The organism is Sphingomonas sp. IBVSS2 (assembly GCF_002127225.1).
GTDB lineage: Bacteria > Pseudomonadota > Alphaproteobacteria > Sphingomonadales > Sphingomonadaceae > Sphingomonas.
The window spans coordinates 109279-215940 of sequence record NZ_NFUR01000002.1 but is presented as its reverse complement, the minus strand read 5'-3'; the positions used below and the strand labels follow the sequence as shown (position 1 = coordinate 215940).

Annotated in this window: 131 protein-coding genes (2 of these 131 cut by a window edge); 41 read left to right on the top strand and 90 right to left on the bottom strand. The window is 67.4% G+C overall.

Annotation, left to right across the window (positions count from 1 at the left end; genetic code table 11):
• The 9 genes from leuD to CAP40_RS07165 form a co-directional block, all read right to left on the bottom strand.
• Positions 1–179 carry the start of a 3-isopropylmalate dehydratase small subunit gene (gene leuD / locus CAP40_RS07205; protein ID WP_086128719.1) on the bottom strand. It extends 451 nt beyond the left edge of the window, so 179 of the gene's 630 nt are visible here — the first part of the coding sequence; it begins with the start codon at positions 177–179; its stop codon lies beyond the left edge, outside the window.
• A 146-nt stretch (positions 180–325) separates the two neighbouring features.
• The gene (gene leuC, locus CAP40_RS07200; protein ID WP_086128718.1) at positions 326–1768 is read right to left on the bottom strand and encodes a 3-isopropylmalate dehydratase large subunit; all 1443 of its coding nucleotides are present in this window, start codon (positions 1766–1768) and stop codon (positions 326–328) included.
• A 77-nt stretch (positions 1769–1845) separates the two neighbouring features.
• Positions 1846–2682, bottom strand: coding sequence for a cytochrome c (locus CAP40_RS07195; RefSeq protein ID WP_086128717.1), 837 nt, complete (start codon positions 2680–2682; stop codon positions 1846–1848).
• An 83-nt stretch (positions 2683–2765) separates the two neighbouring features.
• A complete protein-coding gene (locus CAP40_RS07190; protein ID WP_086128716.1) occupies positions 2766–3728 on the bottom strand; it encodes an NAD(P)-dependent oxidoreductase in 963 nt (320 codons plus the stop codon).
• A gap of 20 nt (positions 3729–3748) precedes the next feature.
• On the bottom strand, positions 3749–3967 hold the full coding sequence (locus CAP40_RS07185; protein ID WP_144034261.1) for a hypothetical protein: 219 nt from the start codon (positions 3965–3967) through the stop codon (positions 3749–3751).
• A 185-nt stretch (positions 3968–4152) separates the two neighbouring features.
• The gene (locus CAP40_RS07180) at positions 4153–4836 is read right to left on the bottom strand and encodes a hypothetical protein (RefSeq protein ID WP_086128714.1); all 684 of its coding nucleotides are present in this window, start codon (positions 4834–4836) and stop codon (positions 4153–4155) included.
• A 78-nt stretch (positions 4837–4914) separates the two neighbouring features.
• Positions 4915–5565 carry a 3-oxoacid CoA-transferase subunit B gene (locus CAP40_RS07175; RefSeq protein ID WP_086128713.1) on the bottom strand — a complete coding sequence of 217 codons (651 nt, stop codon included), beginning with the start codon at positions 5563–5565 and terminating at the stop codon, positions 4915–4917.
• A complete protein-coding gene (locus CAP40_RS07170) occupies positions 5565–6629 on the bottom strand; it encodes an HAD family acid phosphatase (protein WP_256924061.1) in 1065 nt (354 codons plus the stop codon). The genes CAP40_RS07175 and CAP40_RS07170 overlap by 1 nt, the downstream gene beginning before the upstream one ends.
• Complete coding sequence (locus CAP40_RS07165) at positions 6626–7345, bottom strand: CoA transferase subunit A (protein ID WP_086128712.1); 720 nt, start codon at positions 7343–7345, stop codon at positions 6626–6628. The genes CAP40_RS07170 and CAP40_RS07165 overlap by 4 nt, the downstream gene beginning before the upstream one ends.
• A gap of 280 nt (positions 7346–7625) precedes the next feature.
• On the opposite strand from CAP40_RS07165, the gene CAP40_RS07160 reads away from it, so the two are divergent.
• A complete protein-coding gene (locus CAP40_RS07160) occupies positions 7626–8162 on the top strand; it encodes an outer membrane protein (RefSeq protein ID WP_086128711.1) in 537 nt (178 codons plus the stop codon).
• Between the two features lie 81 nt (positions 8163–8243).
• Positions 8244–8522 (top strand): DUF1294 domain-containing protein, encoded by a 279-nt coding sequence (locus tag CAP40_RS07155; RefSeq protein ID WP_086128710.1) that lies wholly within the window; start codon positions 8244–8246, stop codon positions 8520–8522.
• A gap of 4 nt (positions 8523–8526) precedes the next feature.
• Here the strand turns inward: CAP40_RS07155 and CAP40_RS07150 are convergent, their stop codons facing one another.
• Positions 8527–9273 (bottom strand): glutathione S-transferase family protein, encoded by a 747-nt coding sequence (locus CAP40_RS07150; protein WP_086128709.1) that lies wholly within the window; start codon positions 9271–9273, stop codon positions 8527–8529.
• A gap of 47 nt (positions 9274–9320) precedes the next feature.
• Here CAP40_RS07150 and CAP40_RS07145 point away from each other — a divergent pair, with 47 nt between their 5' ends.
• Both CAP40_RS07145 and CAP40_RS07140 read left to right on the top strand, forming a co-directional pair.
• Complete coding sequence (locus CAP40_RS07145) at positions 9321–10973, top strand: thiamine pyrophosphate-binding protein (RefSeq protein ID WP_086128708.1); 1653 nt, start codon at positions 9321–9323, stop codon at positions 10971–10973.
• Between the two features lie 72 nt (positions 10974–11045).
• On the top strand, positions 11046–11285 hold the full coding sequence (locus tag CAP40_RS07140; RefSeq protein WP_086128707.1) for a hypothetical protein: 240 nt from the start codon (positions 11046–11048) through the stop codon (positions 11283–11285).
• Between the two features lie 75 nt (positions 11286–11360).
• Here CAP40_RS07140 and CAP40_RS07135 read toward each other — a convergent pair whose 3' ends face one another.
• Together CAP40_RS07135 and CAP40_RS07130 are read right to left on the bottom strand one after the other, a co-directional pair.
• Positions 11361–12047 (bottom strand): ankyrin repeat domain-containing protein, encoded by a 687-nt coding sequence (locus CAP40_RS07135; protein WP_086128706.1) that lies wholly within the window; start codon positions 12045–12047, stop codon positions 11361–11363.
• 85 nt (positions 12048–12132) lie between these two features.
• The gene (locus CAP40_RS07130) at positions 12133–12336 is read right to left on the bottom strand and encodes a CsbD family protein (RefSeq protein WP_086129346.1); all 204 of its coding nucleotides are present in this window, start codon (positions 12334–12336) and stop codon (positions 12133–12135) included.
• Between the two features lie 91 nt (positions 12337–12427).
• Here CAP40_RS07130 and CAP40_RS07125 point away from each other — a divergent pair, with 91 nt between their 5' ends.
• Entirely contained in the window at positions 12428–13024 is a 597-nt protein-coding gene (locus CAP40_RS07125) for a trans-aconitate 2-methyltransferase (protein WP_086129345.1), read from the top strand.
• Between the two features lie 32 nt (positions 13025–13056).
• On the opposite strand, the gene CAP40_RS07120 is transcribed toward CAP40_RS07125, so the two are convergent.
• Entirely contained in the window at positions 13057–13818 is a 762-nt protein-coding gene (locus tag CAP40_RS07120) for an alpha/beta hydrolase (RefSeq protein WP_086128705.1), read from the bottom strand.
• On the bottom strand, positions 13818–14849 hold the full coding sequence (gene thiS, locus CAP40_RS07115; protein WP_086128704.1) for a sulfur carrier protein ThiS: 1032 nt from the start codon (positions 14847–14849) through the stop codon (positions 13818–13820). The genes CAP40_RS07120 and thiS overlap by 1 nt, the downstream gene beginning before the upstream one ends.
• An 81-nt stretch (positions 14850–14930) precedes the next feature.
• Between thiS and aroQ the strand changes: the two genes are divergently transcribed.
• From aroQ to CAP40_RS07085, 6 genes are all read left to right on the top strand, one after another.
• Positions 14931–15365 (top strand): type II 3-dehydroquinate dehydratase, encoded by a 435-nt coding sequence (gene aroQ / locus CAP40_RS07110; RefSeq protein WP_086128703.1) that lies wholly within the window; start codon positions 14931–14933, stop codon positions 15363–15365.
• A gap of 34 nt (positions 15366–15399) precedes the next feature.
• A complete protein-coding gene (gene accB, locus CAP40_RS07105) occupies positions 15400–15888 on the top strand; it encodes an acetyl-CoA carboxylase biotin carboxyl carrier protein (protein WP_086128702.1) in 489 nt (162 codons plus the stop codon).
• A 10-nt stretch (positions 15889–15898) separates the two neighbouring features.
• Positions 15899–17260 carry an acetyl-CoA carboxylase biotin carboxylase subunit gene (gene accC, locus CAP40_RS07100; protein ID WP_086128701.1) on the top strand — a complete coding sequence of 454 codons (1362 nt, stop codon included), beginning with the start codon at positions 15899–15901 and terminating at the stop codon, positions 17258–17260.
• Positions 17257–17595 carry an arsenate reductase (glutaredoxin) gene (gene arsC / locus CAP40_RS07095; protein ID WP_086128700.1) on the top strand — a complete coding sequence of 113 codons (339 nt, stop codon included), beginning with the start codon at positions 17257–17259 and terminating at the stop codon, positions 17593–17595. Before accC ends, arsC begins: the two co-directional genes overlap by 4 nt.
• Before the next feature lie 374 nt (positions 17596–17969).
• Positions 17970–19064, top strand: coding sequence for a diguanylate cyclase (locus CAP40_RS07090; RefSeq protein ID WP_179187961.1), 1095 nt, complete (start codon positions 17970–17972; stop codon positions 19062–19064).
• 326 nt (positions 19065–19390) lie between these two features.
• Positions 19391–20269, top strand: coding sequence for a GyrI-like domain-containing protein (locus tag CAP40_RS07085; RefSeq protein ID WP_256924060.1), 879 nt, complete (start codon positions 19391–19393; stop codon positions 20267–20269).
• Between the two features lie 30 nt (positions 20270–20299).
• Here CAP40_RS07085 and CAP40_RS07080 read toward each other — a convergent pair whose 3' ends face one another.
• On the bottom strand, positions 20300–20737 hold the full coding sequence (locus tag CAP40_RS07080; RefSeq protein WP_256924059.1) for a PAS domain-containing protein: 438 nt from the start codon (positions 20735–20737) through the stop codon (positions 20300–20302).
• A gap of 231 nt (positions 20738–20968) precedes the next feature.
• On the opposite strand from CAP40_RS07080, the gene purL reads away from it, so the two are divergent.
• The 7 genes from purL to bfr all read left to right on the top strand — a co-directional run bounded on the left by purL (position 20969) and on the right by bfr (position 26915).
• A complete protein-coding gene (purL, locus tag CAP40_RS07075; RefSeq protein WP_086128696.1) occupies positions 20969–23188 on the top strand; it encodes a phosphoribosylformylglycinamidine synthase subunit PurL in 2220 nt (739 codons plus the stop codon).
• A gap of 38 nt (positions 23189–23226) precedes the next feature.
• Complete coding sequence (locus CAP40_RS07070; RefSeq protein ID WP_086129344.1) at positions 23227–23634, top strand: DUF3052 family protein; 408 nt, start codon at positions 23227–23229, stop codon at positions 23632–23634.
• A gap of 69 nt (positions 23635–23703) precedes the next feature.
• Positions 23704–24372 (top strand): nitroreductase family protein, encoded by a 669-nt coding sequence (locus tag CAP40_RS07065; RefSeq protein ID WP_086128695.1) that lies wholly within the window; start codon positions 23704–23706, stop codon positions 24370–24372.
• Positions 24373–24404: 32 nt separating this feature from the next.
• Positions 24405–24848, top strand: coding sequence for a hypothetical protein (locus tag CAP40_RS07060; protein ID WP_086128694.1), 444 nt, complete (start codon positions 24405–24407; stop codon positions 24846–24848).
• Entirely contained in the window at positions 24849–26096 is a 1248-nt protein-coding gene (locus CAP40_RS07055) for a DUF418 domain-containing protein (RefSeq protein ID WP_086128693.1), read from the top strand.
• Positions 26097–26152: 56 nt separating this feature from the next.
• A complete protein-coding gene (locus CAP40_RS07050; RefSeq protein ID WP_086128692.1) occupies positions 26153–26323 on the top strand; it encodes a bacterioferritin-associated ferredoxin in 171 nt (56 codons plus the stop codon).
• Positions 26324–26432: 109 nt separating this feature from the next.
• Positions 26433–26915 carry a bacterioferritin gene (bfr, locus tag CAP40_RS07045; RefSeq protein WP_086128691.1) on the top strand — a complete coding sequence of 161 codons (483 nt, stop codon included), beginning with the start codon at positions 26433–26435 and terminating at the stop codon, positions 26913–26915.
• Positions 26916–27275: 360 nt separating this feature from the next.
• Here bfr and CAP40_RS07040 read toward each other — a convergent pair whose 3' ends face one another.
• The 5 genes from CAP40_RS07040 to panB all read right to left on the bottom strand — a co-directional run bounded on the left by CAP40_RS07040 (position 27276) and on the right by panB (position 32234).
• Entirely contained in the window at positions 27276–27686 is a 411-nt protein-coding gene (locus CAP40_RS07040) for an Hpt domain-containing protein (protein WP_086128690.1), read from the bottom strand.
• A gap of 108 nt (positions 27687–27794) precedes the next feature.
• Entirely contained in the window at positions 27795–29165 is a 1371-nt protein-coding gene (gene der / locus CAP40_RS07035; protein WP_086128689.1) for a ribosome biogenesis GTPase Der, read from the bottom strand.
• A 105-nt stretch (positions 29166–29270) separates the two neighbouring features.
• Entirely contained in the window at positions 29271–30593 is a 1323-nt protein-coding gene (locus CAP40_RS07030; protein ID WP_086128688.1) for a PQQ-like beta-propeller repeat protein, read from the bottom strand.
• Complete coding sequence (locus tag CAP40_RS07025; RefSeq protein ID WP_086128687.1) at positions 30590–31300, bottom strand: tetratricopeptide repeat protein; 711 nt, start codon at positions 31298–31300, stop codon at positions 30590–30592. Before CAP40_RS07025 ends, CAP40_RS07030 begins: the two co-directional genes overlap by 4 nt.
• 76 nt (positions 31301–31376) lie before the next feature.
• Positions 31377–32234: a 3-methyl-2-oxobutanoate hydroxymethyltransferase gene (gene panB, locus CAP40_RS07020; protein ID WP_086128686.1), complete on the bottom strand. Its 858-nt coding sequence runs from the start codon at positions 32232–32234 to the stop codon at positions 31377–31379.
• 214 nt (positions 32235–32448) lie between these two features.
• Between panB and CAP40_RS07015 the strand changes: the two genes are divergently transcribed.
• From CAP40_RS07015 to CAP40_RS07005, 3 genes are read left to right on the top strand one after another with little or no spacing between them, the layout of a single operon-like run.
• Positions 32449–32865, top strand: a complete 417-nt coding sequence (locus tag CAP40_RS07015; protein WP_086128685.1) for a hypothetical protein — start codon at positions 32449–32451, stop codon at positions 32863–32865.
• Between the two features lies 1 nt (position 32866).
• On the top strand, positions 32867–33289 hold the full coding sequence (locus tag CAP40_RS07010; protein WP_086128684.1) for a hypothetical protein: 423 nt from the start codon (positions 32867–32869) through the stop codon (positions 33287–33289).
• Complete coding sequence (locus CAP40_RS07005) at positions 33282–33488, top strand: helix-turn-helix transcriptional regulator (RefSeq protein ID WP_086128683.1); 207 nt, start codon at positions 33282–33284, stop codon at positions 33486–33488. The genes CAP40_RS07010 and CAP40_RS07005 overlap by 8 nt, the downstream gene beginning before the upstream one ends.
• A 29-nt stretch (positions 33489–33517) precedes the next feature.
• Here CAP40_RS07005 and CAP40_RS07000 read toward each other — a convergent pair whose 3' ends face one another.
• Positions 33518–33865, bottom strand: a complete 348-nt coding sequence (locus CAP40_RS07000; RefSeq protein WP_086128682.1) for an ArsC family reductase — start codon at positions 33863–33865, stop codon at positions 33518–33520.
• 239 nt (positions 33866–34104) lie between these two features.
• On the opposite strand from CAP40_RS07000, the gene guaA reads away from it, so the two are divergent.
• Positions 34105–35661, top strand: coding sequence for a glutamine-hydrolyzing GMP synthase (guaA, locus tag CAP40_RS06995; RefSeq protein WP_086128681.1), 1557 nt, complete (start codon positions 34105–34107; stop codon positions 35659–35661).
• A 60-nt stretch (positions 35662–35721) separates the two neighbouring features.
• Here the strand turns inward: guaA and CAP40_RS06990 are convergent, their stop codons facing one another.
• Entirely contained in the window at positions 35722–36204 is a 483-nt protein-coding gene (locus tag CAP40_RS06990) for a DUF1772 domain-containing protein (protein ID WP_086128680.1), read from the bottom strand.
• A 98-nt stretch (positions 36205–36302) separates the two neighbouring features.
• Between CAP40_RS06990 and CAP40_RS06985 the strand changes: the two genes are divergently transcribed.
• The 6 genes from CAP40_RS06985 to CAP40_RS06960 are packed head-to-tail and all read left to right on the top strand — an operon-like array spanning position 36303 to position 40062.
• Entirely contained in the window at positions 36303–36959 is a 657-nt protein-coding gene (locus tag CAP40_RS06985) for a TetR/AcrR family transcriptional regulator (protein WP_086128679.1), read from the top strand.
• The gene (locus tag CAP40_RS06980; protein WP_086128678.1) at positions 36956–38143 is read left to right on the top strand and encodes a winged helix-turn-helix domain-containing protein; all 1188 of its coding nucleotides are present in this window, start codon (positions 36956–36958) and stop codon (positions 38141–38143) included. Before CAP40_RS06985 ends, CAP40_RS06980 begins: the two co-directional genes overlap by 4 nt.
• A complete protein-coding gene (locus CAP40_RS06975; protein ID WP_086128677.1) occupies positions 38140–38712 on the top strand; it encodes a DNA-3-methyladenine glycosylase I in 573 nt (190 codons plus the stop codon). Before CAP40_RS06980 ends, CAP40_RS06975 begins: the two co-directional genes overlap by 4 nt.
• A 32-nt stretch (positions 38713–38744) precedes the next feature.
• Entirely contained in the window at positions 38745–39401 is a 657-nt protein-coding gene (locus CAP40_RS06970) for a hypothetical protein (RefSeq protein ID WP_086128676.1), read from the top strand.
• The gene (locus CAP40_RS06965; RefSeq protein WP_086128675.1) at positions 39398–39652 is read left to right on the top strand and encodes a hypothetical protein; all 255 of its coding nucleotides are present in this window, start codon (positions 39398–39400) and stop codon (positions 39650–39652) included. Before CAP40_RS06970 ends, CAP40_RS06965 begins: the two co-directional genes overlap by 4 nt.
• Positions 39649–40062 carry a GNAT family acetyltransferase gene (locus tag CAP40_RS06960; protein WP_086129343.1) on the top strand — a complete coding sequence of 138 codons (414 nt, stop codon included), beginning with the start codon at positions 39649–39651 and terminating at the stop codon, positions 40060–40062. The genes CAP40_RS06965 and CAP40_RS06960 overlap by 4 nt, the downstream gene beginning before the upstream one ends.
• A 215-nt stretch (positions 40063–40277) precedes the next feature.
• Here CAP40_RS06960 and CAP40_RS06955 read toward each other — a convergent pair whose 3' ends face one another.
• The 18 genes from CAP40_RS06955 to rplO form a co-directional block, all read right to left on the bottom strand.
• Positions 40278–40688: a DUF1801 domain-containing protein gene (locus CAP40_RS06955; RefSeq protein ID WP_086128674.1), complete on the bottom strand. Its 411-nt coding sequence runs from the start codon at positions 40686–40688 to the stop codon at positions 40278–40280.
• Positions 40689–40856: 168 nt separating this feature from the next.
• Positions 40857–41444 (bottom strand): hypothetical protein, encoded by a 588-nt coding sequence (locus tag CAP40_RS06950; protein WP_086128673.1) that lies wholly within the window; start codon positions 41442–41444, stop codon positions 40857–40859.
• Positions 41445–41558: 114 nt separating this feature from the next.
• On the bottom strand, positions 41559–43703 hold the full coding sequence (locus tag CAP40_RS06945; RefSeq protein ID WP_086128672.1) for a prolyl oligopeptidase family protein: 2145 nt from the start codon (positions 43701–43703) through the stop codon (positions 41559–41561).
• Between the two features lie 266 nt (positions 43704–43969).
• Complete coding sequence (locus CAP40_RS06940; protein ID WP_144034259.1) at positions 43970–44731, bottom strand: hypothetical protein; 762 nt, start codon at positions 44729–44731, stop codon at positions 43970–43972.
• A 168-nt stretch (positions 44732–44899) separates the two neighbouring features.
• Positions 44900–45322 carry a 50S ribosomal protein L17 gene (rplQ, locus tag CAP40_RS06935; protein ID WP_086128670.1) on the bottom strand — a complete coding sequence of 141 codons (423 nt, stop codon included), beginning with the start codon at positions 45320–45322 and terminating at the stop codon, positions 44900–44902.
• Positions 45323–45447: 125 nt separating this feature from the next.
• The gene (locus CAP40_RS06930; protein ID WP_086128669.1) at positions 45448–46755 is read right to left on the bottom strand and encodes a terminase large subunit domain-containing protein; all 1308 of its coding nucleotides are present in this window, start codon (positions 46753–46755) and stop codon (positions 45448–45450) included.
• Position 46756: 1 nt separating this feature from the next.
• On the bottom strand, positions 46757–47395 hold the full coding sequence (locus CAP40_RS06925; RefSeq protein ID WP_086128668.1) for a hypothetical protein: 639 nt from the start codon (positions 47393–47395) through the stop codon (positions 46757–46759).
• Between the two features lie 317 nt (positions 47396–47712).
• Positions 47713–49380, bottom strand: coding sequence for an ATP-dependent endonuclease (locus CAP40_RS06920; protein WP_256924058.1), 1668 nt, complete (start codon positions 49378–49380; stop codon positions 47713–47715).
• Between the two features lie 301 nt (positions 49381–49681).
• Positions 49682–50749 (bottom strand): DNA-directed RNA polymerase subunit alpha, encoded by a 1068-nt coding sequence (locus CAP40_RS06915; protein ID WP_086128667.1) that lies wholly within the window; start codon positions 50747–50749, stop codon positions 49682–49684.
• 101 nt (positions 50750–50850) lie between these two features.
• Positions 50851–51240, bottom strand: a complete 390-nt coding sequence (rpsK, locus tag CAP40_RS06910; protein ID WP_010545745.1) for a 30S ribosomal protein S11 — start codon at positions 51238–51240, stop codon at positions 50851–50853.
• 14 nt (positions 51241–51254) lie between these two features.
• On the bottom strand, positions 51255–51623 hold the full coding sequence (gene rpsM / locus CAP40_RS06905) for a 30S ribosomal protein S13 (protein ID WP_086128666.1): 369 nt from the start codon (positions 51621–51623) through the stop codon (positions 51255–51257).
• Positions 51624–51913: 290 nt separating this feature from the next.
• Positions 51914–52603, bottom strand: coding sequence for a response regulator transcription factor (locus CAP40_RS06900; protein ID WP_086129341.1), 690 nt, complete (start codon positions 52601–52603; stop codon positions 51914–51916).
• A gap of 357 nt (positions 52604–52960) precedes the next feature.
• Positions 52961–53476: an SRPBCC family protein gene (locus CAP40_RS06895; RefSeq protein ID WP_086128665.1), complete on the bottom strand. Its 516-nt coding sequence runs from the start codon at positions 53474–53476 to the stop codon at positions 52961–52963.
• Positions 53477–53564: 88 nt separating this feature from the next.
• The gene (locus CAP40_RS06890; protein WP_086128664.1) at positions 53565–54008 is read right to left on the bottom strand and encodes a hypothetical protein; all 444 of its coding nucleotides are present in this window, start codon (positions 54006–54008) and stop codon (positions 53565–53567) included.
• Positions 54009–54035: 27 nt separating this feature from the next.
• On the bottom strand, positions 54036–55055 hold the full coding sequence (locus CAP40_RS06885; protein ID WP_086128663.1) for a polysaccharide deacetylase family protein: 1020 nt from the start codon (positions 55053–55055) through the stop codon (positions 54036–54038).
• 235 nt (positions 55056–55290) lie between these two features.
• Positions 55291–55944, bottom strand: coding sequence for an adenylate kinase (locus CAP40_RS06880; RefSeq protein ID WP_086128662.1), 654 nt, complete (start codon positions 55942–55944; stop codon positions 55291–55293).
• Positions 55945–55983: 39 nt separating this feature from the next.
• Entirely contained in the window at positions 55984–57345 is a 1362-nt protein-coding gene (secY, locus tag CAP40_RS06875) for a preprotein translocase subunit SecY (protein WP_086128661.1), read from the bottom strand.
• 204 nt (positions 57346–57549) lie between these two features.
• Positions 57550–58101, bottom strand: a complete 552-nt coding sequence (gene rplO, locus CAP40_RS06870) for a 50S ribosomal protein L15 (protein WP_086128660.1) — start codon at positions 58099–58101, stop codon at positions 57550–57552.
• Between the two features lie 225 nt (positions 58102–58326).
• Between rplO and CAP40_RS06865 the strand changes: the two genes are divergently transcribed.
• A complete protein-coding gene (locus CAP40_RS06865) occupies positions 58327–59451 on the top strand; it encodes an agmatine/peptidylarginine deiminase (RefSeq protein ID WP_086128659.1) in 1125 nt (374 codons plus the stop codon).
• A 227-nt stretch (positions 59452–59678) separates the two neighbouring features.
• Here the strand turns inward: CAP40_RS06865 and rpmD are convergent, their stop codons facing one another.
• The 25 genes from rpmD to rpsL all read right to left on the bottom strand — a co-directional run bounded on the left by rpmD (position 59679) and on the right by rpsL (position 74635).
• Positions 59679–59858 carry a 50S ribosomal protein L30 gene (gene rpmD / locus CAP40_RS06860; protein ID WP_086128658.1) on the bottom strand — a complete coding sequence of 60 codons (180 nt, stop codon included), beginning with the start codon at positions 59856–59858 and terminating at the stop codon, positions 59679–59681.
• Between the two features lie 6 nt (positions 59859–59864).
• Entirely contained in the window at positions 59865–60599 is a 735-nt protein-coding gene (gene rpsE, locus CAP40_RS06855) for a 30S ribosomal protein S5 (RefSeq protein WP_086128657.1), read from the bottom strand.
• 2 nt (positions 60600–60601) lie between these two features.
• A complete protein-coding gene (gene rplR / locus CAP40_RS06850) occupies positions 60602–60961 on the bottom strand; it encodes a 50S ribosomal protein L18 (RefSeq protein WP_179188060.1) in 360 nt (119 codons plus the stop codon).
• Positions 60961–61494 (bottom strand): 50S ribosomal protein L6, encoded by a 534-nt coding sequence (gene rplF, locus CAP40_RS06845; protein ID WP_086128655.1) that lies wholly within the window; start codon positions 61492–61494, stop codon positions 60961–60963. The genes rplR and rplF overlap by 1 nt, the downstream gene beginning before the upstream one ends.
• Positions 61494–61889 (bottom strand): 30S ribosomal protein S8, encoded by a 396-nt coding sequence (gene rpsH / locus CAP40_RS06840; RefSeq protein WP_086128654.1) that lies wholly within the window; start codon positions 61887–61889, stop codon positions 61494–61496. Before rpsH ends, rplF begins: the two co-directional genes overlap by 1 nt.
• Before the next feature lie 11 nt (positions 61890–61900).
• Positions 61901–62206 carry a 30S ribosomal protein S14 gene (gene rpsN / locus CAP40_RS06835; protein WP_086128653.1) on the bottom strand — a complete coding sequence of 102 codons (306 nt, stop codon included), beginning with the start codon at positions 62204–62206 and terminating at the stop codon, positions 61901–61903.
• Positions 62207–62225: 19 nt separating this feature from the next.
• Positions 62226–62807 carry a 50S ribosomal protein L5 gene (rplE, locus tag CAP40_RS06830; protein ID WP_086128652.1) on the bottom strand — a complete coding sequence of 194 codons (582 nt, stop codon included), beginning with the start codon at positions 62805–62807 and terminating at the stop codon, positions 62226–62228.
• Positions 62800–63117: a 50S ribosomal protein L24 gene (rplX, locus tag CAP40_RS06825; RefSeq protein ID WP_086128651.1), complete on the bottom strand. Its 318-nt coding sequence runs from the start codon at positions 63115–63117 to the stop codon at positions 62800–62802. The genes rplE and rplX overlap by 8 nt, the downstream gene beginning before the upstream one ends.
• Positions 63117–63485, bottom strand: coding sequence for a 50S ribosomal protein L14 (gene rplN / locus CAP40_RS06820; protein WP_086128650.1), 369 nt, complete (start codon positions 63483–63485; stop codon positions 63117–63119). The genes rplX and rplN overlap by 1 nt, the downstream gene beginning before the upstream one ends.
• Before the next feature lie 64 nt (positions 63486–63549).
• Complete coding sequence (gene rpsQ, locus CAP40_RS06815; protein ID WP_086128649.1) at positions 63550–63822, bottom strand: 30S ribosomal protein S17; 273 nt, start codon at positions 63820–63822, stop codon at positions 63550–63552.
• A 10-nt stretch (positions 63823–63832) separates the two neighbouring features.
• The gene (gene rpmC, locus CAP40_RS06810) at positions 63833–64036 is read right to left on the bottom strand and encodes a 50S ribosomal protein L29 (RefSeq protein WP_086128648.1); all 204 of its coding nucleotides are present in this window, start codon (positions 64034–64036) and stop codon (positions 63833–63835) included.
• A gap of 4 nt (positions 64037–64040) precedes the next feature.
• Positions 64041–64472 carry a 50S ribosomal protein L16 gene (gene rplP / locus CAP40_RS06805; RefSeq protein ID WP_086128647.1) on the bottom strand — a complete coding sequence of 144 codons (432 nt, stop codon included), beginning with the start codon at positions 64470–64472 and terminating at the stop codon, positions 64041–64043.
• Positions 64473–64488: 16 nt separating this feature from the next.
• Complete coding sequence (gene rpsC, locus CAP40_RS06800; protein ID WP_086128646.1) at positions 64489–65196, bottom strand: 30S ribosomal protein S3; 708 nt, start codon at positions 65194–65196, stop codon at positions 64489–64491.
• On the bottom strand, positions 65196–65573 hold the full coding sequence (rplV, locus tag CAP40_RS06795) for a 50S ribosomal protein L22 (protein WP_086128645.1): 378 nt from the start codon (positions 65571–65573) through the stop codon (positions 65196–65198). Before rplV ends, rpsC begins: the two co-directional genes overlap by 1 nt.
• Entirely contained in the window at positions 65573–65851 is a 279-nt protein-coding gene (gene rpsS, locus CAP40_RS06790) for a 30S ribosomal protein S19 (RefSeq protein ID WP_086128644.1), read from the bottom strand. The genes rplV and rpsS overlap by 1 nt, the downstream gene beginning before the upstream one ends.
• 3 nt (positions 65852–65854) lie before the next feature.
• A complete protein-coding gene (rplB, locus tag CAP40_RS06785) occupies positions 65855–66706 on the bottom strand; it encodes a 50S ribosomal protein L2 (protein WP_086128643.1) in 852 nt (283 codons plus the stop codon).
• Positions 66706–67026 carry a 50S ribosomal protein L23 gene (locus tag CAP40_RS06780; protein ID WP_086128642.1) on the bottom strand — a complete coding sequence of 107 codons (321 nt, stop codon included), beginning with the start codon at positions 67024–67026 and terminating at the stop codon, positions 66706–66708. The genes rplB and CAP40_RS06780 overlap by 1 nt, the downstream gene beginning before the upstream one ends.
• Positions 67019–67633, bottom strand: coding sequence for a 50S ribosomal protein L4 (gene rplD / locus CAP40_RS06775; protein WP_086128641.1), 615 nt, complete (start codon positions 67631–67633; stop codon positions 67019–67021). The genes CAP40_RS06780 and rplD overlap by 8 nt, the downstream gene beginning before the upstream one ends.
• Entirely contained in the window at positions 67634–68392 is a 759-nt protein-coding gene (gene rplC, locus CAP40_RS06770; RefSeq protein ID WP_086128640.1) for a 50S ribosomal protein L3, read from the bottom strand. It abuts the gene before it with no gap.
• Between the two features lie 385 nt (positions 68393–68777).
• Positions 68778–69089: a 30S ribosomal protein S10 gene (gene rpsJ, locus CAP40_RS06765; RefSeq protein ID WP_029936463.1), complete on the bottom strand. Its 312-nt coding sequence runs from the start codon at positions 69087–69089 to the stop codon at positions 68778–68780.
• A 202-nt stretch (positions 69090–69291) separates the two neighbouring features.
• A complete protein-coding gene (locus tag CAP40_RS06760) occupies positions 69292–70077 on the bottom strand; it encodes a hypothetical protein (RefSeq protein ID WP_144034257.1) in 786 nt (261 codons plus the stop codon).
• 182 nt (positions 70078–70259) lie between these two features.
• Positions 70260–71456: an elongation factor Tu gene (tuf, locus tag CAP40_RS06755; RefSeq protein WP_086128638.1), complete on the bottom strand. Its 1197-nt coding sequence runs from the start codon at positions 71454–71456 to the stop codon at positions 70260–70262.
• Between the two features lie 81 nt (positions 71457–71537).
• The gene (gene fusA, locus CAP40_RS06750) at positions 71538–73631 is read right to left on the bottom strand and encodes an elongation factor G (RefSeq protein ID WP_086128637.1); all 2094 of its coding nucleotides are present in this window, start codon (positions 73629–73631) and stop codon (positions 71538–71540) included.
• Between the two features lie 98 nt (positions 73632–73729).
• A complete protein-coding gene (rpsG, locus tag CAP40_RS06745) occupies positions 73730–74200 on the bottom strand; it encodes a 30S ribosomal protein S7 (protein WP_086128636.1) in 471 nt (156 codons plus the stop codon).
• Between the two features lie 63 nt (positions 74201–74263).
• A complete protein-coding gene (rpsL, locus tag CAP40_RS06740) occupies positions 74264–74635 on the bottom strand; it encodes a 30S ribosomal protein S12 (protein ID WP_086129340.1) in 372 nt (123 codons plus the stop codon).
• A gap of 266 nt (positions 74636–74901) precedes the next feature.
• Between rpsL and CAP40_RS06735 the strand changes: the two genes are divergently transcribed.
• Complete coding sequence (locus CAP40_RS06735; RefSeq protein ID WP_086128635.1) at positions 74902–75489, top strand: hypothetical protein; 588 nt, start codon at positions 74902–74904, stop codon at positions 75487–75489.
• On the top strand, positions 75473–75958 hold the full coding sequence (locus CAP40_RS06730) for a polymer-forming cytoskeletal protein (RefSeq protein WP_086128634.1): 486 nt from the start codon (positions 75473–75475) through the stop codon (positions 75956–75958). Before CAP40_RS06735 ends, CAP40_RS06730 begins: the two co-directional genes overlap by 17 nt.
• A gap of 105 nt (positions 75959–76063) precedes the next feature.
• Here the strand turns inward: CAP40_RS06730 and CAP40_RS06725 are convergent, their stop codons facing one another.
• Positions 76064–76627: a DUF4142 domain-containing protein gene (locus CAP40_RS06725; protein WP_086128633.1), complete on the bottom strand. Its 564-nt coding sequence runs from the start codon at positions 76625–76627 to the stop codon at positions 76064–76066.
• A 95-nt stretch (positions 76628–76722) separates the two neighbouring features.
• Between CAP40_RS06725 and CAP40_RS06720 the strand changes: the two genes are divergently transcribed.
• Positions 76723–77178: a GFA family protein gene (locus tag CAP40_RS06720; RefSeq protein ID WP_086128632.1), complete on the top strand. Its 456-nt coding sequence runs from the start codon at positions 76723–76725 to the stop codon at positions 77176–77178.
• Between the two features lie 45 nt (positions 77179–77223).
• Here the strand turns inward: CAP40_RS06720 and CAP40_RS06715 are convergent, their stop codons facing one another.
• From CAP40_RS06715 to CAP40_RS06680, 8 genes are all read right to left on the bottom strand, one after another.
• On the bottom strand, positions 77224–78468 hold the full coding sequence (locus CAP40_RS06715) for a hypothetical protein (RefSeq protein WP_086128631.1): 1245 nt from the start codon (positions 78466–78468) through the stop codon (positions 77224–77226).
• Positions 78469–78575: 107 nt separating this feature from the next.
• Positions 78576–78920: a DUF3140 domain-containing protein gene (locus CAP40_RS06710; RefSeq protein WP_256924056.1), complete on the bottom strand. Its 345-nt coding sequence runs from the start codon at positions 78918–78920 to the stop codon at positions 78576–78578.
• Between the two features lie 73 nt (positions 78921–78993).
• On the bottom strand, positions 78994–80400 hold the full coding sequence (locus CAP40_RS06705; protein ID WP_256924124.1) for a hypothetical protein: 1407 nt from the start codon (positions 80398–80400) through the stop codon (positions 78994–78996).
• A gap of 19 nt (positions 80401–80419) precedes the next feature.
• Positions 80420–80827, bottom strand: a complete 408-nt coding sequence (locus tag CAP40_RS20380; RefSeq protein ID WP_086128629.1) for a hypothetical protein — start codon at positions 80825–80827, stop codon at positions 80420–80422.
• A 69-nt stretch (positions 80828–80896) separates the two neighbouring features.
• A complete protein-coding gene (lpdA, locus tag CAP40_RS06695; protein ID WP_086128628.1) occupies positions 80897–82294 on the bottom strand; it encodes a dihydrolipoyl dehydrogenase in 1398 nt (465 codons plus the stop codon).
• 31 nt (positions 82295–82325) lie between these two features.
• A complete protein-coding gene (locus CAP40_RS06690; protein WP_086128627.1) occupies positions 82326–82733 on the bottom strand; it encodes an acyl-CoA thioesterase in 408 nt (135 codons plus the stop codon).
• Positions 82726–82950: a hypothetical protein gene (locus CAP40_RS06685; protein WP_086128626.1), complete on the bottom strand. Its 225-nt coding sequence runs from the start codon at positions 82948–82950 to the stop codon at positions 82726–82728. The genes CAP40_RS06690 and CAP40_RS06685 overlap by 8 nt, the downstream gene beginning before the upstream one ends.
• Positions 82951–82966: 16 nt before the next feature.
• Complete coding sequence (locus tag CAP40_RS06680) at positions 82967–84265, bottom strand: pyruvate dehydrogenase complex dihydrolipoamide acetyltransferase (protein ID WP_086128625.1); 1299 nt, start codon at positions 84263–84265, stop codon at positions 82967–82969.
• A gap of 131 nt (positions 84266–84396) precedes the next feature.
• On the opposite strand from CAP40_RS06680, the gene CAP40_RS06675 reads away from it, so the two are divergent.
• Both CAP40_RS06675 and CAP40_RS06670 read left to right on the top strand, forming a co-directional pair.
• Complete coding sequence (locus CAP40_RS06675; protein WP_086128624.1) at positions 84397–84852, top strand: universal stress protein; 456 nt, start codon at positions 84397–84399, stop codon at positions 84850–84852.
• A 78-nt stretch (positions 84853–84930) separates the two neighbouring features.
• Positions 84931–86199, top strand: a complete 1269-nt coding sequence (locus CAP40_RS06670) for a M20/M25/M40 family metallo-hydrolase (RefSeq protein WP_086128623.1) — start codon at positions 84931–84933, stop codon at positions 86197–86199.
• A gap of 98 nt (positions 86200–86297) precedes the next feature.
• On the opposite strand, the gene CAP40_RS06665 is transcribed toward CAP40_RS06670, so the two are convergent.
• The 3 genes from CAP40_RS06665 to CAP40_RS06655 form a co-directional block, all read right to left on the bottom strand.
• Positions 86298–87284 (bottom strand): RcnB family protein, encoded by a 987-nt coding sequence (locus CAP40_RS06665; RefSeq protein ID WP_144034255.1) that lies wholly within the window; start codon positions 87282–87284, stop codon positions 86298–86300.
• Between the two features lie 117 nt (positions 87285–87401).
• Entirely contained in the window at positions 87402–87887 is a 486-nt protein-coding gene (locus CAP40_RS06660) for a GAF domain-containing protein (protein ID WP_086128621.1), read from the bottom strand.
• A 39-nt stretch (positions 87888–87926) separates the two neighbouring features.
• Entirely contained in the window at positions 87927–88733 is an 807-nt protein-coding gene (locus CAP40_RS06655; protein WP_086128620.1) for a DUF2306 domain-containing protein, read from the bottom strand.
• A 54-nt stretch (positions 88734–88787) separates the two neighbouring features.
• On the opposite strand from CAP40_RS06655, the gene CAP40_RS06650 reads away from it, so the two are divergent.
• Positions 88788–89843 (top strand): AraC family transcriptional regulator, encoded by a 1056-nt coding sequence (locus tag CAP40_RS06650; protein ID WP_086128619.1) that lies wholly within the window; start codon positions 88788–88790, stop codon positions 89841–89843.
• Between the two features lie 255 nt (positions 89844–90098).
• Here CAP40_RS06650 and arfB read toward each other — a convergent pair whose 3' ends face one another.
• Genes arfB through CAP40_RS06635 form a run of 3 tightly spaced genes read right to left on the bottom strand, consistent with a single transcriptional unit; the run spans position 90099 to position 91918 of the window.
• Positions 90099–90500, bottom strand: coding sequence for an alternative ribosome rescue aminoacyl-tRNA hydrolase ArfB (gene arfB, locus CAP40_RS06645; RefSeq protein WP_086128618.1), 402 nt, complete (start codon positions 90498–90500; stop codon positions 90099–90101).
• The gene (locus CAP40_RS06640; protein WP_086128617.1) at positions 90493–91155 is read right to left on the bottom strand and encodes an RluA family pseudouridine synthase; all 663 of its coding nucleotides are present in this window, start codon (positions 91153–91155) and stop codon (positions 90493–90495) included. Before CAP40_RS06640 ends, arfB begins: the two co-directional genes overlap by 8 nt.
• A 52-nt stretch (positions 91156–91207) precedes the next feature.
• Entirely contained in the window at positions 91208–91918 is a 711-nt protein-coding gene (locus CAP40_RS06635) for a mannan-binding lectin (protein ID WP_179187957.1), read from the bottom strand.
• Positions 91919–92074: 156 nt separating this feature from the next.
• Here CAP40_RS06635 and CAP40_RS06630 point away from each other — a divergent pair, with 156 nt between their 5' ends.
• On the top strand, positions 92075–92842 hold the full coding sequence (locus tag CAP40_RS06630; RefSeq protein WP_086128615.1) for a M15 family metallopeptidase: 768 nt from the start codon (positions 92075–92077) through the stop codon (positions 92840–92842).
• Here the strand turns inward: CAP40_RS06630 and wrbA are convergent.
• On the bottom strand, positions 92773–93399 hold the full coding sequence (wrbA, locus tag CAP40_RS06625) for an NAD(P)H:quinone oxidoreductase (RefSeq protein ID WP_086128614.1): 627 nt from the start codon (positions 93397–93399) through the stop codon (positions 92773–92775). The genes CAP40_RS06630 and wrbA overlap by 70 nt on opposite strands.
• A 119-nt stretch (positions 93400–93518) precedes the next feature.
• Positions 93519–94217, bottom strand: a complete 699-nt coding sequence (locus CAP40_RS06620; RefSeq protein ID WP_086128613.1) for a pirin family protein — start codon at positions 94215–94217, stop codon at positions 93519–93521.
• 146 nt (positions 94218–94363) lie between these two features.
• On the opposite strand from CAP40_RS06620, the gene CAP40_RS06615 reads away from it, so the two are divergent.
• From CAP40_RS06615 to ctrA, 3 genes are all read left to right on the top strand, one after another.
• Positions 94364–94948, top strand: coding sequence for a hypothetical protein (locus CAP40_RS06615; RefSeq protein WP_086128612.1), 585 nt, complete (start codon positions 94364–94366; stop codon positions 94946–94948).
• Between the two features lie 22 nt (positions 94949–94970).
• Positions 94971–95927, top strand: a complete 957-nt coding sequence (locus tag CAP40_RS06610; protein ID WP_086128611.1) for a LysR family transcriptional regulator — start codon at positions 94971–94973, stop codon at positions 95925–95927.
• Between the two features lie 136 nt (positions 95928–96063).
• Positions 96064–96771, top strand: a complete 708-nt coding sequence (gene ctrA / locus CAP40_RS06605) for a response regulator transcription factor CtrA (protein ID WP_086128610.1) — start codon at positions 96064–96066, stop codon at positions 96769–96771.
• Positions 96772–96834: 63 nt separating this feature from the next.
• On the opposite strand, the gene CAP40_RS06600 is transcribed toward ctrA, so the two are convergent.
• Both CAP40_RS06600 and CAP40_RS06595 read right to left on the bottom strand, forming a co-directional pair.
• Complete coding sequence (locus tag CAP40_RS06600) at positions 96835–97518, bottom strand: HPP family protein (protein WP_086128609.1); 684 nt, start codon at positions 97516–97518, stop codon at positions 96835–96837.
• A gap of 8 nt (positions 97519–97526) precedes the next feature.
• Positions 97527–99182 carry an amidohydrolase gene (locus CAP40_RS06595; protein WP_086128608.1) on the bottom strand — a complete coding sequence of 552 codons (1656 nt, stop codon included), beginning with the start codon at positions 99180–99182 and terminating at the stop codon, positions 97527–97529.
• A 126-nt stretch (positions 99183–99308) separates the two neighbouring features.
• On the opposite strand from CAP40_RS06595, the gene CAP40_RS06590 reads away from it, so the two are divergent.
• Both CAP40_RS06590 and CAP40_RS06585 read left to right on the top strand, forming a co-directional pair.
• On the top strand, positions 99309–100553 hold the full coding sequence (locus CAP40_RS06590; protein WP_086128607.1) for a threonine ammonia-lyase: 1245 nt from the start codon (positions 99309–99311) through the stop codon (positions 100551–100553).
• 505 nt (positions 100554–101058) lie between these two features.
• Positions 101059–101844, top strand: a complete 786-nt coding sequence (locus CAP40_RS06585) for an arginyltransferase (protein ID WP_086128606.1) — start codon at positions 101059–101061, stop codon at positions 101842–101844.
• Between the two features lie 39 nt (positions 101845–101883).
• Here the strand turns inward: CAP40_RS06585 and CAP40_RS06580 are convergent, their stop codons facing one another.
• From CAP40_RS06580 to CAP40_RS06555, 6 genes are all read right to left on the bottom strand, one after another.
• Positions 101884–102696 carry a transglutaminase family protein gene (locus tag CAP40_RS06580; protein WP_086128605.1) on the bottom strand — a complete coding sequence of 271 codons (813 nt, stop codon included), beginning with the start codon at positions 102694–102696 and terminating at the stop codon, positions 101884–101886.
• Entirely contained in the window at positions 102696–103631 is a 936-nt protein-coding gene (locus tag CAP40_RS06575) for an alpha-E domain-containing protein (protein ID WP_179188058.1), read from the bottom strand. The genes CAP40_RS06580 and CAP40_RS06575 overlap by 1 nt, the downstream gene beginning before the upstream one ends.
• Before the next feature lie 151 nt (positions 103632–103782).
• Positions 103783–105219: a circularly permuted type 2 ATP-grasp protein gene (locus CAP40_RS06570; protein ID WP_086128603.1), complete on the bottom strand. Its 1437-nt coding sequence runs from the start codon at positions 105217–105219 to the stop codon at positions 103783–103785.
• 83 nt (positions 105220–105302) lie between these two features.
• A complete protein-coding gene (locus CAP40_RS06565) occupies positions 105303–105914 on the bottom strand; it encodes a redoxin domain-containing protein (protein WP_086128602.1) in 612 nt (203 codons plus the stop codon).
• A gap of 55 nt (positions 105915–105969) precedes the next feature.
• Positions 105970–106443: a hypothetical protein gene (locus tag CAP40_RS06560; protein WP_144034251.1), complete on the bottom strand. Its 474-nt coding sequence runs from the start codon at positions 106441–106443 to the stop codon at positions 105970–105972.
• A gap of 109 nt (positions 106444–106552) precedes the next feature.
• Positions 106553–106662 carry the final stretch of a protein-disulfide reductase DsbD gene (locus tag CAP40_RS06555; RefSeq protein WP_086128600.1) on the bottom strand. The gene runs 1903 nt beyond the window's last position, so only the last 110 of its 2013 coding nucleotides appear in the window; its start codon lies beyond the right edge, outside the window — the gene reads right to left on this strand; the stop codon is at positions 106553–106555.

Here is a 106662-nt window from a genome sequence, read left to right as displayed (position 1 = left end):
GCATAGCGCTGGTCGTCGAAGACATTGCCCGGCTGCGCGCGCACGCTCTCGAAGGCGCCCTTGCCCAGCCCCTCGCGCGTGGTGGTCTTCAGCCAGTGCGCCGGAATGATGATGTCGGTGTCGATATTGCTCGCGCCCCACGGATAGGCGCGCCCCTCGACCTTGCGAACGGCTTCCACGCTACACAACCTCCCCAATCAGCGGGTGGCCGTGATCTCCGCCCGGGCCTCGACCGCCTTGCCCGTGGCCGCATAGGCCGCGGCAAGGCCGCTCAGTACCGTACCCGCAATCAACGCGACTAGCGCCCGCTTCATAGAACATCCCCTTACGCATCCTCCGACATCAGCTCCCTGACATCGGTGAGGCGCCCCCGGATCGCCGCTGCCGCCGCCATTGCGGGTGAAAGCAGGTGCGTCCGCGCCCCCGGACCCTGCCTCCCTACGAAATTACGGTTCGAGGTGGAAGCACAACGTTCGCCGCTGGGAACCTTGTCGGGGTTCATCGCGAGACACATCGAGCAGCCCGGCTCGCGCCATTCGAACCCGGCCTCGCGGAAGATGCGGTCCAGCCCCTCCGCCTCGGCCTGGCGCTTGACCAGGCCGGAGCCCGGCACGATCAGCGCCTGGCGGATGCGATCGGCGACGTGATGGCCCTTCACCACCGCCGCGGCGGCGCGCAGGTCCTCGATCCGGCTGTTGGTGCACGAGCCGATGAAGACATGCTCGATGGGAACGTCCTCCATCCGCGTGCCCGGGATCAGCCCCATATAGTCGAGCGACTTCTGCGCCGCGGCGCGCTTGGCGGGATCCGCGAAGCTCTCCGGATCGGGCACGGCGCCGGTGATCGGCACCACGTCCTCCGGGCTGGTGCCCCAGGTGAGCGAGGGCGCGATGTCGCTGGCCTGCAGCACCACGCTCTTGTCGTACGCGGCGCCGGCATCGGTCGGCAGCGTCTTCCAATAGGCGACCGCGCGCTCCCACGCCGCGCCCGCCGGTGCCATCGGGCGGCCCTTGAGATAGGCATAGGTCGTCTCGTCGGGCGCGATCAGACCCGAGCGGGCGCCGCCCTCGATAGACATGTTCGAGACGGTCAGCCGCCCCTCGATCGACATGCTGCGGATCACGTCGCCGGTGAACTCGATGACATAGCCGGTGCCGCCGGCCGCGCCGATCCGGCCGATGATCGCCAGCACCACGTCCTTGGGGCTCACGCCGAAGCCAAGCGTGCCGTCGACGCGGATCTCGAGCGTCCTGGACTGTTTCAGCAGCAGGGTCTGCGTGGCGAGGACATGCTCGACCTCGCTGGTGCCGATGCCGAAGGCCAGGGCGCCCAGCGCGCCATGCGCCGACGTATGGCTGTCGCCGCACACCAGCGTGGCGCCGGGCAGGGTGAAGCCCTGTTCCGGACCGATCACGTGCACGATGCCCTGCCGCGCGTCGAGCGCGTCGATATAGGGCACGCCGAACTCCGCCACGTTCGCGCGCAATGCGGCGAGCTGGCCAGCGCTCGCCGGATCGGCGATCGGCAGCATCTGCCCCGCGGCATCCGCGCGCGGCGTGGTCGGCAGGTTATGGTCCGGGACCGCGAGCGTCAGGTCCGGGCGGCGCACCGGCCGCCCCGCCGCGCGCAGGCCGGCAAAGGCCTGGGGGCTGGTCACCTCATGGACGAGGTGGCGGTCGATATAGATCAGGCAGGTTCCATCGTCCCGGCGCTCGACCACATGGTCGGCCCAGATCTTCTCGTAAAGGGTACGCGGCTGAGCGGTCATGCGGGCGCTTTAGTCGATTCTTGCGCACAGGCAAGCGTTCTTGCAATTTTCCATCGCATAATTGAACTATTCTCCGGTCAGCGACCCAGCCGCGCCGCCTCGCCCCTGAGATAGGCATGGAGCGCCGCGATCTCCATGTCGCTGAGCGCATGGGTCGCCTCCCGGGCGATGGCCGACATGCGCCCGCCACGGCGCCCATGCATCCCCGCTCCGGTGCGCGACAGCCTGCGGAAAGCCGCGGGGTCATAGCCGGCGGCCTTGGGCGCCAGCGCGGGGGCGACCGACCCGTCGCCCAGCCCATGGTCGTCGCCCAGCCGGTGGCATGCGGCGCAGGTGGTGTCGTAGACATAGCGGCCAATCTCGGGCGGGCGATGCGCCGGGGCGAGCCGGATGGTGCGATGGCTTTCCTCGAAGCCGCCGGTCAGCATGCCCAGGCGCGGCAACGGGCCGTAGCGGGTCTCCGCCCGCGAATCCGCCGCGCCGGGCTTCAGCGTGCGCAGCCAGGCAATGATCCGGCCGAGATCCTCGTCGGCCCAGCTGCGCAGCGCCTGGGTAGGCATGAGGAAGAGCGCGCCGCCGTCGCGCTTCACGCCGTAGCGGATCAGCCGGACGAGCTCGGCGTCCGAATAGCCCGCGAGCTTGCGGGCCAGGGCCGGCGGCGCGATCGTGCCGGTCAGCCGGTCGCTGGCCCAGACGCGCCCCTCGCCGTTCCGGCCATGGCAGCCCCGGCAGCCCGCCAGCGTGGCGAGCCGGCCGCCCTCCGCCACCGCGGCCGGATCGCGGGGAATGGCGATCCTGTCGTCCGGCGCGGCGTGGCCGCGCTCGATGATCCATTCGGAACCGACGAAGAGCCCGGCCGCCAGCACGATCGCGATCGCCACCAGGGCCTCGAACAGCTTCACCACGTTTCGCATCGGATTCCCCCCGGATTCCCGGGCGCGATCCAGAGCCTAGTTTCGTTACACCGCCGCGACGAAGCCCGCCCGCCCCACCCGGGTCACGCAGCGCCCGCCGGCTCCTTCGGCGAGACATAGGCCGGATCATGGGCGAAGGGCAGCTGCCGCCCCGCCCGCAGCGCATCCAGGACTTCGGCGAACCCGGTCTCGCACCGGAAGCCGAGACGGCGCTCGGCGCGGGCGGCGTCATAGACGCGGCCGATGCTCGTGGGGAGTTCCCAGCCCCGGGCCCGGTACAGCGCCGGCGCATCCGGGAAATAGCGCGCGATGACGGCGCCCGCATCGGCCTTGAGCGCGGTGCGGTCCGCGCGCGCAAAGGGCGTCGGCGCGGAGACGATGAAGACATCGAAGCCGATCTCCGGGGCCCTTTCGAGTGCTTGCAGATGGGCCCGCGCGGCATCCTCTGCCGTCAGCCGGCGATGCAGCAGCTCGTTCGCCTTCATGTTCTCGCCGGAAAGCCCGCGATGGGTGTCGTCCTCTTCCGGGAAGAAGCGGCTGGTGCGCAGCACGACGCAATTGAGCCCGTCGTTCAGCCAGGCCAGCCGGCAGAGCTGCTCGGCGGCAAGCTTGGTGACTCCATAGATGTTGCGGGGTTCGATCGGACCCGAATCCTCGTCGAGCCAGGTCGCCGCGCCCCCGGCCTCGTCGCGGATCGCCTGGCTGATCATCAGCGAGGTAGTGGAGGTGAAGACGAACCGGTCGTGCCCGGCCCTGGCCGCCGCCTCGAGCAGGTTGAGCGTGCCGGTGACGTTGACGTCGACGAACGCCTGGGCCGGATAGCGCGCGATGTCGGGCTTGTGCAGCGCGCCGCCATGGATCACCGCTTCGATCCCGCGCTCGGCAAAGACCCGGTCGACCAATGCGCGATCGGCGACCGATCCGATCACATCGGTGTCCGCGCCCGGCGCAATGTCGAGCCCGGTCACCGCATGCCCTTCCGCGCGAAGCAGGGGCGCGAGAAAACGGCCGAGCCAGCCGGACGATCCTGTCAAGAGAATGTGCATGCGGGCTCGATAGACGAGTGTCAGCTCCGCTGCCAGTCCGACACGAGATAGCGGCACGACGGCGCGGTCCAATGCGTGGAGAAATGCGATGCGCCCGCCTCGCGGCCATGGACGGCACGGCCGAGGGCGCGCGCCCGCTCCGCCTCGACCGCGACATCGCCATGCTCCAGCCCGGTCGACAGATCCACAGCGGCAAAAAAACAGATCAGCCCGGTCAGGCCGCAGACCATCCTACGCATGCACAAACCCCGTTACGCCCGTGCGCCGATATCCCGGCACACCCTCTCCGGCAGGTTGCAGCAGTGCGACCTTGATGCTGCGGCGAGCTCCCATGCATCGGAAGGGCGGGCCGCGCCGCAATGTTGCGACGAATCCGGACATGCCGGCGACCATGCCGCACGCATGCGCGTCGAAAGTGGTGAAATCAGGCCAGGCTGGGAACGGCGGAAGCCCGGGCCTCCGCAGGTTCGCGCGCATCCGCCCATTCGGTGCGGCGCTTCACGCCGGGATTGAGGAACAGCACCGGCAGCTTGAGGAACAGCAGCTCGGAATGGATGAACCCGTCGATCGCCCGCTCCCACCAGCGCGGGTCGCGCTTGCCGTTCGCCTTGAGCCAGCCGTCATAGGGTGCCCAGTGGCTCGGCTCGTCCTTCTCGATGACCCGGAAGATCTTCATCAGCACCTTGTCGTGCCGCACCAGCGGATGCCGGAGCAGCACGTCGACCTGCTTGTAGCCGCGCTGTTCGGTGAGGGAGATCACCCGGCACAGCTTCTCGAACTGCGCGTCGTCGTCGATCACCGCCTGGGTATCGAGCTCGTCGATCGTGCGGCGGAACATGATCTCGACGAACCGGTCGATGTGCCCGCAGGTCCGGTCGACCTGCAGCGGCATCTTGCCCTGCAACTCGAACCAGCGCTTGAACATCACATAATGCTTGCGCTCGTCGGCCCGATGCTTCTCGATCGCGGCGATCAGCCCATGGTCGTCGGGCGCCCGCGCCTTAACTGCTTCGAGCACCCGGTCGATGCTCGTGTACCCACGATGCTCGTTATAGATATAGATCGAGCCGAGCAGGTCGAGATAGCGGCGGCGGAACCATGCTAGCATCCAGGAATGCTACGCTTTTGTTTCCGCCCCCGCCAGCCGGACGAAGATTAATTCGCGGTCATGTGGCCATGCCGCCACTCAAGCGGCGACAAGGGCCACTTCGTACTTTGCCGTCGTCTTCTCCGCGACTTCCGCTTCGGTGACGCCCGGCGCCAGCTCGACCAGGCGGAAGGGCGAATCATGGTCCGCCCGCTGGAACACCGCCAGGTCGGTGATGATCATGTCGACCACATTCTTGCCGGTGAGCGGCAGTTCGCAGCTCGGCACGAACTTGGGATCGCCGTTCTTGGAATTGTGCTCCATCACCACGATGATCTTCTTCACGCCCGCGACCAGGTCCATCGCGCCGCCCATGCCCTTGATCATCTTGCCGGGGATCATCCAGTTGGCGATGTCGCCGGTCTCGCTGATCTCCATCGCGCCCAGCACCGTCAGGTCGATATGGCCGCCGCGGATCATCGCGAAGCTCTGCTCCGATCCGAAATAGACCGACTGGGGCAGCTCGCTGATCGTCTGCTTGCCGGCATTGATCAGGTCGGGATCGACTTCGTCGTCAAAGGGGAACGGCCCGATGCCGAGCATGCCGTTCTCCGACTGGAGCGTGACCTCGACGCCGTCGGGAATATGGTTCGCCACCAGCGTGGGGATGCCGATCCCCAGATTGACGTAGAAGCCGTCGCGCAGCTCCTTCGCGGCGCGCGCCGCCATCTCATCGCGGGTCCAGGCCATTATTTCTTCTCCTCGGCCGGATCGGCCCATTGCTTGTCCTTGGGGAACACATCGTCCATCCCGCCCTTCAGGCCGCTGCCATAGACAGGGTTGGGCAGGATGAACCAGCCATGCCCCCAGAGCGGCGCGATCAGCGTGTTGGCGGTGGTGTTGCGGCGCGCGGGGACCGACAGCTCCTTGGCGTTGAACAGGTCGCTGAAGTCGCCAAGCTGGTCGCCGCCCATCGCGACGATGCAATAGCGCTCGGCGATCTTCCAGCGCCGCTCGTCCTTGCCGCCCGGCGCGGCGTCGTCGCGCAGGATCAGCGTGTCGCCGAGCGTCACCGGCCCCAGCCCGGCATGGTCCAGCGCCTGGATCGTGAAGGCCGCGGTGCTCGCCGAGCGATTGCTGTTGTAGATCACGGTGATGCCGTCGCCGCGGATCGCCGCGATCGTCTCGGCGGCGCCGGGCACCGCTTCCACCTTGCCGGCTCCGGTCTCCTCCCAGCGCGTCCAGCGGCCCTGGTTATAGCCGGGCCCGCGCCGGGCGGCATCGCTCTCGAAGCCCAGGTTGAGCAGCACCGTCTCGTCCACGTCGAACACCACGGCGAGCGGGCGTTTGCCGCACGTCTCGAACCGGGGCGAAGTCAGCGTCGAATCGCGCGTCATCACGACCGAGGTGACCTGGCTCTTGTCGCGGCGGAAGCGCAGCTCGCCATGGACATAGTTCCACAGCGCCGCATAGGCCTGCAGGCTGAGCGCCGAAGCCTCGCCCGAGCCGTAGAGGAACTGCATCTCCGGCGGCACGCCGCCGGGCGTTGGCGGGGGGGCCGGGGCAGCCGGCACGCCGCCCGGCGGCGGCAGCGCGGTCAGGTTGGTGAGCTGGACCTTCCTGCCGTCCTCGGTCTCGAAGACCTGGCCCGGCTGCGGCGCCGGCCGCTCGGCCCTGCTCTTCTTGCGTTTGTGATCCTGCGAGGTCTTGATCACGCCCGCCGCGGCGCCGAGGGGCACCGCCGCCGCGGCGATGCAACCCGAAAGGCCGCTCGCGGCGAGCGCAAGGCCCGCGATCGCGCAGACGCGGTTCACGCGGCCCCCAGGGTCTCTGGACGCGGTCGGGTGGTCCGGAACTCGATCTTCTTGTCATAGGGCGCGCCGACGATCATGCGCTTCACATAGATGCCCGGCAGATGGATCTGGTCGGGATCGAGGCTGCCCACCGGCACCACTTCCTCCACCTCGGCGACGCAGACGCGCCCCGCCGTCGCCATCGGCTGGTTGAAATTGCGCGCGGTCTTGCGGAAGATCAGGTTGCCCGCCTCGTCGGCCTTCCAGCCCTTGATGATCGACAGGTCGCTGCGGATGCCGCGCTCGAGGATATATTCCTCGCCGTCGAACAACTTCACTTCCTTGCCCTCGGCCACCTGCGTGCCGACGCCGGTCCTGGTGTAGAAGCCCGGGATGCCGGCCCCGCCCGCGCGGCAGCGCTCGGCCAGCGTGCCCTGGGGACAGAATTCCACCTCGAGCTCGCCCGACAGATATTGCCGCTCGAACTCCTTGTTCTCGCCGACATAGGACGAGATCATCTTCTTCACCTGGCGCGTGCGCAGCAGCTTGCCCAGCCCCTCGCCGTCGATGCCGGCATTGTTCGAGGCGATGGTGAGGTCCCGGGTCCCGGCATCGCGGATCGCGTCGATCAGCCGCTCGGGAATGCCGCACAGGCCGAAACCGCCCGCGCAGATCGTCATGCCGTCGAACAGCAGCCCTTCCAGCGCTGCCGTGGCGTTGGGGTAGAGCTTCTTCATCCGCGATTCTCTCCTGACTTCGCCGGGGGCGATAGTCCGGCGCGGAAGGTCCGGTCAAGCGAACCTGAATCAGCTTTCAACTTCGCTGCACCGCAGCAACGGACCGAACCGCCCGCGATCCAAGCTGAACAGGAGATGATCGGAACCGGTGGTGTGGCACAAAGGCAACACGGCAGGATTGTAATTAAATTGCCATATTGCACTGCGGAATCGGAGGCCTACGTAGAGGCCCGGATGGCCATCCGAACCTGAGTATCAAAGTCCAAAGGTAGGAAAAGAAATGCGAATTCTCGCAACGACCGCGCTCGCCCTCGTGGCGGCCACCGCAACCCCCGCCCTCGCGCAGGATGGCGCCTTCCAGGGTCCGCGCGCCGAAGTGATCGGCGGCTGGGACCGCGTGAACGGCGATGGCGACGGCAAGTCGGGTTTCGTCTATGGCGGCGCCATCGGCTATGACCTGCAGCGCGGCAAGGCCGTGTTCGGCGTCGACGCCGAAGTGACCGGCTCGACCACCAAGGCCACTGAAGCCGGCGTCACCGTGAAGGCCGGCCGTGACCTGTATGCGGGCGTCCGCGCCGGTGTCGCCGTCTCGCCGACCACCCTGGTCTACGCCAAGGGCGGCTACACCAACGGCCGCATCACCGGCGAGACCGGCAACGTCCGCGTCTCCGACAATCTCGACGGCTTCCGCCTGGGTGCCGGCGTCGAGCACGCGTTCGGCCAGCGCCTCTATGGCAAGGTCGAGTATCGCTACTCGAACTACAGCCAGGACGTAGAGCGCCACCAGGTGCTCGCGGGCCTCGGCGTCCGCTTCTGATCTTCCGATCCGAGCAGGAAGGGGCCGCGCGGGCGACTGCGCGGCCCTTTTCCGTTTTCGGTTCCGCTGCGATAGCGCGGCATGCTCGCAGCCCTTCTCACATGGATCGTCGGCGTGAACCTGTGGACGGTGCTGCGCTTCCGGCAGGACAAGCGGCGCGCGGCGGCCGGCCTGCGCCGCATTCCGGAGGCCCATCTGCTCCGGCTCGCGCTGCTGGGCGGCACGCCGGGCGCATTCGCCGCGCGGCGGCTGTTCCGCCACAAGACGCGGAAACAGCCCTTCTCCACCCGGCTCCTGCTGATCGCCGCCGCGCAACTGGCCGTCGCGATCGCTCTCCTCGCCCTTTGGCTACGGAAATGAGCGCCTAGGGCCCGTCCCCCAACATGATCGAGCGGTGCGGCTCGCGCCCGCCATAGCTTTGCTCGGCCACCCGGGCCCCCGCCGCGCGCAGCGCGTCCGGCCGATCCGGCGAGCGCACGCCGACGATCGCGGCTTCGAACTTCATCGTCCCCGCAAAGGCCGGCACCGCCCGCACCCGCTCCAGCCAGCCCGCCGTGCGCGGCCAGCGCGCCGCGTCGATCTCGAACCCGGCGAGCGAGGCGTTGCGGAAGAAGCACGCATAAGTGAAGTCCGCGGTGCAGACATGGTCGAACAGGAACCCGTCCGCCGGCGCCCGCGCCTCGATCCAGTCGAGCGCTTCGGGCAGGTCACGCGCCGTCACCTGCGCGATCAGGGCATGATCGGGCTCGCGCTTCCACACATAGGGAACGATCGTCTTCTGGTAGAAGAGCCGCCAGATGATCAGGTCGCCCAGCCGGCTGTCGGCATATTCCTCCATCCAGCGCGCCTTTGCCCGATCGGCCGCGCCCCGGGGCATCAGCGGCGGCTCGGGCCAGCGCTCGTCGACATATTCCGCGATCACGGTCGAATCGTTGAGCACCAGTTCGCCGTCGATCAGCACCGGGATGCGGCGCAGGGGGCTCACCCGCGTGAACGCGTCGGTGCCGTAGAAGGGCACGATCGGGTCCATCTCATAGTCGACGCCCTTGTGATCCAGGGCGACGAATACCTTGCGGGCATAGGGCGACACATGATTGCCAATGATCAGCATGGCGCCAGGGGTTACGCTTCCCGCCCCGGCCGGTCTAGAGTTGGGCCATGACCGCGAAACGAACCGGGGGCCGGATCCTCGTCGACAACCTGGTCGCGCAAGGCTGCGACCGCATCTTCCACGTGCCGGGCGAGAGCTTCCTCGCCGTGCTGGACGCGCTGCACGACGTGCCCGCGATCGACGTGGTCACTTGTCGCCAGGAGGGCGGCGTCGGCTTCATGGCCTGTGCCGATGGCGCGATGACCGGCCGGCCCGGCATCGCCTTCGTCACGCGCGGGCCCGGCGCGACCAACGCCTCGATCGGCGTGCACGTCGCCATGCAGGATTCGCAGCCGATGATCCTGTTCGTCGGCGATGTCGACCGCGGCATGCGCGACCGCGAAGGCTTTCAGGAAATCGACCTGCCCGCGATGTTCGCCCCGCTCGCCAAATGGGCGACGCGGATCGAGGACGCGCGCCGCATCCCGGAATATGTCGCCCGCGCCTGGGCCGTGGCCACTTCCGGCCGGCCGGGCCCGGTGGTGATCGCGCTGCCGGAGGACATGCTGTGCGACGAGGTCGAGGCGCTGGACCGCCCCGCCCTCGCCCCGCCGCTCCAGTCGCCCGATTTCGTCGAGGTCGACATGCTCTACGACGAATTGCGCAAGGCGAAGCGCCCGGTCGCGATCGTCGGCGGCGGCGGCTGGGACGGCGAAACCGGCGAGGAATTCGCCAGGTTCGCCGAGCGGATCGGCCTGCCCGTGGCAGGCGCCTTCCGCCGGCAGGACGCGATCCCGAACAGCTCCCCCGCCTGGGCCGGCAATCTCGGCTATGGCCCGAACCCGAAGCTGGTCCAGCGGATCAAGGAGGCCGACCTGCTGCTCGTCGTCGGCGCCCGCCTCGGCGAGGCGACGACCGACGGCTATGCCCTGATCACGCCCGACCATCCGGGCCAGACGCTGGTCCATGTCCATCCCGATCCCAACGAACTCAACCGCGTCTATCTGGCCGACCTGCCGATCTGCGCCCGCCCCTTCGAGTTCGCGGCGACGCTGGCGGCCGACGAAGAGGTCGAGCTGCCGCGCTTCGATGCCGAGGCCGCGCACGCCGACTGGACCGAATGGTCCACCCCCAGGCCGCGCGACGGCGTCGCCCTCGACCTGGGCCAATGCGTCGCGGCGATGCGCGCGGCAATGCCGGCGGATACGATCATCTGCAACGGCGCCGGCAATTTCTCGAGCTGGTGGCACCGCTACTGGCCCTATGGCCCCCAGCCCTCGCAGCTTGCCCCCACCGCCGGCGCGATGGGCTATGGCGTGCCCGCCGCGGTCGCCGCCGCGCTGCGCTTCCCGGAGCGTGCGGTGGTCGCGCTCGCGGGGGATGGCGACTTCCTGATGAACGGCCAGGAACTCGCCACCGCCGTCCAGCACGACGCCGATCTGATCGTCCTCCTGGTCGACAATGCGGCCTATGGCACGATCCGCATGCACCAGGAGCGCGAATATCCCGCGCGCCTTTCGGGCACGACGCTGCGGAACCCGGATTTCGCCGCGCTCGCCCGCGCCTATGGCGGCTGGGCCGAGACGGTGGAGACGACCGCGCAGTTCGCGCCCGCGCTGGACCGCGCCCTCGCGCAGCCCGGCCTGCGCCTGCTCCATCTCAAGACCGATATCGAGTTCATCACCCCGGGGCTCACCGTCTCGGGCCTCAGGAGCAAATAATCCCGCCGGCCCACGGCCTTGGCCGGTCCGCCCCCGCTATAATGCGGGCAGGGAAAGCGAAGAGGCGAGTATATGGGCTGGCGGCACCTGCACGTCGGGCAGAAGGGCGACAATCTGACCATCCAGAGCCGTCGGGTCTGGCAGGAGGAATGGCGCTGGATCAACGGCGAGACCGTGCGCCTGCCCGATCCGCTGGTGCCGGTGGACATACTCTCGCACATGATCTGCGAGATCGGGCCGAGGACGCGCCCGGTGCGCTTCGCCGCGCACAAGCTGCAGAGCGATCTCTGGTCGTTCTACGTTCCGGACTGAGCGGCGGGCTCCCCGGGGCCATATCGGCATCCAGGATTCCTCCCCCTTGGGGGGGGGAAGGAATGCGCAGGCCGATCAGCCGGTCGCCAGCGCTTCCGCGATCTCCCACCAGGCCGGATCGCGCTTCCGCCCCAATATCGCGGCCGCGGTGCGCCCCTCCTCGTCGGCAATGTCCCCGCGCGCACCGGCGCGGACGAACATGGCGAAATGCTCCGCCGCGCTGCCCTTCTTCAGCATCAGGTGCAGCGCGGTGCGGCCCTTCCCGTCCCGCGCATCGGGATTGGCGCCGCCGATCAGCAATTCCTCCGCCGGCCCGAACCGGCTCCAGCCCACCGCCCCCAGCAGCGGCGTCTCGCCGCGGCCCGCCCCTTCCTCGATGTCCGCGCCGTGCGCGAGCAGCAGGCGGATCGTCGCGCGATCCTCGTTCCAGGCGGCGGCGAACAGGCAATGATTGGGGTCGGAGCCTGCCTCCAGCAGATGTTCGGCGAGCGGGCGATTGGCGCCGTGCGCCACCGCGAACCACAAGGGCGTGGCACGCCATTCGCCTTCGGTGAAGGCGGCATCGTCGATACCCAGGCCGAGCCCGAGCAGCAGCTCGGCCATGGCGATGCCGGTGCCGGGCGTCGCGCAGGCGAGGTGCAGCCAGTTCCGCCCGCGTTCGTCGCGATGGCCGAGCAGGTCCGGCCTGGCCGCCAGCCCTTCGCGCACCTCCTCGATGCGATGCCGGCGGACGCTCTCGGTGAGGCTGGTCTTCGAAACCATGCCGCATCCTATCCCCGAATCCCGCACGCGCGAAGAGGCCGCCCCGGTTGCCCGGAACGGCCTCGCCTGAGCATCCCCAATGGGATCAGATATCGTCGCCGAGCGCGCCCTTCACCTTGCCGATGAGTTGCTGGCCCTTGCCCTTCAGCTCCTGGACCTTGCCCTCGGCGTCGAGCTTGTCGTCCGCGCGGGTGCGGTTGGGATCGTCGGCATCGCCCGCCAGCGCCTGCTTGGCCTTGCCGACCAGCTCGTTGACGTTGCCCTTGATCTTGTCGGTAAGTTCACCCATGATTTCAATCTCCTGGCCGCGGATCGGCGCTTGGCCGCGCCTGTGATCCATTCGACTGAAACAACGGTCCGCGCCGGATATGGGTTCCGTCATGCCAGAGCGGGTTGCCGAACATTATGAGCGCCATGCCCATGCCTTCGATCATGAACGGCGCAAGCGCTTTACGGAGCGCGCCTGGCTGGATCGCTTCCTGCTGGGGGTCCCGAAGGGCGCGCCGGTCCTCGACCTGGGCTGCGGCGCGGGCGAGCCGATCGCGCGCTATCTGCACGATGCGCACCATCCGATCACCGGCGTCGACATCTCGGCGAAGATGATCGCGCTTTGCCGCACCCGCTTCCCGCGCGAGCGCTGGATCGCGGCGGACATGCGCGGCGTGGTGCCGGAGGGAATGTTCGGCGGCATCATCGCCTGGGACAGCCTCTTCCACTTGCCCGCCGACGACCAGCTCGCCCTGCTCGAACGCCTGGCGCCCCGGCTGTCGCCCGGCGGGGCGTTGCTGTTCAATACGGGGCCGGAGCGCGGCATCGCGATGGGCTGCCAGTTCGGCGAGCAGCTCTACCATGCCAGCGCCGGCCCGGCGGAATATCGCACCGTGTTCGCGAGGACCGGCCTGTTCGAAGTCGCCCATGCGCCCGAGGACGCGGCGACGGGGGGCCGATCGGTGTGGCTGGTGCGGCGGCCGCATTAGGACTCCCCTCCTTTCCAGGGAGGGGAATGCGCTCAGGGCGCCACCTTCTGCAGAAAGGCGATCACCGCGGTCCAGGCCGGCTCGGCGCCTTCGGGATTCTTCGCACGCAGCAAGGTGGAGGCGCCGTGCACCCCGCCCTGCTTGGGCACGAACTGCTCCTTCTGCCCCGGCACCGCGGCGAGGATGTTCCGGGCCTCGTCGACCTCATGCCCATCCTGCGCCGACGTAACGAACACCGGCGCCTTCACGTTCGCCGCGGCGGTGCGCACCATCGTCTTGTCGTCGAAATATTCGCCGGGCGAAAATGCCATCACCGCCTTCACCTGATCGGGATAGTCCGCGGCGAGCAGGAAGACGAGCGACGCCGAATAGCTGCTGCCCCACAGGATCACCGGCAGCTTCTTGTCCTTCGCCCATGCCAGCGCCGCCACCAGGTCCGGCTTCGCCTGATAATAGCTCGTCGAGCGGCCCAGCGCCTTCACCGTCGCATTGCCGCCGAACAGGTCGCCGCCGGCACGCTGGTCGATACGCAGCGAGCTATAGCCCCAGGTCGCCAGCCTTGGGGCAATGGTCGCATATTCGTCCTTGCCCGAGCCGGCCTGGTGGAAGAGCAGGATCAGCGCCTTGGGCTTCTCGACGCTGGTGTGGACGCCGAAGACCTTCACCCCGTCCGCCGCAGTGAGCGTCACCGGCTCGGCGGAGATGGCGCGCGATTCCTTGGGCACGGCGGCGGGCCTGGGGTGGCAGGCGGAAAGCGCGAGCAGCGCCAGCGCCGCGGCGGCCGGCCCGCGCATCAGATCAGCCCCGCGAGCGGGCTCGACGGATCGGCATAGCGGCGCTTGGCCATGCGCCCGGCCCGATAGGAGAGCCGCCCGGCCTCCACCGCCGCCTTCATCGCCGCCGCCATCAGGATCGGATCCTTCGCCTCGGCGATCGCGGTGTTCATCAGGATGCCGTCGCAGCCCAGCTCCATGCCCACCGCCGCGTCGCTCGCCGAGCCGACGCCGGCATCGACCAGCACCGGCACCTTGGCGCCTTCGACGATCAGCCGGATCGTCACCTGGTTCTGGATGCCCAGGCCCGAACCGATCGGCGCGCCCAGCGGCATGATCGCCACCGCGCCGGCATCCTCCAGCCGCTTCGCCGCGATGGGATCGTCCACGCAATAGACCATCGGCTTGAAGCCCTCGTTCGCGAGGATTTCCGTGGCCCGCAGCGTCTCCACCATGTCCGGATAGAGCGTCCGCGCCTCGCCCAGCACTTCGAGCTTCACCAGCTCCCAGCCGCCCGCCTCGCGCGCCAGGCGCAGCGTGCGGATCGCCGATTCGGCATCGAAGCAGCCGGCGGTGTTGGGCAGATAGGTGATCTTCTTCGGGTCGATATAGTCGGTGAGCATCGGCGCCTTGGGATCGCTGACGTTCACGCGGCGCACCGCCACGGTGACGATCTCGGCGCCCGAGGCGGCGACGGCGGCGGCGTTCTGCTCGAAATCCCGATATTTGCCGGTGCCGACGATCAGCCGCGAGCGGAAGGTCCTGCCCGCCACGGTCCATCTGTCCTCGTCGACCGGCCTGCCATGGTCGACGTCGCCCCCCGCGACCGGATGGTCGCCACCGCCGACGAAATGCACGATCTCCAGCTCGTCGCCGTCCTCGACCACCACCTGGTCGAGCGTCGAGCGCGGCACCACTTCCAGGTTGCGCTCCACCGCCAGCTTGGCGGGCACCAGCCCCAGTTCCTCGGCCAGCTGGGCGATGGTCAGGCCGGCCATCACCCGCCGGTGCTCGCCATTGACGGTGATGGAGACGGTGCCGTCGATATGCATGAACTGTCCTTGGAAATTTGATCGGGAGCGCGCGCTCATATAGGGAAGCCGCTCCCGCGCCCGCAACCGAAAGGCTTGGCCTTGGCCGACATGATCTACGTCCTCAACGGTCCCAACCTCAACCTGCTGGGACTGCGCGAGCCGGAGATCTACGGTTCGGACACGCTCGACGACATTGCGGGCCGCCTGGAAGACCGGGCGAAGGAACTGGGGCTGGAGATCGACCTGCGCCAGTCGAATCACGAGGGCCATCTGATCGACTGGCTCCACGAGGCCCAGGCCCGCGGCGCGAAGGCCGTCCTGCTCAACGCGGGCGCGTTCACCCATACCAGCCTTGCGCTCTACGACGCGATCCGCTCGATCCGGACGCCGGTATTCGAAGTACATATCTCCAACCCGCTCGCGCGGGAGGAATATCGCCACCACAGCTATGTCGGCATGGCCGCCAGGGGAACCATCGCCGGTTTCGGGGCACTGTCCTACATGCTTGCGCTTGAAGCCGCCGCGCTCCTCTGACAAAGGGCGCCGTTTCATCGGAAGACGAGATCAAATGGCAGAAAAGAACGACAAGACGGGCGCAATGCAGGTCGACATCGACCTGGTGCGGCAGCTCGCCGCCGTGCTGGACGACACCAATCTCACCGAGATCGAAGTCGAGGACGGCGATCGCAAGGTCCGCGTCGCGCGCACCGTGCAGGCCGCGCCCGCCATCCTGCAGGCGCCGATGGCTGCTCCCGTAGCCGCTCCGGCCGCCGCCGCGCCGGTTGCCGCCGCCGCCGCCGCCGAGGCAGCGCCCGTCGCCGCGCTCAACGCAGTCAAGTCGCCGATGGTCGGCACCGTCTATCTGGCGCCGAATCCCGAAGCGGCGAACTTCGTCTCGGTCGGCCAGGCGGTGAAGGCCGGCGACACGCTGCTGATCATCGAGGCGATGAAGGTGATGAACCCGATCCACGCCACCTCGGCCGGCACGGTCAAGGCGATCCTGGTCGACAATGGCCAGCCGGTCGAGTTCGACCAGCCCCTGGTCGTGGTCGAGTAACGGCGGCCCCATGCCGGAAATCAAGAAGCTCCTGATCGCCAATCGCGGCGAGATCGCGCTGCGCATCCATCGCGCCTGCCACGAGATGGGCATCAAGACCGTCGCGGTGCACTCCACCGCCGATTCGGACGCGATGCACGTCCGCCTGGCGGACGAGGCGATCTGCATCGGCCCGCCGGCCGCGGCCGAGAGCTATCTCAAGATCGACCGGATCATCGCCGCGGCGGAGATCTCGGGCGCGGACGCGATCCATCCGGGCTATGGCTTCCTCTCGGAGAACGCCAAGTTCGCCGAGATCGTCGAAGCACACGGCATCATCTTCGTCGGGCCCAAGCCCGAGCACATCCGCACGATGGGCGACAAGATCGAGGCGAAGCGCACCGCCGGCGCGCTCGGCCTGCCGCTGGTCCCCGGCTCGGACGGCGCGATCAGCGATGTCGAGGAAGCCAAGAAGATCGCGGAAGCCGCGGGCTATCCGGTGATCATCAAGGCGGCCTCGGGCGGCGGCGGCCGCGGCATGAAGGTGGTCAACAACCCCGCCGATCTCGAAGCGCAGATGCTCCAGGCCGGCAGCGAGGCGAAGGCCGCGTTCGGCGACGCCACCGTCTATCTGGAGAAATATCTCGGCAACCCGCGCCACATCGAGGTGCAGGTGTTCGGCGACGGCAACGGCAACGCCATCCATCTGGGCGAGCGCGACTGCTCGCTTCAGCGCCGCCACCAGAAGGTGCTCGAGGAAGCCCCCTCGCCCGTGCTCTCGGCCGAGGAGCGCGAGCGCATCGGCGGGATCTGCGCGAAGGCGATGGCCGACATGGGCTATCGCGGCGCCGGCACGATCGAGTTCCTGTGGGAAGACGGCGAGTTCTACTTCATCGAGATGAACACCCGCCTGCAGGTGGAGCATCCGGTGACCGAGGCGATCACCGGCCTCGATCTCGTCCGCGAGCAGATCCGCGTGGCCGAAGGGCACGGCCTGACGCTGCGCCAGGAGGACGTCGTCTTCCGCGGCCATGCGATCGAATGCCGCATCAACGCCGAGGACCCGCGCACCTTCGCCCCCTCGCCGGGGCTGGTGAAGGGCTATCACGCGCCGGGCGGCATGAACGTCCGCGTCGATTCGGGCCTCTATGCCGGCTACAAGGTGCCGCCTTATTACGACTCGATGATTGCCAAGCTGATCGTCTACGGCACCACCCGCCAGGGCGCGCTGCGCCGCCTGCGCCGGGCGCTGGAAGAGTTCGTGATCGACGGGATGAAGACCACCATCCCGCTCCACCAGGCGCTGCTCGACGATCCCGAATTCCAGAAGGGCGAGTATACGATCAAGTGGCTGGAGGAGTGGCTGGCCCGGCAGGACGACGCCCAGTCGTGAAGGCCACCATCTACCACAATCCCCGCTGCTCCAAGTCGCGCGAGGCGCTGGCGATCCTGAACGGGACGCCGGGCCTCGCGGTCGAGGTGATCGAATATCTCAAGACTCCGCCCAGCCGCGAGACGCTGAAGGACCTGTACCGGCGCGCCGGCATGACCGCGCGCGAGGGCCTGCGCATCGCCGAGGACGCCGCCAAGCCGCTAAAGGGCACGGACGACGATGCGATCCTCGACGCGATGGCGGCCAATCCGATCCTGATCGAGCGGCCGCTGGTGGTGACCGAAAAGGGCGCCCGCCTGGGCCGCCCGCCGGAGCGGGTGCGCGAGATCCTGTAGGGCGGGGACTCGACGTATCTGAGGCCATATCCGTCATCCCCGCGCAGGCTGGGATCCAGGGTAGCCCGGGACAATCGATGCAATCACGCGCTGGCTTGCCGGAGACGGCAAAGCGGGCCTCGCGCCTCTTGCTCCTGGCCCTGGCCCCCCGCCTGCGCGGGGGGTGACGATGGAGGGCGTAGGTCCCCAACCCACAACCCCCACATTACCCGTTTTGGCGAATTCCACTCCGGATTAACGCGAATATTACGATCGCTCCCGTAACGATTTCGTCGAAAACGGGGGCGGGAAATGCGAACAAGGGGAAGCATCGACGGGCGTCGCGCGGGCAAGGGCGCCGCGCGAATCGCCGCATGGGCCGGCGGGACCCGGGCATGAGCACGCCCGTATCCCTCCACTCGCCGCTCGATCGGCTGGTGTCCTGGTTCCGCCGCGGCGAGGGCGAGGACCCATGGGCCGCGCCCGACCGGACCGCACTCCACCGCCTGCGCTATGAACAGATCGGCGCCTTCCTGTTCCAGCACGGGCTGGAGCCCAGCACGACCAATTTCGACTTCGCCGGCCGCTTCCTCGACGGCCTGGAGGCCCCGCTGGTGCGCGCGGCGCAGGAACTGCTCAACGCCAAGGGCAGCCTGACCGACCGCGATGTCGAACGGATCGTCGAGCGCTGCGCCGCGGGCGAGACGCCCGACAAGCTCGACAAGCTCACCCGCGAGCTGGAGGGCAAGGTCGCCGATTGCCTTGCCGCGGTGGGCGACGCCACTGCCTCGACCAGCGCCTATTCCACCGCGCTCGGCGAAGCGGCGGACCAGATGGGCAGCGAGCCGGGCGAGGCCTATCGCCGGCTGCTCGAAGTCACGCTCGAAGTCGCCGAGACGACCCGCAGGATCGGCGGCCGGCTCGAGCGCACGCGCGAGGACACGCGGCGCCTGCGCGCGGATCTCGAGCGCGCGGTGCGCGAGGCGGAGGAGGACCATCTCACCGGCCTGCCCAATCGCCGCGGCTTCTTCGCGCGGATGGAGGAGACGCTGGCCCGGCCGGATGCCGCCCCCTTTGCCCTCGCGCTTTGCGACATCGACAATTTCAAGGCGATCAACGACCGGCACGGCCACCATACCGGCGACCGCGTGCTCCGTTTCGTCGCGCGCTTCCTGCGCGAGGACCTGGGCCGCCGGGTGACGGTCGCGCGCTATGGCGGCGAGGAGTTCGTCTGCCTGTTCGAGGGCGCCGATGCGGAAGAAGCCGCCGACCTGCTCGACGGCTGCCGCGCCCGGCTGCGCGAGCGGCTGCTGCGCGACCAGACCACCGACCTGCCGATCGGCAGGATCAGCTTCTCGGCCGGCGTCGCGCCGATCGCGGGCGATCACGCCGCCGCGCTGCGGCTTGCCGACGACCTGCTCTATGCCGCGAAACATGCCGGCAAGGATCGCGTGGTGACGTCTTCGCTGCCGGTCGCCTCGGCGGCCTAGGGGCGGATCGGCGTTCAGGCTAAGCGCGTGGCTTGGCGTGCCGGAACACTTCGAACCAACCTCCTGCGTCACCCTGAACTTGTTTCAGGGTCCAACGTACCACCGGCGATATCGCTGGTGGAGAATTGGATGCTGAAACAAGTCCGGCATGACGGAAGGGAGAGGCTTCGACATTGAACTTCCGTCCCTCGCCACCGGGAACGGAGGGGACGCAGCTGTATGTCGATTGGCCCTAGGGCGGACTCGATCGGCAACCAGTTCCGCAAGATCGGTCAGGCGCGACTCGTCCGGCCTGCGGCACAGCGGCGCCAGGGAGACCAGGAACCGTGAAGCCAGATGCCCGCCAGCGCTACCTCGCCCGCATGCGGCGCGTGCTCGACCATGTCGACGCGAATCTCGATGCGGACCTCGGCACCGAGGCGCTGGCGGCCGTCGCGGCCTTCTCGCCCTTCCATTTCCATCGCCAGTTCGCCGAACTCTTCGGGATCAGCGTCCACCGCTACGTCCAGCTCGCCCGCATCGAGCGGGCCTCGCTCGCCCTCGCCTATCGAACCGATCCGGTGCTCGACATCGCGCTCGATTCGGGATTCGGCGGGCCGGAGGCCTTTGCGCGCGCGTTCCGGCAGCGGATCGGACAGAGCCCGAGCGAATTCCGCGCCGGGCCGGAATGGGCTCCCTGGAACGCGGCCCTCGCGCCGCTCGCACAGGCAAGGAGCCAGCACATGACACCGACCTATACCGATGCCGACGTGACCATCGTCGATTTCCCCGCCACGCCGGTGGCCCTGATCGAGCATCGCGGCGATCCGGGGGCGATCGGCGACACGATCCGCCGCTTCATCGACTGGCGCCGCGCCAATGCGCTGCCACCGAAGAAAAGCGCCACCTTCAACATATTCCACAACGATCCGGACGGCGTGCCGCCGGCGGAATATCGCCTCGACATCGCCTGCGCCGTCTCGCGCGTCGCGCCCAACCATGCCGGGGTGGCCGAGGGCCTGATTCCCGCCGGCCGCTGCGCGATGATGCGGATCGCCGGCCCGGGCGACGATCTGCGCGCGCCGGCCCATTTCCTCTACGCCGATTGGTTGCCCCGCAGCGGCGAGGAACCGCGCGACTTCCCGATGTTCGTCCAGCGCGTCCGCTTCTTCCCGGACGTGCCGGCCGGCGAGGCGCTGACGGACCTGTTCCTGCCGCTGGTGTAGCTGGTTCCGCCCCTTCCGGGAGGGGAGTTTCTAGCCCCGTCGCAGGTGCGTGATGTCCTGCTTCAGGCCGTAGAGATAGGCCGGGCGGCCGTCGCGCACCTCGACATCGGCAGTCACGCGCATCCAGCGCATCTCGCCATCCGGCCGGCGGATCTCGGCCTCGAAGGTGAAGCTCCCGCAATTGGCGATCGCCTCCGATCGCAGCCTGGCCAGTTCGGCCCGCGATTCCGGGCTGTACATGGCGACCACCTCGTCGCGGCGCACCGGCCGATCGGGCGGCAGGCCGAATATCGCGAACACGCCCGGGGTCCAGCGCAGCGAATCGTCGGAAAGGTCGCATTCCCAGGCGGCAGGCATCGGCGCGAGCACCGCGGGGGCACCATCGGGCACGACGTGCAGCGCGTTCGCCCAACCCATCGGCACGCGCCCGGGCGGCGGCGCCGCCACGCGATCTATCCAGTGATTCATCCCGCTACACCCAAGGCTCCACTCCGTCCGCCTTGCTACGCCTCCAATGGTTAATCTCCAACCCCCGCATATCCCGGCGATTCGGCCTTTTGATGCAGGATTCCATTCGCTTGCCCGGCCATGATGCGAACGCCCCGGCCGCCCATGCGGGCCGGTCGGGCGAGCCGAGATTTTCGCGCCGCCGCCGCTCGGGGGTGACGCGGGCACACGCCCTCGCTATGGGCTGCGCCCATGACCCAGATCACGTCCGAGATCGTCGCCGAGCACGGCTTCACCCCCGAGGAATATGAGCGCGTCCTGAAGGCGATGGGCCGCGAGCCCAACCTGACCGAACTCGGCATCTTCTCGGTGATGTGGTCCGAGCATTGCAGCTACAAGTCGAGCCGCATCCACCTGAAGAAGCTGCCGACCGAGGGGCCCCAGGTGATCTGCGGGCCGGGCGAGAATGCCGGCGTGGTCGATATCGGCGACGGCCAGGCCGCGATCTTCAAGATGGAGAGCCACAACCACCCGTCCTATATCGAGCCCTATCAGGGCGCGGCGACCGGCGTGGGCGGCATCCTGCGCGACGTGTTCACCATGGGGGCGCGCCCGATCGCCAACATGAACGCGCTGCGCTTCGGCCGGCCCGACCATCCCAAGATGAAGCACCTCATCGCCGGCGTGGTCCATGGCATCGGCGGCTATGGCAATTGCGTGGGCGTCCCCACCGTCGGCGGCGAGGTCAATTTCCACAAGGCCTATGACGGCAACATCCTGGTCAACGCGATGACCGTCGGCATCGCCGATACCGACAAGATCTTCTATTCGGCTGCCTCGGGCGTCGGCAATCCGATCGTCTATGTCGGCTCGAAGACCGGCCGCGACGGCATCCACGGCGCGACCATGGCCTCGGCCGATTTCGGCGAGGACAGCGAGGAGAAGCGCCCCACCGTCCAGGTCGGCGATCCCTTCACCGAGAAGCTGCTGATCGAGGCGTGCCTCGAGCTGATGTCGTCGGACGCGATCGTCGCGATCCAGGACATGGGCGCCGCCGGCCTCACTTCCTCCTCGGTCGAGATGGCGAGCAAGGGCGGCGTCGGCATCGAGCTGATCATGGACGACGTGCCCCAGCGCGAAACCGGCATGACGCCGTACGAGATGATGCTGTCGGAAAGCCAGGAGCGCATGCTCATGGTGCTCAAGCCCGGCCGCGAAGCCTTTGCCGAGGCGATCTTCCGCAAATGGGAGCTCGATTTCGCGGTGATCGGCCATGTCACCGATACCGGCCGCATGGTGCTGAAGTGGAAGGGCGATGTCGTCGCCGACATCCCGCTCGCCCCGCTCGCCGACGAAGCGCCGCTCTACGACCGGCCGCACGTGCCCACGCCCAAGCCGGCCGAGCTTACCGATGTTCCCGAGAGCACCGATCCGGCCGCCGACCTGCTCAAGCTGGTCGGCACGCCCGACCTCGCCAGCCGCCGCTGGATCTGGGAGCAGTATGACCACATGGTCGGCGCCGACACCACACAGCGCCCGGGCGGCGACGCGGCAGTCGTCCGCGTCCATGGCTCGGGCAAGGGCCTGGCGATCACCACCGATTGCACCCCGCGCTATTGCTTCGCCGACCCGGTGGAGGGCGGCAAGCAGGCGATCGCGGAGGCGTGGCGCAACCTCTCGGCCGTGGGGGCGACTCCGCTGGCGGTGACCAACTGCCTCAACTTCGCCAATCCGCAGCGCCCCGAGATCATGGGCCAGATCGTCGGCTGCCTCGAAGGCATGTCGGAGGCCTGCCGCGCGCTCGACTTCCCGATCGTCTCGGGCAATGTCTCGCTCTACAACGAGAGCAAGGCGACCGGCGGCGGCTCGGCGATCCTGCCGACCCCGGCGATCGGCGCGATCGGCCTGCTCAAGGATTATTCGAAGAGCGCGACCATCGCCTTCAAGGGCACCGGCGACATCATCCTCGCCGTCGGCGAGCGTTCGGGCCATCTCGGCCAGTCGCTGTGGCTGCGCGAGCTGCACGGCCGCGAGGAAGGGCCGGCGCCCGAGGTCGATCTGATGATGGAACGCCGCACCGGCGCCTTCATCCGCTCGGGCATCTGCACCGGCGCGATCACTGCCTGCCACGACGTATCGGACGGCGGACTGGCGGTCGCGATCGCCGAGATGGCGATGGCATCGGGCATCGGCGCGATCATCGACCAGCCCCAGCCCTTCGGCATCGCCGGCTCGTTCTTCGGCGAGGACCAGGGCCTGTATGTCGTCACGATCTGCGACACCTGCCTTGCCGACTTCCTCGTCGCGGCGGACAAGGCCGGGCTGGTCGCCGATCCGATCGGTCGCACGATCAAGGACCGGATCATCTTCGAGCTGGAAGAAGGCGATTTCTGCGTGAGCCTGGCCGATCTCAAGGCGGCGCACGAAGCGTTCTTCCCGGAGCTGATGGGGGAAGACGCGGCCCTGGCATGAGGTAGGCGCATGCCGGGCCGGCAATGAGGGAGGTCGTGATGACCGCTGGCTATTCCGGCACGCCGCTGGCGAAGAAACTGGGGCTCAAGCCCGGCATGCGCTGCTGGTTCCGCGACATGCCGGACAGCGTCCGCGCCGAGATCGATCCCGCGGGGCTGGGGATCGAGGAATATGCCGTCGCCTGTGCCGGGCTGCAGGCGGCGCACGTCTTCGTCACCGAGCGGGCGCGGCTCGAGCGGGAGCTGGCGGCGCTGCTCGCCCGGATCGACCGGAACGGCTTCATCTGGGTCTCCTGGCCCAAAAAGGCAGCCCGGGTGGAGACCGACATCACCGAGGACGTGATCCGCGCGGTCGCGCTGCCCAGGGGGCTGGTCGACATCAAGGTCTGCGCGGTCGACCCGGTCTGGTCGGGCCTGAAGCTGGTGATCCGCCGGGAGAATCGCTGAGCGCTACGGGGAAAACCGGATTGCCCGGCCCGAGACACCGGTGGCATCGTCGAATCAGAGGGAACATCCATGGCCGAGCACGAAGCGCTGCCGTGGCAGCCCTATCCGGAACTGAACGACGAAGCCCGCATCGCGCGGGCCCGGGCCTTTCTGGCGGAGATCGCCACCCGCCGCAGCTGCCGGGCCTTTGGCGAGCGGCCCGTTCCCCGCGAAGTGATCGAGGCGGCGCTCCGGGCCGCCGGCTCGGCACCGAGCGGCGCCAACCGCCAGCCCTGGCATTTCTGCGCGATCGCGGGGGCGGAGGCCAAGGCGGCGATCCGCGTCGCCGCCGAGGAGGAGGAACGCCATTTCTACGCCAACCGCGCGCCGCGATCCTGGCTCGACGCGGTACGCCCGCTCGGCACCCATGCCGACAAGCCCTTTCTCGAGACGGCGCCCTGGCTGATCGCGGTCTTCGCCCGGCGCCTTGCCGACGAGGAAGCCGTGCCGCGCAACTATTACGTCACCGAGAGCGTCGGCATCGCCACGGGGATCCTGCTCGCCACGCTGCATGCCGCCGGCATCGCCACCCTGGTCCACACGCCCAGGCCGATGCGCTTCCTCAACCGCGTCTGCCGCCGGCCAGACAGCGAGAAGGCGCTGATGCTGATCGTCGCCGGCCACCCGGCGCCCGAAGCCATGATCCCGGCGGCCGGCAGCATGAAGAAGCCGCTGGAGGAGATCAGCTCCTGGCTGTAGCGTCCGGCAAGGAGAGCGGGAGGACAATAGACATGGCCCATGCCGGACGCCGGATCCTGGTGGCGACGCTGATCGCCGGCACGCTCGACATCGCCGCGGCGGCGATCCTCGCGCTCCAGGCCGGGCGCACGCCCGACAGGATGCTGCGCGGCGTCGCCAGCGGCCCCTTCCCCGACGCGACCGGCTGGGGCACGGCCGGCGCGGTGCTGGGGCTGGCGGTCCATTTCGCGATCATGGCCGTGATGGCGGCGGTCTTCGTCCTTGCCGCCGATCGGCTGCCCCTGCTCAAGGCACGGCGCGTGACCGCGGGCATCGGCTATGGCGTCGCCACCTGGGCGGCGATGAACCTGGTGGTGCTGCCGCTGCGCTGGCCGGCCATCTTCCCGCATCTCGATCCGCAGACGGTCGCGACCCAGCTCTTCTACCATATCGTGCTGGTCGGGATCCCGATCGCACTCGTCGCCGCGCGGCGCTGAATGTCCCCTTCCGCTGCGGGCGCCCGGCTCGCTTCCCTCGATGTGGTTCGCGGCGTGGCGGTGCTGGGCATCCTGCTGCTCAACATCCTTTCCTTCGCCATGCCCGAGGCCGCCTATGTGAACCCGCGTGCCTATGGCGGCTGGCACGGCGCCGACCTGGCGACCTGGGCGATCAACTTCGTCCTGTTCGACGGGCGGATGCGCGGGCTCTTCTCGTTCCTGTTCGGCGCCTCGACATTGCTGGTGGTCGAACGTGCCGAGGCGAGCGGGCGCAGCCCGGCCGGCGTGCACTATCGGCGCATGGCCTGGCTGCTCGTCTTCGGCATCGCCCATCTGTTCCTGGTCTGGCACGGCGACATCCTCGCCCATTATGCGATGATGGGCATGATCGCCTATGCGATGCGCCGCCTGCCCGTGCCGCGATTGCTGGTGCTCGGCGCGATGCTCGCATTGGCCGGCGCGGTCCTGTTCGCGACCATTCCGCTGGGCATCGTCCAGCTCCAGGCGCAGACCCCGAATGCCCCCGCGCTGCACGGCTATGCCCAGGCGTTCGGCATCCCCTCCCCTGCCGACATCGCCAAGGACCTGGCGCTCCATCGCGGCAGCTATGGCACGATCCTCGCCGATCGGCTCCGCGAGGACGGCGGCGCGCTGTTCGCGCTGTTCGTCTTCTTCGGGCCGGAGACGCTCGGCTACATGCTGTTCGGCATGGCGGCGCTGCGCAGCGGCATGCTGCGGGGCGAATGGCCCCGGGCGCGCTATCGCCGCTGGCTGATCGCCTGCTGGGGCATCGGCCTGCCCGCCTATGCCGCGCTGGCATGGTGGCAATGGCGTTCCGGCTTCGACATGCGCGTGGTCGCGGCGATGCTGCCGCTCACCGCGCTGGTCCGCCCGCCGATGATCGCGGGATGGATCTGCCTGATCCTGCTTCTCGCCCGCCCGGACGGCGCGCTGACCGCCCGCCTCGCCGCGGCAGGGCGCATGGCCTTCACCAACTATCTCGCCACCAGCCTGATCTGCACCACGCTCTTCTACGGCTATGGCCTGGGCTGGTACGGGCAACTGGCGCGCTGGCAGCTCTACCCCGTGGTCTTCGCGATCTGGGCGCTGATCCTGCTCTGGTCCAAGGCCTGGCTCGACCATTTCCGATTCGGCCCGTTCGAATGGGTGTGGCGCAGCCTGGCGCGCTGGCGCTTCCAGCCGATCCGCGGGGGCGCACCGGATAGTAATGCGAGTGCCTCGCAATAGTCTTGCGAATCAGTGTCAATAGCCCTAACTCGTCTCCAGAGAGTCGTGAGGGTCTGATGGTCGTTTGCGTTTGCAATGCTCTTCGGGAACGGGACGTGCGCGAGGCCGCGCGCGAGGGCGCGACCAGTGCCTGCCAGGCCTATCGGGCGCTCGGATGCCAGGCCAAGTGCGGACAATGCGTGCCGTTCGCGCGTGAGATCATTGCCCAGGAACGTGCTGCTGCATAACGTTCGCAACAGCTGAGAACCGCAGAAATCAGCCATTTTCCTCTGTCAAATACGGCCTTCCGCGCCTATTCTGCCGCCCGAAATCCAATCACAGAAACAGGTGGCGGCAATGAAGGGCGACCCCAAGGTCCTCGATTATCTCAACGAGGCGCTCAAGAACGAGCTCACCGCGATCAACCAATATTGGCTGCATTACCGGCTGCTCGACAATTGGGGCGTCACCAAGCTGGCCGAGCTCGAGCGCCACGAATCGATCGACGAGATGAAGCACGCCGACAAGCTGGCGGAGCGCATCCTGTTCCTCGACGGCCTGCCCAATTTCCAGCTGCTCGGCCGCCTGCGCATCGGCGAGACGGTGGAGGAGATCCTCAAGGCCGATCTGGCGGTGGAGATGGAGGCGATCCCGCTGCTGCGCGACGCGATCCAGCATTGCGAGAGCGTGCGCGACTATGTCTCGCGCGATCTGTTCGCCCATATCCTCGAAAGCGAGGAAGAGCATGTCGATACACTGGAGAAGCAGTTCGACATGATCGCGCGCATGGGGCTTGAGAACTACATCCAGCTCAACAGCGAAGCGGCCGAGGCGAGCTAGGATCAATCGACATTCAGACTGAGAGGGCGGTTTGGCAAGCCGGAACGCTTCGAACCAACCTCCTTCGTCACCCTGAACTTGTTTCAGAGTCCAAGGTGCCACCAGCAATATCGCCGGTGGAGGATTGGATGCTGAAACAAGTTCAGCATGACGGAAGGGAGAGGGCTCGACATCCATCCTCCTTCCCTCGTCCATGGGCATGGAAGGGGCAGAGCTGAAGGTCGATCCGTTCCAGGATCTTTGCCCCCTTTCTCCCCCTCCGCTTGCGGGAGGGGTCGGGGGCGGGGCTGCAAGGAAACGCAGGGCGCCCGGCTGGATACGCCCTCCCCTAATTCCTCCCGCAAGCGGAAGGGGAACGCATCACCCCGCGAGCGAGCGCCGGCCGAACACCGGGCGGCGCTCCACCAGCGGGTTCGATTCGCGCTCAAGCAGCGCCAGCGTCGCCTCGAAGAGCGGGCGCAGCTGCACCACATGCTCGAGCACGTCCGTCGGCGTGTCCTGTCGCTCGATGCACAGCCGCGCGCTCATTTCGATCGTCTCGGCCAGGTCCGCCAGCGGATCGGCGCCGAACTGGCGCGATTCGCCCTTCAGCGTATGCGCGGGAATCACCATCGACGCGGCATTGTTCGCGCGCATGGCTTCCTCGATCCGCGCGACGGACTTGACGCCGTCTTCGCGAAAATAGCCGAGAATGCGCACGAAATTGGCGCCGAGCTCGGCCCGCGCCTGCGCAAAACTGTCCCAGTTCACCAGCTGCTCGTTGCCGGTCATCGCTTCTTTCCCCTACTCCGCACCCTCCAGAGCGTTCCGAAGGGTACTGCCCGTGTGTAAACACAGGGTTGATTTGGGGTCGGGATCGTTACGGAAGCGATTGGATTCTCATTCCTTATCGCGATCGAACGGATTCTTCGGCGCGCGCAAGGTGAGCCGCACCGGCACCGCGCCGAAATCGAATTCGCGGCGCAGGCCGTTGATCAGATAGCGCTGGTAGCTCATCGGCAGCAGGTCGACGCGGGTGCCGAACAGCACGAAGCTGGGCGGGCGCGTCTTGTTCTGGGTGACGTAGCGCGGCTTGATCCGCTTGCCGCCGGGCGCGGGCGGCGGATTCGCCTCGACCGCGCGCTCGAACCAGCGGTTGAGCTGGCCGGTGGAGACGCGGCGCGACCAGGCCTCGCGCGTCTTGAAGGCAACGTCGATCAGCGTGTCGAGCCCCTTGCCCGTCGCTGCGGAGACCGTCAGCAGCGGCACGCCCTTCACTTGCGCCAGCCCTTCGTCGAGCGCGCCCTTCACGCCGTTGAACAGGCTGGAGGCATTCTCGGCCACGTCCCATTTGTTGAGCGCGATGATCAGCGCGCGGCCCTCCTGGAGCACGCGGTCGGCGATCTTGAGGTCCTGCACCTCGAGCCCGCGCGTGGCATCGAGCAGCAGCACCACCACTTCGGCGAAGTCGATCGATCGCAACGTGTCGGCGACCGAGAGCTTCTCCAGCTTCTCCTCCACCCGCGCCTTCTTGCGCAGCCCCGCCGTGTCGATCAGGCGGACCGGGCGCATATTGCCGTCGAAATCCTCCCACTCCCAATCGATCGCGATCGAATCGCGGGTGATCCCGGCCTCGGGCCCGGTGATCATCCGGTCCTCGCCAAGGAAACGGTTCACCAGGGTCGACTTGCCCGCGTTCGGCCGGCCGACGATCGCCAGCTTGAGCGGGGCGTTGGGATTGTCGGGATCCTCCTCCTCGACGTCCTCTTCCTCGCGCTCGACATGCGGCAGCAGCGCCTCGAACAGGTCGCCCATCCCCTCGCCATGCTCGGCCGAGAGTTGCACCGGATCGCCGAAGCCGAGCGCCATCGCCTCGATCACGCCGGTTTCGCCCGCGCGGCCCTCGGCCTTGTTGGCGACGAGCACGATCGGACGGTCGGTCGAGCGCAGCCAGCGGGCGATCTCCTCGTCGAGCGGCGTCACCCCGGCACGGGCATCGACCAGGAAGAGCGCGACATCGGCATCCTGCACCGCCGCCTCGGTCTGCTGGCGCATCCGGCCGGGCAGGGTCGCCGCGTCCTCGTCCTCATAGCCCGCGGTGTCGATGATGCGGAACTCGAGCCCGAGCAGGCTCGCATCGCCCTCGCGGCGATCGCGCGTCACGCCCGGCTGATCGTCGACCAGCGCGAGCTTCTTGCCGACCAGCCGGTTGAACAGCGTCGACTTGCCGACATTCGGCCGGCCGATGATGGCGACGATGGGCAATGGCATAAGGGTAACTCTTCTCGGGGTGTGCCCAGCAGAAGGGCATATAGTGCAAAAAGCAAACGGGCGAGGCCTCACGGCCCCGCCCGCCTGCCATGGCCGGGATAGGTATCAGCGGAACGCGGTCAGGCGCCCCTTGTCGTCCAGGATATAGAGCGTGTTGTTCACCACCACCGGCTGGAGCGAGATCGGCGCCTTCAGCTCGATCGTCGAACTCACGCTGCCGTCGGTCGGCGAGACGAAGACCAGCTCGCCGCGCGTGCTGCCCAGGATCAGCTTGCCGCCGGCCAGGACCGGGCCCACCCAGCCCCAGGGATCCTTGGGCTTCTTGTCGTTCTTGTAGCGCTTGAGCTGGGAGATCCAGCGCACCTTGCCGCTGGTGCGCGAAAGGCACAGCAGACGCGCATCGTCGGTCACCACGAACAGCCATTCGCCCGCCACCCAGGGGGTGGAGATGCCGGCGATATTCTGTTCCCACATGCGGTTGCCGGTGGCGATGTCCATCGCGACCATGCGGCCGCCCTGCCCCACGGCATAGACGCGGCCCTGGTCGATCACCGGCTCGGCGTCGATGTCCGACAGCGAGGAGACCGAGGTGCTCATGCTGCTGCGGGAGAGCACGTCGCTCCACAGCGAGCGGCCATTCTCGTAGCGATAGGCGTTGAGCTCGCCCGACGAGAAGCCGGCGATCACGGTGCCCTGCGCCGAGGCCGGCGCCGCGACACCGAACACGCCCTGCGATTCGAGGCTGGCCGAAGCGGTCCAGCTGACGTCGCCATTCTCCTGGTTCATCACGAACAGCTGGTTGTCCTGCGTGAGGACATAGGCATTGCCGTTGGCGAGAGTCGGGGCCCCGCGCAGCGGACCGCCGGGGCGCTTGCGCCACAGCTCGGTGCCGTCCGCGACCTTGAGCGCGACGACATCGCCCAGGCCGTTGGTGGCGAAGACATGCTCGCCGGAGACGCTGACGCCGCCGCCGAAGCGCGCGGTCTTGTTGGCGTCGGCCTTCACTGTGGCGGCACGCCACAGCTCGGCGCCGGTGGCGGCGTCCAGCGCATGGACCTGGCCGTCGGTATCCATCACGAACAGCTTGCCGCCCGCGACCACCGGCGAAGCGGCGAGGCGCTCCTTCTTGGAGGTCTTGGCGATCTGCTGGCTCCAGGCCTGCGACGGCGTGGCGGACAAGGCGAGATGGCCCATCGACTTGGCGGCATTGCCGCCCGGCTGGGTCCAGTCCTGGTTCACCGCCGCTTCCGGCACCAGCACGTCGACACTCGCCAGCGACCTGTCGCTGGTGATGTCGTTTTCGGACATCAGGATGGGAACGCGCTCGCCGAGCACGGGCGTCTTCTTGCCCTGCCCCTTGAATACCCCGCAGCCGCTAACCAGCGCGAGTGCCGCAAGGGCCCCAGCCACCCTCAGCTTATTGTTCATTTAGCCTGCTTTTCCTTCGACTGATCGAGGACATCGATCCCCAATACGCTCGCCAGCTGAACCGCGCGTTGCCGCGTCGTATCCGGCACATTGTCGCCGCCCTGGGCGATCTGCTGGAGGAGCTTGCCCGCCTCGGCGCGCTTGCCGAGCTTGATCTGCGCGGCCGCCACCATCTCGCCGGCGCTTCCGAACCAGGCCGAATCCGGCTTGGCGAGGCCCTGGAGGCGCGAAACCACCACTTCGGGCTTCAACGTGTCATATTCCACCGAAGTCTGGCGAAGCAGCGCATAGTCGCGGAACGGCTTGGCGAAGGCGCTGTTGCCGGCAACCGTGGCGAACTTGGCGGCGGCGCCCTTCGCGTCCTTCTTCTGCAGCAGCAGATTGCCCTCGATGATCGACGACATCGCGGCATAGCCGTTGTTGCCGCTCGCGGCGAGCTTGGCGAATTCGGGATTCGCCTTGTCGAGCTGGTTCTGCTCGATGTTGCGCAGGGCGGCGTCATATTGCTCGCCCTTCTGGCCGGCGGCGGAATCGCTCTGGTGCTGCCAGAACAGGAAGCCGGCGAGCGCGAGGAACCCGACCACCACGGCGCCGACGATCAGGCGCCCGTATTTCTGCCAGATGCCGAGCATCTGCGAACGGCGATATTCCTCGTCGACTTCGCGCAGGAAGGCTTCGTCTGTCGTGCCGGAGGGGGGAAGCGCCAAAATCTACTCCATGCGTCTCTTGCGGGCGCGAACCTGATCGTGCCGTGCGGGAATCACCAGAGCGCTCGGTAGCCCGTCAATCCCGCGGCGCATAGACCTGATCGGGCCCCGGGAAGGCCCGCGACCGAACATCGGCGGCATAGGTTTCAACCGCGGCGGAAATACGGCCGGCGAGATCGTCATATTTCTTCACGAACCGGGCGGTCCGCTCGAACATGCCGAGCATGTCGTCGATCACCAGCACCTGGCCGTCACACTCCGCCGAGGCGCCGATGCCGATCACCGGACACGAGACCGCCGCAGTAATCTCCCGCGCCAGCGTCTCGACCACGCCTTCCACCACCATGCCGAACGCGCCGGCGGCGGCGATCGCCCGCGCATCGTCGAGGATCTGGGCATGTTCCGCATTGCTCCGGCCCCGCGCGCCATAGCCGCCGAGCGCGTTGACCGCCTGGGGCGTGAGGCCGACATGCCCGACCACCGGGATACCGCGCCGGGTGAGGAACGCGACGGTGGGCGCCAGCGTCTCGCCGCCTTCCATCTTCACGCCGGCCGCGCCGGTCTCGGCGAGCACGCGCGCGGCCGAGGCGAAGGCCTGTTCGGGCCCCTGCTCATAGCTGCCAAAGGGCATGTCGACCACGACCAGCGAATGCCAGCTGCCGCGCACCACCGCGGCGCCGTGCGCGATCATCATCTCCAGCGTCACCGGCAGGGTAGAGGGCAGGCCGTAGATCACCTGGGCCAGGCTGTCCCCCACCAGCAGCACGTCGCAATGCGGGTCGAGCAATTGCGCCATCCGCGTCGTGTAGGCAGTGAGCATCACGATCGGATCCTTGCCCTTGCGATCGCGAATCGCCGGGACGGTGAGCCGCTTCATCGGGGCGGGGGTCGGGTTTGCGCGGCTCGTGGCCGTGTCCATGGTGACGTGCGACATGGCTGCGGGTCTAGCGGGTTGCAGCGATGGTCGCCAGTGCGACGGCGGCCGGCGCGCCCTGCCCGCTCCCCCTTGTGACCTCCCTTCGTCCTCCCCCTTCTCCACCCCCGCCCGCCCCACAAAGGCGAGAATACGAAGGTGCGGGTTCGAATCGCTTGACTCTATGTTCGATATATTTAACATTGAGTCATAGATTTCGAACCTGAGGTGAATTATGCCGTTCAAGGAAAAGATCGCCTGGATCTCGGTGATCACGACGATCCTGGTGTGGGGCAGCTTTTTCGGCTTCATGCTGGCAACCGGCGGCAAGCTGCATGGCGCCGTCTATTTCACCGGCTTCATCGCCGCGGTGATCGTCCAGACGATCCTGGCGACGGGGGCCGCGATCGTCACCGCGGCGCTCGCCCCGGCGGATGCCAATGCCGGCAGCGACGAGCGCGACCGCGATATCGCCCGGCGCGCCTATGCCCTTGCCTATCCCGTGCTGATCGCGCTGGTGTTCTGCATCGCCGGGAGCGTGCACCTGGGCTTCGACAAGATCGACATGGCCTATGCCATCATGGCCGCGATCGTGATCGCGGAGGTCGTCCATTATGCCGCGCAGATCACCGGCTATCGCAGGGGGAACTGACATGGCCTATCGCGAGAAGACCGCATGGCTGACCCTGGTCTGCATGGCCGTGGCCTATGGCATCTACTTTCCGATGATGGCGCTGCGCGAAACCCCGCCCACGCTGTTCGACATCCTGTGGACCTTCGGCATCATCGCCGGAACCCAGGCGGTGGTGGTGATCATCGGCCATATCGTCCTCGCCGCCCAAGCCCCGGGCGTCGCGGGCCGCCGCCCGGACGAACGCGACAAGGCGATCGCCCGGCGCGGCGCGTCCGCGGGCTATTATGTGCTGATGGCAGGCGCGATCCTGGTCGGCGTGGTCATGCCGTTCAGCGAGCCGCCGCCCAAGATCGTCAATACCGCGCTGCTCGCGATCGTGATCGCCGAAGCGGTGAACCACTGCCTGGTCCTGCTGAGCTATCGGAGGGGCTGGCATGGCTAGGGTCGTCAACCAGGTGCGCACCTTGCGCTTCCTCGCCGGCGAGATGACCCAGGCCGAGCTGGGCGAGAAGATCGGCCTCACCCGCCAGACGATCGCGGCGATCGAGCAGGGCAAATATTCGCCGTCGCTCGAAGCCGCGTTCCGCATCGCCCAGGTGTTCGGCAAGCCGCTGGAGGAAGTGTTCAGCTGGGAGGCATGAGCGTGCGTGGCGCGCGGCGCGCGTGCCGGTCAGAGCAGGGTCCGGGCATAGTTCTCCGGCTTGAAGCCGACCAGGATACCGCCCGGATATTCGAGGACGGGGCGCTTGATCATCGAGGGCTGGGCCAGCATCAGCGCCGCCGCCTTGCCGGCATCGATGCCCTCGCGATCGGCGTCGGGCAACTTGCGGAACGTGGTGCCGGCACGGTTGAGCAGCACTTCCCAGCCGACGATCCCGCTCCAGCGCGCGAGCCGGGCCGCATCGATCCCCGATGCCTTATAGTCGTGAAAGGCATAGGCGATGCCGTGCTCGTCCATCCAGGCACGCGCCTTCTTGATCGTGTCGCAATTCTTGATGCCGTACATGGTGACCGTCACGTCGCGCCCTCGCCTGCTTCTGGTTCGGCCCTGCGATAGCGCGCTTCGCGGCGGAAAACAGTCGGCTTTCGATCGGGCGGGACCTGCGCCGGGTCGGGCCCCCACATTCCCCGGCACGATCCCCGCACAGGCGGCGATGGCGCGAACAACCTCATGGCCCCCCGACCCGGCGAATAAACTTATGCATAATCGCGCGCCGGCCTTTCCCCCGGCGCCGGTTCTGGCTAAGCGCGCTGGGCATGGACCAGCATGCAGATTCCATCCTCATCGTCGATTTCGGCAGCCAGGTTACCCAGCTGATCGCGCGCCGCGTGCGCGAAGCGGGCGTCTATAGCGAGATCGCGCCCTTCACCACCGCCGCCGAGGCCTTTGCCAGGATGCAGCCCAAGGGGATCATCCTCTCCGGCTCGCCCGCGTCGGTGCTGGACGAGGGCAGCCCCCGGGTGCCGCAGGAGATCTTCGACAGCGGCCTGCCGGTGCTGGGCATCTGCTATGGCCAGCAGGTGATGATGCACCAGCTCGGCGGCACGGTGCAGCTTGGCGACAGCGGCGAGTTCGGCCGCGCCTTTATCGAGATCGACGATGGCTGCGTGCTGTTCGACGGCATGTGGCACGAGGGCGAGAACCACCAGGTGTGGATGAGCCATGGCGACAAGGTGACCAACCTGGCCCCCGGCTTCCGCCCGGTCGCGCACAGCACCGGCGCTCCCTTCGCGGTGATCGCCGACGATACGCGGCGCTATTATGCGATGCAGTTCCACCCCGAGGTGGTCCATACGCCGGACGGCGCCAAGCTGCTCGCCAATTTCGTCCGCCATGTCTGCGGGCTGCAGGGCGACTGGACCATGGCCGAGTTCCGCCAGACCAAGATCGCCGAGATCCGTGCCCAGGTGGGCAGCGGCAAAGTGATCTGCGGCCTGTCGGGCGGCGTCGACAGCGCCGTGGCCGCGGTGCTGATCCATGAGGCGATCGGCGAGCAGCTCACCTGCGTGTTCGTCGATCACGGGCTGATGCGCTCGGGCGAGGCCGAGCAGGTCGTCGGCCTGTTCCGCAACCATTACAACATCCCGCTCGTCCATGTGGATGCCGAGACGCTGTTCCTCACCGGCCTGGCCGGGGTCACCGATCCGGAGGCGAAGCGCAAGTTCATCGGCAAGACCTTCATCGACGTGTTCGAGGAAGAGGCCAGGAAGATCGGCGGCGCCGATTTCCTGGCGCAGGGCACGCTCTATCCCGACGTGATCGAGAGCGTGAGCTTCACCGGCGGGCCTTCGGTGACGATCAAGAGCCACCACAATGTCGGCGGCCTGCCCGAGCGGATGAACATGAAGCTCGTCGAGCCGCTGCGCGAGCTGTTCAAGGACGAGGTCCGCGCGCTGGGCCGCGAGCTCGGCCTGCCCGGGATCTTCGTCGGCCGGCACCCCTTCCCGGGGCCGGGCCTGGCGATCCGCATCCCGGGCGAAGTGACGCGGGAGCGCTGCGACATCCTGCGCAAGGCGGATGCCATCTATCTCGAGGAGATCCGCAACGCGGGGCTCTACGACGCGATCTGGCAGGCCTTTGCGGTGCTGACGCCGGTGCGCACGGTGGGCGTGATGGGCGATGGCCGCACTTATGATTCGGTGCTGGCGCTGCGTGCGGTGACATCGATCGACGGCATGACCGCCGAGGCGTTCGAATTCCCGGGCGGCTTCCTGCCGCGGGTGGCGACGCGCATCGTCAACGAAGTGCGGGGCGTGAACCGCGTCGTGTACGACTATACCTCGAAGCCGCCGGGGACGATCGAGTGGGAGTGAGGCCCGGCCCCGGGCTACCGCTTCGATCAACGGGCGGTATCTGCTGACCGGATCCCGACCCTAACGCTGCACCAGCGCCGCGATGTACAGCGCGAGCGCGGCGATGGAGCTCAGGGTGCGGACATGGTTCCACATCGTCCATTCCTTGAGATAGCGCGCCCAGATCCCGGCCGAGCCGGTGCCGTCGCCGGCCGCGACCAGCGCGTCGTTGAGCGGCACGTTGAAGAACACCGTCACGCCGAACATGCCGAGCAGATAGATCGCGCCACCTGCGATCATCGCCAGCGCGCCCGGCTCGCCCCAGCGCAGCGCACCGATCACCGCGAGCAGCCCGGCCGCGATGCTGGTCGCGAGGAACAGCGGCAGGAAGGACGAACGCAATATGTCGACATTGATCGCGTTCATCGCCGCCATGCCCGAGGCCGGGGCGATCCGGCCGAGCGCCGCCATGATGAACGTGGAGAAGGCGTAGTAGAGCCCGGCCATCAGCCCGCAGCCGATCGCCGAGAACCAGAGCAGTCCGGGAATGAGAAAGGTGCGCATGATCCAGGCCCTTCGCTTGAATACGAGAATATATCGTATTTGCAAAACCCGATAATGCCTCGTATTCGAATCGTCAAGCGAATGCGATGGGAAGCGGAATGGGGCGAAGGCCGGCAGCGAAGGGGCGAGAGGCGGCATCGCCCGAGGCGCGGGCGCCGATGGTGCCCGTGCAGAAGCGCAGCCGCGAGCGGTTCGAGCGCATCCTGCAATGCGCCGCGGCGGTGATGGCGGAGAAGGGCGGCGAAGCCTTTCGCATGAGCGACATCGTCGAGCGCACGGGCATACCCTTCGGCTCGCTCTATCAATATTTCCCGGACAAGACGGCGATCATCGGCACGCTGGCCGAGCGCTACAACGCGATCGGCCGCGCATGCGTGGCACGCGATCTCGCCACGGTGGAGACCATCGCGGACCTGCGCCCGGCACTGGGCCATATCGTCGACAGCTATTACCGGATGTTCATGGACGAACCGGTGATGCGCGACATCTGGCAGGCGACCCAGGCCGACCGTGCCCTGCAGAAGCTCGACGAAGAGGACGGCGCCTTTCTCGCCAATCTGCTTGCGGAGGCGGTGCGGCCGGTCGCGGAGGGAGCGAGCGCCGCGGCGATCGAGCGCTATGCCCAGCTGATGATGACGCTGATCGCCGCCGCGGTGCGCCACGCGATCACCTTGCCGCCCGCCGAGGGCAGGCGCGTGCTCGCCCTGTTCAAGCAGCTGCTGCCGGCCGATCTCGCGGCGCTGGCCACGCAATGAGCGCCGGGGAAACGCTTTCGCCGAAGCAGGTGCGCCGCATCTTCCTCGCGGCGCAGGGCTTCGGCCCGCGCCGGCCCGCCCGCGTCGGTGCCGCGCATCTCCGCCGCACCGTGGACCGGCTGGGCCTCCACCAGATCGATAGCGTCAACGTATTGACGCGGATGCATTATCTGCCAGCCTTCTCGCGGCTGGGCGAATATGACCGCACCCTGCTCGAGCGCGATGCCTGGGGGCCGAAGCGCGGGCGCAGGCTCTTCGAATATTGGGCGCACGAGGCTTCGCTGCTGCCGATGGACCTCCACCCGCATTTCCGGTGGCGGATGGCCCGGGCCGAACGCGGCGAGATCGGCTGGCGGCAGCTCCGCCTGTTCGCGCACGAACGCAATGCCGAAGCCCGGGCCGTACGCGACCGCATCGCCGACGAGGGGCCGCTCGCCGCTTCCGAGTTCGAGAATGGCAGCTCGCGGAGCGGCTGGTGGGAATGGAGCGAGGCCAAGCTGGCGCTCGAATGGCTGTTCTGGTCGGGCCAGATCACCACCGTCACGCGGCGGGGCAGCTTCGAGCGGGTCTATGATCTGAGCGAACGGGTGATCCCGCGCGCGATCTACGACCTGCCGACGCCCGATGCGGCAACTGCCCAGCGCGTGCTGATCGAGCGCAGCGCCCGCGCGCTCGGCGTGGCGACGGCGGCGGATCTGCGCGATTATTTCCGGCTCAAGCCGGAAGAGGCCAATCGCGCCATCCCCGAGCTGGAGGAAGACGGCACGCTGATCCCGGTCCGGGTGCAGGGCTGGGCGCAGAAGGCCTGGCTGCACCGCGACGCGCGCATGCCGCGCCGTGTGCGCGGCGACGCGCTGCTGGCACCCTTCGACCCGCTGATCTGGGAACGCGGCCGCACCGAGCGCCTGTTCGATTTCCGCTATCGGATCGAGATCTACGTCCCCGCCGACAAGCGGACCCATGGCTATTTCGTGCTGCCCTTCCTGATGGACGAAGCGCTCACCGCGCGCGTCGACCTCAAGGCCGATCGCCAGGCCGGCCGGCTGCTCGCGCACCGGGTGACGCTGGAGCCGGACGCGCCGCGCGACACCGAGGAACGGCTGGCGATCGAACTCGCCCGCATGGCAGGCTGGCTCGGGCTGGGCGAAGTGCGTATCGGCGAGACGATCAGGGGAAGCAAATGACCGACGATCTGCCGCGTTGCGCCTGGGCGGTGAGCGATCCGCTCCACCGCGCCTATCACGATGCCGAATGGGGCGTGCCGATCCGCGATTCGCGGGAATTGTGGGAGGCGCTGATGCTCGAGGGCTTCCAGGCCGGGCTCGCCTGGATCGTCATCCTGCGCAAACGCGAAGCCTTTCGCGCGGCCTTTGCCGGCTTCGATCCGGCGAAGGTCGCCGCCTTCGGGCCCGAGGACGTCGAGCGGCTGATGGCGAATCCCGGCATCGTGCGCGCCCGCGCCAAGATCGAGGCGACGATCAGGGGCGCCCAGATCTGGTGCGAGATGCAGGCGCGCGGCGAGGACTTCGCCGAGTTCTGCTGGGCCTTCACCGGCGGCAAGCCGATCCTGAGCCCGGGGCACGGCTTCGCCGCCACCACGCCGCTCTCCGAGGCGGTCTCGAAGGAATTGAAGCGCCGGGGCTTCAAGTTCGTCGGCCCGACGATCGTCCATGCCTGGATGCAGGCGGTGGGGCTGGTGAACGATCATCAACGCGGCTGTTTCCGCCGGGAACCGGTCGCCGCGCTCGCCTGAGGTCATTGCGGGCACGCCGGGATAGTGAGAAAATGGCCGCCAACCGCGGTGGGGAAGCGAAGATGACGATCAAGCCATTGCCATGGGCGCCCGTCGTGCTGGGCCTGCTCGCCGCCTGCTCGCCCGAGCCGAAACAGCCGGTGGAGAAGGATGCGATGGCCGATGCGGCCGAGATCATCGTCCCGCCCGCCGGCAATGCCGAAACCCATCCGGCGAACGCGCACGAGGAGGCGCCGGGCGCAGGCGTCAGGCTGGCGCCCGATGCGCTGATCCTGGCGCTGCCCGGCGGCGCTTCCCGCCAGCTGCGCTTCGGCATGGCCAGGGCCGATGCGGTGCGGATGCTCGCCGCCGCGCTCGGCAGCCCGGTCGAGGAGTCGAGCAGCCAGGATTGCGGCGCCGGTCCGCTCGGCTATGCGGCCTTTCGCGACGGGCTCTCGCTCTATTTCCAGGACGGCAAGTTCGCCGGCTGGGACCTGGACGGGCGCGAGGCCGCCGGGTTCGCCACGGCCAAGGGCATCGGCATCGGCACCAGCCGCAAGGAACTCGAGGCGGCGGGGACGGTGGATGTCGGCGAGACGTCGATCGGCAACGAGTTCATGATGGGCGAACTTTCCGGCCTGCTCAGTTCGCCCGCGCCCGACGGCAAGGTGACCAATCTCTGGGCCGGCGTCACCTGCATCGCCCGATGAGCGTCGAGAGGCTGCTGATCGAGATCGTCGGCTGGGCGGGGGCAGCATTGATCCTGGCCGCCTATCTGCTGCTATCCTCCGGCAGGCTCACCGGCCGGTCGCGCGCCTATCAGTGGATGAACGTGGTCGGCGCGGGCTGTTTCGTGATCAACAGCGGCTGGAACGGCGCCATCCCCTCGGCGACCTTGAACATCGTGTGGATGCTGATCGGCGCGGTGACGCTGTGGCATATCGCGCGGCGGCCGGCATGATCCGGCGGGCGCAGGCCGCAGATGCCGGGCCGGTCATCGCACTGTGGCGGGACTGCGGCCTCACGCGGCCGTGGAACGATCCCGGGCAGGATTTCGCCCGCGCGCTCGCAGCGGAAGCCGCGACGATATTGGTAGCGCAGGAGGAAGGCGGCGCGATCGCGGGCAGCGTGATGCTGGGCGATGACGGCCATCGCGGCTGGGTCTATTATCTTGCGGTCGCGCCTGTCGCCCGCGGCACCGGGCTCGGCCGCGCACTGATGGCCGAGGCGGAGGCATGGCTGCGCGCGCGGGGCTGCCCGAAGATCCAGCTGATGGTGCGCGAGGGCAATGCGGAAGCGCTCGGCTTCTACGAAGCGCTCGGGCTGGAACGGCAGGGAGTCGTCACGCTCGGGCGTTTCCTGAACGACTAGACGGGGCGGTCGTCGGGCTGAGGGAGTGGCGTGGCGGGCCGGAGCACTTCGGACCAACCGCTTTTCGTCACCCTGAACGCGTTTGGCATGACGGAAGGGAAAGGCTTCGACATTCGGCTGGAAGCAGAAAGCTCGGGTGCTGGACTTGCGGGACCAAGAGGCCGGGGTGGCAACTGGGCCATCGCCGTTCCTTCGTTCCAAATGGCGATCCGCCCCTAGAGCTTCTCGCCGGGCAGGGCACTGGCCTGTCGGATCCAGGCGACCAGCCGCGCCTCGTCGATCGCGTCCTCCTCGCGGATATCGAGATAGCGCACGTCCTGCTGTTTCGATGGACCGGGCGGCACCGGATCGAGTGCAACGCCGCGGAAGAAGGTGAGCTTCACATATCTGTCGAAGCAATGAAAGGCGAGGAACCAGCCTTCCCGATCGGGCGCACCGTAAAAGGGCGTGTTCCACTTCACCGCCTTGCGCACGCCGGGCACGGCACCCATCACCAGATCGTCGATCGCGCGCCCGATCCGCTGCTTCCACTCGGGCATCGCGGCGATATAGGCCTGCACCGGCACGTCGCCTTCGCCCTTGGGAATCTGGGGATTGCCGCCGGACAGGAGCCTGGGCTCGGTCATGCTCCATGCCCCTCCAGGGGTATCGCCGCCGTCAGTGCCAACTCGTCGAACCGATTCATCGCAACGCCATTTCGATATCGCTCCGGTCTATAGGCCTTGGCTGAGGACTCATACGCTTCATCCTCATTCCAGCGAAAGCCGGGACCATCGCGTGCGCGCCGAATGACCTCAGAGCGACTGCAGCCCCTCGATCGTCACGATCGGGCTGTTGCCGCGACGCAGGGCGCAGCGGAAACCATGGCTCTCCCGAGTGGTGTCGCGATAGCCGTCGGCCAGTTCCACCTGCCCCTTGATCACCCAGCTCTTGCCGTTCCAGACGGTGCTGGTGACCGTGGAGACCTGGGCGAGGCGAGCATAGCGTTCGCCCAGGCTTTCCGCTTCCACCGCGCAGCGATCGGCGGCGGCATCCTCGTCATAGAGCCCGTCGAACTGCGCGGAATTCGGCGCCGGCATCTCGGCGACCGGGCCGGCGGCGGGCTGCGGCGCCTCGCCATAGCGGCTGCCGTCGACCGGGCCGGTGTCGATCGGCACCCGCTCCTCGGTCGCTTCGGCGCCGTGCGACTTCTTCTTCCCGCTCGAGATCAGCGCGAGCACGCCGCCGACCACCAGCCCGCCGACGATCGCGTCGCCCACGTCGAACTTGTCCTTGTGCTTCTCGCGCGAAGGGCGCCAGCGCTCCTGCGCCTGGGCCGGCATCGCCAGCCCCATCATCGCCACCGCAGCGATCCCGCCGCCCGCAAGCTTCAGAACATCCATGCCGCCCTCCGTTACCTTCACGAAACGAGAATTATGCGCGCCAGCCTGTCGCCCGGCTGAACCGATTTGCGACCGGGCGCCATTCCCCTGCGAGGAGAACGGCGCCCGCCTTGCCTATTTGCTCTTCACGTCGAGGCCGGTCCACTTGGCCGTGAAGGCCCAGAGATCGGCGGCTTCCTCGATGATCTTGTCGGTCGGCTTGCCCGAGCCATGGCCGGCGCGCGTCTCGATGCGGACCAGGTGCGGCTTGTCGCCGATGTCCGCATGCTGGATCGCCGCGGTATATTTGAAGGTGTGCCCGGGCACGACGCGATCGTCGGTGTCGGCGGTGGTCGCCAGGATCGCGGGATAGGCCACGCCCGACTTGATGTTGTGATAGGGCGAATAGGCGTAGAGCGTCTTGAAATCGGCTTCCTTCGACGGATAGCCATAATCGTCCACCCAGTAGCGCCCGGCCGTGAAGCGGTCGAAGCGCAGCATGTCCATCACGCCCACGGCCGGCAGTGCCGCGGCGAACAGGTCGGGCCGCTGGTTCACCACCGCGCCCACCAGCAAGCCGCCGTTCGAGCCGCCCTGGATCGCCAGCTGGTGCTTCCCGGTGATGCCTTCCCGGATCAGATACTCGCCCGCGCCGATGAAGTCGTCGAACACGTTCTGCTTGTTGGCCAGGCGGCCGCCATCGTGCCACGCCTTGCCATATTCGCCGCCGCCCCGAATGTTGGCGAGGACGAACACGCCGCCCTGCTCCAGCCAGGCAAGGCGCGAGGAAGAGAAGCTGGGGCCATAGGAGACGTTGAAGCCGCCATAGCCCCAGAGCAGCGTCGGCGCCGGGCCGGTCACGCTCTTCTTGCGGACGACGAACATCGGCACCTTCGTCCCGTCCTTCGACGCGAAGAAGCGCTGCTCGACCTTATAGTCCTCGGGCTTGAACAGCAGCTTGGGGCGCGCCCAGGGCGTGCTGGTGCCGGTCGCCATGTCGTAGCGATAGATGGTCGTCGGCTCGTTGAAGCTCGTATAGGCGTAGAAGGTCTCGGGATCGTCCGGCTCGCCGCCAAAGCCCGAGGCGGTGCCGACGCCGGGAAGCTTGACCGGGCCGATCGCGCCGCCGTCGAGCTTGTAGCGGCGCACTTCGGTCTTGGCGTCGACCAGATAGCTCGCCACCAGCGTGCCGCCGACGATCGCGGCGCCTTCGAGCGTCGCCGCATCCTCGGGCACCAGGTCGGTGGCGGTCGCGGCCGGGTTCGCCGCCGCCACGTCCATGGTCACGATCTTGAGCTTGGGCGCGCCCTTGTTGGTGACCCAGTAGAATTTCGTGCCGACATTGCCGGCCAGGCCCCAGCTGTTCTCCAGCCCCGGCACGATCACCCGCGGCTTGCGCGCCGGGTCCTGCAGGTCGATCAGCGTGATCTGGTAGCGGTCGTCGGTGCCCTCGCTGGTGGTGATCACCATCCAGCGCCCATCGTCGGTGACCTGGGCGTAATGGCTCCACTTGGGATGGTCGGGCGTCTCGAACACCAGCGTGTCGGCGCTCTCGGGGGTTCCGAGCTTGTGGAAGTAGATCTTGTGGTTCTCGTTGAGCGCCTGGTATTTCGCGTCGGCCGCGACATCCGGATAGCGCGAATAATAGAAGCCGCTGCCGTCCTTGGCCCAGGCTGCGCTCAACGTGAACTTCATGCCATGGACGGTGTCGCCGGTCTCCTTGCCGGTGGCGACGTCGAGCACCTTGGCGGTGCGCCAGTCGGTGCCGCCGTCCTGGATCGCGTAGAGCAGATATTTGCCGTCCTCCGAGGGCGCCCATTCGGAAAGCGCCGTCGCGCCGTCCTTCGACCAGCCATTGGGATCGATCAGCACCCGGCCCTCGCCGTCGAGCCTGTCGCGGACGAACAGCACCGCCTGGTTCTGCAATCCCGAATTGTGCAGGTAGAAATAGCGGCCGCCCTTCTTCTGCGGCGCGCCGAAGCGCTCATAGTCGAAGAGCTGCTTGATGCGGGTCCTGAACCATTCCCGGCCCGGCAGCGTGGCGAGATAGGCGCCCGTCACCTTGTTCTCGGCATCGACCCAGGCGGCGACTTCCTTGTCGTTGCGCACGTCGTTCTCGAGCCAGCGATAGGGATCGGCGACCTTTATCCCGAACTGTTCCTCCACCACGTCGACGCGGCGGGTATCGGGATAGGCGGGCTTGGTCACTTTGGTCTCCGGCTGGGTCTGGGCGAATGCGGGGGCTGCGAGGAGCAGGGGCAGGATGAGGGCGCGGCGCATGGGGCCTCCGAATGGGAAAGGCCCGGTTTTACCCGGACTGCGCCATCGCTCAAGCCGAGCCGTTGCCGGAAGTCGCCGAAACGGCCCAGAACAGGATGCCGAGCGGCGCCAGGGCCAGCGCCGCGGAAAGCCAGGCGCCGAGGGAGGATTGCGGGAACTGCCGGTTCATGCGCGCCATGTGGGAAACCGCGGACGGCCGGGGAAGGACAGGAAATGTTGCGGGAACCCAATGACCGGTTTGGCTCCCTCCGGATCGCCGCGCGCCGCTAGCGGCCGGCGGGAAGCGCACGCAGCCTGGCCAGCGTTTCCTGTCCCAGGCCATAGCCCTCGGTTACGTCCCATATGGCATTCTGAAGCAGGCGCTTGGCGCCGCTGTCCTGTATCTTCCGGCCCTTGGCGGCGTCGAGGACCAGGCGAAGCTTCGGGTGGCTGGTGACCGTCCCGAGCGCATATTCGGCGCCCTCGCCGGGCACGTCCATCTGCTGGTTCAGGCACATGGCGCGCAGCAGGAAGCGCCCTCCCGACGGCAAGCCGGGATTGGCGGGCGACGGCGCTCCCTGCGCCGCCCTCTGCGCCCGCAGCTTCCGCTTCGCCTCCTCCCTGTCGGAAGGGGGCAGCATGAGATGGGCGCAAAGGCTGTCCGCGATGAAGATGTTGAGGTCTTCCACCACGATCACGTTCTGGAAGCTCTTCCCCTCCCGCTTCATCCGGTCGAAGATCTCGCCGGCCAGGTTCCTGAACATCGTGCCGGCGGGGATATGGGCGATGAAGGAACGATCCTCCTCGGTGCAGAAGGTCAGGCAGAGCTCCTCGTCGCCGACGCCGAGCTCGGTTTCCTTGCAGTCCTCGTCATTGTCGAAGCCCTTGACCGACACCAGCCTGACGCCCGCGGGCAGGACCAACGGCGTGCCCACCGGCGCGCCCGGATTGTTGCCCAGGCCGGCCATGTACCGGTCCTGCGCCACAGCCGGAGTCGCGGCAAGGCCTGCCGCCAGCAGCAACGCAAGGAACCAGATCGCCAGACGCACCGAAGCCCTCCCGATATCGAAGATCGCGGCAGGCCTGCTCCGCCGGGCGGCGGCCGGGCAAGCATGGCTCGACGGAGGGGGAGGACGAAGCGATGAAGGCGCCGGAAAAGCGGAAGGGCGGCCGCACCATCGTGCGACCGCCCTTCCCTGTCTCGAGATCGAGGCCGATCAGGCGACGGCGTCGAAATCCTCGTCGACCAGCACCGGGCCCGAATCCTGGCCCTTGGCCGAGACGTCGCGATCGACGAACTCGATGATCGCCATCGGCGACGCGTCCGAGGCGCGCGGGCCGGTCTTGATGATGCGGGTATAGCCGCCGTTGCGGTCGGCATAGCGCGCGGCCAGCACGTCGAACAGCTTCACCAGCTGGGCGTCGTCGAGCAGGCGGGCATGGGCCAGGCGGCGGTTCGACAGGCCACCCTTCTTGGCGAGGGTGATCAGCTTCTCCACATACGGACGAAGCTCCTTCGCCTTGGCGAGGGTGGTGGTGATCTGCTCGTGCTTGATCAGCGCGGCGCTCTGGTTGCGAAACAGGGCCGCACGATGGGCCGAGGTACGCTGCAGCTTGCGGCCGCCAACGCGATGACGCATTGTCTTCTTCCTTCCGTTCGTTCGGGGGCCGTATCAGGTACCCCGGACCAGGCGGTGAGATGGCCACCGCCCAAAGCCTGTCACTTTTCGTGAAGCGGCGCCCAAAGCGGATTCGGCGGCAGAAGTCAAGCCGTACGCACCCGCGGCGCGGCGGGCGCCGCCAGCATCAGCGCCCATAGCGCCCACACCATCGCGTCCGCCCGGTCCGGCGAGCGCCCCGGTCCCTGATAGCCCCCCATCGCCGTCAGGCCCATCAGTTCCGCCTCGAGCGCGTCGAACCGCCCCGCCAGCCGCACGCCGCCGCTCTCGAACAGCGCGGCCACCGGCTCGGCGCGGGCGACCTTGCCCTGCGTCGCGGTCACGGTGCGCAGCGGCAGCCGCACGTCCGCCGCGCGCAGCACCGCCCGCACCATCTCGCCGCCCTGGTTGGTCTCCACCACCACCCGGTCCGCGCCATGCGCTTCCGCCGCCGCGGCGACGCGCTGCGCCCAGCCTTCCGGCGACAGCCCGCTTGCCGAATGATCGGCCAGCACATGCCCCGTCCCGCTCCCGTCGACGCCGCAGGCGACGATGCCGCAGGTTCCCCCGGCGCTCGCCGGCGGATCCACGCCGATCACCACGCGGACGAGCGCCGCCCGATCCGGCACCGCGCCGCGGCACGCCGCGATCAATGCAGCCGGCCATAGCGCGCCGGCGATATCGGCATCGAGCAGCCCCTCGATCTCCTCGCGCCCGCGCCGCGTTCCGCCATAGGAACGCGCCATTGCCGCGAGCCAAGCCCGGGGCAGATGCGGATTGTCCCCCGAAGCGCCGCCCGTCGCCACCGTGCCCGGATCGGCCAATATCCCGCGCAGCGCCGCCAGCCCCGCCCGCGGCGTGGTGGTGACCAGCGCCCGCGGCGCCGCGCCCGCGCGCAGCCCCAGCTGCAGCATGTCCCAGCTCTCCGCCGGGTGCCGCCATTTCGCGAGCTCGTCGCACCAGGCGAAATGATGTTCGGGGCCGCGCAGCCCCTCGGGATTCGCACCCGAGAACAGCACCGCCTCCGCCCCGTTCGGGAACAGCACGCGCCGCCGGCTCGCCTCGAACACCGGCCGCCCGCCGAAATGCCCCGCGGTCGCCAGCAGCCCGGACGGGCCCTCCACCATCACGTTGCGCGCCTCCTCGATCGTCGCCGCGACCAGCGCGATCCGCACCGCGCCCGCATCGCGCACCAGCCCGTGCACCCATTCGGCGCCGGCCCGCGTCTTGCCGAAGCCGCGCCCGGCCATCAGCACCCAGGTTCGCCATGCCCCCATGGGCGCGCATTGCCCGGCATGCGCCCATTCGCCCCAGTCGCCGTCCAGCGCCCGCAGCTCGGCGTCGCTCAGCGCCCGCAGCAGGAGCGCGCGCTGCCCCGCATCCAGCCGTTCCAGCCGTGGCCGCACGATGCCCATGTCACGCCTCCCCTGCATGCCCGGGCTCGCCCGGCGCGTCGCCCGCCCCGTCGCGGTCCTCCGGGCCGGCAACCGCCCCGGCCCCTGCCCCGGCCTCCGCCACCGCCTCCATCGCCGGAGCCCTCGCGCCGCCGCCGCCCCGTTCGATGGCGTCGATCTTGCGGAGGATGCTCGCGCGCACCACCTCGATATCGGGCGGCAGTGCCCGGGCATCGTAGCGCTGCGGCGCACCGCCCTTCACCGAGGCGCGGTGCAGCTTGAGCAGGTTCATCATCTCCGCGACGCTCATGGCCTTGCCGGCCGCCGCCCCGGTTACCGGTTCGCTGCGCAGGCTGTCGGTGGCGCGCTCGACCAGCTGCGCCTCGATCCGCGCATAGCCCTGCTCCAGGCACGCCTGCCATTCCGCCGCGAAGCCCGGCCAGCGCATCCGCCGCTTGTAGACGGTGATGGTCGAGAACCCCGCCGCCGCCGCTGCCGCCCGCACATTGGCGGTGGCCGCCAGTTCCTCGAGGAACCGCTGCTCCGCTTCCTGCGACCAGCGCTTGCCGCTGGTGCGGATCACCTGAGTCTTCCGATTCCGCGCCTGCCGCACCACGCGCCCGCCGGCCTTGCCCGTCTTCTCCGTATCGCCGTCCGCCATCGCACACTCCCGAAACGAAAAATGCCGCCCGGCACGAAAGGCACGGGACGGCATTGTTCTTGTTTTGTACCAGAATAGCGTTGCGATGTCAAGGGGGAGGTTGGGCCGTCTACGGACTGACCGCTTCCAAGCGCGAAACGCGGATAACCGCCGTTCGCAGGCGTCCGATCAGCCGGCTGCTTTCGACCCAACTTAAGTCCTCCCGCTGCAGTTGGTAGGAATGTCGGCTCATTCCGAAACCGGTGTCCGCCAAAAGGGGGGAGGTGCGAGCTATCGACCGATGCATTGATCCCAGTAAACGGCGATCATCGATTGCCTCAAGCCAGAAGATCCTGGAGATTCGCCTTGAGGCTTGCTGCGCGCTCGGGAAAGCCAATGTGGCCAAGAACCGAGGTGTCGGAAAATTTTCCACCGGGAACCTTGTTCTTGAGCTGCCTGAAAACGGTCTTGCCTTTGGCTCCTTTGAGAGGTCGTGTTTGGAAAGAAGCCCAAACGTCATCATTCGTCGGGCCGCCGCCTGCCTTATGAAGTTCGCTATTATGGGCGGCTCGCTGAGAGACAAATTGTTCATTTATGGGGGCCTGATTTTGAGCGAGCACCTCCGCAACCCATGCTTCGCACGTGTTCAGCGTTTCCCCGGTCAAAGAGGACAAGAAGCTTGGGTCACAGAATTCGGCTTCTAGGTCAGATTGGTCAGTTACCCAGAGACGGACACCTTCGTTTGAGTAATCGTCCTTCAGAGCAATTACCTCTTCGTCACTTAGAGAATCCCTGTCTCGATGGACGAGAACCTTGAATTTATCGCCGAGCGATGTACGAAGCTCGCTGGCCTCACCTTTGGTGAGAAGGTGTTTGTATCCCCGACCAGGTAAAACGGTGACCGCACGTTCGATTTCCGGCCACTGACCAATCAACTTCTTCAGATAATCGTTCTTGGCATCCTCACTGACGACAATTACCTTTTTGCCGAAAGCGCCCCAGCCAAGCGCCAACTCGACGACCGATCGATCATCCGTTTTCTTTTGCCCCTCCGCCAGCCAGATGACGTTCGTGTCCGCCGGGGCACCCCTCACGATGAAAGGTGAATGGGTGGTCATAACGATTTTGATATCTTGCGCGCGAGCGATCTCAAGTAGGCCGGATGCCAACTTTTCCTGCACGGTCGGATGCAGGTGGATGTCAGGTTCGTCGACAAGCAAGATTTTCGGCTTGAACAGCAATATGTAACAGAATATTTGAATTAGTTGTAGAAATCCTGTTCCCAAAAGCTCAAGTGGCGTCGACATTCCACCAATTTCGGCCTCCGCGTGGATATCGAAATCAGTAGACTCGTCAAACTTTACTTTCAATCTAATTTGACCAAGGAGCGGTTCAAGCCAAGCTTCTATCTGGGTTAAATCTTCTGCAGAAAGTAGATTAAGTGCGTTTCTGAGATAGACGTTTGAATCACCGAAGGAGCATGCCTTCAGCACCACCCGCTTCGAGTTCTTCTGCTCGACGTTTGGAATGCCCGATATTCCCGGAATGAACCCGCTGAAAAAAGTTTCGACGCCGCGAAACTGGTGCCTGACGACCTCAGGCAGCTCACCTTGCACTGAGATACCGGCGTTACGGGCGGATCGCATTTCGAGATGGGCCATCGTCTCCGCTCCATCGCCATCCCGAAAAACGAAAAACACCTTCGAGGATGGGCTGTCGGATCGATTGCCCCACGGTGCGCCATGACCTAACCGCCAGTACTCATCAGAAGGGAGATAATCGAGGTCCGCCACGCGCACCATCGCCGTCGACGCAGCGCGAATTCGGTCAGCTTGACGCATCAGGCATGACGCCAAGTGTAGAGCTTGTAGGATCGACGACTTTCCGCTGCCATTGGACCCAACAAGAATGTTGAGGTCCGCTAGCGGCAGGTCAATCGTGTCAATTCGCTTGAACTTCTCGATCCTGATCGATTCAAGTCTCACCCTATTCCCCAGGTAGCTCACTTCGCCGCACCGTTGCACATCAATTCGGCGTAGTCATCCCTTTGCAATCGGATGAGAACGCACACCGACCGCTCATGTCAAAAATCAGATATTCAGCAGCCGACGGCAAAGTCTCAATGCCGCTCGTTTCGGCAGCCGCTCGCAGCCAGATGAACGAACGACGGCTTTCAGGTTCGCGGCGTAACGGTCGTAGTGACCGACATTGGGGCGCAAATCCGCCCCTTCCCTCCCACCCCCAAAACCGAAAAGGGCCGCCCCACACGGGACGGCCCTTCCGTTTGTTCTACAGTGACCCCAGGCCTTAGCCCATGATCTCCTGCTCGAGCTTCTTGGCCATTTCCTCGATGTTCTCGGGCGGCCAGCCCGGGATTTCCATGCCGAGGCGCAGGCCCATGCTCGAAAGCACTTCCTTGATCTCGTTGAGCGACTTGCGGCCGAAGTTCGGCGTGCGCAGCATCTCGGCCTCGGTCTTCTGGACCAGATCGCCGATATAGATGATGTTGTCGTTCTTGAGGCAGTTGGCCGAGCGGACCGAAAGCTCCAGCTCGTCGACCTTCTTCAGCAGGTAGCGGTTGATCTGCGAAGCGTCGCCCGCAGCACCCTCCGCCGCCGGAGCCGCGGCCGCCATGCCGATCGGGGCCGAGCGGGTGATCGCCGAATCGTCGAAATGGACGAACAGCGCCAGCTGGTCCTGGAGGATGCGCGCAGCGTAAGCCACGGCGTCTTCCGGCGTGATCGTGCCGTCGGTCTCGATCGACAGCGTGAGCTTGTCGTAGTCGAGCTCCTGGCCGACGCGGGTGTTCTCGACCTTGTACGAGACCTGGCGGACCGGGCTGTACAGCGCATCGACCGGAATCAGGCCGATCGGCGCATCCGCCGGACGGTTCGACGCGGCGGGGACATAGCCCTTGCCGGTGTCGGCGGTCAGCTCCATGTTGAGCGTAGCGCCATCGTCCAGGTGGCAGATGACGAGATCGGGGTTCATCACCTCGATGTCGCCCGAGACGGCGATGTCGCCGGCCTTCACCTCAGCCGGGCCGGTGGCCGAGAGCTGGAGGCGCTTCGGGCCTTCGCCCTGCATGCGGATCGCGATCTGCTTGACGTTGAGGACGATGTCCGTCACGTCCTCGCGCACGCCCGCCAGCGAGCTGAACTCGTGGAGGACGTTCTCGATCTTGATCGAAGTGACCGCGGCGCCCTGCAGCGACGAGAGCAGCACGCGGCGCAGCGCGTTGCCGAGCGTCAGGCCGAAACCGCGCTCGAGCGGCTCCGCCACGAAGGTCGACTTGCGCTTGGGATCGCCACCGGGCTTCTTCTCGAGGCCGTTGGGCTTCTTGAGTTCCTGCCAGTTCTTAGCGTTGACCGACACGGGCTTTCCTCATGTTGGGCGGGACCAGAGGCGCGTCCCGCCAGGTAATTGCTGCAAGACCGCGGACCCGCCTCTGGGCCCGCGGCAACAAGCAGGAACGATCAGACGCGACGGCGCTTCGACGGACGGACGCCGTTGTGCGGGATCGGAGTCACGTCGCGGATCGAGGTGATCTGGAAGCCGACCGCCTGAAGCGCGCGAAGGGCGCTCTCGCGGCCCGAACCCGGGCCCTTCACTTCCACCTCGAGGGTGCGCACGCCGTGCTCGGCGGCCTTGCGGCCCGCATCCTCGGCGGCGACCTGGGCGGCGTACGGGGTCGACTTGCGCGAGCCCTTGAAGCCCATCATGCCGGCCGACGACCACGAGATGGCGTTGCCCTGCGCGTCGGTGATGGTGATCATGGTGTTGTTGAAGCTGGCGTTCACATGGGCGACGCCGGCGGTGATGTTCTTGCGCTCGCGACGGCGGATGCGCTGCGGTTCACGTGCCATTTCTCAGCGCTCCCTTACTTCTTCTTGCCGGCGATGGGCTTGGCCTTGCCCTTGCGGGTGCGCGCATTGGTGTGCGTGCGCTGGCCACGGACCGGAAGGCCCTTGCGGTGACGGAGGCCGCGATAGCAGGCCAGGTCCATCAGGCGCTTGATGTTCATCGCGGTCTGGCGGCGAAGATCGCCCTCGACGGTGTAGCCCGCGTCGATCGCCTCGCGGATCTGCAGCACTTCCTGGTCCGACAGGTCCTGCACGCGGCGCTCGTCGGCGATGTTCAGCTTGGCGGTGATCTCCTTGGCCTTGGCCGCGCCAATGCCATGGATATACTGCAGCGCGATAACGACGCGCTTACCGGTCGGGATGTTAACCCCTGCAATACGAGCCATGAAATTTGTTCTCCCAGCTCCACGGGGTGCCGCATGGCAGCTCGCACCCCATCTCGTAGCGTTGATCCCGAAATGCGGCGGCACGACGAGCGCACAAGCACGCCGCCGGACACCGGTGTTTCGGAAGATGCGCGACATATGCATCCACCAGCGCAGAGTCAAGCGCTGTGGGAAAGGCTTTCGCCGGAAATGGACTTATACACGAATCTTGGGCTTCCGCCAAGCCGATGCCGCCGGCCCACCTTGCACGCATGACGTTCGACCGGATCGTCGTCGAGAGCAGGCTTCCCCTATCCTTCCGCCGCCAGCCGATACCCCGCGCCGCGCACCGTGTGGAGGATCGGGGCTTCCCCTTCCTCCAGCTTGCGGCGCAGCCGGCCGATATGCACGTCGACCACGTTCGAGCCGGGATCGAAGCGGCAGTTCCACACATGCTCCAGCATCATGGTCCGGGTGACGACCTCGCCGGCATGGCGGGCGAGATATTCGAGCAGGTGGAACTCGCGAGCTACCAGGGGCACGGCGCGGCCGGCGCGGGCGACGGTGCGGCTGAGCAGATCGATCTCGAGATCCCCGACGACGATCCGGGTCGCCTTGGCATCCGCCTCGGCCCGATCGGCGCGGCGCAGCAACGCGGCGATGCGCGCGCGCAACTCGGCGAAGGAGAAGGGCTTGGCAAGGTAATCGTCGGCACCCGCGGCAAGGCCGCCGACCTTGTCGTCGACCGTGCCGAGCGCGGAGAGCATGATCGCCGGGGTCCGCAACCCCTGCTCGCGCAGCGCACCCAGCATCGACAGGCCGTCCATGCCGGGAAGCATGCGATCGAAGATCCACAAGTCGAAATCGCCCTCCGCCGCGCGGACAAGACCGGTACTGCCATCGGCGCAAGCCTCGATGGCGAAACCGGCGTCGGCAAGCCCCTGGGCCACGAAATCCACGGCGGCGGCGTCATCCTCGACGATCAGGATATGGTGCGTCACGTCCATCCTCCGCCCGACCCGGCAAAAGGGGTGGCCGACGGACAAGGGGGCGTCCGCCGGCCGAGCGTCGATGCCAGGGCAGCATCGGCGCCTTCAGTGCGCATCCGCGTCCCAGGCGCTCTTCCCGGCGAGCCCGATCCGGAAAGGGGGCTGATCCGGACCATCGGCGCGGCGGCGATCGCAGGGGGAGGAGCGAGCGGGCCGGCGCCGGGAAGAGCAACGCGTGAACCGGATGTGTTTGACCTCTGATGCATGACCGGCGGGGGCGTGCCGGCCATGGGCTGCTGATAGCCCCCGGCGGCGCCCCGGGCGGTGACCGGGGCATGAAAAAACCGTAATGTTGAAACCGCTCAGCGCTCAGCGCTCGGCGGCGGCCTTCAGCCCGGCGACCTGCGCCGCGAGCACGCCATCGACCGGCGCGGCGATCCGGCCCAGCCCCGGCGCGCCCGCCACGGCATATTCCACCGTCACCCCGGTCGACTTGCCGTCCGGCGCGGGATCGAGCGTAACCGTCATCACCGCGCTGGCCGGAAAGGATTGCAACGGCCCCAGCCCGCCGCTGAGGCGCAGCATCTTGCCCGGCCGGACGAAGATCACGCGCATGTGCTCGACGCCGCCGCCGTCCGGCAGCTTCTCGCACCAGCAGCCGCCGGGGCGCGGATCGAGCGAAAGGTTCGCGGCGCTGCCCGACCAGCTATGCTCGCCGCTCCACCAGGCCGAGGGCGTGACCAGGGCCGCCCACACCTTGGCGGGCGGGGCGGCGATCGCAGCCTTCTCGACAACGGTGAAGCTGGTTTCCGTCGAAGCGGTGACTTCGGCGGCAGCGGGCATGGCGGCGGCGAGCGCCAGCACGATCGACAAACGAGCCTTCATCTTCTCCCTCCCCTGTCGAGGCAGAGCGATCATAGCGCGCAGAGCAGCATTCCAGAAGCGGCATGGCAGATGCGATCCGCGTGAAAACTCAATGCCCGAAAAGGAACCGTCTACCTATGAGACCGAGAAACGAAGCGGCATCGAAAATAGCGAAGAAGACCGCAGTCCAAGTTACGATCTGAAGCAACGCCATGTGGGCATTGAAGCCTATCGTGGCGAGCGCCGTGCAAAACTTGATGGTCAGCTTGCGTGCTTCGCCTGTCGGAAGTGACCGAGACATCCTGACGAAGTTACGGACGCGCAGGCGCTTGAGTGCTTTCGCATGCATGCTTGCGTGATCGGTGAGCGCACCGACATGCATGGATGACGCCCATATATGGAGATAGACGATAGCTAGAGCGCCTCGGAGGATGGCACTATCGGCGAGATCGATGTGAAGACCGCCGATCTCCATTTCCGTCGATCTGATATCAATCAGGTGCCCAAAGAGCACCAGCGTCGCAATGACGATGACCTTCGGCGCCCAATTCATCTCCCCTCCCCCAAACCGGCAGAGCGATCATAGCGCGCAGAGCAGCATTCCAGAAGCGGCGGCGACACGACGCGGCACTTCGATCTCGATCCGGCCGGCCACCGCCCGTGCGCGGGAGAGATAATGGAGCGTGCCGTCCAGATAGGCATCGAAAGCGCTGGCCCGCACATGCTGCCCATCGACGAAACGGCGCAGCGCATAGGGGCTGGCGCCGGGCGGGTTGAGCCCCTCGGTCACCAAAGTGGCGGAGCGGATGCCGCTCGCCGCGAGCAGCGCGGGCGCGGATGGATGGAAGGTGCCGCTCGGATAGCAGAAATGCTCCGGCGCGCCGGCACCGGTCGCGGCGACCAGCGCGGCCCGGTTCGCCGCGATCTCGGGCACGAGCTGGCCGATGCGGCCGGCAACGTCGATATGCCGGTGGGTGTGGAGCTGGATGTCGAGCCCCCGGCCATGCGCGTCGGCGATCTCGGCCGGGCGCATGAGGTGGAACTGCCGGCATTCGAGCCAGGCCTCGCCCACGCCGAGCGCCCGGCCATATGCGCGCAGCGCCTCGAGCCGGTCCCGCTCCGGCAGCGCCTCGATCCGGCGGATCACCGCGCCGCGCTCCGCCCCTGGCCGGCCCGAAGCGGCGATGAGATGGTCGACCGCGACATTGATCACCGGCAGGTCGCGCCCCGTATACCAGGTGGTCGCATAGAGCGTCGCGGGCAGGCGATACCGCTCGAGCACCGGCAGCATGTGGCTGTGGGTCGAAGCCCAGCCATCGTCGATCGTGATCACCACCGCGGCGCGCGGCAGGCGGTTCGCGGCGAGCCGCTCGACCGCCTCGCCCAGCGGCAGCACCGGCAGGCCCGAATGCGCGAGCCGCGCCATGCGCGCCGCGAACCGGTCCGGCGTCATGAACAGGCAACTGCCGAAAGGGGCCCCGGGCGCCAGCCACAGGCCATGATAGCAGAGGATGCGCAACTGGGCCCCGGTCGCGCGGCGGGCGAGCATCGACAGGCCGGTCCACCGGGCGGCTCGCAACAGGGCGCGCTTGGGCAGCATCGACGACCAATCCCCCGCCCGGCCGGGATGCCGGAGCAAAGGGGGATCGTCCCAGCCCCGGCTTAAGCAGGGGTTAGGGCAACAATATATTACAAAGCCGGAATCTCGCGCGGCTCCCCATGAGGGAGCGGAGACCTCGGGGTCGCGGCATAATCGATATGCCGCGCCGTCCCCCGAAGGCGGGGACGACGAAGGAAATCAAAACCTCGATCGAGCCCCCGCCTCGGACCCCGGCCTATCCCGCGCTGTCGAGGATCGCGTCGATCTGCGCGCCCACATCGGCGATGTCGGCCATGCCGTCGACCTTCCGCACCAGGCCCTTGGCCTCGTAGAAGGGCAGGATCGGCGCGGTCTTGGCGCGATACTCGGCCATGCGGGTGCGCACCGTCTCGGCATTGTCGTCCGGGCGACGCTTGAACTCGTGATGGCCGCACACGTCGCACGTGCCCGCGACCTTGGGCAGCTTGAACTTGTCGTGATAGCCCTCGCCGCAATTCGCGCAGGTGAAGCGGCCCTCGACCCGCTCGACCAGCGCGTCCTCGTCCACTTCGAGCTCGATCACATAGTCGAGCTTGCGGCCGCGCTCCGAAAGCAGCGCATCCAGCGATTCGGCCTGGGCCGCGGTGCGCGGATAGCCGTCGAAGATCGCTCCCTTCAGCGTGTCTTCCATGTCGAGCCGCTCGCCGATGATGCCCGAGACGATCGAATCGGACACGAGCTCGCCCGCGTCCATGACCGCCTTGGCCTGCAGGCCGGTGGGCGTGCCCGCCTTGACTGCGGCGCGCAGCATGTCGCCGGTCGAGAGCTGAACCATGCCGCGCTCTTGTTCGAGCCGCTTAGCCTGGGTGCCCTTGCCGGCTCCCGGCGGGCCCAACAGGATGATGTTCACTAAGCCTATCCCCTCAGTTTCGGCCAGTTTGGGCCGCGCTCAGCGCGCGCGGCCCTTGAGCTTCGCTTTCTTGATCAGGTCGCCATACTGGTGGGCCAGCAGGTGCGACTGGATCTGGGTCACCGTGTCCATCGTCACGTTGACCACGATGAGCAGGCTGGTGCCGCCCATCAGGAACGGGATGCTCATCGACGAGAACACCGCCTCGGGAACGAGGCAGATGATCGTCAGATAGGCCGCGCCGATCACGGTGATGCGGGTGAGCACATAGTCGAAATAGAGCTCGGTGTTCTTGCCGGGGCGGATGCCCGGGATGAACCCGCCATAGCGCTTGAGGTTCTCGGCGGTCTCCTCCGGATTGAACACCACGGCGGTGTAGAAGAAGGAGAAGAAGATGATGCCGAGGCCGTAGAGCGTCATGTACACCGGCGAGCCGTGGCGCAGCCAGGTGTTGAGGTTGATGATCAGGTCGCTCCACCAGTTCTCGCCCGCGGTCATGTTGCCGGCGAACTGGGTGACGGTCAGCGGCAAGAGCAGCAGCGACGACGCGAAGATCGGCGGGATCACGCCGGCGGTGTTGAGCTTGAGCGGCAGGTGGCTGCGCTCGGCCTGCACGCCGCGCGCCGTCTGGCGCTTCGGATACTGGATCAGGATACGCCGCTGGGCGCGCTCCATGAAGCAGATGAACAGCACCAGGATCGCCACGCCGACGATGATCGTGATCAGGCGCAGCGGATCGATCGACCCGGTGCGGCCGCTCTCGAACAGCTGGACGAGTGTGGTGGGCAGGCGGGCGACGATGCCGGCCATGATGATCAGCGAGATGCCGTTGCCGATACCGCGATTGGTGATCTGCTCGCCGATCCACATCAGGAACATGGTGCCGCCGATCAGCGAGATGACCGCGCCGATGCGGAAGATCAGGCCAGGCTCCACCACGGGCTGCAGGCCCTGGCTCGCGCCGAACGTCTCGAGGCCCACGGCGATGAAATAGCCCTGCACCGCGGTCAGCGCGACGGTGCCGTAGCGGGTATATTGGTTCAGCCGCTTGCGGCCGCTCTCGCCTTCCTTCTTGATCGCGTTGAGCTGCGGCGACAGCGACGTCGCGAGCTGCACCACGATCGAGGCGGTGATGTAGGGCATCACGCCGAGCGCGACGATCGACATGCGGTTGAGCGCGCCGCCTGTGAAGTTGTTGAAGAAGTCGAGCACGCCGCCCTGGGTCTGCTGCGCGAGCAGGTTCAGCTGGGTGGGGTCGACGCCCGGCAGGGGCACGTAGCTCAGCATCCGGAAGACGATCAGCGCGCCGAGGGTGAACCACAGACGCTTCTTGAGATCGGTGGCCTGGGCGAACTTCGCCAGGTTGATGCTGGAAGCAAGTTGATCGGAGGCGGAGGCCATGTGTTGGTCAGTCCCGGAAATCAAAGCGGCGGGAAAGCGTTCTACCGCCCCCCGCCGCTGATATAAGTCCTAAGCTGCGAAGGGCAATGCGCCCTCGCCCTGCTCCGGCGTTCGCCGCGCTTCCGTCACCCCGGCGAAAGCCTGGGTCTCGGGCCGCGGGCGCCCGCGCGTTGCACGAGATCCCGGCTTGCGCCGGGATGACGCTCAGGCCTTGGCGGCGGCCTTCTTGGCTTCCTTGTCCGCCGCGCGGGCCTTCTGCACGACGCGGTGCTTGGCCTTGGCCTTCTCGGCGGCCGGCACGATCGTCGGGATCGTCACGGTGCCGCCGGCCTTCTCGACCGCCTCGATCGCGCTCTTCGACGCGCCGGCGACCGTGAAGTTCAGCTTGGCCTTGAGCTCGCCCTTGGCGAGGAGGCGCACGCCGTCCTTGCCGCCACGGGTCAGGCCCGCCGCGTTCAGCTCGGCCTGGGTCAGGTCGGTCGCGGTCAGCTTGCCCGAATCGATCGCCTTCTGGATCGCGCCCAGGTTCACCTCGGCATAGTCCTTGGCGAAGATGTTGTTGAAGCCGCGCTTCGGGATGCGCATGTGGAGCGGCATCTGGCCGCCCTCGAAGCCCTTGATCGAGACGCCTTCGCGGCTCTTCTGGCCCTTCTGGCCGCGGCCGGCGGTCTTGCCCAGGCCCGAGCCGATGCCGCGGCCGACACGGACGCGGCCCTGACGGGCACCATTGTTATCGCGGAGATCGTTGAGCTTCATGGTCGTGCACTCGCTTTCGCTTTTGTCGCGCTGATGGAAAAGGAAGCGGGGCCCATAGCGGGGGAGACGGGGTTTGTCGACTCCCCGATCGAAACCTCCGCCAGGATCGGCTTCCGGGCCTTCCTCCTTCCGCGAACGGATGCCCCGGCAAGGGGGCGATTTTCGCGGCTGGCACCGCCTGGCGAAGGCGCTAGATACGCATCTCGACCAAGCCGGAGGCGCAAAATGCTGAGTCGGCGACGGATCATGGGAGCGGGCCTGGCCGCTGCAACGGTGACGACAAAGGGGGCCTGGTCGCTCGCAATGCCCGGATCGACCGCAGCCAGCGAGCCCGATGCCCGGCTCAAAGCCTATCACATGCCGCTGGAGAGCGGCCCGCACGAACGCACCTTCATGCAGTGGCCGGTATCGCGCGCCGCCTATGGCGCCCGCGATCTGGACGCAGTGCAACGCTCGATCGCCGATATCGCCAATGCCATCGCCGAATTCGAGCCGGTGGCGATGCTGGGCGCGGACACGGCCCGCACCGGCAACAGGAGATTATTGAGCGCCAAGGTCGAGCTTTGGGATATTCCGACCGACGATCTCTGGTGCCGGGATTCGGGCCCGACCTTCGTCGCCGATGCGGCGGGGCGCCTCGCCATTGCCCATCTGCGATTCAACGGCTGGGGCAACAAGCAGCCGCACGCCAACGATGCGCGGATCGCGGCACGCGTGGCGGCACGGCTGGGCATGCCGCTGCTCGAGACCGGACTGGTGGGCGAACAGGGCGGCGTCGAGCATGATGGCGCCGGAACACTGCTCGCGCATGCAAGCTGCTGGGCCAATGGCAATCGCAATACGCTGCCGCGCGACGAGATCGCCCGGCGCCTCGAACTGGCGCTGGGCGCACGCCGGACGATCTGGGCGCCCGGCATCGCCGGCGCCGACATCACCGATTATCACATCGACGCGCTGGCGCGCTTCGTCGGGCCCGGCAGGGTTCTGATCCAGATCGACGACGCGATCGACCATGACGACCCCTGGTCGGTGGCAGCGCATGAAACGCTGCGCGTACTGGAGCAGGCGCGCGATGCGAGCGGGCGCCCGCTGCAAATCATGAAGCTGCCGGAACCGGATGCCATCCGGTCGCGGGCACCCGATTTCGTCTCCAGCTACATCAACTATTATGTCTGCAACGGCGCGGTGATCGGCGCGCGGTTCGGCGATCGCGAAACCGATGCGCAGGCCCGCGACACTCTGAAGCACCTGTACCCGGAACGCGAGATCGTGATGCTGGATATCGATCCGATCGGCGAATCGGGCGGCGGCGTGCACTGCGCCACGCAACAGCAACCCCGATCACCCTAGACTGGCCAAGGATAGAGTTCGGTATCTGGAGCGCGAATCCGGATGCTGCCGGACAGATCCCGAGGACGGCGCCGCTCCAGTCGAGATCGCCGCCGGAAGCACGCGGCAACGGATTGAAGCACCCAAGCCAACGGCGTCCCCTCGCCGCTTCGCCCGCGCCCATAACGAAAAGAGGCGACAGTCGCCTGCCGCCCCTTCCCTATTGTCGCTGCCAGCGATCGAAGGCCTCAGCCCTCGAGCACCTTCACCATGTGCGGCAGCTTGCGGATCATGCCCCGAACTTCGGGGGTGTCCTCGAGCTCCGAGACCTTGTGCATCTTGTTGAGGCCAAGGCCGATCAGCGTCGCGCGCTGATCCTTGGTGCGGCGGATCGGCGAGCCGATCTGCTGGATCTTGATCTTCGCCATGATCGATTACTCCGCGATAGCCGCAGCATCCGCCTCGGCGGTCTGCGAACCGCCGCGGCCGAGCAGGTCGGCAATCTTCTTGCCGCGGCGCTGCGCAACGCTCTTCGGCGAGGTCTGCTCGCCGAGCGCTTCGAAGGTGGCGCGGATCATGTTGTAGGGGTTCGAAGTGCCGACCGACTTGGTCACCACGTCCGCCACGCCCAGGCTCTCGAAGACGGCGCGCATCGGGCCGCCCGCGATGATGCCGGTACCCTGCGGGGCCGAGCGCACATAGACGCGGCCGGCGCCGAAGTGACCCGCACCGTCATGGTGCAGCGTGCGGCCTTCCTTGAGCGGAACGCGCAGCATCTTCTTCTTGGCCGAGGCGGTCGCCTTCGAAATGGCTTCCGGCACTTCGCGCGCCTTGCCATGGCCGAAGCCGACACGACCCTTGCCGTCGCCCACGACGACCAGCGCCGCGAAGCCGAAGCGCTTGCCGCCCTTCACCGTCTTCGAGACGCGGTTGATGTGGACCAGCTTCTCGATCAGTTCCTCGCCGCCGTCCTCGGCGTTCTGGCCACGACGATCGTCGCGACGGCCACGGTTGCCGTCACGGCCGCCACGGCCGCGATCACCACCGCCGCCCGGGCCACCACGGCCACGGCCACGGCCACGGCCCTGCTGCTCCTGGGGAGCACCGGCACCGGCGTCCTGGGCCTCGAAGCCCGCGCCTTCCGGCGCCTGGTTGTTTTCGTCAGCCATTCTCAGAACTCCAGCCCGCTCTCACGAGCGGCATCGGCCAGCGCCTTGACGCGGCCATGATAGAGGAAGCCACCGCGGTCGAACACGACCTGGGTGATGCCGGCGGCCTTGGCAGCCGCGGCAACGCGCTTGCCGACTTCCTGCGCGGCCTCGATGGTCGCGCCGGTCTTGCCGCGCACGTCCTTGTCGAGGGTGGAAGCCGCGGCGACGGTCTTGCCCTGCGTATCGTCGATCACCTGGGCATAGATGTGCTTGCCCGAGCGATGGACCGAAAGACGCGGACGACCACCGGCACGCGCACGCAGCGCAGTGCGGTTGCGGCGACGACGCTTCGCGAAAAGCGAGAGACCCTTGGTGCTGATCACTTCTTCTTCCCTTCCTTACGGAAGATGAATTCGCCGTCGTACTTGATGCCCTTGCCCTTGTACGGCTCGGGCTTGCGCCAGCGGCGAATCTCGGCCGCAATCTGGCCGACCTTCTGCTTGTCGATCCCCGAGATCTCGACCGTGGTCTGATCCGGGGTCTTGATCTCGATGCCTTCCGGCACGTCGATGTTCACGTCGTGCGAATAGCCGAGCTGGAGCTTGAGCACCTTGCCCTGCGACGCAGCGCGATAGCCGACGCCGGTGATCAGGAGCTTCTTGGAGAAGCCCTCGGTCACGCCGGTGACGAGGTTCTGGACCAGCGTGCGCTGCATGCCCCAGAAGGCACGCGCCTGCTTGGTCTCGTTCGCCGGCTTCACCACGATGCCGCCGTCCTCGACGGTGTAGCTGATCTCGTCACGCAGATTGAGCGACAGGGTGCCCTTCGGGCCCTTCACGCTCAGCACCCGGCCTTCGATCGAGGCGGTAACGCCTGCCGGCACGGTGACCGGCTTCTTGCCGATGCGGCTCATCAGAACACCTCCGCCAGCACTTCGCCGCCGACATTCTGCTCGCGCGCTTCCGCGTCCGAGAGAACGCCGCGAGGCGTCGAGACGATCGTGATGCCCAGGCCGTTGCGCACGCGGGGAAGCTCCTGGCTGCCCGAGTAGACACGGCGGCCCGGCTTCGAGATGCGCGCGACGTGCTTGATCGCCGGCTGGCCCTCGAAATACTTCAGCTCGATGCGGATGCCCGCGGCGGGGCCCATCTGCTCTTCGCTATAGCCACGGATATAGCCTTCGCGCTGGAGCACATCGAGAACGCGCGCACGCAGCTTGCTCGCCGGCGTCAGGACGGAGTCCTTGCGGGCGCGCTGGCCGTTGCGGATGCGGGTGAGCATATCACCCAGGGGATCGGTCACTGCCATCTTCGTGATCCTTACCAGCTCGACTTGGTGACGCCGGGGATCAGGCCCTTGTTGGCCAGATCGCGCAGCATGACACGAGCGAGACGGAACTTGCGGTAGTAACCGCGGGGGCGACCGGTGAGCTCGCACCGGTTGCGAATGCGGGTCGGGTTCCCGTTGCGGGGAATCTCGGCCAGCTTGAGACGCGCGATGAGACGCTCGGTCTCATCGAGGCTCTCGTCGTTCGCGATCGCCTTCAGCTTCGCATACTTGCCGGCGTACTTCTTCACCAGCTGCTTGCGACGCTCGTTCTTGTTCACGGAACTCAGTTTCGCCATGACTTAAGTTCTCTTTCCTTTACGCGGCCTTGGCTTCGCCGTCCGCATCCTGCGGGAACGGGAAACCGAAGAGACGGAGAAGCTCGCGGGCCTCGTCGTCGGTCTTCGCGGTGGTGGTCACGATCACGTCCATGCCGCGGATCTTGTCGACCTTATCGTAGCTGATCTCCGGGAAGATCAGCTGCTCCTTGAGACCGCAGGCATAGTTGCCACGGCCGTCGAACGACTTCGGGTTGAGGCCACGGAAGTCGCGAACGCGCGGCAGCGCGATCGTGATGAAGCGGTCGAGGAACTCGTACATGCGCTCGCGGCGAAGCGTGACCTTCGCGCCGATCGGCATGCCCTCGCGCAGCTTGAACTGCGCGATCGACTTCTTCGCCTTGGTCACGACGGGCTTCTGGCCGGCGATGAGTTCCATCTCCGACGCGGCCTGCTCGACCTTCTTCTTGTCCTGCGTGGCTTCGCCGACGCCCATGTTGAGCACGATCTTCTCGATCTTCGGCACTTCCATGACGTTCTTGTAACCGAACTTCTCGGTCATCGCCTTGGCGATCTGCTCGTCATAGAGCTTGCGCATGCGCGGCGTGTAGGAATCAGCCATTGATGACCTCCCCGGTCTTGACGGCGACGCGGACCTTCTTGCCGTCGCGCTCCTCGAAGCGGACGCGCGTCGGCTTGCCGTCCTTGGTCACGTGCGCGACCTTCGACACCGCCATCGGCGCTTCCGAACGCTCCAGGCCACCCTGCGGGTTGGTCTGGCTCGGCTTGCGGTGGCGCACGGCGACGTTGATGCCCGAGACGACGACCTTGCCGTCCTTGGGCAGCGACTTGACGACTTCGCCGGTCCGGCCCTTGTCCTTGCCGGACAGAACGATGACCTGGTCGCCCTTCTTGATCTTGGCAGTAGCCATCACAGCACCTCGGGGGCGAGCGAAATGATCTTCATGAAGCCCTTCGAGCGCAGCTCGCGGACCACCGGGCCAAAGATACGGGTGCCGATCGGCTCCTCGTTCTTGTTGACCAGGACGGCAGCGTTGCCGTCGAAGCGAATGACCGAGCCATCGGCGCGGCGGACGTCCTTGGCGGTGCGGACGATGACGGCGCGGTGCACGTCACCCTTCTTCACCTTGCCGCGGGGAGCAGCTTCCTTGATGCTGACGACGATGACGTCGCCCACGGAGGCGAAGCGACGCTTCGATCCGCCCAGCACCTTGATGCACTGCACCCGCTTCGCGCCGCTGTTGTCTGCGACGTCGAGATTGGACTGCATCTGGATCATCGATCCGGTTCCTTCTCGTTCGGCCTACCGGGACATCGCTGCCCGGCGGTTCCAGTTAAAAAGATTAGGCGGCGGCGTCCGACTTGGTCGGGGTCGCGTGGGTGTTCACCCGCTCGATCACCTTCCAGGTCTTGAGCTTCGAGATCGGCGCAGTCTCTTCGATGCGCACGGTCTCGCCGGCCTTGTACTCATTGCCCTCGTCATGGGCATGATACTTCTTCGAGCGACGGATGATCTTGCCGTAGAGCGGGTGCTTCACCTTACGCTCCACGAGCACGACGACCGTCTTGTCGCCCTTGTCGGAAACCACGTTCCCGGTCAGCACGCGCTTCGGCATGGTCTCTTCCTTACTTCGCAGCCGAGCGCGAGCGCTCGTTCTGCAGCGTCTTGATACGGGCGATGTCGCGACGGACCTCGCGGACCCGGCTCGGCTTCTCGAGCTGGCTGGTCGCGGCCTGGAAGCGGAGGTTGAACGCCTCGCGCTTCAGGTTGCCGAGCTCCTCGCTCAGCTGGTCCTCGGTCTTCGCACGAAGATCGGTAGCCTTGGTCATTCTATCAACCCTCCAGGTGCGAGGTATCGCCGAGGCGAGCCACGACCTTGACCTTGATCGGCAGCTTCATCGCCGCACGCTCGAACGCTTCCGCGGCGAGCGGGCCCGGCACGCCGTCCAGCTCGAACAGGATGCGGCCCGGCTTGACGCGGGCGACCCAGAATTCCGGCGAGCCCTTGCCCGAGCCCATGCGGACTTCGGCGGGCTTCGACGAAACCGGCACGTCCGGGAAGATGCGGATCCAGAGACGGCCCTGGCGCTTGATGTGACGCGTGATCGCGCGGCGAGCCGCTTCGATCTGGCGGGCGGTGATCCGCTCCGGCTCCATCGCCTTCAGGCCGTACGACCCGAAGTTCAGCGCGGTGCCACCCTTGGCGTCGCCATGGATGCGGCCCTTGAAGGCCTTGCGGAACTTGGTGCGCTTCGGTTGCAACATGATTCTGTCCTAACCCTTAGCGGCGGTCTTCGCGCGCCGGGCGCACGCCCGTCGTCTGCGATTCCAGGTTGAGGCGATCGGTCGCCATCGGATCGTGGCCGAGGATCTCACCCTTGAAGATCCACACCTTCACGCCGCAGACGCCATAGGCAGTGTGCGCTTCGGCAGTGGCGTGATCGATGTTCGCGCGCAGCGTGTGCAGCGGAACGCGACCTTCGCGATACCATTCCGACCGGGCGATCTCGGCGCCGCCGAGACGGCCGCCGCAGTTGATCCGGATGCCCTCGGCGCCGAGACGCATCGCCGACTGCACCGCGCGCTTCATGGCGCGGCGGAAGGCGATACGACGCTCGAGCTGGTCGGCAATGCCCTGGGCGACGAGCTTGGCGTCGACTTCCGGCTTGCGGATCTCGACGATGTTCAGGCTCACGTCGCTCGAGGTCATCGCGCTCAGCGTCTTGCGCAGCTTCTCGATGTCCGAGCCCTTCTTGCCGATGATCACGCCGGGGCGCGCAGCATAGATGGACACGCGGCACAGCTTGGCCGGGCGCTCGATCACCACCTTCGAGATCGCGGCCTGGGGCAGCGTCTCGAGGATGTACTTGCGGATCTTGAGGTCCTCCATGAGAAGGCGGCCGTAATCGGCGCCCTCGGCGAACCAGCGGCTGTCCCAGGTGCGGTTGACCTGGAGGCGAAGGCCGATCGGGTTGCTCTTGTGACCCATTATGCTTCTTCCTGCTCGCGGACGACGATGCGAAGACGGCTGAACGGCTTCAGGATGCGGGTGGACTTGCCACGGCCGCGGGTCGCGAAGCGCTTCATCGTGATCGACTTGCCGACCGAAGCCTCGGCGACGACGAGCGCGTCGACGTCGAGGTTGTGGTTGTTTTCCGCATTGGCGATCGCCGAGGCGAGAACCTTGCGGGCGTCGACGGCCATGGCCTTGGTCGAGAACTGAAGGATGTTCAGCGCATCGCCGGCCTTCTTGCCGCGGATCAGGCCCGCAACGAGGTTCAGCTTCTGGGCCGAGCCGCGGATCTGCGTGGCGACGGCAAGGGCTTCCTTGTCGCCGACCTTGCGGGGGGCTGCAGGCTTGCTCATTAGCGCTTACCCTTCTTGTCGGCAGCGTGGCCCGGGAAGAACCGGGTCGGCGCGAACTCGCCGAGCTTCATGCCGACCATGTCCTCGTTGACCGAGACCGGCACGAACTTGCGGCCATTGTAGACGCTGAACGTCAGGCCGACGAAGTCCGGCAGGATCGTCGAGCGGCGCGACCAGGTCTTGATCGGACCGGCGCGGGTGCCCTGCTCCTGCGCGGTCTGCGCCTTCTTGAGCAGGTGGAGGTCCACGAACGGACCCTTCCAAACGGAGCGAGCCATCGGTTAGCCCTTCTTCTTCGCGTGACGGCTGCGGATGATCATCTTGTCCGTCGCCTTGTTGTGGCGGGTGCGCGCACCCTTGGTCGGCTTGCCCCACGGCGTGACCGGGTGACGGCCGCCCGAGGTCCGGCCTTCACCACCGCCATGCGGGTGGTCGACCGGGTTCTTCGCGACACCGCGGGTCAGAGGGCGGATGCCCTTCCAGCGGTTGCGGCCGGCCTTGCCGAGGTTGGTGTTCTGGTTGTCCGGGTTGGACACCGCACCGACCGTCGCCATGCAGTTGCCGTGGATGTAGCGCTGCTCGCCCGAGTTCAGGCGGACGATCACCATGCCGCGGTCACGGCCGACGACCTGCACATAGGTGCCCGCCGAACGCGCGATCTGGCCGCCCTTGCCCGGCTTCATCTCCACATTGTGGACGATGGTGCCGACCGGCATCGACGACAGCTCCATGGCGTTGCCCGGCTTCACGTCGGTCTTCTTGCCGGCGATCACCTTGTCGCCGACGGCGAGGCGCTGCGGCGCGATGATATAGGCGACGCGGTCCTTGCCGTTCTCGTCGGCGCCATAGTTCACCAGCGCGATGAAGGCGGTGCGATTGGGATCATATTCGATCCGCTCGACAGTGCCCTCGACGTCCCACAGGCGGCGCTTGAAATCGATGATGCGATAGCGCTGCTTGTGGCCGCCGGCGATGCCGCGCGAGGTCACATGGCCCTTGTTGTTGCGGCCGCCGGTCTTGGTCTTGCCCTCGGTCAGCGCCTTGACCGGGCGACCCTTGTACAGGGCCGAACGGTCGATCAGGATCAGGCCGCGGACGCCAGGCGACGTCGGATTGTAATTCTTGAGTGCCATTACGAATTGACCCCCGAGGTCACGTCGATCTGGTCGCCGTCGGCGAGCGTCACGATAGCCTTCTTCACGTCAGAGCGCTTGTAGGGGGCGCCCTTCCACTTCTTGGTCTTGCCCTTCTGGACGATCGTGTTGACGCCGGTCACCTTGACCTTCCAGAGCGCCTCGACGGCGGCCTTGATCTCGGGCTTGGTGGCGTCGCCGGCGACCTTGAACACAACGGCGTTGTGCTCGGAGACGAGCGTCGACTTCTCGGTGATGTGCGGCGCGACAATCACGTCGTAATGACGGTTGTCGATCGCGGCTGCCTGCTTCTTAGCCATTGAAGCGCGCCTCCAGCTTCTCGACGGCAGCGCGGGTCAGGACCAGCGTGTCGTGCTTCAGGATGTCGTAGACGTTGGCGCCCACCGCGGGGAGGACGTTCACGCCGATCAGGTTGCGCGCGGCCAGGAAGCCGTTGCCAGCCTCGCCGTCGATCACCAGCGCGGTCTTGCCGGTGCCGAGCTTGGCGAACTGCGCCTTGAGCTCCGCGGTCTTGGCGGTGCCGAATGCGTCGAGGACGATCAGCGAGCCGGCCTTGGCGTGGCTGCTGAGGGCCATCTTGAGGCCGAGCGCGCGGATCTTCTTGTTCAGCGACGGATTGAAGTCACGAACGCGAGCGCCGTGCGCCTTGCCGCCGCCGATGAACACCGGAGCGCGGCGATCGCCGTGACGGGCGGTACCGCCGCCCTTCTGGCGACCGAACTTCTTGCCCGAACGGGCGACATCGGCGCGCTCGCGGGTGCCGCGCGCGGTGGCGCGACGCTTCTCGAGCTGCCAGGTGACGACGCGGTGCAGGATGTCGGCGCGCGGCTCGATGGCGAAGACGCCGTCGTTGAGCTCGATGTCGCCCGATGCCTTGGCGTCGAGGGTTTGAACCTTGACCTTCACTTAGCCCTCCTGGCCTTCGGTCGCCTCGGGGGCCTCGGTCACTTCAGCCGGGGTCTCCGCGGGGGCGGTGTCGTTGTTGTTGGCAACCGACTTGATGCCGGCCGGGAACGGCGCGGCGTCGGGGCGAGCGACCTTGACGGCGTCCTTGACGAACAGCCAGCCGCCCTTCGAGCCAGGGACCGAGCCCTTGACGAAGATCAGGCCGCGCTCGACGTCGGTGCCGACGATCTCGAGGTTCTGCTGGGTGCGGAACTTGTCGCCCATGTGACCGGCCATCTTCTTGTTCTTGAAGACCTTGCCCGGATCCTGGCGCTGACCGGTCGAACCGAGCGAGCGGTGCGAGACCGAAACGCCGTGCGTGGCGCGCAGACCGCCGAAGCCCCAACGCTTCATGCCGCCGGCAAAGCCCTTGCCCTGCGTCTTGCCCTGGATGTCGACGAACTGGCCGGCGACATAATGGTCGGCCGAGATCTCGGCGCCCACTTCGAGCAGACCGTCCGCGTCGACGCGGAACTCATGGACCACCGCCTTGGGCTCGACTTCGGCCTTGCCGAAGTGGCCGCGCTGCGGCTTGGCGACATTCTTGCTCTTCGCCGTGCCGGCGCCGAGCTGGACGGCGGTGTAGCCGTCACGATCCTTTTCGCGGACGGAGACGACCTGCACGCCTTCGAGCGCCAGGACGGTGACGGGCACGTGGCGGCCGTCGTCCTGGAACAGGCGGGTCATCCCCAACTTCTTCGCGATCACGCCAGTGCGCATGACCAGTTGCTCCCATGCATAGGCACCCGAGGGGGAATTCCCACGGGTGCGTGCCTCAGCCCGAAATATGATGCGAGCCCCCGTCCGGGCTGAACCCCTCCCGAAGGAGAGGCGACGGGGGACGCAGGCCCGGTTCTCCGAAGAGGCCGGCGGTATCCCTATCGCGATGTGAGTGCGCGCTTGGCGCCCTCCGGGTTCCTTGCTTCGGATCGGGATCGATCCGGTGGAGGAACCGGCGAATCCCCCTCGAGGGAATCGCGAATCTCGTGTGGAGGCGCGCCTTTACGTCAGCAGCGCTTCCCTGTCCACCCCCTCACCTGCATTCCTGCGAAGGATGCGGCAGGACGTGAAAGACCCCCGCTTTCGCAGGGGCCCGTCCTCTGGCTCAGGCCAGCTTGATTTCGACGTCGACGCCGGCGGCGAGGTCGAGCTTCATCAGCGCGTCCACGGTCTGCGGAGTCGGCTGCACGATGTCGAGCATGCGCTTGTAGGTGCGCACCTCGAACTGCTCGCGCGACTTCTTGTCGATATGGGGGCCACGGTTGACCGTGAACTTCTCGATCTTCGTCGGAAGCGGGATCGGGCCACGGATGAGAGCGCCGGTGCGGCGCGCAGTGTCGGCGATGTCGCCGGTCGCCTGGTCGAGCACTCGATGATCGAACGCCTTCAGGCGAATACGGATATTCTGCGTTTCCATGTCCCTACCAATGCGAAAGAGCGGAGCCCGTTGCCGGGCTTCTATGCTGTGTTTGAACCGAGGGGCGGCCCATACAGGCGGACGTGATCCGGATCAAGTGGTCGAGCCCTGTTTTTTACGGTCCCGGAGCAGGGGATCTGCGGAATCTCACCGAACCGGCGATGCCGACGGCGCGCGAGCAACGCCTCGCACAGCCCAACCCTCATTGCCGTGATGCGCGTGCGCGCGCCAGAAAGCGCGCGACCAACTCGAGCCAGAGGAACCCGATGCATCCCGCCGCCACGAAATTCAGCGCCGCCCAAAGGCTACCCATCGTCACAGTCGATGGCCATTCCGTCGCCCGGACGCCCGCAAGCACAACCGCTGTACCCGTGATCGTAAGAACGAAGGAGGTGCTCGCGGCAAGCTTCATCGCCCATACCGGGCTTCTGCGCGTCTGCGCGCGCGGAACCCGTGCAAGCGGGCTATGCGCGCCCATAGGCGGGTCGACTGGAATAATCAGCGAATCCGCAACTCCGGCCGCCTTCAGTGCGGCAGCCTGATAGGTAAGAAACCTGTTGCGCTCCGTAGAGATAGATTGCGACTGATTGCTGCTGAATCCGAAGATGAATATCGACACCCCGGCAAGGTAAATCGCCAGTATCGCTGCCGAATTTGAATAAATCAGATAAGCTATTTGCGGCTTGGAGCCGCCGGCCACGCCGATGAGACTCGCGCCACTGGCAAGCATAGCTGCCCAGAATGCGAGCGTGACCTTCCATTCGGTATCAGCCAGCTTGTCCACGCGATTGAGGTGATTACCCGCGGCAGCCATGAGGTGCGACACCTGACACGCCGTTCCACCGGGTAGCTCAAAGGGCGTATTGTCTCGGGACTCACTTGGCGCTGAAGGTGCCGCGATTATCGCCGCGACCTCGTTCTTGAACGCCTTGCGTTTCGCCCAAATCCATTTCCACCCGACCAAGCCCGCTCGCCACAAACCGATCATCTGAGGCCCCCCAAAGCACCTCGGCAGCGCGAGACACGTCGAACTACTACAGCTTCGCATGCGAAGCCATCACCCCGATGCCGGCCACCAGCTTGCAGCCGCCTTTCCCAGGCGCCTGGAAAGCGAAAACCCGGCCCCCTCTCGGGGACCGGGCTCTCAAACCCAACCGTTACGGTTGAAGCTTACTTCTGGATCTCGGCGACGACGCCGGCACCCACGGTGCGGCCGCCTTCGCGGATCGTGAAGCGCTGGCCGACGTCCATGGCGATCGGCGCGATGAGCTTGATGCCCAGCGCGACGTTGTCGCCCGGCATCACCATCTCGGTGCCTTCCGGCAGCTCGATCGTGCCGGTCACGTCGGTGGTGCGGAAGTAGAACTGCGGACGATAGTTGGCGAAGAACGGCGTGTGACGGCCACCCTCGTCCTTCGACAGCACGTACACTTCCGACTTGAAGTCGGTGTGCGGCTTGATCGAACCCGGCTTGGCCAGAACCTGGCCACGCTCGACTTCGTCACGGCCCACGCCGCGGATCAGCGCGCCGATGTTGTCGCCGGCCTCGCCCTGGTCGAGCAGCTTGCGGAACATTTCGACGCCCGTGACGGTGGTCTTGCGGACGTTCTCCTGGATGCCGACGATCTCGACTTCCTCGCCAACCTTGACGACGCCGGTCTCGACGCGGCCGGTCACCACGGTGCCGCGGCCCGAGATCGAGAACACGTCTTCGATCGGCATCATGAACGGCTTGTCGAGCGGACGATCCGGCTGCGGGATCGACTCGTCAACGGCGGCCATGAGGGCCAGGATCGCGTCCTTGCCGAGCTTGTCGTCCGAGCCCGAGAGCGCGGCGGTGGCCGAACCACGGATGATCGGAATGTTGTCGCCGTCGAACTCGCGACGCGACAGCTCTTCGCGGATCTCCATCTCGACGAGCTCGAGGATTTCCTCGTCGTCGACCAGGTCGACCTTGTTCAGGAACACGACCATGGTCGGCACGCCGACCTGGCGGGCGAGCAGGATGTGCTCCTTGGTCTGCGGCATCGGGCCGTCGGTGGCGGCGACCACGAGGATCGCGCCGTCCATCTGCGCGGCGCCGGTGATCATGTTCTTCACATAGTCGGCGTGGCCCGGGCAGTCGACGTGCGCATAGTGACGCTTGTCGGTCTCGTACTCGACGTGCGCGGTCGAGATGGTGATGCCGCGCTCGCGCTCTTCCGGAGCCTTGTCGATGTTGGCGAAGTCGACGGCGGCGTTACCCGCGACGTTCTCGGCCAGAACCTTGGTGATCGCGGCGGTCAGCGACGTCTTGCCATGGTCGACGTGGCCGATGGTGCCGATGTTGAGGTGCGGCTTGTTCCGCTCAAACTTTGCCTTCGCCATTGTTTTCCTACCTTCTGATCTCTGTTTCCGCGCCGCCAGGGGATTCGCCGGAAGGCGAGCCCCATAGCGGCTGATTCCTGGTTACGCCAGCTTCGCCTTCACTTCGTCGGCCACATTCGGCGGCACTTCGTCGTAATGCGAGAACTGCATGCTGTACTGCGCGCGGCCCTGGGTGAACGAGCGGAGCTGGTTCACATAGCCGAACATGTTGGCCAGCGGCACCATCGCCTCGACCGTCTGCGCGTTGCCGCGGCTGTCGGTGCCCTGGATCTGGCCACGGCGGCTGTTGATGTCGCCGATGACGTCGCCGAGATAATCCTCGGGAGTGACGACCTCGACCTTCATCACCGGCTCGAGCAGCTTGATGCCGGCCTTCTGGGCCGCTTCGCGCATCGCGGCACGGGCGGTGATTTCGAACGCCAGCGCCGACGAGTCGACGTCGTGGTACGCACCGTCATACAGCAGCACTTCGAAGTCGATGATCGGGAAGCCGACCAGCGAACCGGTCATCGCCGTCTCGCGGAAGCCCTTCTCGATCGCCGGGATATACTCCTTCGGCACGTTGCCGCCCTTCACTTCGTCCTTGAAGACGAAGCCCGAGCCGCGCTCGCCCGGCGTCAGCTTGACCTTGACGCGGCCGAACTGGCCGGTGCCGCCCGACTGCTTCTTGTGGGTGTAGTCGATGTCCACCGGCTTCGCGAGATACTCGCGATACGCCACCTGCGGCGCGCCGACATTCGCCTCGACCTTGAACTCGCGCTTCATGCGGTCGACCAGGATCTCGAGATGGAGCTCGCCCATGCCCTTGATGATGGTCTGGCCCGACTCGTGATCGGTCGAAACGCGGAACGAGGGATCCTCGGCGGCCAGGCGGTTCAGGGCGAGGCCCATCTTCTCCTGGTCGGCCTTGGTCTTCGGCTCCACCGACAGCTCGATCACCGGCTCCGGGAACTCCATGCGCTCCAGGATGATCGGGTGCGCCGTGTCGCACAGCGTATCGCCCGTCGTGGTCTCCTTGAGGCCCGCGATCGCGACGATGTCGCCGGCGCGTGCTTCCTCGATGTCCTCACGCGAGTTCGCGTGCATCAGGAGCATGCGGCCGATCTTCTCCTTCTTGTCCTTCACCGAGTTCAGATACTGGCCCTTGGTGAGGGTGCCCGAATAGATGCGGGCGAAGGTGAGCGAGCCGACGAACGGATCGTTCATGATCTTGAAGGCGAGCAACGAAAGCGGCGCGGTGTCCGACGCCGGACGCGAATCCGGGGTCTCGCCGTCGAGCTTCACGCCCTGCACGTCGGGAATGTCGAGCGGGCTCGGCAGATAGTCGACCACGGCGTCGAGCAGGGGCTGCACGCCCTTGTTCTTGAACGCCGAGCCGCAGACGATCGGCACGAACGAGAAGTTCAGCGTGCCCTTGCGGATCAGCTTCTTCAGGTCCGCCGTCGACGGCTCGTTGCCCTCGAGATAGGCTTCCATCAGGGCATCGTCCTGCTCGACGGCCATCTCGATCAGCTCGGCGCGCGCGGTCGCGGCGGCATCGGCCAGGTCGGCCGGGATGTCCTGATATTCGAACTTCGCGCCCAGCGACTCCTCGAGCCAGATGATCGCGCGGTTCTCGACCAGGTCGACCAGGCCCTTGAAGCCACCCTCGATGCCGATCGGGAGATACAGCACGGCCGGGCGGGCGCCCAGGCGGTCCTTGATCATGTCGACGCAGCGCTCGAAGCTCGCGCCGGTGCGGTCGAGCTTGTTGACGAAGCACATGCGCGGAACCTTGTACTTCTCCGCCTGGCGCCACACCGTCTCCGACTGCGGCTCCACGCCGGCAACGCCGTCGAAACAGGCGACCGCGCCGTCGAGCACGCGCAGCGAACGCTCGACTTCGATGGTGAAGTCGACGTGGCCGGGGGTGTCGATGATGTTGATCAGGTGCTCTTCACCCTTGCCCTCTTCCGCGCGCCACTTGCAGGTGGTCGCCGCCGAGGTGATGGTGATGCCGCGCTCCTGCTCCTGCTCCATCCAGTCCATCGTCGCGGTGCCTTCGTGCACTTCGCCGATCTTGTAGGACTTGCCGGTGTAGTAGAGGATGCGCTCGGTCGTCGTCGTCTTGCCGGCGTCGATGTGCGCCATGATGCCGATATTGCGGTAACGCTCGAGCGGATGGCTGCGGGCCATGACCTGGTTTCCTTAAGGATGTGGGGAGCCGGACGATCCGGCTCCCCGATATGTAGGAACGAAAGTTGAGAGCGCCAGCCCGGCCGGCGCCCCGAGACTTACCAGCGGTAGTGGCTGAAGGCGCGGTTCGCCTCGGCCATACGGTGGGTGTCTTCGCGCTTCTTCACCGCGTTGCCGCGGTTGTTCGAAGCGTCGAGCAGCTCGCCCGAGAGGCGGGCCGACATGGTGTTCTCGCTGCGGTTGCGGGCCGACGAGATCAGCCAGCGGATCGCGAGCGCCTGGGCACGCTCCGGACGAACTTCGACCGGCACCTGGTAGGTCGCACCGCCGACGCGGCGGCTGCGGACCTCGATGCCCGGCTTGATGTTGTTCAGCGCGTCATGGAACACGCCGATCGGATCGCGCTTGGCGCGGGTCTCGACGGTTTCCAGGGCCGAATAGACGATGCCCTCGGCGACGGACTTCTTGCCGTCCAGCATCACCGAGTTCATGAACTTCGAAAGAACGATGTCACCGAACTTGGGGTCCGGCAGAATTTCCCGCTTTTCGGGACGACGACGACGAGCCATCTGAAACTTCCTTTACAAACTTCAGCCGATCCGGAACCCGTCCGGGGCTTACTATGGCTGTGATTACTTCGGACGCTTGGCGCCGTACTTCGAACGCGACTGACGACGGTCCTTGACACCCTGGGTGTCGAGCACGCCGCGCAGCACGTGGTAGCGCACGCCCGGAAGGTCGCGCACACGGCCGCCGCGGATCAGCACCACCGAGTGCTCCTGCAGGTTGTGGCCTTCGCCCGGGATGTACGAGATGACTTCGCGCTGGTTGGTCAGGCGGACCTTGGCAACCTTGCGAAGCGCCGAGTTCGGCTTCTTCGGAGTCGTCGTGTAGACGCGGGTGCAGACGCCGCGCTTCTGCGGGTTCTGCTCCATCGCAGGGACCTTCGACTTGGTCTTCTGCAGTTCGCGGCCCTTGCGGACCAGCTGGTTGATCGTCGGCATGAAGCCCTTCACCTTATGTTACCGGCATGGCCGGCGGTTACTTTGCTGGAACCCTGGTACGAGAAATACGAAAAGGCCCCGGGTGTCCTTGACCCCCCGGGCCATTGCGTCTCCAGCAACGTTCAGCTCTTGTCCCACGCGGGATATGCGCCGGAATACCGGCCCCTCGCGGAACGGGGGCGCCTATAGCGACGGGCGGCGAGCGGGTCAACTGAGTCGGCCGGGGGATAAGAGAGCGTCAACCTCCCCCGGGTTAGAGCCGGCGGATGGTTCGTCACGCACCCCGCTTCAAGCCCCTTGCCGCCGCGCTGGCGGCGCTGGCCGCGACTCTGCTGTTGGGCGGCGTCGGCCCCGCGATCGCCGCCCCTGCCCGCCTGCTGTCCTGGGAGTTGTTCGGGCTCGCGATCGCCGGCGGGGCGGGCTTCCTCGCCTGGCATCTCGCCCGGTTGAGCGCCCTGCCCCCCGGCCCGCTCGCCCGGGCGGCACTTCCCGCCGCATTGGCGCCGCTGATCGTCTTTCCGCATATCGGCGCCCCCGCCCTGCTCGTGCCCGCCGCGCTCGCCGCCCTGTTGCCGCCGGCCGAGCGATTCGCCGGGGCGCTGACGCTCGCCGGCATGCTCGGCGCGCTCGGCGCCGGCCCCCTCGCCGCGGCGGTCGCCGGCGGGGCGATGCTCGCCGCCGCATGGCGTTGCCGCGCCCGCTGCCCCGCCGCGAACGACAATCCCTCTCTGGAACGCGTGCCCCGCTTCTGGCCCCGCTTTTCGCCGATGCCTGGCTCCCTGCATTATGCTAGGGAAATCGCCAGGGATTCGGGTTCCGAATTGGGGAGTAGCGTGAATGTTCAACGGCAATAATCGTGGTCGCGATCGCGACGAACGTCCGGCGATGCCGCCGGCACCTCCGCAGCAGAGCGGCGGCAATGGGGGCAAGCGCGGCATGTTCTCGGTGATCGGTCCGGACGTGACCGTGACGGGCAATGTCTCGGCGAGCGCGGACCTGCACATCGACGGCCGCATCGAAGGCGACGTCAATTGCGGCAGCCTGGCACAGGGCGCCGACAGCCAGGTCTTCGGCAACGTCACCGCCGAGACCGCGCGCCTCGCCGGCGCGATCGAAGGCACGGTGCGCGTGCGCCAGCTCACCATCGAGCGCTCGGCCAAGATCACCGGCGATGTCGAATATGAGAACATCACCATCGAGAATGGCGGCCATATCGACGGGCGCCTGAAGCATATGAGCACCGTCCCGGTGGCAGCGGCCCCGGCGGGCCCGCGCCCGGTCGAGGCTGCGCCTTCCCCCTTCGCGGCGGCGGCGAACGAATAGGCTTCGATTTCTCACGGAACAGGAAGGGCGCGCTCCCCGGCGGAGCGCGCCCTTTCCTTTTTGCACTTCCCTTTTCGCGCGCGCCGGTGGAGCGGGGTAGCCCCCCTATAGCCTCTTCACCTTGTCCAGCTGCGCCCGCACTTCCGGCACGCTCTTCGCCGCAAAGGCCTTGAGCGCCGGCACCGTGCCGTTCGCGGCATAGTCCTGCACCGCCGCCAGCGCCTTCTCCTGCGCGGCGGTCTGTTGCGCCTTGTAGGCGGCGTCGAAGTCCGTGCCCGTCGCCTGGCGCAGCGTCTCCAGATTCGCGGACTGCTCGGCACTCGGCCTGGGATCGGGAACGATCGCCGGCCGCGCCCTGGCGCCCGCGGCCTTCAACCCGGCAGCCGATTCGGCGGACACTCGCGCCATCGCTCCGCCGAAATCCCTGAGCGCAGGCACGGTCGCCTTTTGCCGGGCGAGCTTGCCCGCTTCCATCCCATAGGCGTCGCTCGCGCCGACCGCGTCGGCGAATCCCTGGCCGCTCATCGCCACCGCGCCGGCCGCCGCATTGGCATCGGCGCCATTGTCCGGGGCGACGATATTGTCGACCGTGGTGATCGGCTCGCTGCCGCCACAGGCGCCCAACGCGAAGGCCGGCCCCAGGCCGAGCGCGAAGAAGTATCTGTTCATCCAGGCATTCCTCCTGTTTCAGGAAAGGGAACGCGAGCATGCGGACGCCGTTCCGGCTATCGCGGCGCGACGCGGCGAACCGAGGGAGATACCGAATGACCGACTGGACCCAGGCACAGGAAGGCGGCTGCCGCTGCGGCGAACTGCGCTTCCGCCTGACCGGCGCCCCGATGCTCACCAGCGCCTGCCACTGCGCGGGCTGCCAGAAGATGACCGGCAGCGCCTTTTCGCTGACGCTGACCATGCCCGCCGCCGGCTTCGCGCTGCTCCGGGGAGAGCCGGTGATCGGCGGCCTGCACGGCCCGGTCGCCCACCACTATCACTGCGATCGCTGCAAGAGCTGGGTTTTCACGCGCGCCGAAGGAATCGACTGGTTCGTCAACGTCCGCACGACGATGCTCGACGCGCCCGACGACCGGCCGCCGTTCCTGGAGACCTGGGCCGGCGAGAAGCTCCCCTGGGTCGAGACCGGCGCGGTGCACAGCTATCCGGGCGATCCCGATTGGAACGACTGGGGCAAGCTCTCCGGGGAATATGCCGTCCGCGCCTGAGCCCGCCTCCGTAACGAGGACGGCATCCGGGCAGCGAACCCCGGCTCAGCGCAGCTTCAGCACCGCCGTGGCAGCGGCGGGCAGGTCGGCCCGTTCCCGCAAGGACTGCTCGATCGCCAGCCCCGTCCGGGCGATCTTGCCCGAATAGGCCGTCCCGCCGTTCACGATCACCCGCACCGGCCTGTCGAGGTCGAGCAGTCGATCGGAGAGTCGCAGCGTCATGCCCGACGGAACGGCGCCGGTCAGCCTGATCGTCTGCCCCTCGACCGAGGCGAGGATTGTGTCGCCGGCCTTGGCCGCCGCCGCATCGGGAATGTGGAGCCAATAGTAGCGATCGTGCGTCACGTCATCCTGCAGCCAGACGACGCGCTTCGGCCAGGGATCCCGCGTGAAGCCCGCCATCCAGGGCAGCGCCTCGGCATCCTTGCGGTCCATCCAGTGCGGCAGGCCCGGATAGATGCGCGACATATGGACATAGCCCGCCGGATCGCCCGCATGCAGCCGGTCGAGCTCGGCAGTCTTGTCCGCGGCGATCCGGTTGCGGTCATAGGCGGCATCGGCACCCCCCATGAAAATGGCGAAGGGCAGGTTGCGCAGGCCGAACACCGAGGATTCGTTCGGATGGCCCGCCATCATCGCCGCCGCGGCGAAGCGATCGGCCATGCGCGGCGCCAGCTGCCACACGCCATCCCCACCCGCCGAATAGCCCATCAGATAGACGCGGTTCGGATCCACGCCGTTCACCGCCACCTGCGCGTCGATCAGCTGCTGGAACAGCGGGTCGATATGTCCCTCGTGCCACAGGTTCCACGTATCGGTCGGCGCGCGCGGGGCAAGGTAGATGCCCTCGGCCGGCGCGTAGAGGCGGATCTGGTTCCGCCACTGCTCGTCGTTCACCGCCGGCGGGGCATTGCCGCCGCCATGCATCGAGATCCACAGGCTGCGCTTGCCGGGCGCCGCGTTCCCGAAGAGCTTGCTTTCCCATTTCAAGGTCTTGTCGCCGATGGTGATCCGCCTGGCGGCGATCGCTTCCGCCGAACGCGCCGCCACCGCGCGCATATGCGCCGCGCCCAGCAGCGCCAGCGCGCGATCCGCCTCCGCGCGGCGCAGCGGGCGGGCGAGCGCCGGGTCGTCGAGCCGCCGTTCGGCTTCAGGCCTGGCCAGCCATGCCTCGATCGCGACGACCGGCTCCGCGGCAACGGCATGGCGCGCCGCGGCCGGCGCCGTCGGAACGAGAAGCGCCGGAGCGAGCGCGGCGGCGAGGAGGATGCGGATCGAGGCAAGGGTCATGTCACCGCCCTAGCTGGGGAACGTTACGGATCCATGCCGAAAACATGACCAACGGTACCCCGACCCTTGTCCAGTTCTCGCGGGACCGGCTTGGCCGGGCGCCGGATCTACTCCCTCAGCGGATCATGCCCCCAGTTCATCAGCGAATAGCGCCAGCGCGAGGTGGGAATCCGATACTCCTCGTGCGGCCCCTGCGCGCGGTGGCGGGCGACGAAGCCCACCACCTTGCGCATATGCGCATAGTCGCCGCCGTCGAGATCCTCCTCCGGCGTCCGCAGGATGCCGACGATCCTGCGGCCGGAGGCATGGCCCACGCTCTCCCCGCCATCCCGCTTGAAGCCGACCTTGCGGCTCTCCGCCGTCTCCAGCCAGTCCTCGATCTCTTCCGGCGTCATGTTCACCACTTCGTGAAACTTGCGCCGGATCTCCTCATGGTCGTCGCGTTGGGCCACCCGTCTCTCCGTTAACGTCATGTTACCCATGCGTAACGGTTCGCCCTATCCGGGGTTTCCCGTAGCGGCGGATTTATCCGGCCGCATCGGTGTAAGTTTCTCCGACGGGTGGCAGCGCGATCCGCGCCACCAGGGTCGTCGCTCCGATCAGCAGCAACGCCGCGAGCGCGACTCCCCGGCCGCGCCGCGGCAAGGGCGTGCCCGCCACCAGCGCAACGGCCAGCCCGGTCGCAAGCATCGCCCACAGATGATAGCGATAGTCGGCGGCGACGCTGATCACGAGGAACGCCAGCTCGGTCAGCACCGCGGACAGCGCGAGCGTGACCGCGAGCCGGCTGCGCGGGTCGTCACGCCGCCAGGCCAGCGCCAGCACCGCCAGCGCCACGGTCAGCCACAATATCGGCGCGCCGAACGGACTCTCGGCGAGCATCCCCGCAAGCTGCTGGAACGGCGCGATCCGCGGCGACGGCGAGCCGATCCCCAGCAGGTTGGGCTCCGAATCCGATTGCGGCTCCGCCAGCGGATAGCGCCAGGGGACCAGCCAGCGCATCGTCGCATTCCAATGCGCCAGCCGATGCTCGGCATAGGCGACCGGATGGCGCGCGATCGTCACCAGCCAGGCTTTGGTGAGCTTGCCGCCCGGCGCCGTGATCGCCAGCCCCTCCGCGACGAAGTCACAGCGATCGCCCAGCGGATCCCAGAGCATCGGCCGGATGCACCGCTCCGCCTCGGCCGCCTGCCACACCGGCGCCGGCAGCACCGGCACCGCCTCGGCGCCGGCATGATGCGCGATGCCGGCCAGATCATAGGTCGGCAGCGCCCGCCCGACCTCGCTGGCACCGGCGCCGAGCAGCCCGTGATTGACCAGCGGCAGCGCCGCGAGCACCGCGACCATCGCCGCCAGCATCATCGCACCGCGCCGCACCGGGCGCCGCCACGCCCCCGCTCCCAGCAGCCCGAAGGCGAGCGGCACCGTGGCGAACACCGCGTTGATGCGGACGAGCGTCGCATAGAGCAGCAACAGGCCGACGAGCAGCATCGCCCAGCGCGGCAATGGCCGGTCCCGCAGCCGCCACCAGGCGGCGAGCCCGGTGGCGGCGAGCAGCGCGCCTGCCATCTGCGCGTCCTTCAGCACCGCCACCTGCCAGCCGGCGATCGGCGGCCAGATGCCGAGCAGCAGCACCGCGCCCGCCGCGATTCGCGCGCCCTGCCGGGCCAGCGCCGCCGCGAACAGGCCCAGGCCGGTCCAGCAGAGCAGCAGCTGGAGCAGGAACATCGGCGCCTGGCCGTGCCAGCCCGCCGCGTGGAACAGCGCCCAGAACCGCGCCATCGCCGGCGGGTGCCAATCGTCATAGCTGCCGGAACGCAGCTGGGCATATTGGTTGAGCGTGTCGAACATCGCGACGCCCGGCCAGAACAGCACGAGCATGGCGAGGCAGAGCAGCGACGCGGCGAGCGCCGCCCGAGCCGCGGGCGACACGCGCCTCAACGCGAGGCTCCTAGCCGATCTTGCGGCCGAATACCGGACGCGGCGGAGCATCGCCGTGCGGGAAGGCTACCGAACGCTCGGGCGGCCGCTCGGACACCCTCTCGGGCACCGCGTCGCCGGCCTCGGCCTTGCGCGCCAGATAGCGGGCGAGCGCGGCATCGGCGTCGAAGCTCGACGCTTCCTCTTCCTCCGCCTCGCTCCCCTTCGCCTGGGACGGGCCACGCGGCGTGATGGTCAGCTTGAGCAGCCGGAAGGCGAGCGGGATGCAGAAGATCAGCCCGACCGCACCCAATCCGAGCACCGTCGGCCCCAGCCCCTGGGTGAGCGACCCGCCGTTCCAGCCTTCGAAGCCAGTGAAATAGAACAGCAGCCCCCCGATGAAGACGAGGGGTAGCAGCGACAGGATCAGCTTGAACATGCGCACGCCGAATCTCCGACCAGTTCTGGCGAACATGGCAGGAGATCGGCAACAAAGCGTGAAGACCGCCTAGATGTGGAGCGCGCGACCATAGGCGCCGAGCACGGCTTCGTGCATCGTCTCGCTGATCGTCGGGTGCGGGAACACCGTCTCCATCAGTTCCGCCTCGGTCGTCTCCAGCGTCTTGCCGATCGTATAGCCCTGGATCATCTCGGTCACTTCCGCGCCGATCATGTGCGCGCCGAGCAGCTCGCCGGTCTTGGCGTCGAACACGGTCTTCACGAAGCCCTCGGCCTCGCCCAGCGCGATCGCCTTGCCGTTGCCGATGAAGGGGAAGTTGCCGACCTTCACTTCATAGCCGGCTTCCTTAGCCTTGGCCTCGGTGAGGCCGACCGAAGCGATCTGCGGGTGGCAATAGGTGCAGCCCGGGATGTTGCGGACGTCCATCGCGTGCGGATGCTTGCCGGCGATCGCCTCGGCGGCGATCACGCCCTCATGGCTGGCCTTGTGCGCCAGGAACGGCGGCGCGGTGACGTCGCCGATCGCATAGAGGCCGGGCACGTTGGTCTTGCACGCCGCGTCGGTGACGATATGGCCGCGCTCGGTCTTCACGCCCAGCGTCTCGAGGCCGATATTCTCGGTGTTCGGCACGATGCCGACAGCGACGATGACGTGGCTGAACTCCTCGACGGTGACCTTGCCGTCCTTGCCCTTGATCGAGGCCTTCACGCCCGTGCCAGTCACGTCGATCTTCTCGACGCCGGTCGCGGTGCGGATGTCCATGCCCTGCTTCTTGAACTGCTTCTCGAGATGCGCGGAGACGTCCTTGTCCTCCACCGGCACGATCCGGTCGAGCATCTCGACGATGGTCACCTTGGCGCCCATGTCGTTGTAGAAGCTGGCGAACTCGACGCCGATCGCGCCCGAGCCGATGACGAGCAGCTTGCTGGGCATCTCCGGCGGGGTCATCGCGGTGCGATAGGTCCAGATGCGCTTGCCGTCGGCCGGAGCGAAGGGCAAGTCGCGGGCGCGGGCGCCGGTGGCGACGATGATGTTCTTGGCCTCGATCTCGGTCTTCTTGCCATCCTCGGCCGTCACGGTCAGCTTGCCCGGCGCAGTCAGCACGCCGGTGCCGAAATGCACCGCGATCTTGTTCTTCTTCATCAGGTGCGTGACGCCCTGGTTGAGCTGCTTGGCGACGCCGCGCGAGCGCTTCACCACGGCTTCCAGGTCGGCGCTGATCTTCTCGGCGACCAGGCCGTAATCCTTGGCGTGCTGCATGTAGTGGAAAATCTCGGACGAGCGGAGCAGCGCCTTGGTCGGGATACAGCCCCAGTTGAGGCAGATGCCGCCCAGCAGCTCGCGCTCGACGATCGCCGTCTTGAGGCCCAGCTGCGCGGCGCGGATCGCCGCCACATAGCCGCCGGGGCCGGAGCCGAGCACGATCACGTCATAGGTGTCAGCCAAGGGGGAAGTCCTTCCGCTTGTTGGTTCTGTATCAGATAGGGTTGGCCGGGGCCGCGTCCACCGGGCGCGGCCGCTTGTGCTCGTCCACCGCGACGAACACGAACTGCGCCTGGGTGACCAGGCAGCTTTCCTCGGAGTGGCGGGCGCGGCGCCAGGACTGGACGTCGATCGTCATCGAGGTGCGCCCCACCTTGACGATATCGGCGAACACCGAGACTTCGTCGCCCACCGCAACGGGCGCGTGGAACTTCATGCCCTCCACCGCGACGGTGACCGCCCGCCCGCGCGAATGGCGCGCGGCGACCAGGCCGGCGGCCAGGTCCATCTGGCCCATCAGCCAGCCGCCGAAGATGTCGCCATAGGCATTGGCATCCGCGGGCATGGTGCTCACGCGGATCGCCGGCTGCTGCTGCGGGGGCGTGGCGCCACCCTCAACCATCGGCGCGCGGCTCCGTGCCCGCGAGCTTTGCCTTGTCCTCGGCAAAGGCCCGGCGCACCGGGCCGACGCCCATCAGCACCACGGCGATCATGCAGGCATAGCCGACCAGCCAGATGTCCCCGGTCGCGCGCGGATAGGACCAGGCCGCCGCCGCGGAGATCAACGCCGCGGCAAGCAGTCCGATCACGATGTGCACCACTTCGATCAGCACGCGCATGGCCGCGCCCTCCGGTTCAGGCGATCATCCCGAACGGATTCTCGACCAGTTCCTTGAAGATCTTCATCATCTCAGCGCCGTCGGCCCCGTCGATCGCCCGGTGATCGAAGCTGCCGGTGGCCGACATCACCGTCGCCACGCCCAGCGCGTCGTCGACGATGTACGGACGCTTCTCGCCCGCGCCGATCGCCATGATCATGCCCTGGGGCGGATTGATCACCGCTTCGAACTGCTTGATGCCGAACATGCCCATGTTCGAAAGCGACGCCGTGCCGCCCTGATATTCCTCGGGCTTCAGCTTGCCGTCGCGCGCGCGCGCCGCCAGGTCCTTCATCTCGGTCGAGATCGCCGAGACCGCCTTGTTCGCCGCGTCGCGGATGATCGGCGTGATCAGCCCGGTCGGAGTGGAGACCGCCACCGACACGTCGGAGCGGCTATACTTGATCAGCTGGTCGCCGGTGTAGGTGACGTTGCATTTGGGCGCCTGGGCCAGCGCCACGCCGAGCGCCTTGATCAGCAGGTCGTTGACCGAGAGCTTGATGCCGCGCGCCTCGAGCGCCTTGTTCAGGTCGCCGCGCAGCTTGAGCAGCGCGTCGAGCCGGATGTCGAGCGTGAGGTAGATGTGCGGGACGGTCTGCTTCGACTCGGTGAGGCGGCGCGCGATCGTCTTGCGGATGTTCGAGAGCTTCTCGGCCTCGTGCGGGATCGATTCGTCCCACCAGACCGGCTTGTGCTCGGCCGGAGCGGCTGCGGCCGGCGCCGGAGCGGCTGCAGGAGCTGGCGCGGCGGCGGCGGGCGCGGCGCCCGGCTTCGCGCCGTCGATGTCCGCCTTCACGATGCGGCCGTTCGGGCCCGAGCCGGCCACGCCGGCCAGGTCGACGCCCTTCTCGGCGGCAAGGCGCTTGGCGAGCGGGCTCGCCTTGACGCGGTCGCCGGAAGCCGCGGCCGCCTGGGCGGGAGCGGGGGTCGGCGCGGGCGCGGCGGCGGCCGGAGTCGGCGCCGGAGCAGCCTCGGCCTTGGGTGCCGGGGCCGGAGTCGGCGCAGGCGACGCGGCGGCCGAGGCGACATCCTCGCCCTCGCCCGCCAGCACGGCGATCACGGTGCCGACCTTCACATTGTCGGTGCCCTCTGGGACGAGGATCTTGGCGATCACGCCCTCGTCCACCGCTTCGAACTCCATGGTCGCCTTGTCGGTCTCGATCTCGGCCATGAGGTCGCCGGACTTCACCGTATCGCCCTCCTTCACGAGCCACTTGGCGAGGGTACCCTCTTCCATGGTGGGAGAAAGCGCCGGCATCTTGATTTCGATCGACATGAAGGTTCCCGTTGTTGGAGCCCTGAACAGGTTCGGGCCCTCTTTGCGCCGCCCCTGCCCCGGGTCAAGAGGACACGCTTGCAGGATTTGACGCTACGGGGCACGTAACGCGCAAGCGAGAGGATCAATCCATGCGCACCTATCTGGTGGTGATCGACGAGAGCCCAGAGGCCGAGATCGCATTGCGCTTCGCCGCGCGGCGTGCAGTGAAGACCGGCGGCAACGTCGAAATCCTCGCGCTGATCCCCAAGCCGGACTTCGTCCAATGGGGCGGCGTGATGGCCACGATCGAGGAGGAAGCGCGCGAACGCGCCGAGGCGCTGGTGGCGCGCGCGGCCGGCACGCTGTTCGCCGAATCGGGGCTCCAACCCTCGATCACCGTGCGCGAGGGCGACGGGCCGAAGATCGTCCACGAGATGATCGCCGCCAATCGCGACATCGCCGCCCTGGTGCTCGGTGCCGCGGCAAGCGGGCCGCCGGGCCCGATGGTCACGCACTTCTCCGGATCGGATGCCGGCAAGCTGCCCGTGCCGCTGATGGTGATTCCCGGCGCGCTCGACATGGATGCGATCGACCGGTTGAGTTGAGTAAATACCTCCCCGAGCTCGCTCGGGGAGGAACTGGGTTGGATTGACCCGACCCCGCCCCCCCGCCACTCTCGCCCCATGCGCATTCTCGCCCTCGCTCCGCTCCTCTTCGCTTTCCCCACCATTGCCCAGGCCCAGGAAAAGCCCGATCCCGCCCGGCTGAAGGCCAGTGTCGAGAAGCTGGTCGGCTTCGGCACCCGCCACACGCTTTCGGATGCGGACGACCCCAGCCGCGGCATCGGTGCCGCCCGGCGCTGGTTCGCCGCCGAACTCGCCAGGCTGGGAGACCGGTGCGGCTGCATCGAAGTGGCCAATATCGCGCGCGGCTTCACCGGCCCCCGCGCGCCGAACGGGGTGCAGATCGTCGACGTGCTCGGCTTCCAGGCCGGCACCGATCCGAAGCGAGTCGTCATCGTGATGGGCCATATCGACAGTCGGGTGAGCGACGTGATGAACGCCACCGCCGATGCCCCCGGCGCCAATGACGATGCCTCCGGCGTCGCGCTGGTGCTCGAGGCGGCACGCATCCTTTCCAGGGAGAAGTTCCGGGCGACGATCGTCTATGCTGCGCTCTCGGGCGAGGAGCAGGGGCTGTTCGGCGGCCAGCTGCTCGCCGAGACCGCGAAGGAACGGGGCTGGACGGTCACCGCGGTGCTCAACAACGACATCGTCGGCAACACGGTCGGCACCGACGGGCGCAAGGTGGCGGACCGCGTGCGCATCTTTTCCGAGAGCTTCGGCGAGAATGATGCCGCCCAGGCGCTCCAGGGCCTGCGCGCCGATGGCGGCGAGGACGACGGCCCTTCGCGCGCGCTCGCCAAGGCGATCGGCCAGGTCGCGGGCACCGTCCCCGGCGGGCTCGGCGCCTTCCTGGTCCGCCGGCCCGACCGGTTCGGCCGCGGCGGCGATCATTCGCCGTTCCAGAAGCTCGGCTATCCGGCGGTGCGCTTCTCGGTGGGGGTCGAGAATTACGACGCGCAGCACCAGGACCTCGCCCCCGGCAAGGGCGACACGGTCGACCGGATGGACTTTCCCTATCTGGCCGGAGTGACGGCGCTCAACGTCGCGACGATCCGCCGCCTGGCCGCCGCGCCGGCCGCACCGGACAAGGTGACGATCGGCGGGGCGCTCGCCTCCGACACGTCGGTGAAATGGGCCGCCGTGCCCGGCGCGGCCAAGTATCGCGTCCATTGGCGCCGCGCCGACGCGCGCGACTGGACGGACCATCTCGACGTCGCCGGCACCGAAGCCAGCCTGAAGGGCGTGATCGTCGACGACAATTTCGTCGGGGTATCGGCAATCGGCGCGGACGGGGCCGAGAGCCTGGTGACGTTCGGGCGGCGGTGACGCCCGTCACTCCCCTCCCTGGAAGGGAGGGGAGGTTATTCCTGCAATTTCCTGCAATATGGGATCGCCGCGCATGCGCTACGCGTCGCGGCGGGAAATCACCGGCAACCGCAGACGCAGCACTGCACCCTGGGCTTGTACCGCCGCACCGGCGCCTTGCGCACCACCCGGCGCGGCGCGGCGCGGACATAGGTGGTCCGCTCGACCACTTCCTCGGTCACCGTGGTGGTGGTGGTCACCGCCGGCATGGTGACGATCACGGTCGAGCCCACCGGCGCACCATAATAATAGGCGCCGGACTGGTAGCTGCCCGAACCGTAATAGGCGCCGCCGGACCCGTAATAGCCCTGGACCTGGACGCCCGGCGGCGGGAGCGGCGCGCCGGCCGGCGGCGCATAGTCCCCGGGATAGCCGTCATAATAGTCATTGGGATCGATCGGCTGGATAGGCTCGCGATAGCCCGCGCCCGAACGGCTATAGGCGCTCGAATAGCTGCCGCTCGAATCGGCCCAGGAATCCGCATCGGCCCAGCCGATGCCGCTCACCGAATCCCACACATCGCCGCGATCGTCGACCAGCACGGCATCGTCATAATAGCGGACCCAGAAATAGCCGTAGGGCGGCGCGGCGAGGCCCCAGCTCAGATAGTCGGGGATGCGGAAGCCGCCGCCCATCCAATAACCGGGCAGATGGTTGCCCCGGCCAAGCCGGCGATAGCCGTTCCAGCCGCCCGGCGCCTGCGCACCGGCATACCAACGGCCGCCGATCATCCCGCCCCAGCGATTGCCGTTCGGCCGGCCGACCTGGCCATGGCCGCGCGGCGGCAGCGCCATCCAGCGGCCATTCTGCCAGACGCGCGCGCCGGCGGTGGGCACGCCCGGGCCGTTCTGGACCACCGGCGGCGGGCCGGGAACGCGCGGCGGCGGCGGCATCGGCACGCTGCGCCCGCCATAGGCTCCGCCCGGGGCCGGGATCGGACCGCCGCTACCGCCCCAGACCGGGCCGGGCGAGGCCACCTGCGCAACCGCGGGCATCGCTGCCAGCAGGGCCGAGGCCATCAGGGCCGGCTTCAACAGGTGACGCATATCGATACTCCTTCGCCCCATGCCGGAGCGCGCGCTGCTCCGATGGTTGCCAAAGAGTTAAACCCCGCGCGTGCGGGGCGCCACTTTTGCCTATGCTTAACGGAGTCCCGATCCGGGTCAGCCGGCCAGACGGGGACCCAGGATACGCATCAGCGCCTCGCAGCCGGCAGCGTCGCCGGCATCGAAGCGGGCCGGATTGGGACTGTCGAGGTCGAGCACGCCGATCAGCGCGCCCTGGACCACGATCGGCACGACCAGCTCGGAGCGGCTGGCCGCATCGCAGGCGATATGGCCGGGAAAGGCGTGCACGTCGTCGACCAGCTGCGTCTCCCGCGTCGCCGCGGCGGCGCCGCACACGCCCTTGCCGAAGGGGATGCGGATGCAGGCGGCCTTGCCCTGGAACGGCCCGAGCACCAGCTCGCCGCCGATATTGCGATAGAAGCCCGCCCAGTTCAGGTCCGGCAGATACTGCCAGATCAGCGCCGACACGTTCGCCATGTTGGCGATCGCGTCGGGCTCGTCGGCGGTGAGCGCGTCGAGCGCGGCGGCGAGGTCGCGATAGAGCTCGGTCTTGTCGGCGGTGTCGATGTCGAAGGCGTACATGGCTCCCATGTAGTCGATCCGGCGCCCGGGCGGGAGGGGTCAACCGAGCAGGCGCGGCAGCCACATCGCCATCACCGCGCCGAAGATGCCGACCCCGGCCGCCAGCGCGAGCAGCCCGAGCCCCACAGCGACGGCGAAGCGCGACAACGGCCCGCGCCGCTCGGCGGCCAGATAGAGCTCGAGCATCGCCAGCGGCACGAGATAGCAGCCAAAGGCCCAGGCGCGGACGAAGGGGCCGTCGAAATCGGCCCCGATGCCCAACGGGCCCCGATTGGCGAGGATCCAGAACATCAGCCCGACGCGGAAGAACCACACGCCGCTCGCCAGCACGAAGGCGCGCAGCGCCCAGCGGCGATGCTCGGCGAAGCGGCGCAGGCGGGCGAAGCGCCAGGCGACCGTTGCCGCCCCGATGATCAGCAGCCCGTTCAGGCTGATCCCGATCCGCAGCAACGGCCCGCCCGCCGTGCCCCGGGTCCATACCATGTAGAGGCCGCCCAGGCTGATCAGCAACGCGGTGAGCATATAGGCCCGGCCGTTCCAGCGATGGAAGCGCGGCCAGCGGCGGCGAATCGCGGGCACGAGCTGGAGCGGGCCGCCCAGCGTGATGACCGCCGCGAGCAGCAGGTGCATGGCGAGGACGAGATTGCCGGCCAGTCCGCCCGGGACATAGCCGCCGACCAGCACCTGGTTCCACCGCGCGAAATCGCCCTGGGCGGCGGCACGGCCATAGAAGCCGGCGATGTAGAGAACGAAGGCCAGCTGACCGGTCGTCGCGACGGCGAACCAGAAGAGGACGGAGCCCCTCAGCGCCTTCACGCTCCACATGGCGACGGTATTCTCGGTCATCTTCCCTCCCGGACTTGCCAAGGGGTCGATAACCCGGCGAGACTGGCCCCGGACATGACCGCGCCGACCGGAAAGCATGACTTTGCGCGCCAGGGTGCGCCGACCGTCTCGGCGGGCTATGCCTGCTATCTGTGGCGCTTCGCCGTGGCCCGCGGCGCCGACCCGGCCGAACTGGCGCGGCGGTCCGGGATCGATCCGGCCGGCCTTGCCGATCCCGACACCCGCATCCCCTTCACCTGCTATAAGGCGCTGATGCACGCCGCGAAGGAACTGTGCCGCATGCCCGCGCTCGCGCTGCATCTGGGCGCGGGCAATGATTTCCGCGAATTCTCCGTGGTCGGCCTCATCTGCTATGCCGCGCCGACCATGGGCGAGGCGCTGGCCGAGCTGAATCGCTATGGCCGGCTCGTCGCCGAGGTCGATCTGGCGATGACGGGCCCCCGCTTCCGGATCGAGCAGCGGGACGGCGGCACCTGGCTCACCGACACCCGCGCCGACCCCAATGCCTTTCCCGAGATGACCGAGGCCAGCTGGGCCCGCTTCATCGGCGAGACGCAGCGCCACTTCCCCGACGCGCCCTTCGCGCTGGCGGTGCACGTCACCCATCCCGCCCCGGCCCATGCCGACGCATATGAAGCGGTGCTGGGCGTGCCGGTCACCTTCGCCAGCGATTGCAACGCGATCCGGATCGACCCGTCCTGGCTCGGCATCGCGCTGCACAATCCCAGCCGCTATGCCTTTGGCGTGCTCAGCGAACGCGCCGACCAGCTGATGCGCGCGCTGGAAAGCGCGAAGTCGATGCGCGGCCGGGTCGAAGCCGCGCTGATGCCGATGCTCCACCGGGGCGATGTCGCCATGGAGGCCGTCGCCCGGAAACTGGGGCTCAGCCAGCGCTCGCTCCAGCGCCGGCTGAAGGACGAGGACAGCGGCTATGAGGCGGTGCTCGACGCGCTCCGCCACCGCATGGCGCTCAACTATCTGAGCGGCGGGCGGACCTCGGTGAACGAGACCGCCTATCTGGTCGGCTTCTCCGATCCCAGCGCCTTCTCCCGTGCGTTCAAGCGCTGGACAGGCACGAGCCCGCGCGGGTGGCTGGAGCGACAACGCTAGAGTGGATCGCCATTTGGGATCTGTATCGAGCGCGCATTGCCGGCGGAGGAAAAGCCGTTCCCGGCGGCGAGGGACGGAAGTTTAATGTCGAAGCCTCTCCCTTCCGTCATGCTGAACTTGTTTCAGCATCCAATTCTCCACCGGCGATATTGCTGGTGGCACCTTGGACCCTGAAACAAGTTCAGCATGACGAAAGAGGTTGGCTCGACGTGTTCCGGCCCGCCAAGCCACATCCTTAGCCTGAATGTAGATCCACTAGTCGAACCGCACCTTGCCCCGGCCCGCCTTCACCGCGCTGCGCCCCTTCTTCTCGTCCACCCGCCGCGCCTTTGCGGCCTTGCTGGGCTTGGTCTTGATCCGCTTGGCGTCACGTTCATACGCCTTGGCGATCAGCTCGACGACGCGCTCGCGGGCATCGGCGCGATTGGCTTCCTGGGTGCGGAACTTGCGGGCGGTGATCACCAGCTCGCCGCCCGCGGTCAGCTTGGTGCCGGCCAGCGTCTTGAGCTTCTGATAGGCATGGGGCGCCAGGCCCAGCTTGAACACGTCGATCCGCAGCTGGACTGCCGTGGCGACCTTGTTGACATTCTGCCCGCCCGGCCCGGTCGAGGCGAGGAACTTCTCCTCGACGATCGCCTCGTCGGGTATCTCAGCCACGGCCGAACCCGGCCCCGAACCCTGCGTTGTGGAAGCGCACCGGCAGCGGGGCGGTGGCGTGGATATCGTCCTTGCCCTCGCGCGGGAGAGTCAGTTCGACCGCATGCAGCATCATCGCTGGCCCGCCCCGGCCATAGACCGGGTCCCCCATCACCGGCGCGCCCAGCCCTTCGGCCGCGTGCACGCGGATCTGATGGGTACGGCCGGTCTCGGGATAGAAGGCGACCAGGCTCTTGCCGCCCTTGCGTTCCATCACCTTGTAACGGGTTATCGAGGGCTTGCCCCTGGGGTCGCCGACCATCCGCCAGCCTTCCTCGCGCGTCGAGACCTTGGCCAGCGGCAAGTCGATCGTGCCGCTGTCCTGTGCGGGCTCGCCGTCGAGGATCGCCAGGTATCGCTTGGCCACGGCCCCGGCCTCGAAGGCCTGGGCGAAGCGCTTCAGCGCCTTGGGGTTGCGGGCGAGCAGCAGGCAGCCGCTGGTATCGCGGTCGAGCCGGTGGACCGGCACCGGCAGGCGCTGGAAACCGAAGGTGAGCTGGTCGAGCAGGTCCTCGAGGCTTTCCGCGCGGTCCCGCGGACGATCGACCGGCAGGCCCGCGGGCTTGTCGATCACCAATGCCTCGCCGTCGATGAAGAGCACGCGATCCTTGAACATCGCCTGCCCATGCCACCGCCGGCGCCGAAGCGCCAGCGGTGGTGGGTTCGGATCAGCGCTGGAAGCGGATCGAGCAGACCGACTGGCGGCCTTCGGCGGTAGTGTGCCAGTTGCCGGTCCATTCGGCGCGCATGTTGCGGGCGGTGTCGCGGCACTTGCGCTCGGCGTCGGACTGGTTCCAGATCGGGCCGACCTCGATGTCGCGGATCACGCCGCCGGTGCCCCAGCCGCCGCCGTCACCGGGACGGCCGCCACCGGGGCGATCCCAGCCGCCGTCGCCGGGACGGCCACCGCCGGGACGATCCCAGCCGCCGCCGCCAGGACGGCCACCGCCCGGACGGCCCCAGCCGCCCTCGCCCCAGCCGCCATTGTCGCCCCAGCCGCGGGAACGGCGCGGATCGACGTCGGTGATGCGGTAGAGGAAGCGCGGCGGGCCCGAGCGCGGCACGCCCGAAATGTCGCCGCGGCGCAGGTCGAGGCGCACGCGCGCGCCGCGCGACGGATCGTAGAGGTTGACCGCGTCGCGGCTGCGGTCGGTCTCGTCGAAGCGATGGATGAGCGTGCCGTCGTCGGCGAACTCGACCCAGCGGCCCGGACGGGTCTCGACAAAGGCACCGCCGCCGCTGTGGCGAACGCGGCCGACATTGTTGCCGTCCACCCGCTGCATGGCGGCGGGCGCGGCGTAATTCGGCGCCGGCGCCGCCGAAGCGGTGGCGCTCAGCAGCGCCGCGGACAAGGCAAGACATGAAACTCGCAGGAACATGATGATTTCTCCCTCTGCTGCAACGGCGGGCCTGTTTTTGACCCTGTGGACACAACTGCGCAACGACACAGCAATGTGCAAAGTTGCGTGAGCCTTTCCGCTTGAACCGCGTTTGAACGGGTGACGCCTTTTTTCTGCAGCGTCGCGAGGTTGCGTATGCGTCCTTCGGCCCTGATCCTGCTCTCGCTTCTGCCGCTGGCGGCGCATGCCGGCGACGACACCGCACCTCCGCCCGCGCCCGCCGCCGTCACGCGCCTGTTCAACCATCTTCCCTATGGCGAGGCATCCGCCGCGGACCTGCAACCGGTGCCGGGCCTGGCGGGCTGCGTCATGGCGCGGGAGGCTGTGCCCGATGTCGAGCGGTTGCTCGCGGCGGCGCGGGCGGAGGGAATCGCGCTCGGCGCCCTGTCCTGCTTCCGCTCGATCGCCCATCAGCGCCGGGTGTTCTGCGCGGGGCTGCGCGATTGCGACGGCGAGGCGGCCTTGCGAGCCCGCTTCGTGGCGCCGCCGGGATATAGCGAGCACGCCACCGGCTATGCGATCGACTTTGTCCAGCGCGGCGCGAATTGCCGCGCCGTCGAGCAATGCTTCGCGCTGACGCCGGGCGGGCAATGGCTGATGCGCCGGGCCCCGGACTTCGGCTTCGAGCTCTCCTTCCCCGCGGGCAACAAGCAGGGCGTGGGCTGGGAGCCCTGGCATTGGCGCTGGGTGGGCACGCCCGCGGCCCGTGCCCGCTTCGCCGCCGCGCGGACGAACTTCCCGGCGCCTGCCGCCATTCCGCGCCAGCAAACCAAAACGGCGGCCGGACACGAAGTCCGGCCGCCGTCCCTGGAGACCGCGCCAGGAGGGGGAGATTACGCGGTCTCGACTTCGCGGGGGGAAGCCGCGAGCTTGTTGGCCACCTCGGCGATGCGGCGGCCCTGATAGCGGGCGCCGTCCAGTTCCACTTCACTCGGCTGGCGGCTGCCGTCGCCATCCGCGATCGTGGTCGCGCCATAGGGCGAGCCGCCCTTCACTTCGCCGACGCCGGACTGGCCCTGGAAGCCATAGTCCAGGCCGACGACGGTCAGGCCGAAGTGCAGCAGGTTGGTGATGATCGAGAAGAGCGTCGTCTCCTGGCCGCCATGCTGGGTGGCGGTCGAGGTGAAGGCGCCACCGACCTTGCCGTTCAGCTGGCCCTGGAACCAGACGCCGCCGGCGCGATCCCAGAACGAAGCCATCTGGCTCGCCATGCGGCCGAACCGGGTCGGCGCGCCGACGATGATGCCGTCATAGCCGGCCAGTTCATTGACGTCCTCGAGCACCGCATGGCTGTGGTCGGCGACGAAGCCCGCGGCCTGCGCCACTTCGAACGGCGCGGTCTCGGGCACGCGGCGCACATCCACTTCGGCACCGGCGCTGCGCGCGCCTTCGGCAACGGCATCGGCCATCTTGGCGAGGTGGCCATAGGACGAATAATAGAGGACCAGGATCTTGGACATGACGATTTCCTTCGAGTTCCCCTCCCGCTGGCGAGAGGGATTGGGGGAGGGGGTGATCAAAGCGGGAGAGCCGCGCGCCCTCCCCCTGCCCCTCCCGCGAACGGGAGGGGGGAAGTCGGTTATTCGCTGTCGACCAGGACGATCTCGGCATCCTCGATCGCGGTGATGACATAGGCCTTGCCGCTGGAGAGCGCGGCGCCGTCCCGGGCATTGACGGGCTCGCCATCGATCTCGATCCTGCCGACCGCGGGCACCAGATAGGCGTGGCGGCCGTCGCCCACTTCGTGCGTGACGCTCTCGCCGGCCTTCAGCGTGGCGCCGAGCACCCGGGCATCGGCCCGGATCGGCAGGGCATCCGCATCCTCGGCAAAGCCGCTCGCCAGGGTGACGAACCTGCCCGAGCGATCGCCCTTGGGGAAAGGCTTGGCGCCCCAGCTCGGCTGGCCGCCCCGCTCGCGCGGCATGATCCAGATCTGGAAGAGCGTCGTCGTCTCCGGCTCGAGATTATATTCGGCATGGCGCACGCCGGTGCCCGCGCTCATCACCTGGACGTCGCCGGCGCCGGTTCGGCCCTTGTTGCCCATCGAATCCTGGTGCGTGATCGCGCCCCGGCGGACATAGGTGATGATCTCCATGTCCTGGTGCGGATGCGGCGGGAAACCGGCGCCTGCGGCGATCTCGTCGTCGTTCCAGACGCGCAGCGCGCCCCAGCTCATCCGGCGGGGATCATAATAGTCCGCGAAGCTGAAATGATGCCGCGCATTGAGCCAGCCATGGTCGGCATGGCCAAGCGTTTCAAAGGGTCGTTTGTCGATCATGGGGTCTGAACCTCCTGTGTTGAGCAGGAAGATAGGCGGTCCGATCGCACGGTAAATGGAAACGTTGGAAACCGATCGTTTCCCAAGGCTTCCGTTCGAAACCAAGTCTGCTAGACTGGGCCGGCCCACCGCCGAAAGCAGCCGTCATGCCGCATGTGCTTCGTCGAATCCTCGCCCCCGCCCTCCTGCTCGTCCTGCCCGGCGCCGCACTGGCGCAGCAGGCCCCGGTGCCGACGACCTGCCCCGCCGCGACGACGCCGGATGCCGACGGGCAGAGGGATTTCGATTGGGAGATCGGATCCTGGACGACTCACCTCAAGCGCCTGAAGAACCCGCTCTCGGGCTCGACGACCTGGGTCGAATATAGCGGCACCAGCGAGGTGCGCCCGGTGATGGGCGGGCGGGCGAACCTCGTCGAGCTCAAGGTCGAGGGGCCGGCGGGCCGGATCGAGGGCGCCTCGCTGCGACTCTACAATCCGCAGGCCCGCCAATGGTCGCTGAACTTCGCCAGCGCCGGCGGAGGCGTGCTCACGCCGGCACCGATCGGCGCGTTCCACAAGGGCTGCGGCGAATTCTATGCGCAGGACAGCTGGGAAGGACGCGCCATCCTGGTGCGCTTCGTGATCGCGGACATCACGCCGAACTCGGCGCGGTTCGAGCAGGCCTTTTCAACCGATGGCGGCAAGAACTGGGAATTGAACTGGATCGCCGTCGACACCCGGCGGCCATGAACAGCGACAAGAGAAACGACGCATGAAACTTCCCGATTTCGAGGCCTGGGCCGTTTTCGCCGCGGTGGTGGAGCACCGCTCCTTCTCGGGCGCGGCCGACGCGCTGGCCGTGTCCAAGGCGACGGTGTCCAAGGCGATCACCCGGCTTGAGGCGCGGCTCGGCACCACGCTTTTCCACCGCACCTCGCGCCGGCTGACGCTCACCGACAGCGGGCGCGGCCTTGCCGAACATGCCCAGCGCATCCTGAGCGAAGGCGAGGCGGCGGAGGAAGCCGCCTTCGAATCCGCCAGCGCGCCCGCCGGCCTGGTCCGGGTCGCGGCACCGCTCACTTTCGGCATCCAGGCAGTGGCCCCGGTGCTCGCCGACTTCATGAAGCTCTATCCGGGCATCAAGGTGGAGTTGCGCCTGTCCGACGCATTCGTCGACATCGTCGGCGAGGGTATCGACATCGCACTGCGCATCGCCGAGCTTCCCGACAGTTCGCTGCGTGCCCGCCGCCTCGGGCCGATGGTGGCCCATATCGTCGGATCGCCGGCCTATTTCGATCGCGTGGGGCGGCCCCAGCATCCGGCCGACCTCGCCCGCCATGCCTGCTTCGTCTACACCAACACCGCCAATCCCGATGTGTGGCGCTTCCGCAAGGCCGGTGGAGAGGAAGCGGCGGTGCGGGTCGAAGGGCCCATGCGCACCGACAATGGCGACGCGATGCTGCCCGCATTGCGCGCCGGCCTGGGCGTGGCCCGGCTTCCCGAATTCATGGTCGGCGACGACCTGGCCAAGGGCAGGCTGGAGGCCGTGCTCGGCGAATGGTCGGCCAGCGCGGCCGGGCTCCATCTGCTCACGCCGCCCGGCACGCTCCGCCCCGCCCGCGTCGAGACGATGATCGCGTTCCTTTCCGAGCAGCTGAAGCGCACGTGTGGCGAAGTTCGCCTCGAAAGGACTCGACTCCGTAACGAGGATGAGTCCTCGCCTAGGTAGATTCCCTGCGACTCGTGGATTCAGGCCGGTTAGGGAGAAATTAACCTTTTGCCTTCAGACACGCTTAGGTTAATGAATCGCTCAGGGCATGCCTTTCATTGGGGCAAGGCAGCCTGCGGGCAAGGGGACTTTGACGATGCGCGTGCTGTTGATCGAAGACGAGCCGAGCACTGCCAAGGCAATCGAGCTGATGCTCACGACCGAGGGGTTCAACGTCTATACGACGGACCTCGGCGAGGAGGGCTTGGACCTGGCCAAGCTCTATGACTACGACATCATCCTGCTCGACCTGAACCTGCCCGACATGCACGGATATGATGTCCTGAAGAAGGTCCGCGTCGCCCGCGTGCAGACGCCGGTGCTGATCCTGTCCGGCATCAACGAGATGGATTCCAAGGTGCGCTCCTTCGGCTTCGGTGCCGACGACTATGTGACCAAGCCCTTCCACCGCGAAGAGCTGGTGGCGCGCATCCACGCAGTCGTCCGCCGCTCCAAGGGACACAGCCAGTCGGTCATCCGCACCGGCAAGCTGGCGGTGAACCTGGACGCGAAGACGGTCGAAGTCGACAGCGCCCGCGTGCACCTGACCGGCAAGGAATATGCGATGCTGGAGCTGCTCTCGCTCCGCAAGGGCACGACGCTCACCAAGGAAATGTTCCTGAACCACCTGTATGGCGGCATGGACGAGCCCGAGCTCAAGATCATCGACGTGTTCATCTGCAAGCTGCGCAAGAAGCTCAGCATGGCATGCGACGGCGAGAACTATATCGAGACCGTCTGGGGCCGCGGCTATGTGCTGCGCGAGCCGGACGGCATCGAGGAGGCGGTTTCGGCCGTCGCCTGACGCGACGGTTTCCAAGGGGGTTGGCGAGGCCGCGATCCGACGAGGATCGCGGCCTTTCGTTCGTCAGCGCCTGCGTCGTGCGATCGCATGGCGCTCCGCCGCCTCGAGCAGCGCGGCGAGGTCCTCGCGGCTGACGTCGAAGCTTTCGTGCGCCGCTGCGAGCGCGGCATCGATATCCTCGGGCAGGATGCGCGGATCGGCCGGCACCGGCGCCGGGCGATGCGGGTAGCTGTGGCCGGAGAAGCGGTGGAAGACGAGGCCGGCGACCACCAGCAGCGCCGCATTCAGGCCGCCCGGCACCAACGCCAGCCAATAGCCCTTGGCCAGCAGCTCGGGCCCGCCGAGCACGGCCAGGAGCGCGCAGCCGCCACCCGGCGGATGCAGCGAGCGTGTGGCCGACATGGCCAGGATCGACGCCCCCACCGCTACGCCGGCGGCGAGCGGACCATGGCCGAGCAGCTGCGTGGCGAGGATGCCGCACGCGATCGACAGGGTCGTGCCGCCGATCACCGGCCAGGGCTGGCCGAGCGGGCTGGAGGGCACCGCGAACAGGATCACCGCCGAAGCCCCGATCGGCGCGGCGAGCAGCAGCGCCGCATGGCTGCCGACGATCAGCGCGCTGACCGCTCCGGCCGCGCCGATGGCAAGCGAAGCTCCCAGCGCGGCAACGGCACGCTCCCGCCAATTGGTGCCGGACAGCTGGCGCAGGCGCAGCAGTCGATCCAGCCGCCCGATCGCAACCCGCATCCGCCCGCCTATTTCTTCACGAAGACCCGCGCGCCGCCCACCCAGGTCTCGAGCACCTGGGTGCCGCGCAGCTCGGCCGGCGAGGCGAGCAGCGGGTCACGGTCGACGATGATGAAATCGGCGCGCATGCCCGGCGCCAGGCGGCCGATCTGCTTCTCGGCAAAGCCCGCCCAGGCCGCGCCGGTGGTGAAGCCCGCCCAGCCCTGCTCGCGCGTCACCGCCTCTTCGATCCGCCAGCCGCCAAAGGGCTGGCCATTGGCGTCGGTGCGGGTGAAGGCCACGGCCCAGCCGGCCCAGGGATCGGGGCTCTCGACCGGATAGTCGGAGCCGAAGGCGATGCGGGTGCCGTCCTTGAGCATCGTCTTCCAGGCATAGGCGCCGGCCAGCCGGTCGGGGCCCAGCCGCGCCTCGGCCATCTTCATGTCGCTGGTCTGGTGGACCGGCTGCATCGACGCGATCACGCCCAGCTTGGCGAAACGCGGCAGGTCCTTGGGGTCGACGATCTGCGCATGCTCGATCCGCCAGCGGCGATCGTCCTTATAGGTATCGGACAGCACCTCCACCGCGTCGAGCACCTGCTGGTTGGCACGGTCGCCGATCGCATGGACCGCGATCTGGAAACCGTCCATCGCGCCGCGCGTCATCATGTTGAGGAGCTGGTCGTCGGTGAGGAAGCCCAGCCCCTTGTCACCCGGCGCGTCGCTATACGCCGCCTTGAGCCAGGCGCCGCGGCTGCCGAGCGCGCCGTCCGCATAGAGCTTGATCCCGCCCATGCGCAGCTTGTCGCCATAGAGCCAGGGCGTCGGCCCCTGCCCTGCCACCGCCAGTGCGGTCTCGACGCCGCTGGCATAGCTCATGATGCGGATCCGCAGCTGGCCCAGGTCCGCCATGCGGCGATAGGTGAGCCAGTCGTCCACGCTGGTGCCCATGTCGGCGGTGGCGGTGATGCCGAGCGACAGCAGCCGGTCCTGCGCGGCGAGGAAGGCGGCGTTGCGCTCGCGCGGGGTCTGCCGGGGCACGAACTTGTCGACAAGCGCGGTGGCGCCGTCGACGAACACGCCCGCGGGCGCCCCCTTTGCGTCCCGCTCGATGCGGCCGCCATTCGGATCCTTGGTCGCGGCGGTGACGCCCGCGACCTGGATCGCGCGGCTGTTTGCCCAGGCGGCATGGCCGTCGACCCGCTGCAGCCAGGCCGGCCGGTCGGACACCGCCTTGTCCAGCTCCGCCGCGGTGGGGAAGCGGCCCAGCTTCCAGGTCTCCTGGTTCCAGCCGCGGCCGATGATCCACTTGGTCGGGTTGGCATCGGCATAGGCCTTGATCTTCGCCAGCGCCTCGTCGAGCGACGTGGTCGCGGAGAGATCGAGCAGCAGCAGCTGCGAACCCAGCCCCATCACATGGCCATGCCCGTCGATCATGCCCGGCAGCAACGTCTTGCCGCCCATGTCGAGCTTCCATTCGAGCTTCTTCGGCCGCTTGTGCTCGCGGGTGAGCAGTGCGGTGATCTGGCCGTCGCGGTTGAACATTATGCCGTTGAAGCGGACCACATCGCCCTTTTCGTCCAGCGTCATGCCGTTGACGTTGTCGATCAGCCCGTCCGCCATGGCGGCGGCAGGGGCGAGGACGAGGGCGAGCGCGGCGAACAGCCGCAGGAGGCGCTTCAGCATGGGGCCAGGGCATAGGGCCTGTTCTCCCCGCGCGCCAGATACGGCGCCTTCCTGCCGCACGAACATGGCCTTCATCGCAGAAGCGTGGTTTCCCCCCGCCGCCAGATGGTCTAGGCGAGCGGAATCATGGCAAGCAAGACAGTCCCGGCGACCCAGCCGCTCCCCGTATCGATCGACGACGTCCGTGCAGCGCAGGCGCGCATCATGGGCCAGATCGTGCGGACGCCGACGCTGGTGAGCAAGACGCTGTCGGACCTGACCGGCGCGACGGTCTATCTCAAATTCGAGAATCTGCAGTTCACCGCCGCCTACAAGGAGCGCGGCGCGCTCAACACGCTGCTCCAGCTCGACGAGGCGGCGCGCGCCAAGGGCGTGATCGCGGCATCGGCGGGCAACCATGCCCAGGGCCTCGCCTATCACGCCACCCGGCTCGGCATCCCGAGCACGATCGTGATGCCGAAGAACACCCCGATCGTGAAGGTGACGCAGACCGAGCATCACGGCGCCAACGTGATCCTGGAAGGCGAGACGTTCGACGCCGCCTATGCCCATTCCCGCCAGCTCGAAGCCGAGCACGGCTTCACCTTCGTCCATCCCTTCGACGATCCGCGCATCATCGCGGGCCAGGGCACCGTCGCGCTCGAGATGGTCGAGGACGTGCCGGAGATCGATACGCTGATCGTCCCGATCGGCGGCGGCGGCCTGATCTCGGGCTGTGCCACGGTGGCCAAGTCGGAAGGGCGCGACATCGAAGTGGTCGGCGTCCAGGCCGAGCTCTACCCCTCGATGTACAACCGCATCCACCATACCGACATGCCCTGCGCCGGCGACACGCTGGCCGAGGGCATCGCGGTGAAGCAGCCGGGCGGCATCACCGCCGGGCTGGTCGAGGCGCTGGTCGACGACATCGTGCTGGTGAGCGAACGCCGCCTGGAGGAGTCGGTGAGCCTGCTGCTCCAGATCGAGAAGACGGTAGTCGAGGGCGCCGGCGCCGCCGGCCTCGCCGCCTTGCTGGCCGAGCCGCAGCGCTTCAAGGGCAAGACCGTGGGCATCGTGCTGTGCGGCGGCAATATCGATCCGCGGCTGCTCGCCTATGTGCTGCTGCGCGACCTGGCCCGCTCGGGCCGGATGGCGCGGCTGCGCATCCGCCTGCAGGACCGGCCGGGCGCGCTCTACAAGGTGGCGCAGATCTTCGAGCAGCTCTCGGTCAACATCCTCGAGCTGTCGCACCAGCGCATCTTCACCAACCTGCCCGCCAAGGGCCTGAGCCTGGACGTGGAGTGCGAAACCCGCGACCGCGACCATCTCGACCGGTTGATGACCGCGCTGCGCCACGCGCAATATGAGGTGCAGCTGGTCGAGCTGGCATAGGCCGGGCGCAGGGCATCCGGGCGGCCTGCGGTTCCCCGCGGGGAGCGGGCGAGATTCTATATTGCAAGCGCGGCTCCCCTCCCTGGAAGGGAGGGGTCGACGGTGGATGGGGTCCGGGCGATACTGCTGGCCGAGTACTGATCGCACCGTAACGCGGTCATCTACCCATCCCCAGCCCCTCCCTTCCAGGGAGGGGAGCACAGCCCGCGACTCAGCAGGACTCCTTCTGTTCCTCTCCAACCGGACGAAACGAATCGCACGCGCGACGAATTGAGTCGTCGCTGGATTCACACGATTCGCCGCAACCGGTATGATGGCCACACAGGACAAATTCCCCTTTTCAGGCAGCGGCTTACGCGGCCCGATGGTTAATGCCCCGGCTCTCCGTGAAACTGGTGAATCGTTAACCCTCTTTCATGGTAAAGCCGCTTTTCATCCTTCGCGAAGCACCGCATATTCAGCCCTGTCGGGTCATCGTATCGGCCAGAAGATAGGGGCATCAGGGGTGACTGCACTTTCCCGTTTTCCGCGGTTCTTCGTCACCAGCCCTTCCCCCTGCCCCTATCTGCCGGGGCGGCAGGAGCGGAAGATCTTCACCGAGCTTTCGGGACTGCATGCGGGCGAGCTGAACGATGCGCTGGGCCGCATCGGCTTTCGCCGCAGCCAGTCGGTCGCCTATCGGCCGAGCTGCGCGGGCTGCACCGCCTGCGTCTCGGTCCGCGTCGTCGCCGATGCGTTCAAGCCCAATGCCAGCCAGCGCAAGCTGCTCAAGCGCCATTCGGACCTGGAGATCACCGCCTGCAAGCCCTGGGCGACCGAGGAGCAGTTCGCGCTGCTCCACCGCTATCTCGGCGCGCGCCATCCCGGCGGCGGCATGGCGGCGATGGACGAGAACGACTATGCCGACATGGTCGAGCAGTCGCCGGTCAGCTCCTATGTGATCGAATATCGCGAGCCTTCGGTGGACGGCGCGCGTGGCCGGCTGGTCGGCGCCTGCATCACCGATCAGCAGGCCGACGGCCTGTCGATGATCTACAGCTTCTTCCTCGCCGATGACGACAGCCGCCCGGGCCTGGGCAACTTCATCATCATGGAGCACATCCTGCGCAGCCAGGCGGCGGGCCTGCCCTATGTCTATCTGGGCTATTGGGTGAAGGGCAGCGAGCGGATGGCCTACAAGACGCGCTATCGCCCGATCGAAGTGCTCGGCCCCAATGGCTGGTCGGTGCTGGAGGACGACGACCTGCACGTCGCCGCGCCGATCCAGGCGAACGCGGCCGCCTTCGCCTGATCCGGTTCCCCCCGCGCAGCCAGATTGCGGGGGAAGATCCTATTCCTCGCCTCCCAGCCGATCGACGTGCAGGTCCACGGCCAGTTGCTCCTGCCCCTGGCCGATCCGCATGCCGCCGGTCGCCGCGGCGCCGCTGGCGTCGAGCCCGATCGCGACGCGGACATAGCTCTCGTCGGGGCTGAGCCCTGTCGAGGGATCGAAGCCGACCCAGCCCAGCCCCTCGACATGTGCTTCCGCCCAGGCATGCGGAGCGGAGCGCGCGGCATCCTCGGCCCGATAGCCCGAGACATAGCGCGCCGGCACCATCAGGCCGCGGGCAGCCGCGATGAACATCTGGGCGACGTCGCGCGAGCTGACTTTCCCGCCCGTCTCGAACGCCTTCGATGCCGTGCAGCCGGCATCGGGCAGGTCGGGCACGCAGGGGAAACGCCGGTGGAGCGCGGCGTTGAAGGCATGGAGCCGCTCGAGCGTGTCGCCGGCCGTGCCGGCACTGTCCGCGGCGAAGACGAACAGCGCGTCGCTCGCCTTGGTGCGCGCCGTGCCGCGCAGGTAGAAGAGCGGCGGCAGCGGCTCGAGGGCGCCGCGCACTACGCCGCTCGCCTCGCGGGTGAGCACTTCGCCCGTCACCGTGATGTCGAGTGCTTCGATCGGTCCCTCGGCATAGAGCATCGTCACCATGTTGCCGAAGCCGTCGCCCGTATCGCGAAGGCGCGCGTCGCGATCCACGCCGACCAGCCAGCTCACCACCGTCTGGTCCTGCGTGTCGCACGGGGTGAGCCGCAGCATCTGGACGATGCGCGCCTGGGGCTCGCTGAAGCGATAGGTGGTGCGGTGCTCGATCGCGATCCGCATCAGATGAACCTGAACTGCCGGGCGATCGCGCCATCGAGCAGCGCATTCTCGCGGACGAACGCCTCCAGATGCTCGTGCAGGCCGGAGACGATCACCTCATCGGTCCTGGTCTTCTGCATCCGGGCCAGGCGGGCGCGGGCCATGCGGTCCGCCTCGCCCTGGAGCCCGGTGCGCTTGGCGAGCGCGTTGAGCAGCGCGACCACTTCCTCGACACAGGCCGCCAGGCTGCGCGGCAGCTCGGCGCGGCTGATCAGCAGGTCGATCACATTGGCCGGCTGGAGCCCGTCGTCATAGAGCCAGCGATAGGCGTTCACCGCCGAGACGGTCTGCAGGATCGTGTTCCACTGGTCGCGGTCGACCACGCCGCCGACCCGCTCGTCCTCGGGCAGGAGCAGATGGTATTTGACGTCGACCAGCCGCGCGGTGTTGTCCGCCCGCTCGATCGCGGCGCCGAGCTGGATGAGCAAGGTCGCCTCGTTGCGCATCATCCGGTGGATCGCGCCTTCGAAGCCGCGCGTCTCGCCCTTCACCTGCTCGAGCAGGTTGAGCGTCGCGGTGGCGCCGCCGATGGTCTGGCGGTTCTGGAAGAGTAGCCAGGCGCGGTTGATCGCCGTCCAGGCCTCGCGGGTGAGCGCGGTGCGCACCGCACGGGCATTGTTGCGCGCTCTTTCCAGGCAGCGGACGATCGAGCCGGGATGGCCGTCGTCGAGCGTGAGGAAGCGCGCGACATGGGCCTGGGCCATCTCCTGGCCGGTCGCGGCAAAGGCCTGGTCGGTATAGGTGACGGCGAGCGCGCTCTGCCACGCCGCGTCGCCGGCGGGACGGGCGGAGAGCGCGTCGAGGCGGATGGTCGCCTCGACCAGCCGGGCGATGAAGTCCGCCCGCTCGAGATAGCGGCCGAGCCAGTAGAGCGCCGCCGCGGTGCGGGAGAGCATCAGCATGGCAGCACCATTCCTCCCCGAGCTCGCTCGGGGAGGGGGACCGCACCCGCAGGGTGTGGTGGAGGGGCGCGCCGGTGTACCGGCGCGTACCGCGCCAGCCCCTCCACCAGACAAGCTGTGGGAGGATTTGAGCGGAAGCCTCCCCTCATGCCCCGTCGTCCAGCAGCACGAAGCTGTCCTTGGTGCCGCCGCCCTGGCTGGAGTTCACCACCAGCGAGCCTTCCCGAAGGGCGACGCGGGTGAGCCCGCCCGGCGCCACCCGCACGCCGTCGCTGCCGGTCAGCACGAAGGGGCGGAAATCGACATGGCGCGGCGCCAGGCCCTGTTCGGCCAGCGTGGGCACGGTGGACAGCGCCAGCGTGGGCTGGGCGATGTAGCGATGCGGCTCGGCGACCAGCGCGGCGCGGAACGCCTCGATCTCGGCCCGGGTCGCAGTGGGGCCGACGAGCATGCCATAGCCGCCCGATCCGTCGACCAGCTTCACCACCAGCTCGGGCAGGTTGGCGAGCACATAGTTCAGCGCATCGGGCTCGCGGCAGCGCCAGGTCTCGACGTTCGGCAGCCTGGCCTCGCCGCCCGAATAGAAGCGGACGATCTCGGGCATGTAGCTGTAGATCGCCTTGTCGTCGGCGATGCCGTTGCCCGGCGCGTTGAGGATCGCGACGTTGCCGGCGCGATATGCCGCCATGATGCCGGGCACGCCGAGCATCGAATCCGCGCGGAAGACCAGCGGATCGAGGAAATCGTCGTCGATGCGGCGATAGATGACGTCGACCTTCACCCGCCCCGCTATCGTCTGCATCCAGACGACGTCGTCGTCCACCACCAGATCCGCCGCCTCGACCAGCTCGACGCCCATCGAATCCGCGAGGAAGCTGTGCTCGTAATAGGCCGAATTGAAATGGCCCGGGGTGAGCACGACGCAGACCGGCCGGGGGTTGCCGCCCGGCGCGACCGACCGCATCGTCTTCAGCAGCATATCGGGATAGCTGTCCACCGGCGCCACGCGGAAGTCGCGGAACAGCTCGGGGCAGAGGCGGATCATCGCCTCGCGATTCTCGAGCATGTACGACACGCCGGAAGGCGTCCGGGCATTGTCCTCGAGCACGTAGAACTGGTCCGGCCCGGTGCGCACCAGGTCGATGCCGCAGATATGCGCCCACACGCCGTGCGGCGGACGGACGCCGTCGACCTCGGCGCGGAACTGCTCGTTGAGATAGATCAGCTCGGGCGGGATCACGCCTTCGCGCAGGATCCGCCGCTCGCCATAGATATCCTCGAGAAAGGCGTTGATCGCCTCGACGCGCTGGACCAGCCCTTCCGAAAGCCGCGCCCATTCGCCGGCCAGGAACACGCGCGGCACGATATCGAACGGGATGATCCGTTCCGCCGCGTCGCTGTCGCCATAGACGGCGAAGGTGATGCCCAGCTGGCGGAACGCGGCTTCGGCGGATTGCTGGCGGCGCTGCAGCTCGGCGGCGTCGGTTTCGGCCAGCCACCTCGAGAGCGCGGCGAACTCGGCGCGCGGACTGTCAGGCCCGCCATGCCCCCAGATTTCGTCGAACGCCCCGCGTGCCGCCATGCGCCTCCCATGTGCCGGCAATACCGACGGATCGCATGCTGCAACGCTTTGTTGCGTTGCACAAGGGGGCAGGCGTCATGCCGTCAGCCGGCGTATTTCACGCTGCAGCCATAGGGGCGCGTCTCGGGCACCGATACCGGCTTGCCCGCGCGCATCTCGGCCAGCGCCGCCAGCACATGGTTGCGCGCGCCGGCGATGTCCGCGACGTCGGCCGTCGGCCTGTCGTCGATCCCGCCCTTATAGGCGAGCCGGCCCTGGCCATCGATGATGTACAGGTGCGGCGTCGTCCTGGCGCCATAGCCCTTGCCGACCAGCCCCTTGGGATCGAGCAGATAGGCAGTGGGCTTCGCCTTCTCCGCCGCGACGAACTTCTGCGCCTCGGGCCCGGTCATGTGCCCCTGCAGGCCCGGCGCGCCCGAATTGATCGTCAGCCACACCACGCCCTGCGCGGTGGCCGCCGCCTGGGTCTTCTGCATGTTGCCGCTGCCATAATGCTTCTTCACGAAGGGGCAGCCGGGGTTGTTCCATTCGAGCACCACGGTCTTGCCGCGATAGGCCGAGAGGTCGACCACCTTGCCGTGCATGTCCAGGGCGCGGAAATTGGGAACCGCGGCGGCGACATCGGGCTCGGCCATCAGCGGCGCCGCAGCGGCCACGGCCAGGGCGGCCATTCCGGCCAGCATGCGGTTCCTCATCCTCGCGCTCCTCCTCTCGATCCTGCGGGGCTTGTATCACAACCCGTGGGAACGGTCAGTCCATCAGCTCGAAGTTGCAGTGGAGCCAGGTATCCTTGGTTCGCCCATCCACGGAGAGCAGCACCTGGCGGAGCGCATTCTCCCCGGCGTTCTGGACGACGAGATAACAGGAATCGCCGAAGGAATTGCACGAAGCGCCCGGGAAGGCCTTCTTGAACCCGGCGGCGTATTTGCCCAGCGGCCCGGGCAGGACGTGGATCACCGCGCTCAGCCCCGCCTGCAGCTCCGATCGGTCCAGGATCGCCAGCGGCTGCACGCCGAGAGCCTTTTGGCCGGCAGCATCATATTTGAAGGCCCTGGCGCAGGGATGGAAGCACATTTCCGGCCCGAGCTTCGTCAGGCCCGCAAGGAACTTCCGGCCTTCCTCCCGCGATGCCGGGCAAGGCGCGGCAAGGCTTGGGCTGCTCGCCAGGAGCATCGCGGCGCCGGCGGCAAGGGACAATATTCCACGCATCGCTATTCCACGCATCGTTCCACCTCCTCCAGAATTGCGATGGAGGAACCGGATGCCGGCCCGGCGGAACAGCGCTTTGCGACGAAGGCACACCACGATGCGAACGGCGCCGACGCGCCGCGGATTACCTGGCCAGGTCGATCAGCATCGCCTGGGTCAGGATCTGGGGCAGGACTCGCGGCTCGGCCTCGCCCGGCTTGTACCACAGATAGAGCGGCACGCCCGCACGGTTAT

Excerpts from the sequence above, each read along its gene's own strand:
- CAP40_RS07175 (WP_086128713.1), bottom strand. The coding sequence starts at position 5,565 with ATGGCCTGGACCCGCGATGAGATGGCGGCGCGCGCCGCGAAGGAGCTG.
- rplQ (WP_086128670.1), bottom strand. The coding sequence starts at position 45,322 with ATGCGTCATCGCGTTGGCGGCCGCAAGCTGCAGCGTACCTCGGCCCAT.
- CAP40_RS06660 (WP_086128621.1), bottom strand. The coding sequence starts at position 87,887 with ATGTACGCCTTCGACATCGACACCGCCGACAAGACCGAGCTCTATCGC.
- CAP40_RS07145 (WP_086128708.1), top strand. The coding sequence starts at position 9,321 with ATGACCGCGAAACGAACCGGGGGCCGGATCCTCGTCGACAACCTGGTC.
- CAP40_RS07010 (WP_086128684.1), top strand. The coding sequence starts at position 32,867 with ATGGCCTATCGCGAGAAGACCGCATGGCTGACCCTGGTCTGCATGGCC.
- rpsL (WP_086129340.1), bottom strand. The coding sequence starts at position 74,635 with ATGCCGACGATCAACCAGCTGGTCCGCAAGGGCCGCGAACTGCAGAAG.
- CAP40_RS06620 (WP_086128613.1), bottom strand. The coding sequence starts at position 94,217 with ATGATCGACAAACGACCCTTTGAAACGCTTGGCCATGCCGACCATGGC.
- CAP40_RS06675 (WP_086128624.1), top strand. The coding sequence starts at position 84,397 with ATGCGCACCTATCTGGTGGTGATCGACGAGAGCCCAGAGGCCGAGATC.
- CAP40_RS06865 (WP_086128659.1), top strand. The coding sequence starts at position 58,327 with ATGCTGAGTCGGCGACGGATCATGGGAGCGGGCCTGGCCGCTGCAACG.
- CAP40_RS06690 (WP_086128627.1), bottom strand. The coding sequence starts at position 82,733 with ATGGTTGAGGGTGGCGCCACGCCCCCGCAGCAGCAGCCGGCGATCCGC.
- purL (WP_086128696.1), top strand. The coding sequence starts at position 20,969 with ATGACCCAGATCACGTCCGAGATCGTCGCCGAGCACGGCTTCACCCCC.
- CAP40_RS07160 (WP_086128711.1), top strand. The coding sequence starts at position 7,626 with ATGCGAATTCTCGCAACGACCGCGCTCGCCCTCGTGGCGGCCACCGCA.
- CAP40_RS07030 (WP_086128688.1), bottom strand. The coding sequence starts at position 30,593 with ATGAACAATAAGCTGAGGGTGGCTGGGGCCCTTGCGGCACTCGCGCTG.
- CAP40_RS06730 (WP_086128634.1), top strand. The coding sequence starts at position 75,473 with ATGTTCAACGGCAATAATCGTGGTCGCGATCGCGACGAACGTCCGGCG.
- CAP40_RS06760 (WP_144034257.1), bottom strand. The coding sequence starts at position 70,077 with ATGATCGGTTTGTGGCGAGCGGGCTTGGTCGGGTGGAAATGGATTTGG.
- CAP40_RS06925 (WP_086128668.1), bottom strand. The coding sequence starts at position 47,395 with ATGGCGGACGGCGATACGGAGAAGACGGGCAAGGCCGGCGGGCGCGTG.
- CAP40_RS06680 (WP_086128625.1), bottom strand. The coding sequence starts at position 84,265 with ATGTCGATCGAAATCAAGATGCCGGCGCTTTCTCCCACCATGGAAGAG.
- rplX (WP_086128651.1), bottom strand. The coding sequence starts at position 63,117 with ATGGCTACTGCCAAGATCAAGAAGGGCGACCAGGTCATCGTTCTGTCC.
- CAP40_RS06890 (WP_086128664.1), bottom strand. The coding sequence starts at position 54,008 with ATGAATTGGGCGCCGAAGGTCATCGTCATTGCGACGCTGGTGCTCTTT.
- CAP40_RS06600 (WP_086128609.1), bottom strand. The coding sequence starts at position 97,518 with ATGCGGGTTGCGATCGGGCGGCTGGATCGACTGCTGCGCCTGCGCCAG.
- CAP40_RS06580 (WP_086128605.1), bottom strand. The coding sequence starts at position 102,696 with ATGCGGATCGCGATCGAGCACCGCACCACCTATCGCTTCAGCGAGCCC.
- rpmC (WP_086128648.1), bottom strand. The coding sequence starts at position 64,036 with ATGACCAAGGCTACCGATCTTCGTGCGAAGACCGAGGACCAGCTGAGC.
- CAP40_RS07155 (WP_086128710.1), top strand. The coding sequence starts at position 8,244 with ATGCTCGCAGCCCTTCTCACATGGATCGTCGGCGTGAACCTGTGGACG.
- CAP40_RS07015 (WP_086128685.1), top strand. The coding sequence starts at position 32,449 with ATGCCGTTCAAGGAAAAGATCGCCTGGATCTCGGTGATCACGACGATC.
- CAP40_RS06965 (WP_086128675.1), top strand. The coding sequence starts at position 39,398 with ATGAGCGTCGAGAGGCTGCTGATCGAGATCGTCGGCTGGGCGGGGGCA.
- CAP40_RS06950 (WP_086128673.1), bottom strand. The coding sequence starts at position 41,444 with ATGGATGTTCTGAAGCTTGCGGGCGGCGGGATCGCTGCGGTGGCGATG.
- CAP40_RS06590 (WP_086128607.1), top strand. The coding sequence starts at position 99,309 with ATGGCAAGCAAGACAGTCCCGGCGACCCAGCCGCTCCCCGTATCGATC.
- CAP40_RS07080 (WP_256924059.1), bottom strand. The coding sequence starts at position 20,737 with ATGAATCACTGGATAGATCGCGTGGCGGCGCCGCCGCCCGGGCGCGTG.
- CAP40_RS06655 (WP_086128620.1), bottom strand. The coding sequence starts at position 88,733 with ATGACCGAGAATACCGTCGCCATGTGGAGCGTGAAGGCGCTGAGGGGC.
- thiS (WP_086128704.1), bottom strand. The coding sequence starts at position 14,849 with ATGCATATCGACGGCACCGTCTCCATCACCGTCAATGGCGAGCACCGG.
- guaA (WP_086128681.1), top strand. The coding sequence starts at position 34,105 with ATGGACCAGCATGCAGATTCCATCCTCATCGTCGATTTCGGCAGCCAG.
- CAP40_RS07005 (WP_086128683.1), top strand. The coding sequence starts at position 33,282 with ATGGCTAGGGTCGTCAACCAGGTGCGCACCTTGCGCTTCCTCGCCGGC.
- rplO (WP_086128660.1), bottom strand. The coding sequence starts at position 58,101 with ATGAAGCTCAACGATCTCCGCGATAACAATGGTGCCCGTCAGGGCCGC.
- CAP40_RS06720 (WP_086128632.1), top strand. The coding sequence starts at position 76,723 with ATGACCGACTGGACCCAGGCACAGGAAGGCGGCTGCCGCTGCGGCGAA.
- rpsQ (WP_086128649.1), bottom strand. The coding sequence starts at position 63,822 with ATGCCGAAGCGCGTGCTGACCGGGAACGTGGTTTCCGACAAGGGCGAC.
- CAP40_RS06780 (WP_086128642.1), bottom strand. The coding sequence starts at position 67,026 with ATGGCTAAGAAGCAGGCAGCCGCGATCGACAACCGTCATTACGACGTG.
- CAP40_RS06575 (WP_179188058.1), bottom strand. The coding sequence starts at position 103,631 with ATGCTCTCCCGCACCGCGGCGGCGCTCTACTGGCTCGGCCGCTATCTC.
- rplE (WP_086128652.1), bottom strand. The coding sequence starts at position 62,807 with ATGGCTGATTCCTACACGCCGCGCATGCGCAAGCTCTATGACGAGCAG.
- CAP40_RS06615 (WP_086128612.1), top strand. The coding sequence starts at position 94,364 with ATGCCGCATGTGCTTCGTCGAATCCTCGCCCCCGCCCTCCTGCTCGTC.
- CAP40_RS06970 (WP_086128676.1), top strand. The coding sequence starts at position 38,745 with ATGGCCGCCAACCGCGGTGGGGAAGCGAAGATGACGATCAAGCCATTG.
- CAP40_RS06685 (WP_086128626.1), bottom strand. The coding sequence starts at position 82,950 with ATGCGCGTGCTGATCGAAGTGGTGCACATCGTGATCGGACTGCTTGCC.
- CAP40_RS06630 (WP_086128615.1), top strand. The coding sequence starts at position 92,075 with ATGCGTCCTTCGGCCCTGATCCTGCTCTCGCTTCTGCCGCTGGCGGCG.
- CAP40_RS06955 (WP_086128674.1), bottom strand. The coding sequence starts at position 40,688 with ATGACCGAGCCCAGGCTCCTGTCCGGCGGCAATCCCCAGATTCCCAAG.
- CAP40_RS07135 (WP_086128706.1), bottom strand. The coding sequence starts at position 12,047 with ATGGTTTCGAAGACCAGCCTCACCGAGAGCGTCCGCCGGCATCGCATC.
- accB (WP_086128702.1), top strand. The coding sequence starts at position 15,400 with ATGGCAGAAAAGAACGACAAGACGGGCGCAATGCAGGTCGACATCGAC.
- CAP40_RS06565 (WP_086128602.1), bottom strand. The coding sequence starts at position 105,914 with ATGAGGAACCGCATGCTGGCCGGAATGGCCGCCCTGGCCGTGGCCGCT.
- CAP40_RS06885 (WP_086128663.1), bottom strand. The coding sequence starts at position 55,055 with ATGCTGCCCAAGCGCGCCCTGTTGCGAGCCGCCCGGTGGACCGGCCTG.
- secY (WP_086128661.1), bottom strand. The coding sequence starts at position 57,345 with ATGGCCTCCGCCTCCGATCAACTTGCTTCCAGCATCAACCTGGCGAAG.
- rplP (WP_086128647.1), bottom strand. The coding sequence starts at position 64,472 with ATGTTGCAACCGAAGCGCACCAAGTTCCGCAAGGCCTTCAAGGGCCGC.
- CAP40_RS06570 (WP_086128603.1), bottom strand. The coding sequence starts at position 105,219 with ATGGCGGCACGCGGGGCGTTCGACGAAATCTGGGGGCATGGCGGGCCT.
- rpsJ (WP_029936463.1), bottom strand. The coding sequence starts at position 69,089 with ATGGAAACGCAGAATATCCGTATTCGCCTGAAGGCGTTCGATCATCGA.
- rpsM (WP_086128666.1), bottom strand. The coding sequence starts at position 51,623 with ATGGCTCGTATTGCAGGGGTTAACATCCCGACCGGTAAGCGCGTCGTT.
- CAP40_RS07185 (WP_144034261.1), bottom strand. The coding sequence starts at position 3,967 with ATGCGTAGGATGGTCTGCGGCCTGACCGGGCTGATCTGTTTTTTTGCC.
- CAP40_RS07090 (WP_179187961.1), top strand. The coding sequence starts at position 17,970 with ATGAGCACGCCCGTATCCCTCCACTCGCCGCTCGATCGGCTGGTGTCC.
- CAP40_RS07165 (WP_086128712.1), bottom strand. The coding sequence starts at position 7,345 with ATGAAGAAGCTCTACCCCAACGCCACGGCAGCGCTGGAAGGGCTGCTG.
- CAP40_RS06735 (WP_086128635.1), top strand. The coding sequence starts at position 74,902 with ATGGTTCGTCACGCACCCCGCTTCAAGCCCCTTGCCGCCGCGCTGGCG.
- rpsN (WP_086128653.1), bottom strand. The coding sequence starts at position 62,206 with ATGGCGAAACTGAGTTCCGTGAACAAGAACGAGCGTCGCAAGCAGCTG.
- rpsH (WP_086128654.1), bottom strand. The coding sequence starts at position 61,889 with ATGGCAGTGACCGATCCCCTGGGTGATATGCTCACCCGCATCCGCAAC.
- CAP40_RS07040 (WP_086128690.1), bottom strand. The coding sequence starts at position 27,686 with ATGACCGGCAACGAGCAGCTGGTGAACTGGGACAGTTTTGCGCAGGCG.
- CAP40_RS06640 (WP_086128617.1), bottom strand. The coding sequence starts at position 91,155 with ATGTTCAAGGATCGCGTGCTCTTCATCGACGGCGAGGCATTGGTGATC.
- rpsC (WP_086128646.1), bottom strand. The coding sequence starts at position 65,196 with ATGGGTCACAAGAGCAACCCGATCGGCCTTCGCCTCCAGGTCAACCGC.
- wrbA (WP_086128614.1), bottom strand. The coding sequence starts at position 93,399 with ATGTCCAAGATCCTGGTCCTCTATTATTCGTCCTATGGCCACCTCGCC.
- rplN (WP_086128650.1), bottom strand. The coding sequence starts at position 63,485 with ATGATCCAGATGCAGTCCAATCTCGACGTCGCAGACAACAGCGGCGCG.
- CAP40_RS07195 (WP_086128717.1), bottom strand. The coding sequence starts at position 2,682 with ATGCGAAACGTGGTGAAGCTGTTCGAGGCCCTGGTGGCGATCGCGATC.
- leuC (WP_086128718.1), bottom strand. The coding sequence starts at position 1,768 with ATGACCGCTCAGCCGCGTACCCTTTACGAGAAGATCTGGGCCGACCAT.
- CAP40_RS07180 (WP_086128714.1), bottom strand. The coding sequence starts at position 4,836 with ATGCTAGCATGGTTCCGCCGCCGCTATCTCGACCTGCTCGGCTCGATC.
- CAP40_RS06670 (WP_086128623.1), top strand. The coding sequence starts at position 84,931 with ATGCGCATTCTCGCCCTCGCTCCGCTCCTCTTCGCTTTCCCCACCATT.
- rpsK (WP_010545745.1), bottom strand. The coding sequence starts at position 51,240 with ATGGCACGTGAACCGCAGCGCATCCGCCGTCGCGAGCGCAAGAACATC.
- CAP40_RS06980 (WP_086128678.1), top strand. The coding sequence starts at position 36,956 with ATGAGCGCCGGGGAAACGCTTTCGCCGAAGCAGGTGCGCCGCATCTTC.
- rpsS (WP_086128644.1), bottom strand. The coding sequence starts at position 65,851 with ATGGCTCGCTCCGTTTGGAAGGGTCCGTTCGTGGACCTCCACCTGCTC.
- panB (WP_086128686.1), bottom strand. The coding sequence starts at position 32,234 with ATGTCGCACGTCACCATGGACACGGCCACGAGCCGCGCAAACCCGACC.
- CAP40_RS07070 (WP_086129344.1), top strand. The coding sequence starts at position 23,227 with ATGACCGCTGGCTATTCCGGCACGCCGCTGGCGAAGAAACTGGGGCTC.
- fusA (WP_086128637.1), bottom strand. The coding sequence starts at position 73,631 with ATGGCCCGCAGCCATCCGCTCGAGCGTTACCGCAATATCGGCATCATG.
- CAP40_RS07150 (WP_086128709.1), bottom strand. The coding sequence starts at position 9,273 with ATGCTGATCATTGGCAATCATGTGTCGCCCTATGCCCGCAAGGTATTC.
- ctrA (WP_086128610.1), top strand. The coding sequence starts at position 96,064 with ATGCGCGTGCTGTTGATCGAAGACGAGCCGAGCACTGCCAAGGCAATC.
- CAP40_RS07065 (WP_086128695.1), top strand. The coding sequence starts at position 23,704 with ATGGCCGAGCACGAAGCGCTGCCGTGGCAGCCCTATCCGGAACTGAAC.
- rplF (WP_086128655.1), bottom strand. The coding sequence starts at position 61,494 with ATGAGCCGCATCGGCAAGAAGCCGGTCACCGTGCCGGCAGGCGTTACC.
- CAP40_RS07125 (WP_086129345.1), top strand. The coding sequence starts at position 12,428 with ATGCCAGAGCGGGTTGCCGAACATTATGAGCGCCATGCCCATGCCTTC.
- CAP40_RS06990 (WP_086128680.1), bottom strand. The coding sequence starts at position 36,204 with ATGCGCACCTTTCTCATTCCCGGACTGCTCTGGTTCTCGGCGATCGGC.
- CAP40_RS07055 (WP_086128693.1), top strand. The coding sequence starts at position 24,849 with ATGTCCCCTTCCGCTGCGGGCGCCCGGCTCGCTTCCCTCGATGTGGTT.
- der (WP_086128689.1), bottom strand. The coding sequence starts at position 29,165 with ATGCCATTGCCCATCGTCGCCATCATCGGCCGGCCGAATGTCGGCAAG.
- CAP40_RS06895 (WP_086128665.1), bottom strand. The coding sequence starts at position 53,476 with ATGAAGGCTCGTTTGTCGATCGTGCTGGCGCTCGCCGCCGCCATGCCC.
- tuf (WP_086128638.1), bottom strand. The coding sequence starts at position 71,456 with ATGGCGAAGGCAAAGTTTGAGCGGAACAAGCCGCACCTCAACATCGGC.
- accC (WP_086128701.1), top strand. The coding sequence starts at position 15,899 with ATGCCGGAAATCAAGAAGCTCCTGATCGCCAATCGCGGCGAGATCGCG.
- CAP40_RS07050 (WP_086128692.1), top strand. The coding sequence starts at position 26,153 with ATGGTCGTTTGCGTTTGCAATGCTCTTCGGGAACGGGACGTGCGCGAG.
- CAP40_RS06960 (WP_086129343.1), top strand. The coding sequence starts at position 39,649 with ATGATCCGGCGGGCGCAGGCCGCAGATGCCGGGCCGGTCATCGCACTG.
- rplV (WP_086128645.1), bottom strand. The coding sequence starts at position 65,573 with ATGAGCAAGCCTGCAGCCCCCCGCAAGGTCGGCGACAAGGAAGCCCTT.
- CAP40_RS06975 (WP_086128677.1), top strand. The coding sequence starts at position 38,140 with ATGACCGACGATCTGCCGCGTTGCGCCTGGGCGGTGAGCGATCCGCTC.
- rpmD (WP_086128658.1), bottom strand. The coding sequence starts at position 59,858 with ATGGCGAAGATCAAGATCCAGCAGATCGGCTCGCCGATCCGCCGCACC.
- CAP40_RS06930 (WP_086128669.1), bottom strand. The coding sequence starts at position 46,755 with ATGGGCATCGTGCGGCCACGGCTGGAACGGCTGGATGCGGGGCAGCGC.
- CAP40_RS07190 (WP_086128716.1), bottom strand. The coding sequence starts at position 3,728 with ATGCACATTCTCTTGACAGGATCGTCCGGCTGGCTCGGCCGTTTTCTC.
- CAP40_RS06610 (WP_086128611.1), top strand. The coding sequence starts at position 94,971 with ATGAAACTTCCCGATTTCGAGGCCTGGGCCGTTTTCGCCGCGGTGGTG.
- CAP40_RS07120 (WP_086128705.1), bottom strand. The coding sequence starts at position 13,818 with ATGCGCGGGCCGGCCGCCGCGGCGCTGGCGCTGCTCGCGCTTTCCGCC.
- CAP40_RS06945 (WP_086128672.1), bottom strand. The coding sequence starts at position 43,703 with ATGCGCCGCGCCCTCATCCTGCCCCTGCTCCTCGCAGCCCCCGCATTC.
- CAP40_RS06725 (WP_086128633.1), bottom strand. The coding sequence starts at position 76,627 with ATGAACAGATACTTCTTCGCGCTCGGCCTGGGGCCGGCCTTCGCGTTG.
- CAP40_RS20380 (WP_086128629.1), bottom strand. The coding sequence starts at position 80,827 with ATGTTCAAGCTGATCCTGTCGCTGCTACCCCTCGTCTTCATCGGGGGG.
- rpsG (WP_086128636.1), bottom strand. The coding sequence starts at position 74,200 with ATGGCTCGTCGTCGTCGTCCCGAAAAGCGGGAAATTCTGCCGGACCCC.
- rplC (WP_086128640.1), bottom strand. The coding sequence starts at position 68,392 with ATGCGCACTGGCGTGATCGCGAAGAAGTTGGGGATGACCCGCCTGTTC.
- rpsE (WP_086128657.1), bottom strand. The coding sequence starts at position 60,599 with ATGGCTGACGAAAACAACCAGGCGCCGGAAGGCGCGGGCTTCGAGGCC.
- rplB (WP_086128643.1), bottom strand. The coding sequence starts at position 66,706 with ATGGCACTCAAGAATTACAATCCGACGTCGCCTGGCGTCCGCGGCCTG.
- CAP40_RS06985 (WP_086128679.1), top strand. The coding sequence starts at position 36,303 with ATGGGGCGAAGGCCGGCAGCGAAGGGGCGAGAGGCGGCATCGCCCGAG.
- CAP40_RS06635 (WP_179187957.1), bottom strand. The coding sequence starts at position 91,918 with ATGTTCCTGCGAGTTTCATGTCTTGCCTTGTCCGCGGCGCTGCTGAGC.
- CAP40_RS07140 (WP_086128707.1), top strand. The coding sequence starts at position 11,046 with ATGGGCTGGCGGCACCTGCACGTCGGGCAGAAGGGCGACAATCTGACC.
- CAP40_RS06715 (WP_086128631.1), bottom strand. The coding sequence starts at position 78,468 with ATGACCCTTGCCTCGATCCGCATCCTCCTCGCCGCCGCGCTCGCTCCG.
- CAP40_RS06665 (WP_144034255.1), bottom strand. The coding sequence starts at position 87,284 with ATGCGTCACCTGTTGAAGCCGGCCCTGATGGCCTCGGCCCTGCTGGCA.
- CAP40_RS06560 (WP_144034251.1), bottom strand. The coding sequence starts at position 106,443 with ATGCGTGGAATAGCGATGCGTGGAATATTGTCCCTTGCCGCCGGCGCC.
- CAP40_RS06595 (WP_086128608.1), bottom strand. The coding sequence starts at position 99,182 with ATGCTGAAGCGCCTCCTGCGGCTGTTCGCCGCGCTCGCCCTCGTCCTC.
- bfr (WP_086128691.1), top strand. The coding sequence starts at position 26,433 with ATGAAGGGCGACCCCAAGGTCCTCGATTATCTCAACGAGGCGCTCAAG.
- CAP40_RS07060 (WP_086128694.1), top strand. The coding sequence starts at position 24,405 with ATGGCCCATGCCGGACGCCGGATCCTGGTGGCGACGCTGATCGCCGGC.
- CAP40_RS07130 (WP_086129346.1), bottom strand. The coding sequence starts at position 12,336 with ATGGGTGAACTTACCGACAAGATCAAGGGCAACGTCAACGAGCTGGTC.
- CAP40_RS06650 (WP_086128619.1), top strand. The coding sequence starts at position 88,788 with ATGACCGCGCCGACCGGAAAGCATGACTTTGCGCGCCAGGGTGCGCCG.